Annotated in this window: 94 protein-coding genes (1 of these 94 only partly in view); 72 read left to right on the forward strand and 22 right to left on the reverse strand. The window is 70.4% G+C overall.

The window, feature by feature from the left end; all coding sequences use genetic code 11:
• The 9 genes from ASF88_RS14785 to mutM all read left to right on the forward strand — a co-directional run.
• On the forward strand, positions 1 to 1,551 hold the 3' portion of the coding sequence (locus ASF88_RS14785; RefSeq protein WP_055919937.1) for an ATP-dependent DNA helicase RecG. It extends 663 nt beyond the left edge of the window; the window shows 1,551 of its 2,214 coding nt (coding positions 664-2,214); the start codon falls outside the window, past its left edge; its stop codon occupies positions 1,549 to 1,551.
• A 118-nt stretch (positions 1,552 to 1,669) separates the two neighbouring features.
• Positions 1,670 to 2,152, forward strand: a complete 483-nt coding sequence (gene coaD / locus ASF88_RS14790; RefSeq protein ID WP_055919940.1) for a pantetheine-phosphate adenylyltransferase — start codon at positions 1,670 to 1,672, stop codon at positions 2,150 to 2,152.
• A gap of 13 nt (positions 2,153 to 2,165) precedes the next feature.
• Positions 2,166 to 3,263 carry an AAA family ATPase gene (locus ASF88_RS14795; RefSeq protein ID WP_055919943.1) on the forward strand — a complete coding sequence of 366 codons (1,098 nt, stop codon included), beginning with the start codon at positions 2,166 to 2,168 and terminating at the stop codon, positions 3,261 to 3,263.
• A gap of 2 nt (positions 3,264 to 3,265) precedes the next feature.
• Positions 3,266 to 4,606, forward strand: a complete 1,341-nt coding sequence (locus tag ASF88_RS14800) for a DUF58 domain-containing protein (RefSeq protein ID WP_055919946.1) — start codon at positions 3,266 to 3,268, stop codon at positions 4,604 to 4,606.
• Positions 4,599 to 6,860, forward strand: a complete 2,262-nt coding sequence (locus tag ASF88_RS14805) for a transglutaminase family protein (protein WP_055919950.1) — start codon at positions 4,599 to 4,601, stop codon at positions 6,858 to 6,860. Before ASF88_RS14800 ends, ASF88_RS14805 begins: the two co-directional genes overlap by 8 nt.
• 59 nt (positions 6,861 to 6,919) lie before the next feature.
• On the forward strand, positions 6,920 to 7,444 hold the full coding sequence (locus ASF88_RS14810; protein ID WP_055920555.1) for a YceD family protein: 525 nt from the start codon (positions 6,920 to 6,922) through the stop codon (positions 7,442 to 7,444).
• Between the two features lie 2 nt (positions 7,445 to 7,446).
• The gene (rpmF, locus tag ASF88_RS14815; protein WP_055919953.1) at positions 7,447 to 7,650 is read left to right on the forward strand and encodes a 50S ribosomal protein L32; all 204 of its coding nucleotides are present in this window, start codon (positions 7,447 to 7,449) and stop codon (positions 7,648 to 7,650) included.
• Between the two features lie 28 nt (positions 7,651 to 7,678).
• Positions 7,679 to 8,392, forward strand: coding sequence for a ribonuclease III (gene rnc, locus ASF88_RS14820; protein WP_055919955.1), 714 nt, complete (start codon positions 7,679 to 7,681; stop codon positions 8,390 to 8,392).
• Positions 8,370 to 9,302, forward strand: a complete 933-nt coding sequence (gene mutM, locus ASF88_RS14825) for a bifunctional DNA-formamidopyrimidine glycosylase/DNA-(apurinic or apyrimidinic site) lyase (protein ID WP_055919957.1) — start codon at positions 8,370 to 8,372, stop codon at positions 9,300 to 9,302. The genes rnc and mutM overlap by 23 nt, the downstream gene beginning before the upstream one ends.
• A 12-nt stretch (positions 9,303 to 9,314) precedes the next feature.
• On the opposite strand, the gene ASF88_RS14830 is transcribed toward mutM, so the two are convergent.
• The gene (locus tag ASF88_RS14830) at positions 9,315 to 10,409 is read right to left on the reverse strand and encodes a GNAT family N-acetyltransferase (protein WP_055919960.1); all 1,095 of its coding nucleotides are present in this window, start codon (positions 10,407 to 10,409) and stop codon (positions 9,315 to 9,317) included.
• Between the two features lie 182 nt (positions 10,410 to 10,591).
• On the opposite strand from ASF88_RS14830, the gene ASF88_RS14835 reads away from it, so the two are divergent.
• The 6 genes from ASF88_RS14835 to smc all read left to right on the forward strand — a co-directional run bounded on the left by ASF88_RS14835 (position 10,592) and on the right by smc (position 19,404).
• A complete protein-coding gene (locus tag ASF88_RS14835) occupies positions 10,592 to 11,812 on the forward strand; it encodes a branched-chain amino acid ABC transporter substrate-binding protein (RefSeq protein ID WP_055919964.1) in 1,221 nt (406 codons plus the stop codon).
• A gap of 112 nt (positions 11,813 to 11,924) precedes the next feature.
• Positions 11,925 to 12,935 carry a branched-chain amino acid ABC transporter permease gene (locus tag ASF88_RS14840; protein WP_055919967.1) on the forward strand — a complete coding sequence of 337 codons (1,011 nt, stop codon included), beginning with the start codon at positions 11,925 to 11,927 and terminating at the stop codon, positions 12,933 to 12,935.
• Positions 12,932 to 14,092, forward strand: coding sequence for a branched-chain amino acid ABC transporter permease (locus tag ASF88_RS14845; protein WP_055919970.1), 1,161 nt, complete (start codon positions 12,932 to 12,934; stop codon positions 14,090 to 14,092). The genes ASF88_RS14840 and ASF88_RS14845 overlap by 4 nt, the downstream gene beginning before the upstream one ends.
• Positions 14,089 to 15,003: an ABC transporter ATP-binding protein gene (locus ASF88_RS14850; RefSeq protein ID WP_055919973.1), complete on the forward strand. Its 915-nt coding sequence runs from the start codon at positions 14,089 to 14,091 to the stop codon at positions 15,001 to 15,003. Before ASF88_RS14845 ends, ASF88_RS14850 begins: the two co-directional genes overlap by 4 nt.
• Complete coding sequence (locus tag ASF88_RS14855) at positions 14,990 to 15,703, forward strand: ABC transporter ATP-binding protein (RefSeq protein WP_055919977.1); 714 nt, start codon at positions 14,990 to 14,992, stop codon at positions 15,701 to 15,703. Before ASF88_RS14850 ends, ASF88_RS14855 begins: the two co-directional genes overlap by 14 nt.
• 122 nt (positions 15,704 to 15,825) lie before the next feature.
• Positions 15,826 to 19,404, forward strand: a complete 3,579-nt coding sequence (smc, locus tag ASF88_RS14860) for a chromosome segregation protein SMC (RefSeq protein ID WP_055919980.1) — start codon at positions 15,826 to 15,828, stop codon at positions 19,402 to 19,404.
• 10 nt (positions 19,405 to 19,414) lie between these two features.
• Here smc and ASF88_RS14865 read toward each other — a convergent pair whose 3' ends face one another.
• Complete coding sequence (locus ASF88_RS14865; RefSeq protein ID WP_055919983.1) at positions 19,415 to 20,185, reverse strand: CHAD domain-containing protein; 771 nt, start codon at positions 20,183 to 20,185, stop codon at positions 19,415 to 19,417.
• Positions 20,186 to 20,215: 30 nt separating this feature from the next.
• Between ASF88_RS14865 and ftsY the strand changes: the two genes are divergently transcribed.
• The 3 genes from ftsY to ffh all read left to right on the forward strand — a co-directional run bounded on the left by ftsY (position 20,216) and on the right by ffh (position 23,235).
• On the forward strand, positions 20,216 to 21,091 hold the full coding sequence (gene ftsY / locus ASF88_RS14870) for a signal recognition particle-docking protein FtsY (RefSeq protein WP_055919986.1): 876 nt from the start codon (positions 20,216 to 20,218) through the stop codon (positions 21,089 to 21,091).
• A gap of 7 nt (positions 21,092 to 21,098) precedes the next feature.
• Positions 21,099 to 21,599, forward strand: a complete 501-nt coding sequence (locus ASF88_RS14875) for a DUF2004 domain-containing protein (RefSeq protein ID WP_055919989.1) — start codon at positions 21,099 to 21,101, stop codon at positions 21,597 to 21,599.
• 67 nt (positions 21,600 to 21,666) lie between these two features.
• A complete protein-coding gene (gene ffh, locus ASF88_RS14880) occupies positions 21,667 to 23,235 on the forward strand; it encodes a signal recognition particle protein (protein WP_055919991.1) in 1,569 nt (522 codons plus the stop codon).
• 29 nt (positions 23,236 to 23,264) lie between these two features.
• Here the strand turns inward: ffh and ASF88_RS14885 are convergent, their stop codons facing one another.
• From ASF88_RS14885 to ASF88_RS14900, 4 genes are all read right to left on the reverse strand, one after another.
• Positions 23,265 to 23,957 (reverse strand): SGNH/GDSL hydrolase family protein, encoded by a 693-nt coding sequence (locus ASF88_RS14885; protein ID WP_235493473.1) that lies wholly within the window; start codon positions 23,955 to 23,957, stop codon positions 23,265 to 23,267.
• A gap of 76 nt (positions 23,958 to 24,033) precedes the next feature.
• The gene (locus tag ASF88_RS14890) at positions 24,034 to 24,780 is read right to left on the reverse strand and encodes an SGNH/GDSL hydrolase family protein (protein WP_235493474.1); all 747 of its coding nucleotides are present in this window, start codon (positions 24,778 to 24,780) and stop codon (positions 24,034 to 24,036) included.
• Positions 24,780 to 25,457, reverse strand: coding sequence for an SGNH/GDSL hydrolase family protein (locus ASF88_RS14895; RefSeq protein WP_055919994.1), 678 nt, complete (start codon positions 25,455 to 25,457; stop codon positions 24,780 to 24,782). The genes ASF88_RS14890 and ASF88_RS14895 overlap by 1 nt, the downstream gene beginning before the upstream one ends.
• Before the next feature lie 63 nt (positions 25,458 to 25,520).
• Positions 25,521 to 26,678: a glutamate--cysteine ligase gene (locus tag ASF88_RS14900; protein WP_055919997.1), complete on the reverse strand. Its 1,158-nt coding sequence runs from the start codon at positions 26,676 to 26,678 to the stop codon at positions 25,521 to 25,523.
• Positions 26,679 to 26,899: 221 nt separating this feature from the next.
• Here ASF88_RS14900 and rpsP point away from each other — a divergent pair, with 221 nt between their 5' ends.
• Genes rpsP through ASF88_RS14920 form a run of 4 tightly spaced genes read left to right on the forward strand, consistent with a single transcriptional unit; the run spans position 26,900 to position 28,683 of the window.
• Positions 26,900 to 27,394 carry a 30S ribosomal protein S16 gene (gene rpsP, locus ASF88_RS14905; RefSeq protein ID WP_055920000.1) on the forward strand — a complete coding sequence of 165 codons (495 nt, stop codon included), beginning with the start codon at positions 26,900 to 26,902 and terminating at the stop codon, positions 27,392 to 27,394.
• A gap of 4 nt (positions 27,395 to 27,398) precedes the next feature.
• Positions 27,399 to 27,629, forward strand: a complete 231-nt coding sequence (locus ASF88_RS14910) for an RNA-binding protein (RefSeq protein WP_055920003.1) — start codon at positions 27,399 to 27,401, stop codon at positions 27,627 to 27,629.
• A 1-nt stretch (position 27,630) separates the two neighbouring features.
• Positions 27,631 to 28,284 carry a ribosome maturation factor RimM gene (gene rimM, locus ASF88_RS14915; protein WP_082518983.1) on the forward strand — a complete coding sequence of 218 codons (654 nt, stop codon included), beginning with the start codon at positions 27,631 to 27,633 and terminating at the stop codon, positions 28,282 to 28,284.
• Between the two features lie 3 nt (positions 28,285 to 28,287).
• Entirely contained in the window at positions 28,288 to 28,683 is a 396-nt protein-coding gene (locus ASF88_RS14920) for a hypothetical protein (RefSeq protein WP_055920006.1), read from the forward strand.
• Here the strand turns inward: ASF88_RS14920 and ASF88_RS14925 are convergent.
• Complete coding sequence (locus ASF88_RS14925) at positions 28,680 to 29,354, reverse strand: GntR family transcriptional regulator (RefSeq protein WP_055920009.1); 675 nt, start codon at positions 29,352 to 29,354, stop codon at positions 28,680 to 28,682. The genes ASF88_RS14920 and ASF88_RS14925 overlap by 4 nt on opposite strands.
• Positions 29,355 to 29,403: 49 nt before the next feature.
• Between ASF88_RS14925 and ASF88_RS14930 the strand changes: the two genes are divergently transcribed.
• Entirely contained in the window at positions 29,404 to 30,633 is a 1,230-nt protein-coding gene (locus ASF88_RS14930) for an MFS transporter (RefSeq protein WP_055920012.1), read from the forward strand.
• Between the two features lie 10 nt (positions 30,634 to 30,643).
• Positions 30,644 to 31,327: a tRNA (guanosine(37)-N1)-methyltransferase TrmD gene (trmD, locus tag ASF88_RS14935; protein ID WP_055920014.1), complete on the forward strand. Its 684-nt coding sequence runs from the start codon at positions 30,644 to 30,646 to the stop codon at positions 31,325 to 31,327.
• Between the two features lie 26 nt (positions 31,328 to 31,353).
• Here trmD and map read toward each other — a convergent pair whose 3' ends face one another.
• On the reverse strand, positions 31,354 to 32,118 hold the full coding sequence (gene map / locus ASF88_RS14940) for a type I methionyl aminopeptidase (RefSeq protein WP_055920017.1): 765 nt from the start codon (positions 32,116 to 32,118) through the stop codon (positions 31,354 to 31,356).
• Positions 32,119 to 32,215: 97 nt separating this feature from the next.
• Between map and ASF88_RS14945 the strand changes: the two genes are divergently transcribed.
• The 9 genes from ASF88_RS14945 (at position 32,216) to ASF88_RS14985 (ending at position 39,580) form a co-directional block, all read left to right on the forward strand.
• Positions 32,216 to 32,725 carry a hypothetical protein gene (locus tag ASF88_RS14945; RefSeq protein ID WP_055920020.1) on the forward strand — a complete coding sequence of 170 codons (510 nt, stop codon included), beginning with the start codon at positions 32,216 to 32,218 and terminating at the stop codon, positions 32,723 to 32,725.
• Positions 32,726 to 32,926: 201 nt separating this feature from the next.
• On the forward strand, positions 32,927 to 33,274 hold the full coding sequence (rplS, locus tag ASF88_RS14950; RefSeq protein ID WP_055920023.1) for a 50S ribosomal protein L19: 348 nt from the start codon (positions 32,927 to 32,929) through the stop codon (positions 33,272 to 33,274).
• Between the two features lie 95 nt (positions 33,275 to 33,369).
• Positions 33,370 to 34,104, forward strand: a complete 735-nt coding sequence (gene lepB / locus ASF88_RS14955; RefSeq protein ID WP_055920027.1) for a signal peptidase I — start codon at positions 33,370 to 33,372, stop codon at positions 34,102 to 34,104.
• Entirely contained in the window at positions 34,104 to 34,802 is a 699-nt protein-coding gene (locus ASF88_RS14960; RefSeq protein WP_055920030.1) for a ribonuclease HII, read from the forward strand. Before lepB ends, ASF88_RS14960 begins: the two co-directional genes overlap by 1 nt.
• On the forward strand, positions 34,795 to 35,118 hold the full coding sequence (locus tag ASF88_RS14965; RefSeq protein ID WP_018190696.1) for a DUF2469 family protein: 324 nt from the start codon (positions 34,795 to 34,797) through the stop codon (positions 35,116 to 35,118). Before ASF88_RS14960 ends, ASF88_RS14965 begins: the two co-directional genes overlap by 8 nt.
• Positions 35,119 to 35,246: 128 nt before the next feature.
• Complete coding sequence (locus tag ASF88_RS14970) at positions 35,247 to 35,603, forward strand: YraN family protein (RefSeq protein WP_055920033.1); 357 nt, start codon at positions 35,247 to 35,249, stop codon at positions 35,601 to 35,603.
• Complete coding sequence (locus ASF88_RS14975; protein ID WP_055920036.1) at positions 35,603 to 37,144, forward strand: YifB family Mg chelatase-like AAA ATPase; 1,542 nt, start codon at positions 35,603 to 35,605, stop codon at positions 37,142 to 37,144. Before ASF88_RS14970 ends, ASF88_RS14975 begins: the two co-directional genes overlap by 1 nt.
• On the forward strand, positions 37,141 to 38,400 hold the full coding sequence (gene dprA, locus ASF88_RS14980; RefSeq protein ID WP_055920039.1) for a DNA-processing protein DprA: 1,260 nt from the start codon (positions 37,141 to 37,143) through the stop codon (positions 38,398 to 38,400). The genes ASF88_RS14975 and dprA overlap by 4 nt, the downstream gene beginning before the upstream one ends.
• Positions 38,401 to 38,638: 238 nt before the next feature.
• Positions 38,639 to 39,580, forward strand: a complete 942-nt coding sequence (locus ASF88_RS14985; RefSeq protein ID WP_055920042.1) for a tyrosine recombinase XerC — start codon at positions 38,639 to 38,641, stop codon at positions 39,578 to 39,580.
• Here ASF88_RS14985 and ASF88_RS14990 read toward each other — a convergent pair.
• Entirely contained in the window at positions 39,565 to 40,167 is a 603-nt protein-coding gene (locus ASF88_RS14990; RefSeq protein WP_055920045.1) for a M23 family metallopeptidase, read from the reverse strand. The two genes, ASF88_RS14985 and ASF88_RS14990, sit on opposite strands and share 16 nt — an antisense overlap.
• Before the next feature lie 203 nt (positions 40,168 to 40,370).
• Between ASF88_RS14990 and ASF88_RS14995 the strand changes: the two genes are divergently transcribed.
• From ASF88_RS14995 to ASF88_RS15040, 10 genes are all read left to right on the forward strand, one after another.
• Positions 40,371 to 41,876, forward strand: coding sequence for a sugar porter family MFS transporter (locus tag ASF88_RS14995; protein WP_082518984.1), 1,506 nt, complete (start codon positions 40,371 to 40,373; stop codon positions 41,874 to 41,876).
• Between the two features lie 280 nt (positions 41,877 to 42,156).
• Complete coding sequence (gene rpsB, locus ASF88_RS15000) at positions 42,157 to 43,035, forward strand: 30S ribosomal protein S2 (RefSeq protein ID WP_055920051.1); 879 nt, start codon at positions 42,157 to 42,159, stop codon at positions 43,033 to 43,035.
• Positions 43,036 to 43,075: 40 nt separating this feature from the next.
• A complete protein-coding gene (tsf, locus tag ASF88_RS15005) occupies positions 43,076 to 43,906 on the forward strand; it encodes a translation elongation factor Ts (RefSeq protein WP_055920054.1) in 831 nt (276 codons plus the stop codon).
• 125 nt (positions 43,907 to 44,031) lie between these two features.
• Positions 44,032 to 44,745: a UMP kinase gene (pyrH, locus tag ASF88_RS15010; protein ID WP_055920057.1), complete on the forward strand. Its 714-nt coding sequence runs from the start codon at positions 44,032 to 44,034 to the stop codon at positions 44,743 to 44,745.
• Between the two features lie 110 nt (positions 44,746 to 44,855).
• The gene (gene frr / locus ASF88_RS15015) at positions 44,856 to 45,410 is read left to right on the forward strand and encodes a ribosome recycling factor (protein ID WP_055920061.1); all 555 of its coding nucleotides are present in this window, start codon (positions 44,856 to 44,858) and stop codon (positions 45,408 to 45,410) included.
• On the forward strand, positions 45,410 to 46,408 hold the full coding sequence (locus ASF88_RS15020; RefSeq protein WP_082518985.1) for a phosphatidate cytidylyltransferase: 999 nt from the start codon (positions 45,410 to 45,412) through the stop codon (positions 46,406 to 46,408). The genes frr and ASF88_RS15020 overlap by 1 nt, the downstream gene beginning before the upstream one ends.
• A gap of 12 nt (positions 46,409 to 46,420) precedes the next feature.
• Positions 46,421 to 46,969 (forward strand): DivIVA domain-containing protein, encoded by a 549-nt coding sequence (locus ASF88_RS15025; protein ID WP_055920571.1) that lies wholly within the window; start codon positions 46,421 to 46,423, stop codon positions 46,967 to 46,969.
• Positions 46,970 to 47,040: 71 nt separating this feature from the next.
• Positions 47,041 to 47,751, forward strand: a complete 711-nt coding sequence (locus ASF88_RS15030) for a hypothetical protein (protein ID WP_055920574.1) — start codon at positions 47,041 to 47,043, stop codon at positions 47,749 to 47,751.
• A gap of 35 nt (positions 47,752 to 47,786) precedes the next feature.
• Positions 47,787 to 48,086: a hypothetical protein gene (locus ASF88_RS15035; RefSeq protein ID WP_055920065.1), complete on the forward strand. Its 300-nt coding sequence runs from the start codon at positions 47,787 to 47,789 to the stop codon at positions 48,084 to 48,086.
• A gap of 4 nt (positions 48,087 to 48,090) precedes the next feature.
• Positions 48,091 to 48,837 carry an alpha/beta hydrolase gene (locus tag ASF88_RS15040; RefSeq protein ID WP_055920069.1) on the forward strand — a complete coding sequence of 249 codons (747 nt, stop codon included), beginning with the start codon at positions 48,091 to 48,093 and terminating at the stop codon, positions 48,835 to 48,837.
• A 62-nt stretch (positions 48,838 to 48,899) separates the two neighbouring features.
• Here ASF88_RS15040 and ASF88_RS15045 read toward each other — a convergent pair whose 3' ends face one another.
• Both ASF88_RS15045 and ASF88_RS15050 read right to left on the reverse strand, forming a co-directional pair.
• Entirely contained in the window at positions 48,900 to 49,937 is a 1,038-nt protein-coding gene (locus ASF88_RS15045; protein ID WP_055920072.1) for an AI-2E family transporter, read from the reverse strand.
• Between the two features lie 41 nt (positions 49,938 to 49,978).
• A complete protein-coding gene (locus ASF88_RS15050; protein WP_055920075.1) occupies positions 49,979 to 53,041 on the reverse strand; it encodes a DivIVA domain-containing protein in 3,063 nt (1,020 codons plus the stop codon).
• A 187-nt stretch (positions 53,042 to 53,228) separates the two neighbouring features.
• Between ASF88_RS15050 and ASF88_RS15055 the strand changes: the two genes are divergently transcribed.
• From ASF88_RS15055 to ASF88_RS15065, 3 genes are all read left to right on the forward strand, one after another.
• Positions 53,229 to 55,133: a hypothetical protein gene (locus ASF88_RS15055; RefSeq protein WP_055920077.1), complete on the forward strand. Its 1,905-nt coding sequence runs from the start codon at positions 53,229 to 53,231 to the stop codon at positions 55,131 to 55,133.
• Between the two features lie 78 nt (positions 55,134 to 55,211).
• A complete protein-coding gene (locus tag ASF88_RS15060) occupies positions 55,212 to 56,189 on the forward strand; it encodes a tetratricopeptide repeat protein (protein WP_055920079.1) in 978 nt (325 codons plus the stop codon).
• A gap of 76 nt (positions 56,190 to 56,265) precedes the next feature.
• Positions 56,266 to 57,051 carry an SDR family oxidoreductase gene (locus ASF88_RS15065; RefSeq protein WP_055920082.1) on the forward strand — a complete coding sequence of 262 codons (786 nt, stop codon included), beginning with the start codon at positions 56,266 to 56,268 and terminating at the stop codon, positions 57,049 to 57,051.
• Between the two features lie 64 nt (positions 57,052 to 57,115).
• On the opposite strand, the gene glgB is transcribed toward ASF88_RS15065, so the two are convergent.
• Together glgB and ASF88_RS15075 are read right to left on the reverse strand one after the other, a co-directional pair.
• Positions 57,116 to 59,323 (reverse strand): 1,4-alpha-glucan branching protein GlgB, encoded by a 2,208-nt coding sequence (gene glgB / locus ASF88_RS15070; protein WP_055920085.1) that lies wholly within the window; start codon positions 59,321 to 59,323, stop codon positions 57,116 to 57,118.
• Positions 59,320 to 61,401 (reverse strand): alpha-1,4-glucan--maltose-1-phosphate maltosyltransferase, encoded by a 2,082-nt coding sequence (locus ASF88_RS15075; protein ID WP_200935285.1) that lies wholly within the window; start codon positions 61,399 to 61,401, stop codon positions 59,320 to 59,322. The genes glgB and ASF88_RS15075 overlap by 4 nt, the downstream gene beginning before the upstream one ends.
• An 80-nt stretch (positions 61,402 to 61,481) precedes the next feature.
• On the opposite strand from ASF88_RS15075, the gene glgP reads away from it, so the two are divergent.
• Complete coding sequence (gene glgP, locus ASF88_RS15080) at positions 61,482 to 64,049, forward strand: alpha-glucan family phosphorylase (RefSeq protein ID WP_055920580.1); 2,568 nt, start codon at positions 61,482 to 61,484, stop codon at positions 64,047 to 64,049.
• Positions 64,050 to 64,073: 24 nt separating this feature from the next.
• Here the strand turns inward: glgP and ybaK are convergent, their stop codons facing one another.
• Positions 64,074 to 64,562: a Cys-tRNA(Pro) deacylase gene (gene ybaK, locus ASF88_RS15085; protein WP_055920088.1), complete on the reverse strand. Its 489-nt coding sequence runs from the start codon at positions 64,560 to 64,562 to the stop codon at positions 64,074 to 64,076.
• On the reverse strand, positions 64,562 to 66,658 hold the full coding sequence (gene glgX / locus ASF88_RS15090) for a glycogen debranching protein GlgX (protein WP_055920090.1): 2,097 nt from the start codon (positions 66,656 to 66,658) through the stop codon (positions 64,562 to 64,564). The genes ybaK and glgX overlap by 1 nt, the downstream gene beginning before the upstream one ends.
• Positions 66,659 to 66,705: 47 nt before the next feature.
• On the opposite strand from glgX, the gene ASF88_RS15095 reads away from it, so the two are divergent.
• The 13 genes from ASF88_RS15095 (at position 66,706) to ASF88_RS15155 (ending at position 82,558) form a co-directional block, all read left to right on the forward strand.
• Positions 66,706 to 67,923 (forward strand): cysteine desulfurase family protein, encoded by a 1,218-nt coding sequence (locus ASF88_RS15095; protein ID WP_055920094.1) that lies wholly within the window; start codon positions 66,706 to 66,708, stop codon positions 67,921 to 67,923.
• A 9-nt stretch (positions 67,924 to 67,932) separates the two neighbouring features.
• Positions 67,933 to 69,033 carry a tRNA 2-thiouridine(34) synthase MnmA gene (gene mnmA / locus ASF88_RS15100; RefSeq protein WP_200935286.1) on the forward strand — a complete coding sequence of 367 codons (1,101 nt, stop codon included), beginning with the start codon at positions 67,933 to 67,935 and terminating at the stop codon, positions 69,031 to 69,033.
• Between the two features lie 58 nt (positions 69,034 to 69,091).
• A complete protein-coding gene (gene ligA, locus ASF88_RS15105; protein ID WP_235493496.1) occupies positions 69,092 to 71,425 on the forward strand; it encodes an NAD-dependent DNA ligase LigA in 2,334 nt (777 codons plus the stop codon).
• Between the two features lie 225 nt (positions 71,426 to 71,650).
• Positions 71,651 to 72,940, forward strand: a complete 1,290-nt coding sequence (locus ASF88_RS15110; RefSeq protein ID WP_055920586.1) for an alpha/beta hydrolase — start codon at positions 71,651 to 71,653, stop codon at positions 72,938 to 72,940.
• Between the two features lie 57 nt (positions 72,941 to 72,997).
• Positions 72,998 to 74,761 carry an alkaline phosphatase family protein gene (locus ASF88_RS15115; RefSeq protein ID WP_055920100.1) on the forward strand — a complete coding sequence of 588 codons (1,764 nt, stop codon included), beginning with the start codon at positions 72,998 to 73,000 and terminating at the stop codon, positions 74,759 to 74,761.
• 44 nt (positions 74,762 to 74,805) lie between these two features.
• Positions 74,806 to 75,102, forward strand: a complete 297-nt coding sequence (gatC, locus tag ASF88_RS15120) for an Asp-tRNA(Asn)/Glu-tRNA(Gln) amidotransferase subunit GatC (RefSeq protein WP_055920103.1) — start codon at positions 74,806 to 74,808, stop codon at positions 75,100 to 75,102.
• A 17-nt stretch (positions 75,103 to 75,119) separates the two neighbouring features.
• On the forward strand, positions 75,120 to 76,667 hold the full coding sequence (gatA, locus tag ASF88_RS15125; RefSeq protein ID WP_055920106.1) for an Asp-tRNA(Asn)/Glu-tRNA(Gln) amidotransferase subunit GatA: 1,548 nt from the start codon (positions 75,120 to 75,122) through the stop codon (positions 76,665 to 76,667).
• A complete protein-coding gene (gene gatB / locus ASF88_RS15130; RefSeq protein ID WP_055920109.1) occupies positions 76,667 to 78,166 on the forward strand; it encodes an Asp-tRNA(Asn)/Glu-tRNA(Gln) amidotransferase subunit GatB in 1,500 nt (499 codons plus the stop codon). The genes gatA and gatB overlap by 1 nt, the downstream gene beginning before the upstream one ends.
• Complete coding sequence (locus tag ASF88_RS15135; RefSeq protein WP_200935287.1) at positions 78,163 to 78,717, forward strand: GNAT family N-acetyltransferase; 555 nt, start codon at positions 78,163 to 78,165, stop codon at positions 78,715 to 78,717. Before gatB ends, ASF88_RS15135 begins: the two co-directional genes overlap by 4 nt.
• Positions 78,718 to 78,721: 4 nt before the next feature.
• Positions 78,722 to 79,282 (forward strand): YbaK/EbsC family protein, encoded by a 561-nt coding sequence (locus ASF88_RS15140; RefSeq protein WP_055920112.1) that lies wholly within the window; start codon positions 78,722 to 78,724, stop codon positions 79,280 to 79,282.
• Positions 79,279 to 80,208, forward strand: coding sequence for an oxygenase MpaB family protein (locus tag ASF88_RS15145; protein ID WP_055920116.1), 930 nt, complete (start codon positions 79,279 to 79,281; stop codon positions 80,206 to 80,208). Before ASF88_RS15140 ends, ASF88_RS15145 begins: the two co-directional genes overlap by 4 nt.
• 104 nt (positions 80,209 to 80,312) lie before the next feature.
• Positions 80,313 to 82,070, forward strand: a complete 1,758-nt coding sequence (locus ASF88_RS15150) for an APC family permease (protein ID WP_055920119.1) — start codon at positions 80,313 to 80,315, stop codon at positions 82,068 to 82,070.
• A complete protein-coding gene (locus tag ASF88_RS15155) occupies positions 82,067 to 82,558 on the forward strand; it encodes a PaaI family thioesterase (protein ID WP_055920121.1) in 492 nt (163 codons plus the stop codon). Before ASF88_RS15150 ends, ASF88_RS15155 begins: the two co-directional genes overlap by 4 nt.
• A gap of 22 nt (positions 82,559 to 82,580) precedes the next feature.
• Here ASF88_RS15155 and ASF88_RS15160 read toward each other — a convergent pair whose 3' ends face one another.
• From ASF88_RS15160 to ASF88_RS15175, 4 genes are read right to left on the reverse strand one after another with little or no spacing between them, the layout of a single operon-like run.
• The gene (locus ASF88_RS15160) at positions 82,581 to 83,162 is read right to left on the reverse strand and encodes a carboxymuconolactone decarboxylase family protein (protein ID WP_055920124.1); all 582 of its coding nucleotides are present in this window, start codon (positions 83,160 to 83,162) and stop codon (positions 82,581 to 82,583) included.
• Positions 83,149 to 83,481, reverse strand: a complete 333-nt coding sequence (locus ASF88_RS15165) for a hypothetical protein (RefSeq protein WP_157498365.1) — start codon at positions 83,479 to 83,481, stop codon at positions 83,149 to 83,151. The genes ASF88_RS15160 and ASF88_RS15165 overlap by 14 nt, the downstream gene beginning before the upstream one ends.
• A gap of 27 nt (positions 83,482 to 83,508) precedes the next feature.
• Positions 83,509 to 85,209, reverse strand: coding sequence for a long-chain-fatty-acid--CoA ligase (locus ASF88_RS15170; protein WP_055920130.1), 1,701 nt, complete (start codon positions 85,207 to 85,209; stop codon positions 83,509 to 83,511).
• A 28-nt stretch (positions 85,210 to 85,237) separates the two neighbouring features.
• The gene (locus ASF88_RS15175) at positions 85,238 to 85,903 is read right to left on the reverse strand and encodes an SDR family oxidoreductase (RefSeq protein ID WP_055920132.1); all 666 of its coding nucleotides are present in this window, start codon (positions 85,901 to 85,903) and stop codon (positions 85,238 to 85,240) included.
• Between the two features lie 86 nt (positions 85,904 to 85,989).
• Here ASF88_RS15175 and ASF88_RS15180 point away from each other — a divergent pair, with 86 nt between their 5' ends.
• The 6 genes from ASF88_RS15180 to ASF88_RS15205 all read left to right on the forward strand — a co-directional run bounded on the left by ASF88_RS15180 (position 85,990) and on the right by ASF88_RS15205 (position 90,113).
• On the forward strand, positions 85,990 to 86,295 hold the full coding sequence (locus ASF88_RS15180; protein WP_055920136.1) for a DUF6412 domain-containing protein: 306 nt from the start codon (positions 85,990 to 85,992) through the stop codon (positions 86,293 to 86,295).
• 87 nt (positions 86,296 to 86,382) lie between these two features.
• Complete coding sequence (locus ASF88_RS15185; protein WP_055920138.1) at positions 86,383 to 87,144, forward strand: YidC/Oxa1 family membrane protein insertase; 762 nt, start codon at positions 86,383 to 86,385, stop codon at positions 87,142 to 87,144.
• A gap of 182 nt (positions 87,145 to 87,326) precedes the next feature.
• The gene (locus tag ASF88_RS15190; RefSeq protein ID WP_055920141.1) at positions 87,327 to 87,572 is read left to right on the forward strand and encodes a hypothetical protein; all 246 of its coding nucleotides are present in this window, start codon (positions 87,327 to 87,329) and stop codon (positions 87,570 to 87,572) included.
• A 3-nt stretch (positions 87,573 to 87,575) separates the two neighbouring features.
• On the forward strand, positions 87,576 to 88,112 hold the full coding sequence (locus ASF88_RS15195) for a DUF1697 domain-containing protein (RefSeq protein ID WP_055920144.1): 537 nt from the start codon (positions 87,576 to 87,578) through the stop codon (positions 88,110 to 88,112).
• Between the two features lie 52 nt (positions 88,113 to 88,164).
• Positions 88,165 to 88,791 carry a hypothetical protein gene (locus tag ASF88_RS15200; RefSeq protein WP_055920147.1) on the forward strand — a complete coding sequence of 209 codons (627 nt, stop codon included), beginning with the start codon at positions 88,165 to 88,167 and terminating at the stop codon, positions 88,789 to 88,791.
• Positions 88,792 to 88,838: 47 nt separating this feature from the next.
• The gene (locus ASF88_RS15205) at positions 88,839 to 90,113 is read left to right on the forward strand and encodes a DNA polymerase IV (protein ID WP_055920150.1); all 1,275 of its coding nucleotides are present in this window, start codon (positions 88,839 to 88,841) and stop codon (positions 90,111 to 90,113) included.
• Between the two features lie 39 nt (positions 90,114 to 90,152).
• Here ASF88_RS15205 and ASF88_RS15210 read toward each other — a convergent pair whose 3' ends face one another.
• Positions 90,153 to 91,070, reverse strand: coding sequence for an endonuclease/exonuclease/phosphatase family protein (locus ASF88_RS15210; RefSeq protein WP_157498366.1), 918 nt, complete (start codon positions 91,068 to 91,070; stop codon positions 90,153 to 90,155).
• A 104-nt stretch (positions 91,071 to 91,174) separates the two neighbouring features.
• Here ASF88_RS15210 and ASF88_RS15215 point away from each other — a divergent pair, with 104 nt between their 5' ends.
• From ASF88_RS15215 to ASF88_RS15240, 6 genes are all read left to right on the forward strand, one after another.
• Positions 91,175 to 91,504, forward strand: coding sequence for a GerW family sporulation protein (locus tag ASF88_RS15215; RefSeq protein ID WP_055920593.1), 330 nt, complete (start codon positions 91,175 to 91,177; stop codon positions 91,502 to 91,504).
• Between the two features lie 197 nt (positions 91,505 to 91,701).
• Complete coding sequence (locus ASF88_RS15220; RefSeq protein ID WP_055920155.1) at positions 91,702 to 92,322, forward strand: ECF transporter S component; 621 nt, start codon at positions 91,702 to 91,704, stop codon at positions 92,320 to 92,322.
• A 24-nt stretch (positions 92,323 to 92,346) separates the two neighbouring features.
• Positions 92,347 to 93,894 carry an ABC transporter ATP-binding protein gene (locus ASF88_RS15225; protein ID WP_082518987.1) on the forward strand — a complete coding sequence of 516 codons (1,548 nt, stop codon included), beginning with the start codon at positions 92,347 to 92,349 and terminating at the stop codon, positions 93,892 to 93,894.
• Positions 93,891 to 94,670 carry an energy-coupling factor transporter transmembrane component T family protein gene (locus ASF88_RS15230; protein WP_055920161.1) on the forward strand — a complete coding sequence of 260 codons (780 nt, stop codon included), beginning with the start codon at positions 93,891 to 93,893 and terminating at the stop codon, positions 94,668 to 94,670. The genes ASF88_RS15225 and ASF88_RS15230 overlap by 4 nt, the downstream gene beginning before the upstream one ends.
• A complete protein-coding gene (locus ASF88_RS15235; RefSeq protein ID WP_055920163.1) occupies positions 94,654 to 95,283 on the forward strand; it encodes an ATP-binding protein in 630 nt (209 codons plus the stop codon). Before ASF88_RS15230 ends, ASF88_RS15235 begins: the two co-directional genes overlap by 17 nt.
• Positions 95,280 to 95,546: a hypothetical protein gene (locus ASF88_RS15240; RefSeq protein WP_055920166.1), complete on the forward strand. Its 267-nt coding sequence runs from the start codon at positions 95,280 to 95,282 to the stop codon at positions 95,544 to 95,546. The genes ASF88_RS15235 and ASF88_RS15240 overlap by 4 nt, the downstream gene beginning before the upstream one ends.
• A gap of 67 nt (positions 95,547 to 95,613) precedes the next feature.
• On the opposite strand, the gene ASF88_RS15245 is transcribed toward ASF88_RS15240, so the two are convergent.
• Positions 95,614 to 98,133 (reverse strand): DUF7507 domain-containing protein, encoded by a 2,520-nt coding sequence (locus ASF88_RS15245; RefSeq protein ID WP_082518988.1) that lies wholly within the window; start codon positions 98,131 to 98,133, stop codon positions 95,614 to 95,616.
• Positions 98,134 to 98,204: 71 nt separating this feature from the next.
• A partial coding sequence (locus ASF88_RS15250; RefSeq protein ID WP_055920172.1) for a DUF7507 domain-containing protein occupies positions 98,205 to 98,869 on the reverse strand: 665 nt, incomplete at its 5' end.

Raw genomic sequence — 98,869 nt, forward strand, 5'->3', positions numbered from 1 at the left:
CGCCCGCAGAAGAACGCCCAGTGGCAGCGCGCCCGCGATGCGCTGCGCTTCCAGGAGGCCTTCGTGCTGCAGGCGGCCCTCCTGCAGCAGCGCGCAGAGGCCCGCACGGTCGCAGCGACACCGCGGCAAGCCGTTCCCGGCGGCCTGCTGGAGCGCTTCGACGCCGTGCTGCCGTTCACCCTGACCGACGATCAGGCCCTCGTCGGCCGGGAGATCGCGCAGGATCTGGCGGCGGCGGAGCCGATGCACCGTCTCGTGCAGGGCGAGGTCGGCTCCGGCAAGACCCTCGTCGCACTGCGGGCGATGCTCGCCGTGGCCGACAGCGGCGGCCAGTCCGCGTTGCTCGCACCGACGGAGGTGCTCGCCGCCCAGCATCTGCGCTCGATCGCCGAGATGCTCGGCCCCGACCTCTCGGCCGAGCTCATGCCGACGCTCGTCACCGGCCAGCTGTCGACTGCCGAGCGCAAGCGCGCGCTGTTGCGGACGGTGAGCGGGCAGTCCCGGATCGTGGTCGGCACGCACGCCCTGCTCGGCGACGCGGTGAGCTTCTACGACCTCGGTCTCGTGGTGGTCGACGAGCAGCACCGCTTCGGCGTCGAGCAGCGGGAGGCGCTGCGCGCGAAGGGCGGCACGCCTCCGCACGTGCTGGTGCTCACCGCGACGCCCATCCCGCGCACGGTCGCGATGACGGTGTTCGGCGATCTGGAGGTCTCGACGATCGCCCAGCTGCCCGCCGGTCGCCAGGGCATCGAGAGCTTCGTCGTGCCGCTCGCCGACCGCCCGGGGTGGGAGCGCCGCATCTGGGAGCGGGCCTCCGAAGAGATCGCCCGAGGCCGCCAGGTCTTCGTCGTCTGCCCTTCGATCAGCCCCAAGGAGGCGGAGGACGACGGCGAGGAGGCACCGGACGACGCCGTCGACGGCGAAGCAGGACCACCGCGCCCGACCGCCAACGTCGAGTCGGTTGCCGCGCAGGTGCGCGCCGACCCCCTCTTCGCGCAGACGCGCGTCGGCGTGCTGCACGGCCGGCTCACCTCCGACGAGAAGGACTCGGTGATGCGCGCGTTCGCCGCGGGCGACATCGACCTCCTGATCGCGACGACGGTGATCGAGGTCGGAGTGAACGTGCCCAACGCCTCGGCCATGATCGTGCTCGACGCCGACCGGTTCGGCGTCTCGCAGTTGCACCAGCTGCGCGGTCGTGTCGGCCGCGGCGGCGTGCCCGGTCTCTGCCTGCTGGTCACGCACGCGGAGGAGGGGTCGCTCGCCCGGCAGCGCGTCGACGCGGTCGCTGCGACGCTCGACGGTTTCGAGCTGGCCAACGTCGACCTCGAGCTGCGACGGGAGGGCGACGTGCTCGGCAGCAGGCAGTCCGGAGGCCGTTCGTCGCTGAAGCTGCTGCGGGTCGTGTCTGACGGCGAGTTGATCTCCGAGGCGCGGGTCGCGGCGGCGGAGACGCTCGACGACGGAGGCCTGGCCGCGCACCCCGCTCTCGCGGCGGCGCTCGCCCGCCGGCTGGACGAGTCGGAGCGCGCGTTCCTCGGCAAGTCCTGACCACTGCGCGAGAGCGGAGACGGCGTCCGCCGATCCGCAGGGCCACGCAACACGCTGCGCTGCGAAGATAACGGATTCACAACGAAATGCCGGGAATCGCGGGATAGTCTGGTGCCCTATGAACAGGATCGCCGTAGTCCCTGGATCGTTCGACCCGGTCACTCTCGGGCACCTCGATGTCATCGAGAGGGCCGCGCGACTCTGGGACGAGGTGCATGTGCTCGTCGTCCACAACCCCGACAAGTCGGCCCTGCTGCCCATCGCCCAGCGTGTCGCGCTCATCGAGCGGTCGATCGAAGACGCCGGGATCGGCGGACGGATCGTCGTCGCCTCCTGGTCGGTCGGCCTCCTCGTCGACTACTGCACCGACGTCGGCGCCGACGTGCTCGTCAAGGGCATCCGCTCGCAGGTCGATGTGGCCTACGAGACGCCGATGGCGATCGTGAACCGTCACCTCGCGGCGGTGGAGACGGTCTTCCTGTTACCCGACCCGGCCAACGCGCACGTCTCGAGCTCTCTCGTGCGCCAGGTCGCCTCCCTCGGCGGGGACGTGAGCCCCTACGTGCCTCCCGCCGTCTCAGAGCTGCTGTCAACCACATGACCCGGGTGGAGAGATGAACAGTTACGCGACGCGCCAGCCCACGGAGACCACGGTCGCCCCCGAAGAGGCGGGCCTGCCCGCGCCGGGGATGGACCTGGACGAGCTCAGACGCGCCGCGGAGCAGATCACCACCAACGTCGAGTCCGTCATCGACGGCAAGCACGACGCCGTGCAGACGGCCCTGGTCGTGCTGCTGGCCGAGGGCCACCTCCTGATCGAGGACGTGCCGGGTGTCGGCAAGACCATGCTGGCGAAGTCGCTGGCCAAATCGGTGGACTGCTCGGTCAGCCGCATCCAGTTCACGCCCGACCTGCTGCCGAGCGACGTCACCGGCGTGTCCGTCTACAACCAGGCGGAGCGGCGCTTCGAGTTCAAGCCGGGCGCGGTCTTCGCGAACATCGTCATCGGCGACGAGATCAACCGGGCCAGCCCGAAGACCCAGTCGGCCCTCCTGGAGTGCATGGAGGAGCGCCAGGTCACGGTGGACGGCTCCACGTATCCGCTCGGCGCGCCGTTCATCGTGGTCGCGACTCAGAACCCGATCGAGATGGAGGGCACCTACGCGCTCCCGGAGGCGCAGCGCGACCGGTTCATGGCCCGCATCGCCATGGGTTACCCCGACGAGGGCTCCGAGCTCGCCATGCTGACGACCCGCGACACCTCCAGCCCGCTGTCGCGCATCGGGCCGGTGGTCACCTCCGAGCAGCTGCGCTCGATGATGGCGACGGCGCGCGCCGTGTACGCCTCTGCTCCGGTCAAGCAGTACGCGGTCGACCTGGTCCGCGCGACCAGGGAGGACCGCGACCTCCGGCTCGGCGCCAGCCCGCGGGCGACGCTGCAGCTCGTGCGGGCGGCGAAGGCCATGGCGGCGCTCGAGGGCCGCGACTTCGTGCTCCCGGACGACATCGACGCGCTGGCGGTCCCGGTGCTCGGGCATCGGCTCCTGCCGACGAGCCGGGCGCTCGGCCACCACCACGAGAGCGCGCCGGTGATCGCCGACATCGTCCGCCGCATCGTCGCCGCGACCCCGGTGCCGGTCGGCTCCGGGGCGATCGGGGCCGGATCAACGGGCACGGCCTCCGCTCGCGCGGGCTCAACGGGCAGGGAGTAGTCGTGCGCGGGCGCGCCGGGGCATCGTCGCCCGTCAGGAAGCCGCGCCCCACCGCGCGCGGCTGGGCCTTCGGCGCCGTCGGAGTCGTCGCCCTGGCGGCGTCCGCGTTCTTCGGTCGCACCGATGTGCTCTTCGTCGGCGTCTTCCTCACCGTGCTGCCGCTCGCGGCGATGATCTCGGTGACCATCGACCGGCCGCGGCTGACGGTCGCCCGCAGCTTCCATCCGGACGTCGTCGCCGTTGGCGAGGAGGCGACCATGGTCACGACGGCGCGCAACCAGTCGACGAGGCCCAGCCCGCCGGCCCGCTGGCGCGAGTTCGCCCCGAGCGGCGTCGTGGTGCAGGCGTCGGCGCCCTTCCCACGGCTCGGCGCGCACCAGGTGAACGTCACGCACGGGCGCGACACCGTCGTGCTGCGTCAGGACGTGGTCGCGCTGCGGCGCGGTTCGCACCCCGTCGGGCCGCTGATCGTGAGCCGCACCGACCCCTTCGGCGTCGCGTACGCGGAGTACACGGTGGGGCAGCCGCGGCAGTTCCTGGTGACCCCGAGGGTCGTCCCGCTGTCGAGCGGTGAGCTGGACGTCGCCCACAGCGAAGGCGCGGAGCACGAGCTCCAGCGCCACAGCATCCCGAGCGCCGACGAGCTGATCGCGCGCGAGTACAGGCCGGGCGACCCGCTGCGCCGCGTGCACTGGCGGGCCACCGCGCGTCACGACAAGCTCATGGTGCGCCAGGAGGAGCAGCGCAGCAATCCGGAGGCCTGGCTCCTGATGGACACCCGCCTCACCAGCCGGTCGCCGCTGCAGCAGCTCCCGTCCGACTCCGGCGACCCGCTCTTCGAGACGCTGGTCGAGCTGGTCGCGTCGGTCGGAGTGCACCTCCTCGACGAGGGCTTCGTGCTCAGCGTCGTCGAGACCGCGCCGCGCCAGCTCTCCGGGCGCAGCGGCGCCGGACGGACCGGCACCCTGGGCTCGGTCACCCCGACGTACGACCGGGGCACGGCCGACCGGCTGCTGCTCGCCGACCTCGCCGCGGTGGAGGCCGGTCCGGACCTCCGCGACGACGCGGTCGCCGAGCTCGCCTCCGGGCTGCGCCGTGCCGGTCGCGCCGTTCCGATCTTCGCCGTCCTGCTCGACGGCACCCCCGAACTCGGCTCGCTCGCCGCGCTGCGCGGGATGGGCGACCCGGCCGTGGCGTTCCTCGGGGAGGGGGCGTCCGCGGAGGCCGGGGAGGTGCTGGCCGACGCCGGTTGGCTGTGCGTCGGCTTCTCCGCCGGAGACGATCCGGCCGACGTCTGGCAGCGCGCGCTCGACCGGCAGAGGGCGGTGGTCGGCCATGGTTAGCGAGGCGGTCTCGCTCGGAATGGCGGGGGTGCGGCGCCGGCAGGCCTACTGGCGGCTCACGGGCGCCCTCGTGCTCCAGATGCTCGCGCTGAGCATCGCCCTCGTCGGGCTGATCCAAGGGCCGACGTGGTGGTTCGGCCTCATGCTGACGAGCTCGTTCCTGCTCGTCGCCGGCGCGGGCCTGCGGTCCGTCGGCGTCCACAGGAGGATCGTCCCGCTCCTCTTGCTCGTGCTGGCCGCGATGATCATGACCGTCGGCTTCGGCAACGGCACCGGCCTGCTCGGTCTGATCCCGACGGCGGGGACCGTGCAACGCTGGGGCGAGTACGCGCAACAGGCCATGCTCTCGATCTATCAGCAGGGCACGCCGGCCGAGAGCCTCCCGGAATTCCTGTTCCTGGTGATCGGCGGCGCCTGCATCATCGCGATCGTCCTCGACGCTCTCGCGGTCGCGTTCCGTGCGCCGGGGTACACGGCCATCGCCGTCGCCGTCGTGCTCGTCGTTCCGGGGGCCCTGCTCGGCGACGGGCTCGACCCGAGCGCTCTCGCGGCGTCCGCCGCGGCGTTCCTGTGGCTGCTGCGCTCGGACGTGCGGACGAGACGCCCGGGAGCGCCGCGGCCGGCGGCGTCGCTCTCCATCGGCGCGGCCGCCGTGGTCGTGGCCATGCTCCTGGCCGGCACGGCACCGGGGTTCGACAAAGGCGGCGCGACCTCCTTCACCGCCGGCGGCATCTCCATCGGCGGCACCGTGACCCCGCTGATCGATCTGGGCAAGGACCTCCGGCGTCCCGCGGCCGTACGCGCCCTCACCTACACGACCAACGCGCCCACCGGCCAGTACCTGAAGCTCGCGTCGCTCGACCAGTTCACCGGGTCGGTCTGGAAGCACCGCGAGCGCGACACCAAGCGGCTCTCCAACGGTGTCGCGATCGGCCCCGTCGCCGGGCTGTCCGACAGCGTCAAGAGCACCAAGTTCACGACGTCGGTGGAGATCGACGATATGACCAGCCGGTGGTTGCCGGTCCCCGCCCCCGTGCAATCGGTGAAGGGATTGAACGGCACCTGGTCGTGGGACCCGGACGACCTGACGCTCGGCGGCATCAACGTCACGACGCAGGGGCAGAAGTACACGGCCACCAGCCTCCTGCTGGCACCGACCGCCGACCAGCTCAAGGCGGCGGGAGGCTTCGTCCCGACCGACGTGGAGCGCGATCTGTTCCTCCCGCCGAACACGCCGGCGATCATCGCGCAGACGGCCCTGGCGGCCACGGCGGGATCGGTCTCGGAATACGACAAGGCCGTCGCGCTCCAGGACTACTTCCGCGACAACGGGTTCGTGTACTCGACGCAGACCCCGCTCAAGCAGGGCTACGACGGTGACGGCGCCCGGGTGATCGCCAAGTTCCTGGAGGTCAAGAGCGGCTACTGCGTCCACTTCGCGTCCGCGATGGCGCTGATGGCGCGGACCCTCGGCATTCCGGCGCGCGTCGCGGAGGGCTACCTCCCCGGCACGTCCTCCGGCGGGACCGCGAACAGCCCTGGCGTGTACACCGTGACCAGCGACGACCTGCACGCGTGGCCGGAGCTGTACTTCGCGGGCGTCGGCTGGGTGCCGTTCGAGCCGACCGTCGGCCGCGGAACCATCCCGAGCTACACACGCCCCGACGCCTTGCCCGGCCAGTCCGCCCCCACTTCCGCGCCCGGCGCGTCCTCGGCCCCGCGCAAGCTGGTGCCCACCGACCCCGCGAACGTCGCGGGAGCGGCGGGGACGACCCCGCCGTCGCCGCTGCAGCCGGTGCTCTCCGGTCTCGGCGTCGCGCTGCTGGTCCTCGCCGTGCTGCTCACCCCCGCCGTCCTCCGGCGGATGCGAAGACGGGCGCGGCTGAGACGGCTCGGCGAGTCGTGGGGCGGTGCGACCGTCGTGTGGGACGAGTTGCGCGACACCGCCCGCGACCTCGGCTGGTCGGCGCCGGACACCGAGACGCCGCGCGTCTTCGCGCGCCGGATCGCCGCCGCCGTGGCCGGGACGCCGGGGGAGGAGGCCGTGCTGCGACTGCTCGACGTCCGCGAACGCGACGCCTTCGGGCCGCCGACGCGCGCCGTCGCCGTCGGGCTCGCCGACGACCTCCGCGTGGTGATCGACGCACTCGAAGCCCAGGCGGGCCGGGGCGTGCGCCTCAAGGCCGCGCTGATTCCTGTGTCGTTGCTGCCAGCGGGCTGGCGTTCGCCTGCGAGCGTCGGAGGGGCCGCGTAAACTAGCCGATCGTGAGCACCCACAGAAACAACCCGTACAGCGTCAACGTGTACGACCTCATGCGGCGCCCCGGCGAGATGCGGGAGCAGCGTATCGCCATGCCTGTCGCCGACAAACTGGGCGAGGGGCTGCTCTCCGTGCCGGAGGGCGCGACCATCGATGTCGACCTCCGACTGGAGTCGATGCACGAGGGCATCCTGGTCACGGCGGAGGCCGAGACCACCGCCACCGGCGTCTGCGGCCGGTGCCTGATCGACATCGAGGAGCCTGTCGAAGTCGATTTCCAGGAACTTTTCGCGTATCCTTCTACGGAAGCTTTCGATTATGAGGTTCACGACGACCACGTGGATCTTGAACCTCTGATCAGGGATGCGGTGGTGCTGTCACTGCCGTTTCAGCCGGTGTGCCGGCCGGACTGCCCGGGTCTCGATCCAGAGACCGGGGAGAGGCTGGCGGATGTACCGGACCGCAAGCCGAACGAGACCGTCGATCCTCGCTGGTCCGCGCTCGCGGCGTTCCAGGCTTCCGACACCGAGTCCACCAGCAACAACGCCCCGGCCGCCGGGGCTGGAGAAGAGAGATAGTCATGGCCGTTCCGAAGCGGAAGCAGTCTCGCGCCAACACCCACGCCCGTCGTTCGCAGTGGAAGGCCGAGGTCCCCACGCTCGTCAAGTCGATCGAGAACGGCAAGGTCGTCTACAGCCTCCCGCACCGTGCCAAGGTCGTCGAGGACTCCGCGGGCACCGCGCTGTTCATGGAGTACAAGGGCCGCAAGGTCGCCGACGTCTGATCAGCGTTCCGAGGTCAGACGAGCACCGATGACCGGCGAGAATTCTGACCGCACTGCGCTCATCGAGAAGCTCGGGGTCGAAATCGACCCCGAGCTTCTCGAGCTTGCGCTGACGCATCGTTCCTACGCGTACGAGCACGGCGGTATCCCCAACAACGAGCGCCTGGAGTTCCTGGGCGACTCGATCCTCGGGCAGGCTGTTACGGTCAAGCTCTTCCGCGAGAACCCCGACCTCGACGAGGGCGAGCTCGCGAAGCGCCGGGCCAGCCTGGTGAGCTCGGTCGCGCTGGCCGAGGTCGCCCGTGGCATCGGCCTGGGCGAGTACCTGCGCCTCGGGCGCGGCGAGAACCAGAGCGGAGGCCGCGACAAGGCCTCGATCCTGGCCGACACCGTCGAGGCGCTGATCGGCGCCGCCTATCTCGACGTGGGTGGCGAGGAGGCGACGTCGCTGGTGCTCCGCCTCATAGACCCGCTGCTGGCCGACCCGGACCGTTTCGGCGCCGCAATGGATCCCAAGACCAGCCTGCAGGAGGCCGCGGCCCACCGCGGCGCCGGCCTCCCGGTCTACACGGTGACGAACACCGGACCGGATCACTCCAAGACATTCCACGCCACCGTCTCGGTCGGCGACCTCGTCACCGCCACCGGCGAGGGCACGAGCAAGAAGCAGGCCGAGATGGCCGCCGCGCTCAACGCCTGGACCGAGCTGACCCGCCGCCGTGCCCGAGCTCCCCGAGGTTGAAGTCGTCCGCGCCGGTCTGGCGCCGGCGGTCACGGGAGCCACCATCCTCGGGGTCGAGGTCTTCGAGCAGCGGTCTCTGAAGCGGCACGACCCGCTGACCGGCACGTTCGAGGCGCTGCTGACCGGCCGCGTCATGCAGGCCCCCGCCCGCCGCGGCAAGTTCCTCTGGATCCCGCTTCAGGGCGCTCCGCGTCGCGCGATCGTGGCGCACCTCGGCATGAGCGGGCAGATCCTCCTCCGCGAACCCGGGTTCGAGGAGGCCGGCCTGCTGCGCATCCGCCTCCATATCGAGACGCCCGCGACGCTCCCCGGCGACCACCGTGAGCTGTGGGTGCACTTCGTGGACCAGCGGATCTTCGGCTCGATGGCCGTCGACAGCTTGGTCCCGACGGCGGACGGCGCTCCGGCCGGTCTCGGCACCGACGAGCCGCTCCTCCCGACGCAGGTCGCGCACATCGCCCGCGACCCCCTCGACCCGGCGTTCGACGACGCGGCCTTCGGGGCCGCCCTCGCGCGCCGGAGCAGCGGGATCAAGCGCGTCCTCCTCGACCAGACGGTCGTCAGCGGCATCGGCAACATCTACGCAGACGAAGCTCTCTGGGCCGCCCGCATCCACTACGAGCAGCCCGCGTCGTCGCTGAGTCGCGCGAAGGTGAGAACTCTCCTGACCGAGGTGAGGCACGTGCTCGACAAAGCACTGGCCGAGGGCGGCACGAGTTTCGACGCGCAGTACGTCAACGTGAACGGCAACTCGGGCTACTTCTCGCACAGCCTCAACGCCTACGGCCAGGACGGCAAGCCGTGCCCGCGCTGCGGCACGCCGATCGTGCGCGAGCGCTTCATGAACCGCTCGTCGCACTTCTGCCCGAACTGCCAGCGGCTGCGCGCACCGCGCCCTGCCGCTCCGTGACTCCGCCGGGGGTCAGTCCAGCTTCTTCTGCCAGTGCCCCGTCAGGGCGTGCAACCGGAACCCGAACGCGCGGTTGATCGCGAGCATCGGCACGTTCTCGTCGGCGTTCCAGGTCAGCAGCCGCGTGATGTGCGGGGCGTGCTCCGCGAGCTCGTGGATGTTCTGCAGCTTGACCAGCGTTCCCAGCCGGTGTCCGCGGTGCGGGACGGCGACGAGGGTGTCGTACTGCTCGGCCTTGTCACCGTCGGCGGGCACCGCGATCTCGGTGTACGCGGCGAGTTCGCCCGAACCGATGTGCTGCGCCGCGGTGACCAGCAGCGGCTCGCCTCGTGCCTCCAGCTCGCGTTCCTGGGCACGCACACGCTCGCCGGTCCACTCCTCCCGGTCCAGGGCGATTCCGCTCTGCGGCACGTCGATCGTCATCCGCGCCTTCAGCGCCGCGAACGCTTCGAGCAGCTCGTCGGGGGCGTGTCCCATCCAGGAGACCGCCCGGTAGCCGGTCGCGGAAGCCGCCGTGCTCGCCAGGCCCGCCTCCCGCGCAGGGCGGAGGGGGAGCAGCAGCTCGCTCGACCGCTCGACCTGGCCGAGCCGGAAGCCGCGCCGCAGGGCGAAGCGCACATCGGGCGACTCCGAGGGGAGGCCGGCCGCGCCGGACGGCGCGCGGACGACGGACACGCTGTCGCCGAGGGTGCGTGCCGGATGCTCGGTGTAGGCGCTCACGACGCGGCGACCGCCTTCTGCGGCCAGCTCCTCGGCCGCGGCCAGCAGGGCGGTGCCGATCCCGCGACCCCGCGCGGCCGGGGCCACATCGATCAGGAGGGAGACGGTCTCGGCGTCCTCGTCGAGGGGGAAGTCCGCTTGGACGCGCCCGACGACCACGCCGTCCTCGATCGCGACGAGCAGGATCTTCTCCTGGTACTCCTGCGCTCGGAAGGACGCCAGCGCCTCCTCGGCGGTCTCGACGAAGTCATCGGCCTGCCAGAGAGCGACGCTGATCCCGTTCAGCACACCGACGAGCTCTTCGAACACGGCCCAGTCCGGCGTTCCGAGTGCCGCAGGGGGAGTCAGCCGCTCGATGCGCACCGCCACCTCCCGATGTCGAACCACTCACCATAACCCTGTTTCAGATCGCTGGGAAGAGCAGCGGTCGCTTTGGTTTCGATCGTGTAAATCTGGGCGGGAATGTCGGGTGCAAATGCTTGCATCGCATGTAGTCTCAGCACACATATTCGTGGTGCGACGTGGCAATCACGCCGCGTTCGACACGGATTCACGTCGAGAGGCAGAAGATGCTAGGAAAGAAAGTCACGATCGGTGCGGCTGTTGCAGCGTCAGTCGCACTGCTCCTCGTGGGCTGTGCCAACCAGCCGTCCACAGGAGGCTCCACCAGCTCCAACTCGAAGGTGAACATCCCGGCGATCACCTCCGTGGACACCCCCAAGGACGCGGTGCTCCCCGCGGGTGACGGCAAAGCCACCTGTCCCTCGGGTCTGACCATCGCCTACGTCGGCGCCGAGACCGGCCCCAACGCCCAGCTCGGCATCAACATCTACAACGGTGTGCAGCTGGCCATCAACCAGCACAACGACGCCAACAAGGGCTGCCAGGTCGCCTTCAAGAAGTTCGACACCGAGGGTGACCCGAACAAGGCGACCGGTCCGGTGACCCAGGCGGTCAACGAGGGCGACATCGTCGGCGTCGTCGGCCTGCCGTTCTCCGGCGAGTCGAAGGCCACGGGCAACATCTTCGAGCAGCAGGGCCTCGTCCACATCACCCCGTCGGCGACCAACCCGGGTCTGACCCAGAACGGCTGGAAGACCTTCTTCCGCGGCCTGGGCAACGACGCGGTGCAGGGCCCCGCGGCGGCGAAGTTCCTGACCGACAAGCTGAAGGCCAAGAAGGTCTACCTGGTCCAGGATGACTCGGACTACGGCATCGGCCTCGGCACGACCACCTCGAAGGCGCTCGGCGACGCGCTCGTCGGCACCGACAAGGTGACCACCGGCCAGAAGGACTTCTCGGCCGTGATCTCGAAGATCCTCAACGCCAAGCCGGACGCGGTCTACTACTCGGGCTACTACGCCGAGGGTGCTCCGTTCGACCAGCAGCTGGTGAACAAGGGCTACACGGGCACGTTCGTCGGCCCCGACGGTGTGAAGGACGACCAGTTCATCAAGCTGGCCGGCGACGCGTCCAGCAACGCGTACTTCACCTGCCCCTGCATCCCGGGTGAGCTGATCCCGACCTTCGAGTCCGACTACAAGAAGCTCGCGAGCGCCGAGCCCGGCACCTACTCGATCGAGGGCTACGACGCCACCACCGTTCTGCTCGCCGGCATCGACAAGGGCAAGACGACGCGCGCCGACCTGGTCGACTGGGTCAAGAACTACGACGCCGACGGCCTGAGCAAGCACTACAAGTGGGACTCCACCGGTGAGCTCCAGGCGCCGACCGTCTACGGCTACAAGGTCGACAACGGCAAGATCGTTCCGATCGGCACCATCGGATAACGCGACACACGAAGGTGCCGCGGGCCACCGTGGCCCGCGGCACCTTTGTTTCGACTCTCACTAGAACTGAGCCGGACCAACGACGATCCGGCACTGAACCCTGGAAGTTCGAATGCTCGAAACCCTCCTCCTCGTCCATCCCGTCCTCGACAACTCCTGGATCAACTTCGACGTCAACGCGCTCGTCCAGAACTTCTGGAGCGCCACCTTCGACGGTCTCACCTTCGGCGCCATCTACGGCCTGATCGCTGTCGGCTACACGCTCGTCTACGGCGTGCTGAACCTGATCAACTTCGCGCACTCCGAAGTGTTCATCGTCGGTGCGTACGGCGTGGTCATCACCCTCACGTCGCTCGGGTTCGGACCGAGCGCCCCCAACCTGAGCCCGGTGGCGATCATCGGCGACCTCCTGCTCGCCCTGCTCGTCGGCATGGCGGCGTCGGCCTTCACCGCCTGGGTGCTGGAACGCGTCGCCTACCGTCCGCTGCGAAGGCGGAACGCGCCACGCCTCGTGTTCCTCATCACGGCGATCGGCGCCTCGTTCACGATCCAGTACCTGATCTTCCTTATCCGGGGCGCGAACGCGGAGCCGGCGGTGACGATGTTCATCCCCAAGCCGGTGTTCGACGTGTTCGGGACGATCGTGAACAGCCAGCAGATCATCATCGTGGTCGCCTCGGTGATCCTGATGATCGCCACCGACTGGTTCATCCGCCGCACCCGCACCGGCCGCGGCATCCGCGCCGTCGCGCAGGACGCCGACACGGCCACGCTGATGGGCGTGAACAAGGAGCGGATTATCCAGATCACCTTCATCACCGGCGGTATCCTCGCGGGCGCCGCTGCGCTGTTCTACGTGATGCTGGTCCCCTCCGGCGTGATCTACAACGGCGGCTTCGTGCTCGGCGTCAAGGCGTTCGCCGCCGCCGTCCTCGGCGGCATCGGCAATGTGCGCGGTGCCCTCCTCGGCGGCCTGCTGCTCGGCGTGATCGGCAACTACGGCCAGATCCTGCTCGGCGACTCGCAGTGGACCGACGTCGTCGCCTTCGTCGTCCTGGTCCTGGTGCTGCTGATCAAGCCGACGGGCATCCTGGGCACCTCCCTCGGAAGGAGCCGCGCATGAGCACGACAGAAGGCCCCAAGGTCCTTCCCGACGGGCGCGGGGAGCAGGCCGACGACGCGCTGGAGGCCGCACGCGCCCGCAAGCGCGGCGGCTTCCTCCAGCCGCTCCGCGACCGCTGGAACGGCCTCCCTCGTGCCGTGCAGTGGGCGTGGCTGCTGATCGTGGTCGCCCTGGCGTACGCGCTGCCATACCTGAACTTCTTCCCGCTGACCACCGAGCCGGGCAACGACTGGCCGCTGGCCTGCTTCGCGATGGCGACCTACGGCCTCATCGCGATCGGCCTGAACGTCGTGGTCGGCTACGCCGGCCTCCTCGACCTCGGCTACGTCGCCTTCTTCGCGGTGGGTTCGTACACCGCGGCGATGCTGACCAGCCCCGACTCGCCGTTCCTGAAGATCCCGTACCTGTGGACCATCCCGGTCGCCATGGCGGTCACGATGACGTTCGGCGTCATCCTCGGCGTGCCGACGCTCCGCCTCCGCGGCGACTACCTGGCGATCGTCACGCTCGGCTTCGGTGAGATCGTGCGCATCCTCGCCACGATCATCCCGGCGATGAAGGGCCAGGTCGGCTTCCAGAACGTCGGGCACCCGCCGGGCGAGACCGCCAAGGGCATCCCGATCTTCTCGAACTCGAACGGCGTGCCGTGGTACTGGCTCACTGTGACGATCATCATCGTCATCCTGCTGCTCGTCGGCAACCTGGAGCGCAGCCGCGTGGGCCGCGCGTGGATCGCCATCCGGGAGGACGAGGACGCCGCCGAGATCATGGGCGTTCCCACCTTCAAGTACAAGGTGTGGGCGTTCGCGATCGGCGCTGGCGTCGGCGGCCTCTCCGGTGCGCTGTTCGCCGGTCAGGTCGGCTTCGTCAACAATCAGAAGTTCGACGTGCAGACCTCGATCCTGTTCCTCGCGGCCGTCGTGCTCGGCGGCGCGGGCAACAAGGTCGGCGCCATGATCGGTGGCGCCATCGTCGCCTACATCCCGCTGCGGTTCACCGCGATCGCCGACTACAAGTACCTGATCTTCGGCGTCGCGCTCGTGCTCATCATGATCTTCCGGTCGCAGGGTCTGTTCCCTGCGCGCCAGAAGCTGCTGGCGTACGGCAGGCACGCGTACAACAGAGTTGCCCAGGCGGCGAAGGGAGGCGCGCGATGAGCGACGAGAACACCACGGCAGTCCCGGAGGAGGAGCCGGCCCTCGGCGCCAACGAGGACGAACTCGAGGCCGCCGGTATCGACCTGGACGTCGCCGAGGCGGCGGCCCCCGATCGCGAGATCGCGGTCGAGGTCGGCGAGAACATCGTGGAGGTGCGCAACCTCACCGTGAAGTTCGGCGGCCTCCTCGCCCTCGACGACGTGTCGTTCGACATCCGTCGCGGCGAGATCCTCGGCCTGATCGGACCGAACGGCGCCGGAAAGACGACGTGCTTCAACGCGATGACCGGCGTCTACAAGCCGACCAGCGGCGACGTGCTGCTGGAGGGCCAGTCGATCAAGGGCCAGAAGCAGCACAAGATCACGCGGCTGGGGCTGGCGCGCACGTTCCAGAACATCCGGCTGTTCGGCGAGATGACGGCCCTCGAGAACGTGGTCGTGGGCCTGGACGCGCGGCACAGGACGTCGGTCCCCGGCGCACTGCTGCGGCTTCCGCGCCACACCAGGGAGGAGAAGTCCGCCATCGAGCGCGGGATGGCCCTGCTCGAGTTCGTGGGCATCGCCGACCACGCGGCCGACCTCTCGCGGTCGCTGCCGTACGGCTCCCAGCGCCGGCTGGAGATCGCGCGAGCCCTGGCGACAGACCCCAAGGTGCTCTGCCTGGACGAGCCGGCCGCCGGCTTCAACCCGGCCGAGAAGGAGGACCTGATGGACCTCATCAGGACCATCCGTGCCGACGGCTACACCGTCCTCCTCATCGAACACGACATGAAGCTGGTCATGGGAGTGACGGATCGCATCGTGGTGCTGGAGTTCGGCCGCAAGCTGGCCGACGACGTGCCGGTGGCCATCCGGAACGACCCGCGCGTGATCGCCGCCTACCTGGGGGAGCCCGAAGATGACGTTGCTTGAACTGAAGAACATCAGCGTCTCCTACGGACGCATCGAGGCGATCCACGACATGTCGTTCTCCGTGGAGGAGGGCGAGATCGTCAGCCTCATCGGCGCGAACGGCGCCGGCAAGTCGACCACGATGAAGACCATCTCGGGCATCCTGAACCCGTCGAAGGGCTCGATCCTGTTCGACGGCCAGGACATCACCAAGATGAAGGCGCACATCCGGGTCATCCGGGGTATCTCGCAGGCTCCGGAGGGCCGAGGGATCTTCCCGGGCATGACGGTGATGGAGAACCTCGACATGGGCGCGTTCGGCCGCAAGGACCGCTCCAACATGGGGCCGGATTTCGAGCGCGTGTTCTCGCTGTTCCCGCGGCTCGCCGAGCGCAAGACGCAGGTCGGCGGCACGATGTCCGGCGGCGAGCAGCAGATGCTCGCCATCGGCCGCGCGCTGATGTCGAACCCGCGTCTCCTGCTGCTCGACGAGCCGTCGATGGGTCTCGCGCCGCAGTTCATCCGGCAGATCTTCTCGATCATCACGGAGATCAACAAGCAGGGCACCACGGTGCTGCTGGTCGAGCAGAACGCCAACCAGGCGCTCGCTCGCGCCAGCCGGGCGTTCGTGCTGGAGACCGGGAGCATCACGCGCTCGGGAACCGGTCGCGAACTCCTCGCCGACCCCGCCATCAAGGAGGCCTACCTCGGCGTAGGCTGAGCGGCGCTTCGCCGCCGAACACACAGGAGAGTGCGCCGATTCCACCCGGAACGGCGCACTTTTCCTGTGCCCGGCGGCAGGGGGAACGGGCGAGACCGTGGGGGTCGGGTAGATTCACCTGCGTGTATTTGAAGAGTCTGACGCTCAAGGGCTTCAAGTCGTTCGCCACGCCGACGACTTTCGCCTTCGAGCCGGGCGTCACCTGCGTCGTCGGCCCGAACGGGTCCGGCAAGTCGAACGTGGTCGACGCCCTCGCCTGGGTGATGGGCGAGCAGGGCGCCAAGACGCTTCGTGGCGGCAAGATGGAGGACGTCATCTTCGCCGGCACCTCCACCCGCGGCCCCCTCGGTCGCGCCGAGGTGCAGCTCACGATCGACAACTCCGACGGCGCCCTGCCGATCGAGTACACCGAGGTCACGATCTCGCGCACCCTCTTCCGCAACGGCGGGAGCGAGTACGCGATCAACGGCCAGTCGTGCCGGCTGCTCGACGTGCAGGAGCTGCTGAGCGACTCCGGCCTGGGGCGCGAGATGCACGTCATCGTCGGTCAGGGGCAGCTGGACGCGGTGCTGCGCGCCACCCCGGAAGAGCGCCGCGGCTTCATCGAGGAGGCCGCCGGCATCCTCAAGCACCGCCGTCGCAAAGAGAAGACCCTCCGCAAGCTGGAGGCCATGCAGACCAACCTGACCCGCCTCAGCGACCTCGCCGGTGAAGTGCGCCGGCAGCTGAAGCCTCTCGGCCACCAGGCCGAGATCGCGCGCGAGGCGCAGTCCATCGCGGCGATCGTCCGCGACGCCCGGGCGCGCCTCCTGGCCGACGAGGTCGTCGGGCTGCGCCGGTCGCTCGACGACCACACGCGTTCGGAGGCCTCCCGCCACAGCGAGCAGATCGTGCTGCAGGAGCAGCTGGAGCAGAAGCAGCTGCGTCGCACGCGCCTCGAGCAGGCGCAGGTCGGCGACGCCGTCGACGTCGCGCGCAGCACCGCCTTCGCTCTCGAGCAGGCGCAGGACCGGCTCCGCAGTCTCTACACTCTGGCGACCCAGCGGCTGGCGCTGCTCGGGAGCCAGTCGGACGCGACAGACGACGGCCCGCGGGTCAGCCCGCAGATGGTGCAGGACGCCGCCGACGAAGTCGAGCGGCTCCGGGCCGCGGTGACCGAGGCCGAGTCCGCGTGGGAGGCCGCGCAGGCCGCCACGCGCGCCGCTCGCGCCCGGCTCGACTCCGTGGACGAGGAGATCGCGGCGCAGAGCGCGCTGGTCTCCAAGCACGATCTGGAGATCAGCAAGCTGAACGGCCAGGCGGAGGCCGCGGCGCAGCGGCTGGCGGCTGTGCGCGGCGAGGTGCTGCGGCAGCAGAACGCGCTCGACGCCGCGACCGAGCGGCGCGAGAAGGCGCGTTCGGAGTTCGCCGCGCGTGAGGCGGACGCCGAGATCGGCGACGCGGGCGAGGGCAGCCTCGACGAGGCGTACGAGCTCGCCCAGGCGGATGTCTTCGAGGCCGAGGGGCTCATCGAGAAGCTGCGCGACGAGCTGCACGCGCTGGAGCGCGAGCGCGACGCACTCGCGGCCCGCACCTCCGCCCTGTCACTCGCGCTCGACCAGAAGGACGGCTCCTCCGCACTGGTGGCCGCGCGGCTGACCGGCGTGCGCGGGCTGGTGGCCGAGCACCTCCGGGTGCACCCCGGCTTCGAGGCGGCCATCGCGGCGGCGCTCGGAACGCTGGCCGACGCCGTGCTCGCCGACAGCAGAGGCAGCGCGTTCGACGCGGTCGCCCACGCCGCCGCCGACGACCTCGGCCGGGTGGAGGTCGTGGTCGCCGATGCCGTGGCGCCGGAGGTGGACCTCGGCGGCATCGCCGGCGTTGTTCCTGCCCGCTCGGTGGTCGACGCGCCCTCCGGTGTGCTGGGCCTCCTCGCCTTCACCGCGATCGCCGACGATCTGGAGGCCGCCCGCACCGCCGCGGAGGCGTTCCGCGGCCGCGGGCTCGGCGGCCCGATCACGCTGATCACGCGCTCGGGCGACGTGCTGACCGACTTCGTGCTGCGCGGCGGCTCCGGCGCCAAGCAGAGCCGCATCGAGCTCTTCGCCGAACGCGACGCCGCGCAGGAGCGGCTCGACGAGGTCACCTCCCTGATCGACAGGGCGCGGTTCGCGCTGGCCGAGCAGCGCGGCGTCGTCCAGGTCGCGAAGGAGCAGTCGCAGGCCGCGCTGTCCGCCCTGCGCGAGTTCGACGCGAAGCTCGCCGCGCAGACCGAGCAGCTCAACCGGCTGCGCGTGCAGTCGGAGGCCGCAGAGGCGGAGTTCGACCGCCTGAGCCGCGCGCTCGAGCAGGCGGCCGAGCGCGTGGCCGATGCCGAGCAGGCGGCCGAGTCCGCGAAGTCCGAGCTGGAGGTCGCCCGGTCGCGGCCGCGCCCGATCCTGGACGTCTCGGCGCGCGACGCGCTGTCACTGGAGCTGGAGGCCGCCCGCGACGCTGAGGTCGAGTCCCGCCTGGGCGTCGAGACGGCCAAGGAGCGGGTGCGTGCGGAGCAGGCACGCGGCGAGGCGCTCTCCCGTCAATTGGAGGCCGAGCGCGCCGCGGCGGAGGAGGCCGCCCGCCGCGCCGTCATCCGACGCCGTCAGCTCGACGCCGCGCAGGGCGTCGTCGACGCGCTGCCCGCGGTGCTGGCGTCGGCCGACCGGTCGGTGGCACAGGCGCGTGTCGAGCTCGCCACGGCCGAAGCGCAGCGGGCGAGCCAGAACGAGGAGCTCGCGACCGTGCGCCGCGAGGAGTCCGCGCTCCGGGATCGCCTGCACACGATCACCGAGGCCGTGCACGGGCTCGAGCTGCAGATCTACGAGAAGAAGCTGCACCTGTCGAGCCTGCTGGAGCGGGCGGGCAGCGAGCTGGGGCTCGTGGAGGACGTCCTGGTCGCCGAGTACGGGCCGGAGGTGCTGATCCCGGTCGCGCGTCCCGCCGACGCCGACGACGCCGCCGGCGACGCAGCCGACGAAGCCGGTGAAGCCGATCCCGAGGAGCCGCAGGGCGTCCCCTTCGTCCGCGAGCAGCAGCAGAAGCGACTCGCCACGGCCGAGCGCAAGCTCGCGCAGCTCGGCCGGGTCAACCCGCTGGCCCTGGAGGAGTTCGCCGCGCTGGAGCAGCGGCACAAGTTCCTCACCGAGCAGCTGACCGACCTCACCAACACGCGCAAAGACCTCGTGACGATCATCGAGGAGATCGACGAGAAGATGCAGACCATCTTCGAGTCGGCGTTCGCTGACACCGAGGCGGCGTTCGAGCGCGTCTTCCCCATCCTGTTCCCCGGCGGGTCCGGCCACATCGCGCTGACGAACCCCGACGACCTCCTCACCACGGGCATCGAGGTCTCGGTCAAGCCGGCCGGCAAGAAGATCGAGCGGCTCTCGCTGCTGTCCGGCGGCGAGCGCTCGCTCGCCGCGGTGGCCCTGCTCATCGCCATCTTCAAGGCGCGGCCCAGCCCGTTCTACATCATGGACGAGGTGGAGGCCGCGCTGGACGACGCCAACCTCGGCCGCCTGCTGACCATCTTCGAGGACCTCCGCGAGAACAGCCAGCTCATCGTGATCACGCACCAGAAGCGCACGATGGAGATCGCCGACGCGCTCTACGGCGTCTCGATGCGCCAGGACGGCGTGTCGGCCGTCGTCGGACAACGCGTCGCGCAGGAGAAGGCGTCGGCCTAGCGACGGTCGGTCACAGCTCGATCGCCGCCAGCTTCACGTCCAGTCCGTCGAGGGCCTCCGCCGCCCGCCGCTCGCAGCGCATCGCGAGACCGATGTGGCCCTGCATTCGGAGCTGGTGCGCGAGAAGGAGGTCGTCGCGGTTGTCGCCGAGCGCGTCCTGCGCGGCCTTCGCCGCCGCCGCGAGCCGCACAGCAGGCCGGCCGAGCTCGTCGGCGACAGCTTCAGCGGCATAGCGCACCTTGCGCGCGGCCTTGCGGGTGGCATGCCGATCTTCGAGGGAGTCGCCGCGCGGGAGGTGCACATTCCGCACCGCCTTCTCGAGTCCGCGGTCGGTGATCCGGTCGGGTTGCGTGCGCCCTTTCGCGCTGAGCGGCGGCGCGGCCGCGAACATCTGGAGGTCGGCGAGGAGCAGCCGCACCGTCCGGCCGTGCAGGTGCCGGATGAGCGATGCGAGCTCGCGCGCGTGTGCGGCCCGGGTCTCCGCGACCTCGGCGGAGACGAGGTCGACCACGGCGATCTCGTCGTCGGCCTCCAGCAGATCCTCGAGCGAATCCGCCTTCACCTCCAGGTCGCGCACCGCGCCCAGGCGGTCGCCCAGCGCCTTCAGGCGTGAGCGCAGCCGCACCTCCGCGTCGCGCTCGAACGCCGCGCGGTAGACCTGCAGGATGCTGCGGAGCCGCCGTACCCGGGTGCGCGCCTGGTGCACGGCGTCCTCCCCGTCGTTCTCGATCGCCACGAGCTGCTCGGCGAGCTCGGCCGACACCGCGACGAGGGAGAACATGCCGCCACCGTACCAACTAGTCTGAGTGTCATGGCAGATCGCACTCCCTGGTCCTTGTCGGGCGCCCTCCGCGGGCTGTTCGCCAAGAAGACCATCGACGAGACCACCTGGGACGATCTGGAGGCTGCGCTCATCACGGCCGACTTCGGCCCCGACGTCACCGAGGCGGTCGTCGGCGACCTTCGCGCCAAGGTCGATCGCTACCACACCACCGACCCGGCCGACCTCCAGCGCATGCTGCGCGAGACGATGGAGGAGCGTCTCTCGAAGCTCGACACCACGCTGAAGCTCAGCGAACGGCCCGCGATCGTCCTCGTCGTCGGCGTCAACGGCGTCGGCAAGACGACGACCATCGGCAAGTTCGCCAAGTTCCTGCGCACGTACGACCGGTCGGTGGTCGTGGGCGCCGCCGACACCTTCCGCGCCGCCGCCGTCGAGCAGCTGGCGACCTGGGCCGAGCGCGCAGGCGCCGAGATCGTCCGGCCGCAGCAGCAGGGCCAAGATCCGGCCTCCGTTGCGTTCCAGACGGTCGAGAAGGCGAAGCGCGACGGCACCGAGATCGTCATCATCGACACGGCGGGCCGCCTCCAGACCAAGGGCGGTCTGATGGACGAGCTCTCCAAGATCAAGCGCGTCGTCGAAAAGCAGGCGCCGATCGCGGAGGTGCTCCTGGTCCTCGACGCGACCACCGGGCAGAACGGGCTCGCGCAGGCCGAGGCCTTCCTCGAGCACGCCGGGGTGACCGGGCTGGTGCTGACCAAGCTCGACGGCTCGGCCAAGGGCGGCTTCGTCCTCGCCGTGCAGGAGCGCACCGGCCTCCCGATCAAGCTCATCGGCCAGGGCGAGGGCATCAACGACCTGACCGGCTTCACTCCGCACGTCTTCGCCCAGCAGCTGGTCGGATAGGGGCGGCATGGCCATCGAGCACGACTACTTCGGAGTCATCGACGAGACCGCATCCGGCGGCCTGGCCTGGGGCGACACGGTGGAGCTGGCCGATCAGCCCGTGGAGGTCGACCTGCTCGCCGACGACGAGTCGGCGGTGGGCGAGTACGCGCTCGACGCGGCGGCGGCGCTGATCCAGGCGCTGGAAGGCTTCGACGCGCGGGCGCGCGACGCGCTGATCGCCGAGCTGAGCTCGCGGCAGTCGGCGACGACCAACTACATCGACGAGCACGTCGACAAGCTGGGGGAGTCGCTCCTCGACCTGCTGGTCTACAACTCCGGCGACATCGCGATCGACGTGCTGCGATCGCTGCAGCTGCTCGCCGTGACGGTGCAGGCCGACCAGGCGGGGGAGGACGAGGTCTTCGCGACGTTCGACTACTCCATCAGCCCGGACGAGACGGACGCCATCCTGACGGTGTCGTTCGATGTGCGCGGCGACGTGGTCGCGGTCGACACCCAGAGCTGACCGACACCCGGGAACCACTGGCCGTCCTCGGCGACCGCCCGGCCAGGCCCGATAGACTTGTCGGATCATGGCTACTTTCGGCTCGCTGTCCGACCGTCTTACGGACACCTTCAAGAACCTCCGCACCAAGGGCAAGCTCACGCCGTCCGACGTGGACGGAACGGTGCGCGAGATCCGCCGAGCGCTGCTCGACGCGGATGTCGCACTCGACGTCGTCAAGGACTTCACAGCGAAGGTGCGCGAGCGCGCCCTGTCGGACGAGGTCAACAAGGCGCTCAACCCGGCCCAGCAGGTCGTGCAGATCGTCAACGAGGAGCTCGTCGCCATCCTCGGCGGCCAGCAGCGCCGGCTGCAGTTCGCCAAGAAGCCGCCGACGGTCATCATGCTCGCCGGCCTGCAGGGCGCGGGAAAGACCACGCTCGCGGGCAAGCTCGGCAAGTGGCTGGCCAAAGACGGGCACACGCCGCTCCTGGTCGCCGCCGACCTCCAGCGGCCCAACGCCGTCACTCAGCTCCAGATCGTCGGCGAGCAGGCCGGCGTCCCGGTGTTCGCCCCGGAGCCGGGCAACGGCGTCGGCAACCCGGTCAGGGTCGCCAAGGACGCCCTGAAGTTCGCCGAGACCAAGCAGTACGACACGGTCGTCATCGACACTGCTGGCCGTCTCGGCGTCGACGCCGAGCTCATGAAGCAGGCCGCCGACATCCGCAAGGCCACCGAGCCCGACGAAGTCCTCTTCGTGATCGACGCCATGATCGGTCAAGACGCGGTCGCGACGGCCAAGGCGTTCCAAGACGGAGTGGACTTCACCGGCGTCGTGCTCTCCAAGCTCGACGGCGACGCCCGCGGTGGAGCCGCCCTCTCGGTCGCGTCGATCACCGGCCGCCCGATCATCTTCGCCTCCACCGGTGAGGGCCTGGACGACTTCGAGCCGTTCCACCCCGACCGCATGGCCTCCCGCATCCTCGACCTCGGTGACATCCTCACCCTGATCGAGCAGGCGCAGGAGGCGTTCGACGAAGACGAGGCGCGCAAGGTCGCCGAGAAGTTCGCGACCGACAGCTTCACGCTCGACGACTTCCTCAAGCAGATGCAGCAGCTGCGCAACATGGGCTCCATCAAGAAGATGATGGGCATGCTCCCGGGCGCCGGCCAGATGAAGCAGCAGCTCGACAACTTCGACGAGCGCGAGATCGTGCGCACCGAGGCCATCATCCAGTCGATGACCACGGCCGAGCGCACCACCCCGAAGCTGCTCAACGGCTCGCGCCGGCTGCGTATCGCGAAGGGCTCGGGAACCACGGTCACCGAGGTGAACCAGCTCGTCAACCGTTTCGAGCAGGCGGCCAAGATGATGAAGACCGTCGCCAAGGGCGGTGTGCCGAACGTTCCCGGCATGGGACCGATCCCCGGCGCCGGCTACTCGGGCCGCGGCAAGCAGCAGCCCAAGAAGAAGGGCTCCCGCTCGGGCAACCCGGCTAAGCGTGCGGCCGAGAACGCCGCTCTCGCATCGGGGGTCAAGCCGGGCGCGACGAGCACTTCGGCGGGCAGCGGTTTCGGCGTCGGCGGCGGCAAGGGCGCAGCGGGAGGCCCCTCCGAGGAGGAGCTGGCCGCGCTTCAGCGCTTCATGGGCCGCTAGGCCCGCGGGCCAGCGGTCGCCGCAGTGGCCTAGGAGGTCACGCCGAGCGGGGCCAGACGATCCTCGATGGTCTTCGCGACGATGCGTTCGCCTGCCGCGTTCGGGTGGATGCCGTCGACCTGCACGAGCTCCGGGTGCCCGGCGAGCGGATACCCGATGTCGAGGAAGGTGCCACCGACGTCCGTCACGGCCTTCTCGACGATCGCGTTGACGGTCGCCACCGTGGGCGGAGGCGCGTCGGCGCCCCAGACGGTCGTGATGCCGATGATGCGGGCCCGGGGGAAGGTGTCGTGCAGCTCTCCGAGCAGTTCGTCGGCCGACGAGGTGACGAGAGCCGGGCTCTGCTCACGGTCATTCCGCGTGGCGGCGATCAGGATGTAGTCGGGGTGGAGGCCGAGGGCCGTGTCGACCTGCTCGCGGTACGTGTCGCCGTTCCAGCCGGGCTTGACGAAGCCGGACCCGGACACGGCCAGGTTCGTGAGGCTCCAGCCGTGCTGCGCGGCGATGAGCGCCGGCCATGCCTCGTCGGGACGGATTCCCTTGCCGAAGGCGATCGAGTCGCCGATGGCGATCACCTGCGGTTTCGTGTGGTCCGCCGGTGCAGCGGCGGGAGTGCCCTCGGCCGCGACGGGTCGCGCGGGAGCAGTGGAGGAGCAGCCGGCCAGAGCGACGGCTGCGGCCGCGACCGCGACGAGCGCGATCAGGCGGGAACGGGTGGGCACGGAGTGAGGGTAGACCGTGGAGACTGACAGATCGCTGTGTGCGCGTCCCGGGCGTGTCGCAGCACGCCGCCACGGGTCACTCGGAGGCCGGCCCGGGCTCGATCCCTGCCTTCGCGATCGCGTCGGCGACCGTCTTCCCCAGCAGCGTCTGTCCCGCCGCATTCGGGTGGATGCCGTCCGTCTGCATGAGGTCGGCGCGACCGAGGAAGGTCTGGCCGATGGCGAGCCAGTGCCCGCCGGCCCCGAGGACCGCGTTCTTGAGGGCGTCGTCCATCACGCTCGTGACGGCAGGAGCGGCCATGGCTCCCCACACCGCACCCATGCCGATGACCGTCGTGTCGGGAAGCGCGTTCGACAACCGGTCGACCGAAGCCTGGGTCGCCGTCTTCACGGTGCCGGGTGCGACCTTCGCGGTCGCTGCGTCGTTGATCGTCGCCGCGATGATGACGACCTGGGGACGCAAGCGGATCACGGCGCTCACCTGGTCGTCGAAGTCGTGGGTGTTGACCCCGGGCTTGGTGAACCCGGCGCCGCCTTCGCCGAGGTCGGTCAGGTTCCAGCCGAGGCGGTCGGCGGCGATGAGCGGCCACGCATCGTCGGCGGGGACGTTCCAGCCGATCGCGATGGAGTCGCCGATCACGGCGGCCGACGGCATCCCCGTCGTAGTCGTGTGGGGGCGGGAGGAAGCCGTCGCCGACGGAGCGGAGCTCGCCCGCGAGTCGATCGAGGTCAGTGCGCAGCCGCTCAGCAGGAGGAGCGTCGCAGCGACGACCGCCGTCGCCGCGAGGCGGATACGGCTGCCTCGCCGTGCCGAACCGGCCATCAGACCAGTCCGTCGATCCGCGAGAGGAACGCCGAGGCGATCGCCTGCTGCCCTTCGAGCGTGGGATGCTCCCCGTCGTCCTGCACGAGGCCCGCCTGTCCGCGATACGGCTGGCCGAGGTCGATCCACTTGCCGCCTGCCGCCGTGACCGCGGTGCGCAGGGCGTCGTTCAGGGGAGCGAGGTCGCTGTCGCTCGCTTCGCCCGTGAGCGCGTTGTACCCGACGAGGTGCGCCTTCGGCAGCGCGTCCCTCAACCGTTCGACGGCTGCGGCCATCGCCGCGGCGACGGAGGCCGTGTCCTGTCCGAGGTCGTTGTCGGACGCGCCGATCAGCACCACGTCGGCCTTCGCGGCGATGGCCTGGTCGATCTGTCCGTCGAAGCTCTGATTGCTCGAGCCCAGCGCGACGAACCCGGCGCCCGGCTCGCTGAAGTTCTCCAGACCCCAGCGGCGGTCGACCGCGACGAGCGCCGGCCAGGATTCGAACGGCTCGAGGCCCATTCCCGACTCGATCGAGTCGCCGACGATCGCGACGACGGGGTGTCGGCCGCCGTTCACCGCGGAACCCAGATTCAATGCGGGGCTCGAGGCGGTGGCGCAGCCGCTGAGAGCGAGCGTCCCGAGCAGCAGCGCTGCCAGGGCGGTCGCCGCTGTGGCGAGGGGCCGGTGGTGGAGCATGTCTTCGAGCCTAAATCAGGAGCCTATGGATGCCCTATGCGGGGCTAGGAGGCGGCTGTGCTGTCAGGCGATCGAGCCACGGGAGCCGCGGTCGAGTCCGCTGCGCAGCTCGTGCGTGAGCGAGCTCACGACGGCCTGCAGGCTGCCGCCGTTCGCCTCTGCGACGGCGAGCTGCCGCTGATAGCTGGCGCCGGTGGCGAGCACGTCGGCCACGGTCGCGAGCTCGTCGGCGCAGCCGAGCCGGTCCGCCGTCTCGCCGAGCTCGTCGACCAGCTCGAGGAGGCAGTCGCTCACGAGGCGCTCCGAGCCGTCGGGTGCGACGATGATCTCGGCTTCGAGGCCGTAGCGCGCGGCGCGCCACTTGTTCTCGCGCACGAACCACGGCTGCAGGGTGACCGGCTCGACGCCCTGGTCGAGATCGCCCGACATCCGGTCGGTCAGGCAGTGGATGAGGGCCCCGACCGCACCCACCTCGTCGGCGGTCGAGAGGCCGTCGCACGCGCGCATCTCGACCGTTCCCCACTTCGGCGAGGGCCGGATGTCCCAGCGCACCTCGCTGTGGTCCTCGACGACGCCGGTCGTGACCAAGTCCTGCACGTACTCCTCATAGTTCGCCCAGGTCCCGAACTGCCAGGGGAGGCCGGCGGTGGGGAGTTGCTGGAACATCAGGGCGCGGTTGGACGCGTAGCCGGTCCTGGCACCGGCCCAGAACGGGCTGGATGCGCTCAGGGCCTGCAGGTGCGGGTAGTAGGTCAGGAGGCCGTTCACGATCGGCAGCGCCTTGTCGCGCTCGTCGATGCCGACGTGCACGTGGATGCCCCAGATCATCATCTGCCTGCCCCACCACTGCGTGCGGTCGAGAAGACGGTCGTAGCGCTCGTTCGGCGTGATCTTCTGGTCGAACCACTGGGCGAAGGGATGCGTCCCCGCGCACATCAGCTCGACTCCCAGCGGGTCGGTGACCTCCCTGGTGAGCCCGATGAGCTCCTGGAGGTCGGCGATCGCCGCCGGCACCGTGCGGTGCACGCGGCTGACCAGCTCGACGGTGTTGAGGAGCAGCTCGTGCGTGATCTGCGGATGCTCACGGCCGTCGGGGGTCCCGAGCTCGCGGAGGACGTCGTCGGCGATCTGCACCAGGTCGCCGCTGGAGGCGTCCACGAGGGCCAGCTCCCACTCGATGCCGACGGTGGAGCGCTCGGACTCCGCGAAGTGGATCTGCATCCGGGTCTGGTCCCATCGTCCGATAGTTCACTGTGCCGATTGTTACTTGTGGCCGCTTTTCTGACAGAATATCTAGTTGAGTTCAACGTGCCCGACCCTCTATCCGGCGCGTGGGACGAACAATAGACCTCCTGCCGCGTGTGCCCCCACGCCCACGGCAGTCAGTTCGACAACGAATCCACCGGAACCCCAGGGGTTCCGGACGTCAACACAGGAGAATTGTGGCTGTCAAAATCCGTCTGAAGCGCCTCGGCAAGATCCGCGCTCCGTACTACCGCATCGTCGTCGCCGACTCGCGCACCAAGCGCGACGGCCGCGTCATCGAGGAGATCGGTCTGTACCACCCGACCGAGGAGCCCTCGCGCATCGAGGTCGACTCCGACCGCGCGCAGTACTGGCTCAGCGTCGGCGCCCAGCCGTCCGAGCAGGTGCTCGTGCTCCTCAAGCTCACCGGCGACTGGGGCAAGTTCAAGGGTGACAAGAACGCCGTCTCGACCGTGAAGACCGCCGACGAGAAGGTCGCGTTCGTCGCCGACGACAAGAAGAAGCCGGTCCTCAAGCCGAAGAAGGACGAGAAGCCGGCCGAGGTCGCCGCCGAGGCTGAGGCCGTCGTCGAGGCCGAGGTCGAGGCCGAGGAGGCCGCCGAGGCCGAGGTCGTCGCCGAGGCGGAAGAGATCACCGAAGAGGCCTCCGAGGCCGACGGCGAGAAGGCGTAACACCTTGCTCGCACCCGCGCTCACGCACCTGGTCAAAGGCATCGTCGACCACCCGGACGACGTGCATGTGGTGGCCAAGGGCTCCCCGCGTGGCGAGGTCCTCGAGGTTCGTGTGAACCCCGAGGACCTCGGCCGGGTCATCGGCCGCTCGGGCCGTACGGCCAAAGCGCTCCGCACGCTCGTGGCTGCGTTGGCCGACGGCCGGCGCGTCCGCGTCGACGTCGTCGACGACTGAGGTGGCCGAGCACAAGCTGCCCCGCAAGGAGGTCGCTCCGCGGCCGGATCAGACCGAGCTGCGTGTCGGCCGGCTGACCAAGGCGCACGGCCTCAAAGGCGCGATCAAGGTCGAGCTCTACACCGACGAGCCGGAGCGCCGATTCGTGCCGGGAGCGGTCTTCACCCTCCAGGTGCCCACGGCCTCCAAGTGGCACGGCAAGACGATCGAGCTCACGGAGCTCCGCTGGTACAACGGTCATCCCGTCGCCTTCTTCGCCGGTGTAGACGACCGCACCGAGGCGGAGACGCTCGTCAAGGCCATCCTGTGGGTGAGCCAGGACGTCCGTCAGCTTCCCGAAGAGGAGGACGCCTGGTACGACCACCAGCTGGTCGGGCTCAGCGCGCGCCGCGACGGCGTGGAGGTCGGGACGATCGCCCGGGTCGACCACCTGCCCGCGCAAGATCTGCTGGTCGTGCGCACGCCCGACGGCGAGGTCCTGGTGCCGTTCGTCTCGGCCATCGTTCCGGAGGTCGACCTGGCCGCAGGCACCATCACGCTCACGCCGCCGCCCGGGCTCTTCGAAGAGATCCCGGACGACGACGAGCCTGGCGGCGCTGACGACACCGCCGAGCCGGATGTCACGGATTCCGAGCCGGAGAACGGCGAGGGCTGAGGCATGACGGCCTACGTGATCGACGCCTCCGCAGCCATCGTGCTCGCGGAGGCCGGTTACGTCCCGGCCTCGGGCGACACCCTCCTGGCGCCGACGCTGCTGCGCTCGGAGGTGCTGGCGTCGCTCCGTCGCGATGTCGTCTCCGGCGTTCGCGAGGAGCGGTCTGCACGCGCACTGATCCCCGCCGTCGACCGGCTGCCTGTCCGGCTGCTCGGCGACCGCGTACTGCGAAAGACTGCCTGGCGTCTCGTCGGCGAGCTCGGCTGGCCGGACACCTTCGCCGCCGAGTACGTCGCTCTGACGGTCCTCCACGGCGACGCGCTCGTGACAGGCGACGCCGATCGATACGCCGGCGCCCCGATCGCGTTGCGCACCGGCGCGGACCTCCTGCGCTCTTAGGGCGCGACCGTCCCTACGATCGTGAGCCCGCGGGCGCGGAGCAGGCGCGCGTCCGCGTCCAGAGCTCGTTGCAACCGCTCGTGCGTGCCGACGATGTGACGATGGATGCTGTCCGCCGCGGCGTCGGCGTCCCGCGCCGCGACCTGATCCAGGATCGTGCGGTGCTCCTCCCAGGCGGTTCGCCGGGCCTCGGGCGTGCGCACCTCGAGCCAGCGCGTGCGTGCGAGGCGCGTCATCGCCGACTCGACGGTGTCGGCGAAGAAGTGGTTGCCGCTGAGTTCGGCGAGTCGCACGTGGAAGTGCGCACCCGCGCCGACTGCGTCCCCGCTGGGGCGGTCCGGGTCGTAGGCGCCGAGAGCGTCGCGCAGTGCGCGGAGTGCGTCGTCGGAGGCGCGCGCGACGCTGAGGCGCACGCCCGCTGACTCCACCGCGTCCCGCAGCTCGCTGAGCCGGGCGATCTCACCGAGGTCGATAGGGGAAATCTGCCACGCCCGGCCGTCCCGCTGCACCAGGCCCTCCGCCTCGAGCCGCATGAGCGCCGCACGCAACGGGGTGCGGGAGGCTCCGAGCTCGGCCTCCAGGCCGCGTTCGGTGATCCGCGAGCCGGGGACGCGCTCCAGATCGAGGATCCCGGAGCGGAGTCGCTCGTAGACGTGGGGCTGCTCTGCCATCGCACTCCTTGTTGGTATACCAAGTCGGTATACCGCTAGGGTATACCGCATGAACGATCCGACGCGAGCAGACACCCGGAATGTCCGAACCCCGCGACCCTGGTTGATGCTCGCCCTCGGCGTCGCCGGCCAGGCGAGCTCGACGGTCTTCGTGTCCACTCCGGCGTTCCTCATCCCGCTCCTCCACACGGAACGAGGGCTCAGCCTCGCGCAGGCCGGCCTCCTGGCGTCGGCTCCCACGCTCGGGCTGGTGCTCTCGCTCATCGCCTGGGGTGCGCTGAGCGACCGGATCGGGGAGCGCTGGGTCATCGCCGCCGGCCTGGCGATCACCGCGGCAGCCGCGGTCGCCGCGATGTTCGTCTCGTCGTACGTGGCGCTGGGCGCGCTCTTCCTCGTGGGAGGCATGGCGGCGGCGAGCCCCAACGCCGCGAGCGGGCGGGTCGTCATCGGCTGGTTCCCCAAGGAGCGGCGCGGCCTGGCGATGGGCATCCGGCAGATGTGCCAGCCGCTGGGCGTCGCCATCGCGGCGATCAGCGTTCCGGTGCTGGCGGGGTCCGGCGGCATCCCGGCCGCCTTGGCCGTTCCCGCTGTGCTCTGCGGCGTCTCCGCCGTGCTGTGCGCGATCGGCATCGTCGACCCGCCGAGGCCGCCTCGCACGACCGCCGACGGCGAGGCTGTCCACCCGCACGCCGCGTGGCGCCCGTATCGCGAGACGTCGCTGCTGTGGCGTATCCACATCGTCTCGATGCTGCTGGTGGTGCCGCAGTTCACCGTGTCGACCTTCGGCCTGGTCTGGCTCGTGACCGAGCTGCATTTCACCTCCCTCGCCGCCGGCATCGTGATCGGCGTCAGCCAGTTCGTCGGCGCCGTCGGACGCATCGGGGTCGGCGTGCTCAGCGATCGGGTCGGCAGCCATCTGGTGCCGCTGCGCTGGGTGTCGGTCGCCGCGGTGGCCGTCATGCTGCTGATGGGAGTGGCCTCGGCCCTCGGCTCGGTCGCCGCGGCCGTGATCCTCATCGCGGCAGCCGTCGTGACCGTCGCCGACAACGGCCTCGCCTACACGTCGGTGGCGGAGATCGCCGGTCCGTTCTGGTCGGGGCGTGCGCTCGGGGCGCAGAACACGGGGCAGTTCCTCGCTGCATCGGTCGTCGGCCCTGCAGTCGGCGCGCTCATCGGCTGGGTCGGCTTCCCGCTGGCGTTCGCCGCCGTGGCCGTCTGCCCCGCGATCGCCGCTCCGCTGGTGCCGCGCGACCGGGAGCTCGCGGTCGTCCCCGAATAGACTTCCCTGCATGCGCATCGACATCGTCACGATCTTCCCGACCTTCTTCGATGTGCTGGACATCTCGCTTCTCGGCAAGGCGCGGCAGTCGGGGATCATCGAGCTCGGAGTCCACGACCTCCGCGACCACACCCACGACCGGCACCGCACCGTCGACGACACACCGTATGGCGGCGGCGCCGGAATGGTCATGAAGCCGGAGCCGTGGGGCGAGGCGCTCGACGGGATCCTCGACGGTTCCGACGACCCGCTGCTGATCTTCCCGTCGCCCGCCGGCGATGTCTTCACGCAGGCGATGGCGCGCGAGCTGTCCTCCGAGTCGCACCTGGTCTTCGGCTGCGGGCGCTACGAGGGCATCGACCAGCGGGTCTTCGACGAGTACGCGGGGCGGGCGCGCGTGCGGCTGGTCAGCGTCGGCGACTACGTGCTCAACGGCGGGGAGGTCGCCACCATGGCGATGATCGAGGCGATCGGCCGGCTCATCCCCGGGGTCGTCGGCAACCCCGAGAGCCTGGTGCAGGAGTCGCACGAGGACGGCCTCCTCGAATACCCCTCGTACACGAAGCCCGCCGAGTGGCGCGGGCACGACGTCCCCGCGGTGCTGCTCTCCGGAAACCACGGGGCGATCGAGTCCTGGCGCCGCGAGCAGTCGCTGGAGCGCACCGCGCGCGTGCGCCCCGATCTCCTGCCGTAGCGCCCGCGGCGCTCGTGCGCCGTTCGCTAGGGGGCGCTGAGGACGAGCGGCCCGTCATCGGTGATGGCGACGGTGTGCTCCGAGTGGGCCCCGCGGGAGCCGTCGGCGGAACGCAGGGTCCAGCCGTCGGGGTCGGTGAAGATCTCGTCCGTGGTCTCCAGGAACCACGGCTCGATCGCGATGACCAGCCCGGGGCGGAGCGGGAAGCCGCGACCGGGACGGCCGTCGTTCGGGATGTGCGGGTCGCCGTGCATCGTGCGCCCCACGCCGTGACCTCCGAACTGCGTGTTGATCGAGTAGCCCTCGGAGTGCGCCACGGCCGCGATCGCCGCCGAGATGTCGCCGACCCGGCCACCCGGCTGCGCAGCCGCGATGCCGGCGGTCAGCGCGCGCCGGGTCGTCTCGATGAGCCGCAGGTCTTCGTCGCGCGGGGAGCTCACCACCAGGCTCACGGCGGAGTCGGCCACCCAGCCGTCGACGCTCGCCGCGAAGTCGAGGCTCAGGAGGTCGCCGTCGCGCAGCCGGTAGTCGTGGGGGAGCCCGTGCAGGACGGCGTCGTTGACGGAGGTGCAGATCACCTTGCCGAACGGGCTGGCACCGAACGACGGGTGGTAGTCGATGTAGCAGGACTCGGCGCCGCGCGAGCGGATCATCTCATGGGCGAGGGCGTCGAGCTCCAGGAGGTTGACTCCGACACGTGCCGCCGCAGCGGTCTCGGCCAGCACCTCGGCGACGAATCGTCCCGCCGGCCGCATCTGCTCGATCTCGGCAGGGGTCCTCAACTCGATCACGTGTTTCCTCTCTCGCGCGTACCGTTCCCAGTCTTCCATGGTCCGCCTGCGGCGAACCCGCAGCCGCCGCCCAGCCACACGCGGCTACGCTGAAGGCGTGATCATCCGCAAGGCGTTCTACTGGTGGCTGTTCCCGTCCGCCGTCGTGCTGCCGGTATGGCTCCTGATCGGCTGGGCGGCATTCCACGAGGGCAGCGGCTGGACGTTCCTCGGCCTCCTCGTGCTGTGCCCGATCCTCTTCGTGGCGCTGATCGCCGTCGGCGGCATCCTGATGGCCCGCAAGAGCGTCCGGGATGCGCGTGCCGTGTCGTGGTACGACACCGGCCTCCTCGCCGGCTGGAGCGCCTCCATCATCGCGTTCGGATTCTTCCCGCCCGGCGCGAGCGGGTGGCTCGCGGTCCTCGGGGTCCTGTTCTTCCTCGGCCTCTTCTGGGTAGGACTGTGGGAGCTGGTGACCGAGACGCGCTCACGCGTCCAGGTCTCGTACGCCGCCTACCAGCGCGTCGCGAACCCCCAGCAGGTGAACGACTCCGCGAGCGAACCGGTCGTCGACGACGCCGACGTCATCATCATCGAGGAGCGGCGCGAGGACCGGCCCTCGACCTGAGCGCCCGTGCCGCGGCGCGCTTTGGCAATAGGGCCGCGCGCATGGCAGAATAGATCTTCGTGCCGCCGCCAGGCTCTGCCGCAGGGGAGCCAGCATCTCGAGCGCGCACACCCAATCGAATCCCGGCCGCTCCGCCTGCCACGCAGCGTGCGGCCCCGAGTCCGTCCCCGACCTGCCGGCGGGTACAGAGAGCGAACAGCAATGCACATCCTCGATCAGGTGGACGCCGCGTCCCTCAAGCAGGACATCCCCGCGTTCCGCGCCGGCGACACCGTCAAGGTGCACGTCAACATCATCGAGGGCAGCCGCTCTCGTATCCAGGTCTTCCAGGGCGTCGTGATCGGCCGCTCGGGCGAAGGCGTCCGCGAGACCTTCACGGTCCGCAAGGTCAGCTTCCAGGTCGGCGTCGAGCGTACCTTCCCGGTCCACTCCCCGGTCATCGACCACATCGAGGTCGTCACCCGTGGTGACGTCCGTCGCGCCAAGCTGTACTACCTCCGCGAGCTGCGCGGCAAGAAGGCGAAGATCAAGGAGAAGCGCGACAACTGAGCGTTTCGCGCGCATCCTCCGCTGAGCTCCCGGTCCTACACTGGACCGGGAGCTCAGTGCTTTGAGCGGCCGGGAAAGAGACGTAAGGCGAGCGAATGACGGATGAGACGCTGCCGACCCGCTCGGCCGGGCGGGCACGCAGCCGCCGTGGAGTCCTGCTCTTCCTCCGCGACGTGCTCGTCGTCGTCGTGATCGCCCTGTTGGTCGCCTTCCTGATCAAGACCTTCGTGGTCCGCTCGTTCTACATCCCGTCCGGGTCGATGGAGAACACCCTCCAGATCAACGACAAGATCCTCGTCAACGAGCTCCAGCCGTCGGTCTTCGGCCTCAGCCGTGGCGACGTTGTGGTCTTCCGCGACCCGGGAGGGTGGCTCCCGTCGTCGCCGCCGGTGGTCCGCAACCCGCTGGCCCAGGCGGCGGACACCGCACTCACGTTCGTCGGCCTGTCCGCCTCGGACAGCGACGACCACCTGGTCAAACGGATCATCGGACTCCCGGGGGACCACGTCGTCTGCTGCGACACGGCGGGACGCATCACGGTCAACGGCACGGCGATCGTGGAGTCGTACGCCCAGATCCCTCCCGGGCAGACGAACGCGGCGACCCTCGCCTTCAATGTCACGGTACCGAAGGGGCATCTCTGGGTGATGGGAGACAACAGGTACGACTCGCAGGACTCCTCCCGCAACCAGGCGCTGCCCGGGCACGGCTTCGTGCCGCTCGACCATGTCGTCGGGCGGGCGGTGGTGATCAGCTGGCCGATGAACAGATGGACCTGGCTGGACGACTATCCTGAAGCCTTCCGCGGAGTGAAGGAGAACCAGCGATGATGGCCCCGATCGCACCCACGCTGCGCTTCGAGAAGGCGCTCTACCGCGACGGCGTCACGTCGATCGTCGCGGTCGACGAGGTCGGTCGCGGCGCCCTCGCCGGTCCGGTGGCGGTCGGAATGGTCGTCATCGACACAGCCGTCAAGCGCATCCCGCCCGGGTTGCGCGACTCCAAGCTGCTCCCGGAACCCGTGCGCGAGGCACTGGAACCAGCGTGCCGGCGCTGGTCGCTCTTCCACGCCGTGGGTCTGGCATCCGCCGAGGAGGTGGACTCGCTTGGCATCATGCGCTGCCTCGGACTCGCCGGCGCCCGCGCGCTGGCGAGCCTCGAGGAGCAGGGCGCCCAGGTGCGGGAGAGCACCCTCATCCTGGACGGCAACTACGACTACCTGAACCCGGCGCTGATGCGCCCCGCGCGCGTGGTGACCCGCATCAAGGCCGACCGCGACTGCGCGTCCGTCGCCGCCGCCTCCGTGATCGCGAAAGTGCATCGCGATCGGCTGATGATCCAGCACGACGTGCAGTACCCCGGTTACGGCTGGGTGAGCAACAAAGGCTATTCGACTCCCGAGCACTTCGCGGCGATCGCCTCCCTCGGACCGAGCGCGCTGCACCGGCTGACCTGGTTGAAGGACCTCCAGACCCTCGACATGCCGACAGAGCCCGTGTCGCAGTTAGACTTGACGAACAATGGATGAAGACGAGTTCGACGACTACGACCGCGAGGTCGAGCTGGCTTTGTATCGCGAATACCGGGACGTCGTCTCGCAGTTCAAGTACGTGATCGAGACCGAGCGCCGCTTCTACCTCGCGAACGAGGTGGAGTTCGTTCGCCGCGACACGGAGCACGACTTCTATTTCGAGCTCACGATGAACGATGTCTGGGTCTGGGACGTCTACCGTGCCGACCGCTTCGTCAAATCGGTCCGCGTGCTGACGTTCAAAGACGTCAACATCGAGGAGCTCTCGAGCAAGGAGTTCGAGCTCCCGAAGGAACTCGCGCTCGACGAGTGACGCGGTGCGGCGACGCGACCCCTGCACCCGACTCCTCCACAGCCCTCTGAATCGCCGACTTCTCCACTGATTCCCGCTCGACACGTCTCGCGCGATCCTCCCCGGCCAGTCTGGTCATGGGAGGACACATGGCAGAGAAAGACCGATTGGGTCGTGACGGGGAGGCCCTGGCGGCGCGCTGGCTGCAGGAGCGTGGATACACGGTGCTGCATCGCAATTGGCGGTGCGCGGCCGGAGAGCTCGACCTGATCGTACGGCGCGGCGTGACGACGGTGTTCGTCGAGGTGAAGACGCGCAGCTCGGTCGCCTACGGGCATCCGTTCGAGGCGATCACGGCTGACAAGGCGGCGCGGCTGAGGCGGCTCGCCGCGGAATGGTGCCGCGTGCACGGGCCGGTCCCGGGCGGGATGCGCATCGACGCGATCGCGGTTCTCGCCGCACGGGCCGCGGAACCGTCGATCGAGCACCTCGAGGGGGTGGCCTGATGGCGGTCGCCCGCACTTTCGCCGTCGCGCTGACCGGCGTGCGTGGCGACATCGTCGAGGTGGAGGCCGACATCTCGGCCGGTCTCCCGGCATTCGTACTGATCGGGCTGCCGGACGCGGCTCTCGGGGAGTCGCGCAAGCGCGTCTCCGCGGCGGCGACGAACGCCGGCTGCTCCCTGACGCAGCGCAAGCTCACCGTGAACCTGTCGCCCGCCGCCCTGCGCAAGCAGGGTTCGGGGTTCGACCTGGCGATCGCCGTCGCCGCGTTGGCGGCGTCGGGGGAGATCCCGGTGGAGGCCGCCGCGTCGGCCGTGCACCTCGGGGAGCTCGGACTCGACGGCCGATTGCGTCCGGTGCCCGGCATCCTGCCGTCCGTCCTCGCTGCGCGCGACGCCGGTTTCCGGCGTGTGCTGGTCCCGGCCGCAAACACCGACGAGGCGGCGCTCGTGGCCGGCATCGAGGTGGTTCCCGTCGTGGGGTTGCGCGCCGCCGCGATCCTCCACGGCGCGGAGCTCGAGCCGATGGACGAGGAGCCGGTCCCGCTGACAGACGACGTCCCGGTCGCCGCCTCCGAGCCCGACATGGCCGACGTGTCCGGCAACGACGAGGCGGTCGACGCGTTCGTCGTGGCGGCTGCCGGAGGCCACAACGTGTCGATGGTGGGGCCGCCCGGCGCGGGAAAGACGATGCTCGCGCGCCGGCTGCCCTCGCTGCTGCCCGATCTGACGGCGGAGCAGGCGTTGGAGTCGACGTCGATCCGTTCGCTCACAGGCAGGGGAGTAGGCGGTGCTCTGGTGCACCGGCCTCCTTTCGAGGCGCCGCACCACACGGCGTCGGCCGTGGCCCTGGTCGGCGGCGGAAGCACGCGGATCGTACCGGGTGCGATCGTACGCGCCACCAACGGGGTCCTGTTCCTCGACGAGGCCGCCGAGTTCCCGCCAAGCGTGCTCGATGCGTTGCGGCAGCCGCTGGAGTCCGGTGGAATCACGATCCATCGGGCCAACGGCACGGCGGCCTTCCCCGCGCGCTTCCAACTCGTGCTGGCGTCGAACCCGTGCCCGTGCGGCCGCTACGGCTCCGCCGACGAGGAGTGCAGCTGCACGCCGATCGCACGCCGCCGCTACTTCACGCGGCTGTCCGGCCCGCTGCTCGACCGCATCGACCTCCGGCTCACCGTGCGTCGCCTCGGCCTCGGTGCGCTGCGCACGGCGACGGACGAGGGACCGCCGTCCCGTACGAGCGCGGACCTCCGGGCGCGCGTCGAGCAGGCGCGGGCGAGCGCCAACGAACGGCTCGCCGGCACCGGCTGGACCACGAACGCGCAAGCGGCGGGCCCGTGGCTGCGGTCCGCGCAGCGGCGCGTGCCGGCCGCCGTGCGCGCAGCTCTCGACAGAGCACTGGAGCGCGGAGGCATCACCATGCGGGGTTACGATCGCGCGCTCCGCGTCGCCTGGACTCTCGCCGACCTGGACGGCGCGGTCAGCCCGACCTCCGACCACATCGGGCATGCGCTGTATCTGCGTCGAGGGGTCGGCGCATGACACGGCTGCAAGACACGATCCCGGGCCTTCCCTCCCGCGAACTCGCCGCGGTCGTGGGGGCCGTGACGCCGGGGGAGCCGTACCCGGACCATAGGTCGGCCGTGGCGGCCGTCGCGCGGGTCGCATTGTCCGCCGCGTCCGAGCCCGGCGACACCGACGCGGTGGCGCTCGTCGCAGCGCTCGGCTCCCGGGAGGTGCTGACCGCCGTCACGGACGACGTGGCGCCGGAGCACGTCCGGAGCGCGCTGGAGGCAGCGGGCGCCCCGGCGATCCCGACGGTCGCCCGGCTGCGGGATGCGCTGGCGCGCTGGCGAGCGCGGCTCCCGGGTGGCCCGGTCTGGGCTCCGCTCCACCGCGGAGCCCGAGTGGGCGCCGCGCTCGTGACGCCGGAGCATCCGCTCTGGCCGGAATCGGTGGGCGAGCTGGATCACGGAGCGCCACTGGCACTGTGGGTCCGCGGCGACCCGGAGCGGCTGCCGCTGCTCTCGCGCTCGGTCGCCCTGGTCGGAGCGCGGGCGGCCAGCGGGTACGGCGAGCACGTCGCCCTCGAGAGCGCGGCCGGGCTCAGCGACCGCGGCTTCGCGATCGTCTCGGGAGGCGCATACGGGGTGGATGCCGCGGCGCATCGTGCCGCCCTCTCCAGCGATCAAGTCACGGTCGCCTTCCTCGCCGGCGGCGTCGACCGGCTCTACCCTGCCGGAAACGACGACCTCCTCAAGCGTGTCGCCCAGCACGGACTGCTCATCGCCGAACTGCCGCCCGGCTCGACGCCGACACGATGGCGCTTCCTGATGCGCAACCGGCTGATCGCGGCGGCGAGCAGTGCGACGATCGTCGTCGAGGCCGGCGCGAGGTCCGGATCGCTGAACACCGCCGGGCACGCCGCCCAGCTCGGTCGGCCGCTCGGGGCGGTCCCTGGACCGATCACGTCGAAGGCGTCGGAGGGGTGCCACCGGCTGATCCGCGAATACGCTGCGACCTGCGTGACGACCCCGGACGAGATGGCCGAGCTGGCCGACCCGTTCGGTGCTCTACCGAGCGCGGAGCGGCCGGCCGACGACGATCAGCGAGCGCGGCCGCCGGAGGGCGATCCGGACGATCGGGTCCGCGCGGAGCTCTCGGTGTCGCGCGGCAGGAGCGTCCAGGAACTCGCGGAGCGCACCGGTCTCGCGCTCGACTCGGTGGTCGCGGCCTTGGGGCGCCTCGGTGCGCACGCAGTCGCGTGGGAGGCGCATGACGGATGGTTCCGCAGGTGATCGAACCGGCACCTGGGGTGCGCGGCTCAGGGGAGGTCATCCGCCCGGATGCGGCGACCACGCCGTGATGCTCACGGCCGCTCGCGAACCGACAGCGCGGGCAGCCTGTTCATCTGAAGCGGGTGCCCGTCTTGCGAGGCGCTGTCCCGACAGCCGACGTCGGGCCGATCGACGACGCATTCCGCTCGGCGCCGGTGCGCCGCGTGACGCGCCGTGGCGGATGGCGGAAGCTGGAGCAGTGGAACTCGGACGCGCTGTCGACGGCTACCTCCGTCATCTCGCGGTCGAGCGCGGGTACTCGGCGCAGACGGTGCGCGCCTACCGGTCCGACCTGGCGCAGCTGGAGCAGTTCGCCCATTCTCGAGACGTGACGACGACGGAGCAGCTGACGCTCGACCTGTTCCGCGACTGGCTCTGGGAGGGCGCCCAACGCCGGCTCGCCAAGGCGACCCTGGCCCGCCGATCGGCCGCAGCGCGCGGGTTCAGCGCGTGGACCGCGCGCGGCACCGGCACGCATCCCGACCAGAGCGACACCGCCGCGATGGCTACGGCGCCCGACCCCGCCGCCCGCCTGCGCGCGCCGAAAGCGGACAAGCACCTTCCGCGCGTGATCACGCGGGAGCAGATCGACGGCCTCCTCACGGCGCTGAGCGAACGCGCGGCGGACGGCGAGCCGGCGGCGATACGCGATGTGGTCGTGATCGAGCTGCTCTACGCGGCGGGGATCCGTGTGAGCGAGCTCACCGGGCTCGACGTCGACGACGTCGACCTCGAACGGCTCACGTTGCGAGTGATCGGAAAAGGCAACAAGCAACGGGTGGTGCCGTTCGGGGTTCCCGCGCTCCGTGCAGTTCAGCGGTACCTCGCGACAGCACGACCCGCCCTCGCCACAGAACGCTCAGGTCCCGCGCTGCTCCTGGGCGCGCGCGGAGGACGTCTCGGCACGCGTGCGGTCTACCAGCTCGTCGCGTCCCTGCTCATCGACCTGCCCGGCGGCGGACCGGCCGGACCCCACACGTTGCGGCACACCGCGGCGACACACCTGCTCGACGGGGGAGCGGACCTGCGAGCGGTCCAGGAGATCCTCGGCCACGCGAGCCTCGGGACGACTCAGATCTACACGCACGTCTCGACCGAACGGCTCAAAGAGAGCTACCGGATCGCTCACCCGCGCGCCTGACCCGTGTCGGCCGGACCACGGTCCGACATAACGCCCTGCAACGGCAGCAGCACCGAGTGCGGCACGCGGTCGAAGAACAGCAGCGGTGACACGTAGCCGCCGTCGACGCGCACCCCGACGTGCAGGCAGGCGTCCGAGCAGTGGGCGCCGGAACCGACGACGCCGAGCGGGGATCCACGCGTCACCGGGTCGCCCGGCTCCAGGCCATCCGCCACCAGCGGTTCGTACGACGAGAGGATCCCGGAACCGTGATCGAGGGTGAGGACCGGCCGGTCCACGACGACTCCCACGAAATGCACCGTCGCATCCGCTGGAGCGACCACGGCACTTCCGGTCGAGGCGGCGAGGTCGATGCCCCGATGCCCGGCGGCGTAGGGGGATGGCGGTGCTGCATACGTCTGGACGACGCGAGCCGGAGCAACCGGCCACTGCCACCGCGGAGCCGCTTCGGCCGCACCCCTGGCCGCGGCGGACCTCCCGCTCGTGCCTGCCTGCCTGCTCTCGCCCACCGCACTCGCCCCCGACGACAGAGCCCCGGCGAGCACGACCACCGTAGCCGCGCTGACGAGCACGCGCCAGATCCCCATCCTCCGACTCCTTTCCGCGATGCCTCCAAGCTCTCCCTCCACTGTGTCCGGACCGCCGGCTCGCGGTGCCCTCGAGCGCGGTATCTGTGCAAACCCGCCGGCCGCCGGGGGATGTGAAGGACTCTTCTGCCCAACCGAAGAGCGGCGTACCGTGTGCAACGCCGCGACCTCTCGCTCGCGGGCTACAACCGAAGAGGGATGACATGTCTGATCAACGCAGCACCACGTCCGACGGGGAGGAAAGGGTCCCCGAGCCCACGGCGGCGATGAAACGCAGGGTCGTCGGCCTCGCGACCGCGGCAGCTGTCGGCGGGTTCCTGTTCGGCTTCGACTCGTCGGTCATCAACGGCGCCGTCGATTCGATCCAGCACAATTTCGCGCTCAACGCGTTCGTGACCGGCTTCATCGTCGCGATCGCCCTGCTCGGATGCGCCGCCGGCGCCTACTTCGCAGGTCGGCTCGCCGATCGCTGGGGCCGCATCCGGGTGATGCTGATCGGCGCAGTCCTGTTCCTGGCGAGCTCGATCGGGGCGGGGCTGTCCTTCTCGGTCTGGGACCTCGGGTTCTGGCGCATCATCGGAGGCCTCGGCATCGGCATCGCGTCGGTCGTCGCACCGGCGTACATCGCCGAGATCGCGCCGAAGCAGCGGCGCGGCGGACTCGCGTCGCTGCAGCAGCTCGCCATCACGATCGGTATCTTCGTCGCCCTGCTCTCCGACGCCCTCCTCGCGGGCGCAGCGGGCGCGGCGGCCAACCAGCTCTGGTTCGGCCTGGAGGCCTGGCGGTGGATGTTCCTCGTCGGCGTCATCCCGTCGGTCGTCTACGGCATCCTCGCCCTGATCCTGCCCGAGTCGCCGCGCTACCTGTTGTCGACGGGGCGGCACGACGAAGCGCGGGCGATCTTCTCCACGCTCGTCCCCGAGGAGGACGTCGACCGCCAGGTGCGCGACATCGAGCAGGCGATCGAGCAGGACAAGGACGCCGCGAAGAGCACCCTGCGCGGCAACCGGTTCGGCTTGAAACCGATCGTCTGGATCGGCATCATCCTGTCCGTCTTCCAGCAGTTCGTCGGCATCAACGTGATCTTCTACTACTCGACGACCCTGTGGAAGGCGGTCGGCTTCACGGAGAGCAACTCGCTGCTCATCACCGTGATCACCTCGGTCACGAACGTGGTCGTGACGGTCGTCGCGATCCTGCTCGTCGACCGCGTGGGCCGCCGTCCGATCCTGCTCACCGGCTCGGTCGGCATGGCGATCTCGCTGGCGGTCATGGCGCTCGCCTTCAGCTTCGCCCACAAGTCGGGCGCCGACGTGTCCCTGCCGAACCCGTGGGGGCCGATCGCCCTGATCGCGGCCAATCTCTTCGTCATCTGCTTCGGCGCCTCGTGGGGCCCGCTGGTGTGGGTGCTGCTGGGAGAGATCTTCCCACCGCGTATCCGCGGTGCGGCGCTCGGCGTCGCAGCATCCGCGCAGTGGATCGCCAACTTCCTCGTCACGGTCTCCTTCCCGCCGATGTCGGACTTCTCGCTGCCGTTCACGTACGGTCTGTACGCGGTGTTCGCCGCCCTCTCGTTCTTCTTCGTGTTCTTCAAAGTGCCGGAGACGAACGGAATGGCTCTCGAGCACGCCGAGACGCTCTTCGCCAATGCCGGCCGCAGTCGCGGCCCTCAGGTGAGATCGTCGGGCGACACGGTCCCGCGCTCCTGAGCTCGCGTCCAGCGCCGCCGCGTTCCTGAGAGGCCGGCGTCCCTGATAGGATTGTCCTTGCACTCCGCATGTCGGAGTGACTACGCGTGTCCAAAACGCCCTCTTCGAAGGGCGGGCGCGTCTCCACCGGTCTCCTGATCATCCTCCACGGTTCTCCGTGCGGGTGCGCGGGTGCGGGGCAGCGCAGGGCACCAGGCGCGACGATCGACCGATCGCCGCGGGACAACCGAGAGTCGCGTCCCCGCCTCAGGGCCGGGCGCGCAAGACAAGGAGAACGGCAATGGCCGTCGTCACCATGCGCCAGCTGCTCGACAGCGGCGTCCACTTCGGACACCAGACCCGCCGCTGGAACCCGAAGATGAAGCGCTTCATCCTCACCGAGCGCTCGGGCAGCTACATCATCGACCTGCAGCAGTCGCTCGCCTACATCGACAAGACCTACGAGTTCGTGCGCGAGACCGTCGCCCACGGCGGCACCATCCTCTTCGTCGGCACCAAGAAGCAGGCGCAGCAGGCGATCGCCGAGCAGGCGACCCGCGTGGGCCAGCCCTATGTGAACCAGCGCTGGCTGGGCGGTCTGCTGACCAACTTCCAGACCGTCTCCAAGCGCCTCGCGCGCATGAAGGAGCTCGAGGAGCTCGACTTCGAGGGCACCACCAGCGGCTTCACCAAGAAGGAGCTGCTGATCAAGAAGCGCGAGCTCGACAAGCTGCACAAGTCGCTCGGCGGCATCCGCAACCTGTCGAAGACCCCGAGCGCGATCTGGGTGGTCGACACCAAGAAGGAGCACCTCGCGATCGACGAGGCGAAGAAGCTGGGCATCCCGGTCATCGCCATCCTCGACACGAACTGCGACCCGGACGAGGTCCAGTACCCGATCCCGGGCAACGACGACGCCATCCGCTCGGTCACGCTGCTCACCCGCATCGTCGCCGACGCCGCGGCCGAGGGCCTCATCCAGCGTCACCAGAAGCCCGAAGAGGGCTCCGAGCCGGCCGAGCCGCTCGCCGAGTGGGAGCAGGAGCTCCTCGCTCAGCCGAGCGACGAGGTCCAGGCCTCCGCCGAGAACGAGAAGGCGGCCGACGCCGACCTCGCCGAGGCCAAGGCGGACTCCGCCGAGGTCGTCGCCGAGGGCGAAGCCGACGCCGAGGCCAAGTAACCAAACTTCCAACTTCGAGTCAGAAGGTTCCAGTCAGAACATGGCAAACATCAGCATCGCTGACATCAAGGCCCTGCGCGAGCAGCTCGGCACCGGAATGGTCGACACCAAGAAGGCCCTCGAGGAGGCCGGTGGCGACATCGAGAAGGCCACCGAGATCCTGCGCCTGAAGGGTGCGAAGGGCAACGCCAAGCGCGCCGACCGCTCCACCTCCGAGGGCCTCGTGGCCGCGAAGGAGAACGGCAACGGCACGGCGACGATGATCGAGCTCGCGTGCGAGACCGACTTCGTCGCCAAGGGTGAGAAGTTCATCGCCCTGGCCGACAAGGTGCTCGACGCGGCAGCGGCCGCCGGCGCCACCACCGTCGAGGAGGCCCTGGCCGCCCCCGCCGGGTCGCAGACCGTCGCCGAGCTCATCGGCGGCGAGGCGGCGATCCTCGGCGAGAAGGTGGAGCTCCGCCGCATCGCGGTCGTCTCCGGCGAGAACTTCGCGGTCTACCTGCACAAGACCTCCAAGGACCTGCCGCCGCAGGTCGGCGTGGTCGTCGGCTACGCCGGCGCCGACGCAGAGACCGCTCGCAGCATTGCGCAGCACATCTCGTTCGCCAACCCGACCTACCTCACCCGTGAGGACGTCCCGGCCGACGAGGTCGAGAACGAGCGTCGCATCGTCGAGGAGATCTCGCGCAACGAGGGCAAGCCGGAGGCCGCGCTCCCGAAGATCATCGAGGGTCGCCTCGGCGCCTACTTCAAGCAGGTCGCCCTGCTCGAGCAGGAGTACGCCCGCGACAACAAGGTGACTATCGCCCAGGTCCTCAAGGACTCGGGTCTGACCGTCTCGGGCTTCGCCCGCTTCAAGGTCGGCGCCTGACCCAGGCATGAAGGAGTCCGGATCGTATCCACGATCCGGACTCCTTTTCTGTGCGCACGCGAACTGTTCACGCGACGCACGCACGCACTAGCGTTAACGAAACACACGGAAGGACTCGTACACGTATGTCGGCATCCACTCAGAGACGCAGGGTCCTCCTCAAACTCTCCGGCGAGGCGTTCGGCGGCGGGCAGCTCGGGGTGAACCCCGACATCGTCAGCAGCATCGCCCGCGAGATCGCCCAGGCCGCGACCGACGTCGAGATCGCGATCGTCGTCGGCGGAGGCAACTTCTTCCGCGGCGCCGAGCTCTCGCAGCGCGGCATGGACCGCGGACGCGCCGACTACATGGGCATGCTCGGCACGGTCATGAACTCACTGGCCCTGCAGGACTTCCTCGAGCAGGCCGGCGCCGAGACGCGCGTGCAGTCCGCCATCGCGATGACCCAGGTGGCCGAGCCGTACATCCCGCGCCGCGCCGAACGACACCTCGAGAAGGGCCGGGTCGTCATCTTCGGCGCCGGCGCCGGACTGCCGTACTTCTCGACCGACACGGTCGCGGCCCAGCGGGCTCTGGAGATCAGCGCCGACGTCGTCCTCGTCGCCAAGAACGGCGTCGACGGGATGTACGACGCCGACCCGCGCACCAACCCGGACGCGCGGAAGATCGACCAGATCAGCCACCAGGACGCCCTCCAGCAGGGTCTCAAGGCGGTCGATTCCACCGCGCTCAGCCTCTGCATGGACAACGGGATGCCGATGCGCATCTTCGGCATCGAGCCCGCGGGCAACGTGACGGCCGCTCTGCTCGGCGCCGAGATCGGCACGCTGCTCGGCTGAGCCCGGCACCGCCGCCTGTCGCCGAGTTCCGGCGGCCCCCGGCCGTGCACGGGCCGCCGGGCACCCTGGCCCTAGACTAGACACCGACTCACCGATCTGAAGGAGAAACCGTGATCGCCGATGTGATTTCCGACGCCCGCCAGCGTATGAGCAAGACCGTGGACGCGGCGAGGGACGACTTCGGCACGGTGAGCGCGGGGCGTGCCAACCCCGCCCTCTTCCAGCGGGTGCTGGTCGACTACTACGGCTCGCCGACTCCGCTCGCTCAGCTCGCCGGCCTCCAGAACCCGGAGGCGCGTGTCCTGCTGGTGACGCCGTACGACAAGTCCGCGCTCAAGGACATCGAGAAGGCCATCGTCGCAATGCCGAACCTCTCGGCGAACGTCGGGAACGACGGCGAGATCGTCCGGGTCACGCTGCCCGAGCTCACGGAGGACCGCCGCAAGGAGTTCGTGAAGATCGTCCGCGGCAAGGGCGAGGACGCCAAGGTGGCCATCCGCAACATCCGTCGCAAGGCGAAGGACGACCTCGACGCGCTCAAGGGCGAGGTCGGGGACGACGAGGTGGCTCGTGGGGAGAAGGAGCTCGAGTCCCTGACCCGCTCGCACGTCGACGCCGTCGACGAGGCCCTGAAGCGCAAGGAAGCAGAGCTCCTCGAGGTCTGATGAGCGAGGGCAGCAGCCCCGGCGCGCCCCGCACGCCGGAGTCGGGCAGACGGGGGAAGGCGGCGGCACGCGCGGAGATCCGTGCGCAAGTGCAGGCCACCCGCGCCGATTTCGAGCGACAGGTGCTGGCCAGGAAGGCTCAGCTCGACGCGACCAACGAGCGGATCGCCGCGCGAACCGGTCGCAACTTGATCCTGGCGATCCTGATCGGCTTGGTGGCCGGTGCGCTGCTCATCGTCAGCCTGATCTTCATCAAGGAGCTGTTCCTGCTGTTCGGGGCGGCGATGATCGGGTTCGCGGCGTTCGAACTCACACAAGCGTTCCGCGGCGCCGCGAGGCGCGTCCCGCGCATCCCCACGGTGATCGCATCGCTGGCGATCGTGCCGGCCACGTTCTGGTTCCACGCGGGCGGCCAGCTGATCGCCCTGGCGGCCGGCATCCTGCTGGTGGTCGTCTGGCGGCTGGTGGAGGAGGCTGCGCTTCCCGCGAAGCGCGCCGGGGGAGTGGCGCTCGCCCGCGACCTCGCCTGGAGCGTCCTCGTGCAGATGTACGTGACACTCCTGGGATCGTTCGCGATCCTCCTCCTCGCCGAGAACGGCGGCGAGTGGTGGGTGCTCGCCTTCCTGATCGTCGTCGTGGCCGTCGACACCGGCGCATACGCGAGCGGGCTGTCGTGGGGTCGTCATCCGATGGCGCCGACGATCAGCCCCAAGAAGACGTGGGAGGGCTTCGCCGGAGCGGCCGTCGCGGCCGTCGTCGCGGGCGTCCTCCTGTCGGTGTTCATGATCGGGCAGCCGTGGTGGTTCGGCGTCGTGTTCGGTCTCGTGGCACTGCTGACGGCGACGGCGGGCGACCTCGCGGAGTCGCTGATCAAGCGCGATCTCGGCATCAAGGACATGAGCTCGTGGCTGCCGGGTCACGGCGGCTTCCTCGACCGGCTCGATTCGATCCTGCCCTCGGCGGCAGCCACTTACGTGCTGTTCCTCATCTTCACCTGACAGAATGGCGTGGTGAGCACCTTTCCCCGGAGCCCCAAGTCGAAGCTCGGATACGACGTCGACCAGGTCGACGAGTTCCTCGCGAACGCCCGCGTGGCGTACGACGCGGACCCGTCGTCGAGCAACGCGCTGACGGCCGCCGACATCCGTCACACGGCGTTCTCGATGGCCAAGGGCGGCTACTCCACCTCGCACGTGGATGCCGCGCTGGAGCGCCTGGAGGACGCCTTCGCCGCTCGCGAGCGCGACGCGGCGCGCGGCGAGTCCAGCGACGCCCAGTGGTTCGAGCAGGCGCGCACGACGGCCCAGGCGATCCTCGACCGCCTCGAGCGGCCCATCGGCCACCGGTTCCAGAGGGTCAGCCTCCTGACCCTCGGGTACAACCGTCAAGACGTCGACCGCTTCGCCGGCCGGCTCGTGAAGTACTTCCAGGACGGCCGTCCCATGAGCGTCGACGAGGTGCGCACCGTGACTTTCCGGGAACAGCGCGGGGGGTATCGTGAGGCCCAGGTGGACCTCCTTCTGGACAGTGTCACGGACGTGATGCTGGCGGTCCGCTGAGCCTGGTCATTAGCTGAGTAAGGGTGTCCCTCCTTGGAAACTCGTGAATTGTTCGTTATGGTCTTGTGATCGTGGGTAGACGTGAAGCAGCAGAAATCGTTCCGCTGACCCCTGCCAACCCGGTCGGAGTCGCGTTCCGTCGTTCGAGGCGCCCTCACATCAGGTCGCGAGCGGCCATCTGGGGGTTCGCCTTCACGGCCGCCGTCGGCTTCGCGCTGGTCAACGTGGTCGACCCGTACTCGGGAAGCGCGGCGACTCCGGCGTACGCCGACGCCCTGCAGAACATCGACCAGACCTCCCGCTACGGCGACGCCCCGGTCCAGAGCCTGACGGCTCCCGACGCGTCCGCGACCACGGTCACGCGCGACGTCCTCGGCGTGAAGCCGAAGCCCACGCCGACCCCCACTCCGACTCCGACGCCGACCAAGTCGTCGTCGAGCGGAAGCGGTGGCGGTGGCGGTTCCAGCGCCCCCTCGGCGCCCGCTCCCGACCCGGGAACGGCCAAGGCCATCGCGTACCAGATGGTGCAGCAGCGCGGCTGGGGCGACGACCAGTACAGCTGCCTCGTCGCACTCTGGAACCGGGAGTCGGGCTGGCGCGTGAACGCGTCCAACCCCAGCGGCGCCTACGGCATCCCGCAGGCCCTCCCCGGCAGCAAGATGGGTCCGGGCTGGCAGACGGACGCCTCGGTGCAGATCTCGTGGGGCCTCGGCTACATCGCCGGCCGGTACACGAACCCGTGCGGTGCCTGGGGCCACTCCCAGTCGACCGGCTGGTACTGACACCGGGTCAGTCGAGCCCTGCATAGACTGGGGGAGTGCCTCGCAGCAATCGCCCCCGTCGCCGTCATGGCGTGCAGCGTGAGGAGGAGCAGGACGGCTTCGACCGCCTGCTGGCGGGCTGGAAGCGCGTGGAGGTGCGGCGCGGCGTCGAATGGAACGTGCAGCCCGTGTCGGCGCTCCAGGCGCAGAAGAGCTACCTGTGCCCCGGGTGCGGCCGCGAGATCGGGCCCGGGGTCGCGCACCTGGTCGCCTGGCGGGCCGACGGCGTGCTCGGCGACTCGGCCGACCTCGCGGCGCGACGGCACTGGCACGTGACGTGCTGGAAGATCGCCTGAACGGATGAAGGAGACCACCGACGTGACGGACGCACCGACGGAGATCCGCGGCGGCATCGAGCTGCCTGCACGGCGCGAGGACATCGAGCTGCGCACCAGGGACGGCCTCACCCTCGTGGGCGAGCTTGCGAGCCCGCTGGATCGTGAGCCGGTCGCGACGCTGGTCACGCTGCACCCGCTGCCGACAGGCGGCGGATTCATGGACTCCCACATCCTCCGCAAGGCCGCAGGGCGATTGCCGGCCCTGGCCGACATCGCTGTGCTGCGCTTCAACACGCGCGGCACCGCTTCGCCGCGCGGGCGCAGTCAGGGCGAGTTCGACCACGGCGTCGACGAGCGGTACGACGTGGAGGCGGCGATGGCCTTCGTGAGCGAGCGCGGCCTCCCGCACCCCTGGCTGCTGGGTTGGTCGTTCGGCACCGAGCTCGCGCTGATGTACGGTCGCGAATTCCCGGTCGACGGCGTCATCCTGCTCTCGCCGCCGCTGCACCGCGCCAAGCCGGAGCACCTCGCCGCCTGGGAAGGCGACGAGCGACCGATCGTGGCGCTCATCCCGGAGCACGACGACTATCTGAAGCCCGCGGAGGCCGCGGAGCGTTTCCGGCCGCTTCCGCAGATCGAGCTGGTCGACGTGGAGGGCGGCAAGCACCTCTGGGTCGGCGAGAACCAGACGCGCCGGGTGCTCGACGAGATCGTCGAGCGGCTGAACCCGGCCGCGCTGCCGCTGCCCACGCAGTGGCCGCCCGCCTGAACCGCGGGGAGTCTGAACCGCTGGGAGTCTGCACGGCTGGGAGTCTGCGGCGCTGAGCCCCGCTACAGCTCGTTCTGACGCGGGATGACCACCTGCTTGATGATGAGCAGGATCGCCGCGGCGAACGGGATGGCGACGAGGGCGCCGAGGATCCCCAGCAGCGTGCCGCCGGCCAGCGCGGCGACGACCACGAGAGCGCCCGGCACGGACACCGCGCGGTTCATGATGCGCGGGCTGAGGATGTATGCCTCGACCTGCATGTACGCGAGGTAGTAGATCGCGGCGGCGATCGCGGTCGGTGTTCCCGAGAGGAAGCAGACGGCGACGATGATCACCGAGCCCGTGATCGTGCCGACCAGCGGGATCAGCGAGAAGAAGAACGCGATCGACGCGAGCAGGATGGGGAACTTGGCCCCGATGATCGTGAGGAAGATCGCGCTGAGCACTCCGTTCACGAGCGCCAGCGACACCTGCCCCATCACGTACTTGCCGACGGAGTCCGTGATCTGGTCGCCGAGGTCGGCGAACCGCGAGCGACGGGAGGCCGGGACGAGCTGATAGGCGGCGCGCTTGATGCTGGGCAGGGAGGCCGTGAAGTAGATCGTGAGGATGACCACGATGATCACGCCGAACGCGCCCTGCACGATCCCGATGCCCGTCTGCAGCACCTTCGAGGTGATGTCGGGGAGGTTCTTCTGCAGCCAGTCGGTGACCGCGTTGATGTTCTGCTGGTTGACGATCGTCGGGAACTGGTGCTGGAGGCTGAGGAACCAGCTCTCGGCCCCGCCGTTGTTGACCCAGTTGATGGTGTTGTTGACCAGCTGCGTGGCCTGGCCGACGGCGACCGGGACGATCGCCCAGATCAGAGCCACGAACAGGCCGAGGATGACGACCAGCGTCAGTACGAGCGCCAGCCATCGCGGGAACTTGCGTCGCTCCAGGAACGAGATCGACGGCTCGATGCCGAGCGCGAGGAACAGGGCCGCGCCGATGTAGGTGATGATCGTGGCGAGGCTGACGATCGACGTGAGGATGAGGACGCCGAGTCCCACCCCCAACGTGCCGATCAAGCCCACGCGGAACGCGTTCTGGATCTTCACTGAGTTCCCCTCCGCAGCCGACCCCTCCGGCCGGCCGGAGGTCAGTCGTCGGCTGACACCTTGTCGGCCTGCTGGAGCATACCCCGCAGGTTCTCGAAGTACCCGGCCACAGCCTCGCGCTCAATCCTAATCTGGGACAGGCGCTCTTCCGCGTCGACGACCAGGCGTTGCGTGCGCTCCTCCGCCTCCTCGATGAGGGCGTCGGCCCGCTCCTGGGCGTCGCGCACGATGCCGGCGGCGACCTTCTCGGCCTCCTTGCGCGCCGACTTCACCGTCTCGCGGGCCTCGGTCTCGAAGGTCTCGGCCTCGGTACGCGCCTGAGCGGTGCGCTTGACCGCGTCGGCGAGCTGAACGTTGGCCTCGTCGAGGTACTTCTGGGTCTGTGCCACCGCCTCCTGGTGGCGGCTGAGGTACTCCTTCTCGGCCTCGTCGCGCCGGGCGCGCAGTTCGACGTCGAGGTCGATCCGCGCCTGCTCGATCTCGTGCGTGCGCTTGTCGAGCTCGGCCATGGTGGAGGTGCGGAGGGCGGTGAGCTCGGCGTCGAGCGCGGCGCGCGCAGTGGCGTCCTCCTGGTCGAAAGCGGCCTGCTGCTCGGCGAGCTCGGCATCGAGGGCCGTGCGGGCCTCCGCGGTCTCGCGCGCGATCTCGGCACGGGCTCTGGCCGTCTCGGCGTCGAGCGCCACGCGAGCACGTTCGGTCTCTTCGGCGAGGGTGACGCGGGTCTGCTCCGCCTCGCGCTCGAGTTCGAGACGCTGCTGCTCGCGGTCGTTCTTGAGTTCCTGCTCGGTGGTCGCCCGCTGGTCGGCGAGTTCGGCGGTGGTGCGCTTCACCTGGGCGGCGAGGGTGCTGCGGGTCTGCTCCCGGTCGTCCGCGAGCCGGGAACGGGTCTCCTGCTCCTCGGCGGCGAGGGCCGACTTGGTCTGCTCGACCTCCGCCGCGAGCGCCGACTTCGTGGTGGTGACTTCGGTCTCGAGGGCGGACTTGGTCTGCTCGACCTCCGCCGCGAGCGCCGACTTCGTGGTGGTGACCTCGGTCTCGAGGGCCGACGTGGTCTGCTCGACCTCTGCGGCCAGGGCGGACTTCGTCTGCTCGACCTCGGCCTCCAGCGCGGTCCTGGTGGTGACGACCTCGGTCTCGAGGGCGGACAGGGTCTGCTCCTTCTCTGTCGCGAGGCGCACCGCGGTCTGATCGACGTCGGCGGCGAGCTGGGCGCGCGTGGCGGCGACCTCGGCGGCGAGGGCACTGCGCTCGGTCGCGAGCTCTTCGGCCAGGGCGGTCCGTGCTTCGCCGACCTCGGCGGCGAGGTCGGCCCGGATCCGCTTGGCCTCGGCGTCGACCTCCTTGCGGAGCGCGTCCACCTCGGTGGCGAGCTCGGAGCGGGTGGTCTCGACCTCCGCGGCGAGGGCGGCCTGGGTGGTCTCCACCTCTTCTGCCAGTTCGGCCCGGGCGGTCTCGACCTCTTCCGCGAGCTCGGCGCGCGTGGTCTCGACCTCCTTCGCGAGCGCGGAGCGGGTCTTCTCGACCTCCTTCGCGAGTGACTTCTGCGTGCGCTCGACGTCTGCGGCGAGGGCCGCCTGCGTGGCCTCGACCTCCGCGGCGAGGTCGGCGCGCGTGCTCTCTACCGTCTCGGCGAGCTCGGCGGCGGTTCGCTCGCGGTCGGCGGCGAGCTGAGCGCGGGTGTTCTCGACCTGCGTCGCGAGCTCGTTCGCCGTGCGGTCGCGGTCGGCGGCGAGCGTCGCAGCGGTCGAGACGCGGTCGGCTTCCAGGCCTGCCCGGGTCTCCGTCGACTCGCGCTCGAGGGTCGTGCGCGTCTGCAGGACCTCGTCGGCGAGCTCCTTCTTGGTGCGCTCCACCTCCTCGGCGAGCGCGGAGCGCGTCGTCGTGACGTCGGTCTCGAGCTGGGAGCGCGCCGCCGTCACGTCGGCCTCCAACTGCGACCGGGTGCTGGTGACCTCGTCGGCGAGCGCGGACTTGGTGCGGGTGACCTCGTCGGCGAGCTCGCTGGTGGTGCGTGCGACCTCGTCGGCCAGCGCCGACTTCGTCGTGGTCACCTCCTCGGCGAGACGCGCCTTGGTCTGCTCGACCTCCGCGGCGAGCGAGCTCTTGGTCTGCTCGACCTCCGCGGCGAGGGCCGTCGTGGTCTGCTCGACGTCGTCGGCCAGAGCCTGCCGGGCGGTGGCGTCCTCGTGCTGGAGGTCGGCGCGCGTCTGAGCCGCCTCGGCGGCGAGGGCGGCGCGCTGCTGCTCCACCTCGTCGGCGAGCTCGGCGCGGGCCTGCGCCAGCTCGGCGGCGAGCGCGTCGCGGGCGGCGGTCTGCTCGGCGGCGAGGCGGTCGGCGGTCTCCGCGACCTTCTTGTCGAGCTCCAGACGGGTCTGGGCCGACTCGCGCTCGAAAGCGGCCCGGTCTGCGGCGAGGGCGTTCTCGAGCTCGCTGCGCCGGGCGGCGATGGTCCGGTCCAGCTCCGCCGTCTCGGCACGGGCGGCTTCGGCCTCGCGCAACGCGACCGCCTTCAGCTCCGCGGCCTCGCGGTCGGCCTCCGCGCGGACGGCGGCGGCCTCGCGCTTGCTCGTCGCGCGCACTTCGGCGGCCTCGGTGGCGACGGCGCCGCGGATCGCCGCGGCTTCGCGCATCGCGTCGGTGAGGAGCGTCTCCTTGTCGGCGCGGGTGCGGGCGAGCAGCTCCGCCGACTCGATCTGGGCGTCCTCGAGCGCGGTCGTGGCACGCGCCTGTGCGTCGGCCAGCACGCGCTCGGCCTGCTGCGCGGCGGTCTTCTTGATCTTCTCGATCTCGGCCGCGACACCCGAGCGCAGCTTCTCGGCATCGATGTCGGCCTGTGCGATGAGCCGTGTCGACTGCTCCTCGGCGACGCGGAGGGTGTTCTCGAGCTTGGTGCCGAGACCGGAGTAGGTGGGGCTGCCGACCTCTTCGATCTCGGCGTTGAGCTCGTCGATGCGCAGCTGGAGACGCTTGATCTCCTTGGTCTGGTCAGCCGACTGCGTGTTCGACTTGATCAGCTCGCGACGGAGGTCCTGAACGGCCTCGTCCACTTCATCCTTGTCGTAGCCGCGGAAGACCTGCGTGAAGTTCGATTCGTCGGTGGCCACTGTGTTACTCCTGAAGGGGGATTCCGGGTGAGCGAGCCGCGCGCGCGCCGCATCGATCTTACATTTCGACGCCCGTACCCGCATGGGGGACTGCGTGAGCGTGCAGACAACGGTTAGATGCCTCTCAGGGTGCTCGACTACTGTTGTGTGACTGTGCCCGCCCCCTCCCGGCACATGAGGAGTCTGTTTGCGTTTCGTACTGGCCATCGTCGCGTTCGTGGTCGCTGCCGTCATGATCGTGGCCGGCATCGCCCAGCGCACGATCTTCGCACCTCCGTCGCAGATCTCCGCCACGGCGACCGTCGGCGGCGACGCACGCTACATCGTGATCGACAGCGCGGTGCTCAACGCCCATCCCGGGCAGCAGACGCTCTCCATCGCAGGGGCGGCGGACGCCAAGACGCAGCTGGTCGCCTACGGCCGGACGTCCGACGTCAAGTCGTGGCTCGGCGACCAGAAGTACGCCGCCGTGAGCTACAAAGCCGGCACGGGCGAACTCGCCGTGAAGACGGTCGCGCCCAAAGCCTCCACCGACACCGACACCGGCTCCGCCGACGGTTCGACCGCGACCCCGGCCCCGACGGCGACGGCGACTCCGACACCGGCGCCGACCGCGGGCTCTGGCTCGACGACCGCCGCGACGCCGGGCCCCAACCCGGCGGGCTCCGACCTCTGGCTGGAGGAGTACGACGGCCAGGACGCCCAGACCACGAAGATGAACGTGCCGAGCGGCGTGAGCGTCATCATCGCGAGCGACGGCACCAAGCCCGCGCCCAACAAGATCCTGCTGACCTGGCCGGTCGACACCAGCACGCCGTGGGCGTTCCCGCTCATCATCGGCGGCCTCGTGCTCCTGGTGATCGGCATCGCGCTGTACCTGTGGGGGCTGTACACCCACCGCAAGTCGCGTGGCCCCCGACGCAAGAGCGGACCTAAGATGCCCAAACTCCCCAAAGCCCCGAAGTACAAGCCGACGGCCTCCATCGAGGCGACCCCGCGCGGTCGTCGCGCCAGCCGTCGCACCCGTGTGATGGTCCCGGCGGTCCTCGTCGGCGTCCTGGCGTTCACGGGCGTCGGAGCGGGCGCCGCGTTCGCCGACGGCCCGACCGGCACGCCGACGCCCACGCCGACGAGTTCGCCGACCAGTTCGCCGAAGGGCGACAACCAGATCCCGCCCGCTGTCTCCGTTCCGCAGCTCGAGCGCATCGTCAAGCGCATCTCGGTGGCGGCGGCCAACGCCGACGCCAAGAACGACCCGGCGCTCGCGAAGCTCCGGTTCACCGGACCGGCTCTCCAGCTGCGGGAGGCCAACTACGCCATCCGCGCCAAGAAGGCCGACCAGCCCGCGCTGCCCGCGATCCCGGCAGGCCCTCTGGAGCTCTCGCTCCCGCAGGCGACCGACAGCTGGCCGCGCACGGTCACGGCCGTGCTGAAGATGCCGAACGACGCGACGGGCAAGGCTCAGGCTCCGCTCGCGCTGGCGCTCATGCAGCAGACGCCGCGCGACAACTACATGGTCGAGTACGCCATCGCGCTCGAGCCGAACGTCAAGGTGCCGAACCTCGCGCCCGCGAGCATCGGCGCGGCGGTCGTTCCGCCGGACTCCAAGCTGCTCAAGGTGCAGCCGAACGAGATCGCCGCCGCGTACGGCGACATCCTCCTCAACGGCGACAAGAGCAAGTGGCTGTCCAGCTTCGACCTGACGGACGACAAGCTCGTCGCGCAGGTCGGTGCGTCGTGGAAGCAGCAGGAGCAGGCGCGCCTGACGCAGCAGTTCGGCAATACGTCCTCGCTGACCTTCACGAGCCGGCTGGGCACCGGTCCGGTGATCTCGATGGCGACCAACGACTCGGGCGCCATCGTGTGGGTGAACCCGGAGGAGGTGCAGCTGCACAAGGTGCAGGAGGCCGGCGCCCAGGTCATCGCGGGCGCGACGACGGCCGCGCTGAGCGGCGTCGCCCAGTCGAACACCGGCATTGAATCGGTGTACGGCTATCAGCTCGCGTTCTACGTGCCGCCGGCGGGTTCGTCCGAGAAGGTGCGTCTGCTGGGCTTCTCGCAGGGCCTGATCTCTGCTCGCGAGGTGCAGTAACCGGGCTGGCGATACCGCCGTATCCTGTTAACTCGTTCGGACGCGTCGTCCACTGACCGCCAGCTTCAGGAGAACCGCATGAGCCAGATCCCGCCCACCCCGACCAACCTCCGCGGCGCCGTCGACCTGAGCGGCCTTGTCAACCGGCCGCAGGGCGCCGCCGGGGGCGCGGCCGCGGGCGGCGCCGGTGACGCGGGTGCCGGAGAGCCGATCGAACTCCCCAGCCTGTTCTTCCAGGGAACGGACGCGAACTTCAACGACTTCATCGACCTGTCGATGCGCGTGCCCGTCATCGTCGCGCTGTCGGCCTCCTGGGCCGATCCCGACCGGAGGCTGGCGACCGTTCTCGACAAAGTCACCTCCGACCTCGCGGGGCGGATCGTGCTCGTGCAGGTGGACGTCGATGCCAATCCGCAGCTCGTGCAGGCGTTCCAGGCGCAGTCCGTGCCCACCGTCGCGGGCATCGTCGCTGGTCGCCCCGTGCAGCTCTTCGCCGGGGCGCTTCCCGAAGACCAGGTCAAGGACGTCGTCGCGCAACTCCTCGAGCTGGCCGTGCAGAACGGCGTCACGGGCACCGCGAAGGTGGACGCGGCCGAGGGGGAGACGCCCGAAGGCGGAGCCGTCGAGCCCGAGCCTGAGCCGTTGCCGCCGTTGCACGCGGAGGCCTACGAGGCGATCGACCGCGGCGACTACCCGGCGGCGATCGCCGCGTACAAGACGGCGATCGCGCAGGACCCCCGCGACACGATGGCGATCGCGGGACTTGCCCAGGTGAGCCTGCTCGACCGGCTGGCCGGTCGCACGCTGGATGAGATCCGCTCCGCGGCGGCAGCCGACCCCTCCGACCGGGAGGCCCAGCTCGCGGTCGCCGACCTCGACCTGTCCGGCGGGCACGTGGAGGACGCGTTCGATCGGCTTCTGACGCTCTTCCCCAGCCTCGACGCCGTGGGCAAAGAGACGGTGCGGGCGCGCATCCTGGAGTATTTCGAGATCGTCGGTGTGGACGACCCGCGCGTCGCCAAGGCGCGGGCTAGGCTGGCCTCGCTGCTCTACTGACGCGGAGCCTCCGCTTTCCGGAGGAACCGGCGCGATCGCGGGCGGCTGATACCCCCCTCGCCTGGAAGGCTCGCGCATGTCCCGTGTGCTCGTAGTCGGCGGAACCGGTCTGGCCGGTCGCGCCGTCGCAGCTGAGGCCGTGGAACGCGGCCACCGAGTCGTGGTCGCGGCCCGTCGCATCCCCGATGACGACGCGGAGAGCTACGTGGTCGGCGCCGACTATGTGACCGTCGACCTCGTGTCGGGCGACGGACTCGAGGAGGCCGTCGACGGCGTCGACGTCGTGGTCGACGCGAGCAACGCGACCGGACGGCGCGCGTCGCACGTGTTCGCGCACGGATCCCGCAACCTCCTGCACACGGCGGCACGCTTCGGCGTGGGTCAGGCCGTGCTCCTGTCGATCGCCGGCATCGACGACGCGCGCTACCCGTACTACCGGGCCAAGCTGGTGCAGGAGCGCACCTACCTGGACTCTCCGCTGGAGACGCGGATCGTGCGTGCGACCCAGTTCCATGATTTCGTGACCGCCGTCTTCGAGCGCGGTCGCCGCTTCGGCATCCTGACCACACCCGCGGCCACCCGGTTCCAGCCCATCGCGGTCTCCGACGTCGCCCGCGTGCTCGTCGACGCGGTCGAGGGAGCGGGCGACCCCGACTCGATCCGGACCGTCGGCGGCCCCCGCGTCGAGTCCGCCCGCTCGCTCGCCCGGCAGTGGAAGCAGGCGAGCGGAACCCGCCGCCCGATCCTCCCTGTGCGACTCGGCGGCCCGCTGGGGTCGGCCTGGCGCTCGGGACGGAACCTCGCGCCCGAGCACGCGGTCGAAGGCCTCGGCTACGCGGCCTGGCTCCGCGGTGGAGCTTAGAGCAGCGCGGAGCGATGCCGCGACCCCAGCGCCGAGGGAGCCTGCGACCGAGGTTGCCAGCCCTTCAGTCTCGCGGTCGCAGATACAGCGCGCCCAGCGGAGGCAGCGTCAGCACGGCGGAGGCCGGCCGGCCCATCCACGGCTCGTCGCGCGCCGTCACCCCGCCGAAGTTGCCCACTCCCGAACCTCCGAAGTCGCTCGCGTCGGTGTTGAGGAGCTCCTCCCACTCGCCGGCGAACGGCAGCCCCACGCGGTAACCCTCGTGCGGATTGCCTGAGAAGTTGAAGAGCACCGCGATCGGCGAGCCGTCGCGGTCCTTCCGCAGGAAGGCCAGCACGTTGCCGGCGGCGTCGGACCCGTCCAGCCACTCGAACCCGGCCGGGTCGTTGTCGAGCGCCCAGAGCTGCGGGTTGTCCCGGTACACGGCGTTGAGCTGGGCGACGAGGTTCCACAGTCCGCGGTGGCTCGGCTGATCGAGCATCCACCAATCCAGGCCGCGCTCCTCGCTCCACTCGGAGTACTGCCCGAACTCCTGGCCCATGAACAGCAGCTGCTTGCCCGGATGGGCCCACATGAACGAGAGGAACGCCCGCACGTTCGCGAGCTGCTGCCAGTGGTCGCCCGGCATCTTGCCGATGAGCGATCCCTTGCCGTGCACGACCTCGTCGTGACTGATTGGCAGCAGGAAGTTCTCGCTCCAGGCGTACACGAACGAGAACGTGATCTCGCTGTGGTGGTAGCTGCGCCACATCGGGTCCTCCTGGATGTACTGGAGCGCGTCGTGCATCCAGCCCATGTTCCACTTGAGCCCGAAGCCCAGCCCGCCCGACGAGGTCGGCGCGGTGACGCCGGTGTAGCTGGTCGACTCCTCGGCGATCATCACGGTGCCGGGGTTGCGCTTGTACGAGGTCGCGGTGACCTCCTGCAGGAAGCCGATGGCCTCCAGGTTCTCGCGGCCGCCGTGGATGTTGGGCTCCCACTCGCCGTCGTTGCGCGAGTAGTCGAGGTAGAGCATCGAGGCCACCGCGTCGACGCGCAGCCCGTCGATGTGGAACTCCTCGAGCCAGTACAGGGCGTTGGCGACGAGGAAGTTGCGCACCTGCGAGTTGCCGTAGTCGAAGATGTACGTGCCCCAGTCCTTGTGCTCGCCGCGGCGGGGGTCCGCGTGCTCGTAGAGCGCCTGGCCGTCGAACCGGGCGAGGGCCCAGTCGTCTTTGGGGAAGTGGCCGGGCACCCAGTCGAGGATGACGCCGATGCCGGCCTGGTGCAGCCGGTCGATCAGGTACTTGAGGTCGTCGGGGGAGCCGAAGCGGCTGGTCGGCGCGTAGTAGCCGGTGACCTGGTAGCCCCAGGAGCCGCCGAACGGGTGCTCGGCGAGCGGGAGGAACTCCACGTGCGTGTAGCCGAGCGCGCCCACGTAGTCGATGAGCTGGTCGGCGCCCTCCCGGTAGCCGAGCCCCGGGCGCCAGCTGCCGAAGTGGAGCTCGTAGACGCTCATCGGGCCGCCGTGCGGGTCGGAGGCGGCACGGTGGCTCATCCAGTCGCCGTCCTCCCACTCGTGGCGGCTGACGGTGACGACCGAGGCCGTGTTGGGCGGGGTCTCGGCGGCCTGGGCCATGGGGTCGATCTTGCGCACCCACTCGCCGTTCGCGCCGAGCAGGTCGAACTTGTAGATCGAGCCTTCGCCGACGCCGGGGACGAACAGCTCCCAGACGCCGGCCGCACCCATGTTGCGCATCGCGTGGAGGGTGCCGTCCCAGCCGTTGAAGTCGCCCACCACACGCACGGCGCGCGCGTGCGGCGCCCAGACGGTGAACGCCGTTCCGACCACGCCGCCCAGGTCGCGCAGGTGCGCGCCGAGGGCCGTCCAGAGCTGCTCGTGTCTGCCCTCGCGGATCAGGTGGAGGTCGAGCTCGCCGATGGTCGGCAGGAACCGGTAGGGGTCGTCGGTGGTCCAGGTGGCTCCGCCGGAGTAGCGGGCCTCGATCTCGTAGGCGCCGGGCCCAACGATGTCGACGCCCTGCCAGATCCCGTGGGCCAGGTGGGCGAGTTCGATGTGCGCGCCGGTCGGCAGGATCGCGAAGACCGCTTCGGCGAGCGGCCGCAGCACGCGGATGACCGTGATCGGGTCCTCCACGCCGTTCGCAGCGACCTCGTGCTGACCGAGCACGGCGTGCGGGTCGTGGTAGCTCCCGGTCGCGACGGCGTGCAGGACGCCGTCGTCGAGAGCGGGCAGGTCCACAGCGGCGGCGCCTTCGGGAATCGGGGTCATCGTGCGGCCTCCAAGGGCTTGATGGTCAGGATGTGAACCGGCTCGGTGAACGCGTCGAGGCGCACGTAGTTGTCTGCTCCCCATGTCCAGCGCTGGCCGGTCACGAGGTCGCGCACCTCGAACTGCGCTCCCGGCGCGATGCCGAATGCGGCGACGTCGAGGTGCACCATCGTCTCGCGCACCGAGTGCGGGTCGACGTTGGCGACGACGAGTACGGCATCGGGCTTGCCGCTGCGGGTGAAGTCGCCGGCGAGGTACTTGGAGTAGACGAGCACCGAGTCGTCCTCGCTGCCGTGCACGCGCAGGTTGCGCAGCTGACGCAGCGCGGGGTGCTCGCTGCGCGCGCGGTTCAGCATCGTGAGGTAGGGCGCGAGCGAGCGGCCGAGCGCGGCGGCGCGGGCGTAGTCACGCGGGCGGTACTCGTACTTCTCGTTGTCGATGTACTCCTCGGCGCCCGGTCGCGCGACGTTCTCGTAGAGCTCGAACCCGGAGTACACGCCCCAGGTCGGCGCTCCCGTCGCGGCGATCGCCGCGCGGATCTTGAAGGCCGCCGGGCCGCCGAACTGCAGGTACTCCGTCAGGATGTCCGGCGTGTTCACGAACAGGTTGGGTCGCAGGAAGTCGGGGGTGTCGTCCGCCAGACCGCTGAGGAACTCCTCGAGCTCCTCCTTGGTGTTGCGCCAGGTGAAGTACGTGTACGACTGCTGGAAGCCAGCCTTGGCGAGCGTGTGCAGCAGCGCCGGCCGCGTGAACGCCTCGGCCAGGAAGACGACATCCGGGTCGGTCTCGTTGACCGTGTGGATGAGCCACTCCCAGAAGTGCAGCGGCTTGGTGTGCGGGTTGTCCACGCGGAAGATCCGCACGCCCAGCGACATCCAATACCGCACGATCCGCAGGACCTCGGTGCGCAGACCGTCGTAGTCGTTGTCGAAGTTGATCGGGTAGATGTCCTGGTACTTCTTCGGCGGGTTCTCCGCGTAGGCGATGGTGCCGTCGGGGAGGGTGGTGAACCACTCCGGGTGCTGGGTCACCCACGGGTGGTCGGGGGAGGCCTGAAGTGCGAGATCGAGGGCGATCTCGAGGCCGGCCTGCTTGGCCTTGCCCAGGAAGAACACGAAGTCCTTCTCGGTGCCGAGGTCGGGGTGGATCGCGTCATGACCGCCTTCGGGGCCGCCGATGGCCCAGGGCGATCCCGGGTCGTTCTCGCCCGCCTCCAGCGTGTTGTTCGGGCCCTTGCGGAAGGTGCGCCCGATGGGGTGGACCGGGGGCAGGTAGACGACGTCGAATCCCATCGCAGCGATCTCGGGCAGTCGCTTGGCCGCGGTGCGGAACGTTCCGGATTGCCAGGAGCCGTCCGGCAGCCGCTTGGCGCCCTCCGATCGCGGGAAGAACTCGTACCAGCTGCCGACGCCGGCGCGGGTGCGCTCCACCAGCACCGCGCGGGTCGGCGAGAGCGAGGGGAGGGCGACCACCGGACGTTCGGTGAGGATGCGCTTGATGCGGTCGTCGATCGCCGCCTGGAACCGCTCGTCGATTCCGCGGTCGGCGTCCGCGACGACCCGGGCCGCTTCGGAGAGGTGCCGGCGCTCGGCGGTGCTGCGGCGCTTGTCGGCCGCGGCCGTGGTGAGGATGTCGTGGGCGATGGTCAGCATCAGCTCGACGTCGATGCCCGCCGGGATCTTGACCTCGGCGTTGTGGCGCCAGGTGGCGTACTCGTCGGCGTAGGCCTGGACCCGGTACCGCCAGAGGCCCTCCTGCTCCAGCTGGACCTCGACCTCCCAGCGGTCGGTGCCCGGCGCGAGGGCGTGCATGTGGTGCTCGGTCTGAGTGCCGGACGGGTCGAGCAGGAGCAGGTCGACGCCGATGCGGTCGTGGCCCTCCCGGAACGCCGTGGCCCGGAACGGAACGACCTCGCCGCTGAACGCCGAGGCGGCCCAGTGGCCCTCGTCGACCTGGGGGGAGAGATCGAGGATCGGGATGCGGGGGAGCAAAGGCTCGTACTCGGATGCCGTCTCGACGGGAGCCGACGCCGGTTCTGCTGCGGCGGCTGATGGTTTGGTCGCTGCGCTCTTTGCCACATGCCGACCGTACACTCATTCACTCGCGCGTCAGGAGCCCATTAACACTCCGGACACGAGCAGCGTTTATGCTCGTGCGAGTGAAGGCCATCCGTAGATTCACTGTCCGCGCCGTCCTCCCCGACACGCTCTCCGCTCTGGAGGAGATCGCAGGCAACCTCCGCTGGTCGTGGCATGAGCCGACCAAGGAGCTGTTCGCCCGCATCTCGCCCGAGCTGTGGCAGGAGGTCGGGCACGACCCGATCGCGTTGCTGGGTTCCGTGGACCCTTCGCGGCTCGCTGAGCTGGCGGCCGACCAGGATTACGTCGACTGGGCGAACCACGTCCGCGACGAGCTGCGTGCGTACATCCGCGAGCCGCGCTGGTACCAGTCGCTCGGCGACGCGGCGCCGGCCTCCATCGCGTACTTCTCGCCCGAGTTCGGGATCGCGGCGACCCTTCCGCAGTACTCGGGCGGACTCGGCATCCTCGCCGGCGACCACCTGAAGGCCGCGAGCGACTTGGGCGTCCCGCTCGTCGGCGTCGGGCTCTTCTACCGCTCCGGCTACTTCTCGCAGGCGATCACGCCCGATGGGTGGCAGCTCGAGAGCTACCCGGTGCTCGACCCGGACGGCCTCCCGCTCAGCGTGCTGCGCGACCCGGACGGCTCGCCCGTGCAGATCACGCTCGCTCTCCCTGTCGGGGAGCTGCACGCGCGGGTCTGGCAGGCCGCGGTCGGCCGGGTGCGGCTGCTGCTGCTCGACACCGACATCCCGGAGAACGACGAGAGCCTGCGCTCCGTCACCGACCGACTGTACGGCGGAGGCGGCGAGCACCGGCTGCTGCAGGAGCTGCTGCTCGGCATCGGCGGCGTGCGCGCCGTCAAGGCGTGGGCCGAGCTCACCGGCGCGCCGGCCGCGGAGGTGTTCCACACCAACGAAGGTCACGCCGGCTTCCTCGGCCTGGAGCGCATCTCCGACCTGATCGGCGAGGGGCTCACGTTCGACGAAGCCCTCCAGGTCGTCCGGGCAGGCACCGTCTTCACCACCCACACGCCCGTCCCCGCGGGGATCGACCGGTTCGACCGGCCGCTGGTGGAGCGCTACTTCTCCACGCCGCTGCTTCCCGGCGTCGAGGTGGAGCAGGTCCTGGCGCTCGGCGCCGAGGACTACCCGGGCGGATCGGACGCCGTGTTCAACATGGCGGTCATGGGCCTCCGGCTGGGTCAGCACGCGAACGGCGTGTCCCGGCTGCACGGGGAGGTCAGCCGGCAGATGTTCGGCGGCCTGTTCCCCGGGTTCGACAGCCCGGAGGTTCCGATCGACTCGGTCACCAACGGCGTCCACGCGCCGACATGGACGGACCCGATGCTGCGGTCGCTCGCGCTCGAGCGCCTCGGCACCGCCGACACCACGCACGCCGACTGGGCCAACTCGGGTGCGGTCAGCGACCTCGACCTGTGGAGCGTCCGCACGCGTATGCGCGAGCAGCTCGTCCGCGACGCGCGCCGGCGGCTCGCCGCGGCGTGGGAGGCGCAGAACCCGGGCGGCATCGCCCCCGTGTGGATGAGCGACCTCCTCGACCCGAACGTGCTCACGATCGGCTTCGCCCGGCGCGTGCCGACGTACAAGCGGCTCACGCTGATGCTGCACGATCCGCAGCGTCTGCGGAACATCCTGCTTCACCCGGATCGCCCCGTGCAGTTCGTGATCGCGGGCAAGTCGCACCCGGCCGACGACGAGGGCAAGCGCCTCATCCAGAAGCTCGTGCAGTTCGCGAGCGAGCCCGAGATCCGGCAGCGGATGGTGTTCCTGCCCGACTACGACATCGGAATGGCCCAGCAGCTGTACCCGGGCACGGACGTCTGGCTGAACAACCCGCTGCGACCGCTGGAGGCCTGCGGGACCTCCGGCATGAAGGCGGCGCTGAACGGTGGCCTCAACCTGTCGATCCTCGACGGCTGGTGGAACGAGTTCTACGACGGCGAGAACGGCTGGGCGATCCCCTCGGCGGACGCCGCGGGCGACGGAGCCGAACGCGACGCGCTGGAGGCCGAGGCGATGTACGACCTCATCGAGCACCAGATCGCGCCGCGCTTCTACGACCGCGACAGCGACGGCGTGCCCGACGCCTGGGTCGCCCAGATCCGGCACACGCTCGCGACGCTCTCCGCCCCGCTGAGCGCGGAGCGGATGGTCGGCGAGTACGTGGAGCGCCTGTACATGCCCGCGGCCGCCAACGAGAAGCGACTGAGCGCCGACGACTACCGCGACGCCCGCGACCTGGCGGCATGGAAGGACCGCGTGCGATCTGCGTGGCCCGGCGTGAACGTGGCCCATGTGGACGCCGGAGGCCTCGACGCCGTGCCGCAGGTCGGCGACCAGCTGCGCGTGCGCGCGCTCGTACACCTCAACGGGCTCCGTCCGGAGGACGTGGAGGTGCAGCTCGTCTACGGCCGCAGTTACGACGGGGAGGACCTGACCGGCGTGCACTACGAGCGTCTGCAGCTCGACCGCACGATCCCCGGCGCCGACCCCTCGGTGGCGCTGGAGTTCTCGGGTGGCGTGACACTCACCTGGGCCGGCTCGTTCGGCTACACCGTCCGCATCGTCCCGGTCAACGACCTCCTCCTCTCGCCCGCCGAGCTCGGCCTGGTCACCTCCGCCTGAGGGCTCGATTAGGCCCGAGGGGAGCTACTTGGCGAGCGGCGCATAGGTGGCGCCGGTCGCGGTGAGGAGGTCGGCGGGCGTCAGTTCCACGTCGAGGCCGCGGCGGCCTCCCGAGACGAAGACCGTGTCGAAGAGCTGCGCCGTCTCGTCCACGACCGTGACGTGACGCGTCTTCTGCCCGATGGGGGAGATCCCGCCCACCACGTAGCCGGTGCGCCGCTCGGCGACGGCCGGATCGGCCATCGTGGCGCGCTTGGCGCCGACGGCGGAGGCCAGCGCCTTGAGGTCGAGCAGGCCGGTCACCGGTACGACCGCGACGACGATGCCCAGCTCGGTGTCGGCCAGCAGGGTCTTGAACACGCGCTCCGGTTCGACGCCGAGCGCCTTGGCCGCCTCCAGACCGTACGAGGCCGCGGCCAGGTCGTGCTCGTACGGGTGCAGGGTGAACGGGATCCCCGCCGCGGCGAGCGCGGTGGACGCCGGGGTTCCCGCGCCGGCGGACCGCTTCGGCATCAGGAGGCGACCTCCGTGGCGGTCCCCGCCGGCGCGTCCACGCGTGGCCCATTGGCCCGGTACAGCTGCATGGAGGTGCCGCCCACCATGCGCATGGCTCCCGGTTCGAGGTCGACGCCCTCCTCGGCGATCGGCACCTCGGTGGCGCTGTCCCACAGCAGCTGGTACGAGGTGACGCCCGGAGCGACCGGGAGGGACACCTCCACGTCGTCCTCGACACCGTGCACGATGAGCAGCACCCGGTTGAACTCCTCCTTGTCGGGGGTGGAGGCCGCCAGGTACTGCAGCGTTCGGTTCTCCGGCGAGTTCCAGTCCTCGTCGTCCATGAGCGCGCCGGTCGCGTCGTACCAGTCCATATGGCTGGCGTTCGGCGTGGTCTGCCCGAGCACGGCGAACCTGCTCGGTCGCAGGGCTGGGTTGTCGCGTCGCAGCTCGAGGAGACGGCGCGTGGTGTCGAACATCTCGCGCTGCTCCCTGGTGCGCAGCCACGACATCCAGGTGAGCTCGTTGTCCTGGCAATAGGCGTTGTTGTTGCCGCGCTGGCTGCGGCCGAACTCGTCGCCGGCCGTGATCATGGGCACCCCGGCCGACAGCAGCAGCGTTCCCATCAGGTTGCGCATGGCCTTGTGCCTGTCGAGGAGGACGCGCTCGTCATGCGTCGGCCCCTCCGCCCCGTGGTTGAACGAGCGGTTGTTGTCGGTGCCGTCGCGGTTGTCCTCGCCGTTGCCGAGGTTGTGCTTGACGTTGTACGCCGTGAGGTCGGCCATCGTGAAGCCGTCGTGGGCGGTGACGAAGTTGATGGAGGCCAGCGGGCCGCGTTCGGGCGAGAACGTGTTCGACGAGCCGGCGAGGCGCGTGGCGAAGCCGCCGATGCCGATCGGCGCCTGACCGTTGCGCCGCGCGTCCGCGATGTCGGCGAGCCAGAAGTTGCGCACACGGTCGCGGTAGCGGTCGTTCCACTCCGACCAGCCGTCCGCGAAGTTGCCGGTCTGCCAGCCGCCCATGCCGACGTCCCACGGCTCCGCGATCAGCTTCGTCCCGGAGAGCACCGGGTCGTCGAGCATGGCGGTCAGCAGAGGATGGTCGCGGTGGTAGGCGAGGTCGTCGCCGCGGCCCAGCGTGACGGCGAGGTCGAACCGGAAGCCGTCGATCTGCACCTCCTCCGCCCAGTACCGCAGCGAGTCGAGCACCAGCCGCTGCGGCACAGGATGCCCGAAGTCGACGGTGTTGCCGCACCCGGTCACGTCGATGTAGACGCCGTCGGCGTCCTGGCGGTAGTAGGTCGCATTGTCGATGCCGCGGAAGCTGGTGCGCGGACCTCCGATGCCCTCCTCGGAGGTGTGGTTGTAGACCACGTCGAGAATCACCTCGATGCCCGCCTCGTGGAGCAGCTTCACCATCCCCTTGAACTCGCGGAGGACGCCCTCCGGCCCCTCGGCCTGGGCGGCGCGCGTGGCGTAGGGCGCGTGCGGGCTGAAGAAGTTCAGGGTGTTGTAGCCCCAGTAGTTGGTCAGTCCCTCGCGGATGAGCCGCTGCTCGGAGGTGAACGCGTGCACGGGGAGGAGCTCGACGGCGGTGATGCCCAGGCTCCGGAGGTAGTCGATGGTGGACCCGTGCGCCAGGCCGGCGTAGGTGCCGCGCAGCTCCTCCGGCACGTCCGGGTTCTGGTGGCTGATGCCGCGCACGTGCGCCTCGTAGACCACGGTGTGGTCGAGCGGCGTCCGGGGCTTGCGCGAGTCTCCCCAGTCGAAGCCGTCGGAGACCACGGTCGCCCGCCACTCCTCGGGGCCGACCCGGGTGAGGCCCCGCGCATACGGGTCGAGCAGCAGGGACTCCGGGTTGAACATGTTCTTCGGCGAAGCCGGACCGGACGCGCGGATGGCGTAGAGGCTGCCGACCTGGAGGCTGCGCGAACGCCCCAGCCACACGTTGTTCGCATCGCGGTGCATCTCGATGGTCTTGGTGCGCCAGTCCGGGTCCTTGGGATCGAACAGGCAGAACTCCATCGCGTCGGCGCTCTCGGAGTAGACCCGCAGCTCTCCGCCGTGCGGACCGATACGGACGCCCAGGTTGCGCAGAGGATCCACGGAAGTCATGCGTTCTAGAGTAGTGACACACCGTGCCGCACCCTGAGGAGGCCCCGGTGCCCGTCTATCTCGACCACGCCGCCACCACGCCCCTGCGCCCCGAGGCGCTCGCCGCCTTCACCGACGCGCTGGGGCTCGTCGGCAACCCGTCGAGCATCCACAGTCAGGGCCAGCAGGCCAGGCGGATGCTGGAGGAGGCGCGCGAAGCGGTGGCCTCCACGCTGGGCTGCGACCCGATCGAGGTCGTTTTCACCTCGGGCGGCACGGAGGCGATCAACCTCGCCGTCAAGGGGATGTTCTGGGCCAGGAACGGCCGGGATACCCGTTCGCGCATCCTGGTGCCGGGAGGCGAGCATCACGCGACCATCGACGCCGTCGAGTGGCTGGAGCGCGCGGAAGGCGCGCGGCCCGACTGGCTGCCGCTCGACGAGCAGGGGCGCATCCGTGTGGATGCGGTCGCGTCGGCTCTCGCCGCACCGGACGACGTCGCCCTCCTCACGTTCCTCTCCGTCAACAACGAGGTGGGGACGATCCAGCCGGTCGCCGAGCTCGCCGCGCTCGCCCGGTCGGCGGGCATTCCCGTCCACGTCGACGCGGTCGCCGCCTACGGGCACCTCCCCATCGACTTCGCCGCTCTCGGAGTGGACGCCCTCAGCGTGTCTGCGCACAAGATCGGAGGCCCGGTCGGGATCGGTGCGCTGGTGCTCGGCCGGACGTCGGCGGTCGTCCCGCTCATCCACGGCGGCGGCCAGCAGCGCCAGGTGCGCAGCGGCACGCAGGACGTCGCCGCCGCCGTGGCGTTCGCCGCGGCGGCCCGGGCCGCGGAGGCCGAACGCGTCGAGGGGGCGCGGCGGCTCGCGGCGCTCCGCGACCGGCTGATCCGCGGGGTGCGCGAGGCCGTCCCGGAGGCCGCGCTGAGCGGGCCGGAGCCCGCGCGGGACGCCGACGGCGACGAGCGGGTTGCCTCCAACGCCCACTTCGTCTTCCCCGGCGCCCAGGGCGACTCGCTGCTGTTCCTGCTCGACCTCGCGGGCGTGTCGGTGTCGACGGGGTCGGCCTGTCAGGCCGGCATCCCGGAACCGTCGCACGTGCTGTTGGCCATGGGGCGCAGCGAGCAGGAGGCCCGTGGTGCGCTGCGGTTCACGCTCGGGCGGACCTCCACCGACGCTGACGTGGACGCCCTGCTGGCGGCGCTCCCCGGCGCGTACGCGCAGGCCTCGCGGGCCGGTCTGGCCGAGCGGGCGCCCGGCCGCCGTTCAGGAGCTGGGGCGTAGACTCTTCCGGTGCGAGTTCTGGCAGCGATGAGCGGTGGCGTCGATTCCGCCGTGGCGGCGGCGCGCGCCGTCGAGGCGGGTCATGACGTCGTCGGCGTTCACCTGGCGCTCAGCAGGATGCCGGGAACCCTGCGCACGGGCAGCCGCGGCTGCTGCACCATCGAAGACTCGATGGACGCGCAGCGCGCGGCGAACATCATCGGCATCCCGTACTACGTGTGGGACTTCTCGGAGCGGTTCAAGCTCGACGTCGTCGACGATTTCATCGCCGAGTACTCGGCGGGCCGCACGCCCAACCCGTGCATGCGGTGCAACGAGCGGATCAAGTTCGCCGCGTTGCTCGAGAAGGCCCTCGACCTCGGCTTCGACGCCGTCTGCACCGGGCACTACGCCAGCATCCTCACGGACGCCGACGGCAATCGTGAGCTGCACCGCGCGAGCGCCTGGGCGAAAGACCAGTCGTACGTGCTCGGCGTCCTCACCGGCGAGCAGCTCGCGCACGCGATGTTCCCGCTCGGCGCCACGCCCTCCAAGGCCGAGGTGCGCGCCGAAGCGGCCGCACGCGGGCTGAGCGTCGCGAACAAGCCGGACTCCCACGACATCTGCTTCATCCCCGACGGCGACACGCGCGGCTGGCTGGCCGAGCACGTCGGCGCCGCGCAGGGCGACATCCTCGACCGCGAGGGCAACCGGCTGGGCTCGCACGAAGGGGCGCACGCGTACACCGTCGGGCAGCGCAAGGGCCTCAACATCGGCTACCCGTCGCCCGACGGCCGGCCGCGGTTCGTCCTCGAGGTGCGGCCGAAGGACAACACGGTCGTCGTGGGCCCGAAGGAGGCGCTCGACATCGCCGAGATCGCCGGGTCGCGCTTCACCTGGGCCGGCCTGCCGCCGGCCGACCTCGAGACGCCGTTCGCGTGCGAGGTGCAGATCCGCGCCCACGCCGATCCCGTACCCGCCGTGGCGCAGGTCCGCGACGGCGAGCTGGTGGTGCGGCCGGACGAGCCGCTGAACGGCGTCGCCCCTGGGCAGACGGCCGTCGTCTACGTCGGCACCCGCGTTCTCGGTCAGACCACGATCGACCGCACGGTGTCCGCCGTCCCGGCCTGACGCGCCGCTGTCGGGGATCGGTGTCGGAGCTCGTCCCTAGAATTGCTCTGTGAGCGACATCTCTGAGACGGACGGCCGACCGATCGAGTTCGACGGTCTCGACTTCGACGGGGCGCGGGCAGAAGCGCGGCGCCTCGCCGATCGGATCGACGCCGCCCGGATGGCCTACTACGGCGACGGCGACTCGTCGCTCTCCGACGCCGAGTACGACGCCGACTTCCACCGGCTGGAGGACCTCGAGCGCGTCTTCCCCGAGCTCGCCGGGCAGGACAGCCCGACCCAGCAGGTCGGCGCTGCCGTCGTCTCCGCCGGGTTCCCCGAGCACGAGCACGCCGAGCGGATGCTGAGCCTCGACAATGTGTTCTCGATCGACGAGTTCCGCGACTGGGCCGCAAAGACGGCGGCGGCCGCGGGGAGGCCGGTCCGCTGGCTCACCGAGCTGAAGATCGACGGCCTGGCGATCAGCCTGGCCTATCGGAACGGCGTGCTGGAGACCGCGACCACCCGTGGCGACGGCCGGGTGGGGGAGGACATCACCGAGAACGTCGACTGGGTGCCGGCCATCCCGCAACGGCTGACCGGATCCGGCTATCCGGGGTTCTTCGAGGTGCGCGGCGAGGTCTTCCTCCGCTCGGCCGATTTCGAGGCCCTGAACGAGCGGCAGCACGCCCTCCAGGCGGCTTTCGCCGAGCAGGAGCGGGCGAAGGGCAAGCCGGAGGACGCGATCAAGACCCGGTATCCCGAGTTCGCGAACGCACGCAACACGGCCGCGGGCAGCCTCCGTCAGCGCCGCGAGAAGAAGAGCGCGACCGAGCTGGAGCTCATGCGCGATCGTCTCGGCCGCCTGTCGCTGTACCTCCACGGCATCGGCGCCTGGCAGAACCCCGAGGTTGCCGCCCAGTCCGAGATCTACGATCTGCTCGCCGGCTGGGGACTCCCGGTCTCCCCGCACTCGCGCGTGTTCGGCTCGGCCGACGAAGTCGCCGCGTACATCGCCGATCGGGGTGAGCACCGGCACGAGGTCGAGCACGAGATCGACGGCATCGTCGTCAAGGTCGACGAGCTCGCGCTGCACGACGAACTCGGTGCCACGAGCAGGGCTCCGCGCTGGGCCATCGCCTACAAGTACCCGCCCGAGGAGGTGTACACCACCCTGCTCGACATCGTCGTCAGCGTGGGCCGCACCGGGCGGGCGACGCCGTTCGCCGTGATGGAGCCGGTCACCGTGGCCGGTTCGACCGTCCGGCAGGCGACGCTGCACAATCAGGAGGTCGTCCGCGCGAAGGGCGTGATGATCGGCGACCGGGTCGTCCTCCGCAAGGCCGGCGACGTCATCCCCGAGATCCTCGGCGCGCTCGAGCAGGAGCGCGACGGCACGCAGATCGAGTGGCACATGCCCGAGAACTGCCCGGAGTGCGGTACCCGGCTGGCCCCGGCCAAGGAGGGCGACATCGACCTCCGCTGCCCCAACTCCGAGTTCTGCCCGGCGCAGGTGCGCGGGCGGGTCGAGCACATCGGCTCCCGCGGCGCCCTCGATGTGGAGGCCCTGGGCGAGGTGGCCGCAGCGGCGCTCACGCAGCCGCGCTTCCCGTCGACCGCTCCGTTGCCCACCGAGGCCGGCCTCTTCGGCCTCACCCTGCGCGATCTCTTCCCGATCGAGGTCGTCGTCCGCGACTCCGAAACCGGCCTGCCCAAGCTCACGGAATCGGGCGCCGAGAAGGTGGTCGCACCGTTCCGCCGCCGCCGGCAGAAGGCGGATGGAGCCTACGATGCCGACGCGGCCGAGTTCGGCGGCGACGAGCTCTTCGTGCCGTCCAAGAACGCCCTCGACCTGGTCGCGAACCTCGCCGCCAGTCGCACCAAGCCGCTCTGGCGCATCCTGGTGTCGCTGAACATCCGCCACGTCGGCCCGGTCGCGGCGCGGGCGCTGGCCGACCACTTCGGCTCCCTCGACGCGATCCGGTCCGCGACCCGCGAGGAGCTCGCCGCGGTCGACGGCGTCGGAGGGATCATCGCGGATGCCCTTCTCGCGTGGTTCGAGACCGACTGGCACCGCGAGATCGTCGAGCGCTGGGCCGCCGACGGCGTGCAGTTCGCCACCCCCGGCCACGCCGGTCCGGGCGCACAGGCCGAAGCGGGCGGCGTCCTCTCCGGGCTCACCGTCGTGGCCACCGGCTCTCTGGACGGGTTCACCCGCGAGGGGGCGCAGGAGGCGATCATCGCCGCCGGAGGCAAGGCCGCGTCGAGCGTGTCCAAGAAGACCGACTTCGTGGCCGCCGGTCCCGGCGCCGGATCGAAGCTGGCGAAGGCCGAGGAGCTGGGCGTGCGGATCCTCGACGCGGCGCAGTTCGCCATCCTTGTCGAGAAGGGACCAGCTGCGCTGGACCAGTAGTCGTCCGGTTTGTGGACAGACTACAAGTTATCCCCCTGAATCGGGGGTAGAACGACCATCCGTCCACTACTCTGGTGCCGCTAGAGTCGAGGTGTGCGCTCGCCCCGTGCACACGCAAGGGCTTAGCTCGCTCGCTCTCGGAGGGACCCGGACGGAGTGCTGGTCGGCTTTGCAGCAGCTTCCATCGTCACCTCGGTCGTCACAGGACTGACCGGGGCCTTCGTCATGCCCGCTGAGAGCGCTCACGCGGAGGTCACGCCCGCCGCAGGCGCCTCCGCCATCGAACCGGCGTCGATCGGTGACGCGCCCACGAGCTCGGGCGCGGCCGGGGCCGGAGCCCCGGGCCAGAGCGCGTCAGCCGTCTTCAGCTCGATCCAGGCCGTCGACCCGGCTGCGCTGCCCGGGTTCCTCAACGCCCACGCGTCCGACCTCGACCGGCTCCTCGTCGACCCGCCCGCGGCCTCCGACGTCAGCCAGCTGTGGAAGCTGCTCGACCCGTCCCGTCAGGCGGAGCTCGTGAAGGTCGCCCCGCACGTGGTCGGCAACCTGGAGGGCGTGCCCTACGACGTGCGCGGCAAGGCCAACCGTCTCGACCTGGAGCGGACGATCAGCGCCGCGCAGACGAAGCTGGGCACCGAACGCGGCAAGGCCGCGCGCGTCGCGCTCAAGCGCCAGCTCACGACGCTCGCAAACGTGAAGGAGGCGCTGGCGAAGAAGGACGGAGTCACCCGCACCCTGGTCTCGCTCGATCCGTCGGACGACGCCAGGGCCTCGATCGTCGTCGGCGACCTGCGCACGGCACGCTATGTGAGCGTGCTGGTGCCCGGCATGTACATGGCGGTCGGCGAGCAGATCGAAGCCTGGTCGGAGGTCGCGCAGAACCTGTACGAGCAGCAGACCGGCTTCCTCAAGCGGCTCGGCGGTACGGGCACGACGAAGCGGACGCCGGGCGTGGCCGTCGTCGCCTGGATCGGCTACCAGACCCCCGTGCTGACCAACATCGGAGGCCTCGACCTGGCCCGGCAGGGAGCGGACAGCCTGGAGCGGACGCTGATGGGCATCCAGTCGCTGCGCGTGTCCGACCCGCCGTACCTGAGCGTCCTCGCGCACTCGTACGGGTCGACGGCGGCGCTGCTCGCGCTGGAGCGCGGCACCGTGAGCGTGGACGCGCTCGCGCTGATGGGGTCGCCGGGATCGGACGCCCAGTCGGTGAAGCAGTTGGGCGTGCGCGGCGGCAACGTGTTCGTCGGCGAGGCGGCCATGGATCCGATCGTGAACAGTGCGTTCTTCGGCAGCGACCCGGGATCGCCCTCCTACGGGGCCAGGCCGATGGGGGTCGGCGGCGCCGCCGACCCGATCACGCACCGCACGCTCAGCGGGTCGAGCGGCCACAACGAGTACTTCTCCGCGGGCACGGAGTGCATGCGCAATCTCGCGCTGATCGGCATCGACCGTGGAGACCTGGTGCTCAGCGGACGCGGAGCGGGGACGACGAAGACGGCGTCGAGCCGCTGAGCCGCCGAGCCGCTGAGCCGCTGAGCCGCGAGGGCGCCCGCGCGCATAATGGGACCGATGGATCCGGACGAGAACGAGCAGCGCGACCCCGAAGCAAGCCGTCGTCCTCCCGCGTCCTCCCGCCGCGCGTTCCTGAAGGGCGCAGGGCTGGTGGCCGCCGGCGCTGTCGCCGGGGGAGCGGCCGGAGGCGCGATCGGTGCGGCGACGGCCTCCCAGCAGTCCGGAGCCCCTGGGGCGCACGACGAGGAGGGAGAGGAGTATCCGACGCTGCCGCCGCCGTCGAAGCCGGGGTTCGACCATCTGGTCGTGCTGATGTACGAGAACCGCTCCTTCGACAACCTGTTCGGCTACCTGTACGACGAGAAGACGCTCCCGGAGGGCGCACGCTTCGACGGGCTGGCGTTCGGCGACTACAGCAATCCCGATCCCGCAGGCGGCGACATCCCGGTGCACCCCTACGACGGCTCCACCGACTTCATCATGCGTCAGCCGTCTCCCGACCCCGGGGAGGTCTACCCGCACGTCAACACGCAGCTGTTCGGCATCGTCGACCCGCCCTCCAACGAGGATGCCCGCGTGCGTGAGATGCGACCGCCCTACAACGCGCCGCCAGCCGGGATGAAGCCGACCATGAAGGGCTTCGTGCGCGACTACATCGGCGTGCTCCGCAAGGACACCGGCGCCGAGCCGGCGCCGGACGACTACCGGCGCATCATGGGATCCTTCACCCCGGAGATGCTGCCGGTGTTCTCGACGCTGGCGCGGCAGTTCGCGGTCTACGACGACTGGCACTGCGCCGTGCCGAGCCAGACCTTCTGCAACCGTTCGTTCTTCCACGCCTCGACGTCGCACGGTTATGTGGACAACGCGGGAGCCGGCGGCCTGGGCAAGTGGTTCGATCCCGCCAACCATGCGCCGACGATCTTCAACCGGCTGCAGGAGGCCGGCCACAGCTGGCGCGTGTACTTCGACGACCGGCAGCTCATCTCGCTGACCGGGTTCATCCACGCGCCGGTGCTGGAGGCGTACTGGAAGACGCACTTCCGGACGATGACGGACTTCTACGCCGACGTCGCGGAGGGCACCCTCCCGGACTACGCGTTCATCGAGCCGCGCCTGCTCTACGACCACAACGACATGCACCCGCCGGGCGGCCCGATGACCGAGGAGGACGTCGACGGGACACTCATAGCCGGAGGCGGCATCTCGGACGTGCGTGCGGGCGAGCTTCTGCTGCACCAGGTGTACTCGGCGATCCGCGGGGCCCGCAGCGCGCAGGGCTCGAACGCGCTCAACACGATGCTCCTGGTGACCTTCGACGAGCACGGCGGCACCTACGACCACGTCGCGCCCGGCCCCGCGACGCCGCCCGACGACAGCGGACCGGGGGAGAACGGCTTCAGGTTCGACCGGCTCGGTCTCCGGGTGCCCGCGATCGCGATCTCCGCCTACACCGCCCGCGGCACGATCATCCACGACGAGATGAGCCACGCCGCGGTCATCGCCACGCTGTGCCGCGACCACGGGATGCCGCACCTCACCGCGCGCGATCGCGGCGCCCGCACGATCCACAACGCGGTGAACCGGAGGACTCCCCGCCAGCCCGGAACGTGGCCGGACACGCACCCGCAGTACCTGCCGCCGAACCCCGAGGCGGGCGCGCCGGCGGCCGGTGACGCCGACCGCCCGCTGAGCCCGCCCGGAGTCGGGCTGGTCGGCCTGCTGACCGCGCGCTACGGCGCTCCCGGCGACCCGGTGCCGCGCACCTACAAGGAGGCGTACGACGCCGTGGACCGCCTGGGGCGCGGTCTGTTCGGCTGACCATAGAATTGGTTCCGTCCATCCAGAAACCAGCACGGAGACGCATGTCCGAAATCAGCGCAGAACAGGTCGCGCACCTGGCGAACCTCGCCAGGATCGACCTCAGCCCGGAAGAGATCGAGAGCCTCACCAGCGAGCTCGGCCAGATCGTCGAGGCGGTCGCCAAGGTGCAGGAGGTCGCCGGTCCCGACGTCCCCGCCACGAGCCACCCGCTTCCGCTCACCAACGTGTTCCGCGCCGACGAGGTGCGGCCGTCGCTGACGGTCGAGCAGGCGCTCTCCGGCGCTCCGGCGCGCGAGGGCGACCGCTTCAAGGTCGCCACCATCCTGGACGAAGACTGAGCCGAGGAGTGACCGATATGACCGACCTGACCCGGCTCTCCGCCTCCGCTCTCGCCGACCTCCTCACCGCCGGCGAGGTCTCCTCGGTGGAGGCCACCCGCGCCCACCTCGACCGCATCGAGTCCGTCGACGCAGACGTGCATGCGTTCCTCCACGTCGCCGGCGACAACGCGATCCGCACCGCCGCCGAGATCGACGGACGCCGCGCCGCGGGCGACCCGCTCGGCGCGCTCGCGGGCGTTCCCGTCGCCATCAAAGACGTGCTCGCCACCCACGACATGCCGTCGACCTCCGGGTCGCGCATCCTCGAGGGCTGGATCCCGCCTTACGACGCCACCGTGGTGCGCAAGCTCCGCGAGGCCGACCTCGTTCCGCTGGGCAAGACCAACATGGACGAGTTCGCCATGGGCTCCTCCACCGAGCACTCGGCCTACGGGCCGACGCGCAACCCGTGGGATCTCGAGCGCATCCCCGGCGGCTCCGGCGGCGGCTCTGCCGCGGCGGTGTCCGCGTTCGAGGCGCCCTTCGCGCTCGGCTCCGACACCGGAGGCTCGATCCGTCAGCCGGCCGCCGTCACCGGCTCGGTCGGCGTCAAGCCGACGTACGGCGGCGTGAGCCGCTACGGCGCGATCGCCCTGGCGAGTTCGCTCGACCAGGTCGGCCCGGTCTCCCGCTCCGTGCTCGACGCGGGGCTGCTGCACGACGTCATCGCGGGCCATGACCCGTTCGACTCGACGTCGCTGACCGACTCCTGGCCGTCGATGGCCGACGCCGCCCGTGCCGGGCTCCGCGACGACGCGCTGCGCGGCGTCCGCATCGGCGTCGTGCGCGAGCTGAACGGCGCCGGCTTCCAGGCCGGAGTCAAGCAGCGCTTCGACGAGGCGCTCGCGGTGCTTCAGGTGGCGGGCGCGGAGGTCGTCGAGGTCGAGGCCCCGAGCTTCGAGTACGCCGTCGCGGCCTACTACCTGATCCTGCCGGCCGAGGCCTCCAGCAACCTGGCGCGCTTCGATTCGGTGCGCTTCGGTCTGCGGGTGGACCCGGCGGAGGGCCCGGTCACGGTCGAGCGCGTGATGGCCGCGACCCGCGACGCCGGCTTCGGCCCCGAGGTCAAGCGGCGCATCATCCTCGGCACCTACGCGCTGAGCGCGGGATACTACGACGCCTACTACGGCTCGGCGCAGAAGGTCCGCACGCTCATCCAGCGCGACTTCTCGGCCGCGTTCGAGAAGGTGGACGTGCTGGTCAGCCCGAGCGCGCCGACCACCGCATTCAAGTTCGGCGAGAAGCTGGCCGACCCGATGGCGATGTACCTCAACGACATCACGACGATCCCGGCGAACCTCGCCGGCGTGCCCGGCATGGGCCTGCCGATCGGCCTGGCTCCGGAGGACGGCCTCCCCGTCGGCATGCAGCTGATGGCGCCTGCCCGCGCGGACGCGCGGCTCTACACGATCGGCGCCGCGCTGGAGCGCCTGCTGGAGCAGCAGTGGGGCGGCCCGCTGCTGAGCCAGGCGCCCGACTTGAGCGCCACCGAGATGTTCGCGAGCGAAGAGGGAGCGGTCTGATGGCCACGGCCGAGTTGATGGACTACGAGAAGGCGCTCGAGCTGTTCGAGCCGGTGCTCGGGTTCGAGGTGCACGTCGAGCTGAACACCGCGACCAAGATGTTCTGCGGCTGCGCCAACGAGTTCGGCTCCGGCGCCAACACGAACACCTGCCCGACCTGCCTGGGTCTGCCCGGCGGCCTCCCTCAGGTCAACGAGAAGGCGATCGAGTCGAGCATCCGGCTCGGGCTCGCGCTCGGCTGCGACATCGCGGAGTCGAGCCGCTTCGCGCGCAAGAACTACTTCTACCCCGACCTGGCGAAGGACTTCCAGACCTCGCAGTACGACGAGCCGATCGCCCACGACGGCGCCGTCACCATCGAGCTCGAGAACGGGCGCGAGCTGCGCATCGAGATCGAGCGTGCGCACATGGAGGAGGACGCCGGCAAGCTCACGCACGTCGGCGGCGCCACCGGCCGCATCCAGGGCGCGGACTACTCGCTGGTCGACTTCAACCGCGGCGGTGTGCCGCTCGTCGAGATCGTCACCAAGATGATCGAGGGTGCGGAGGGCGACGCTCCTGAGGTCGGCCGCACCTACGTGCGGGCCATCCGCGACCTGGTGAAAGCGCTCGGCGTCTCGAACGCGCGCATGGAGGAGGGCAACGTCCGCTGCGACGCGAACGTCTCGCTCCGCCGCCGCGGCTCGTCCGAGCTGGGCACGCGCACCGAGACGAAGAACGTCAACTCGCTGCGCTCGATCGAGCGCGCCGTGCGCTACGAGATCCAGCGGCAGGCCGCCATCCTCGACGCGGGCGGCACGATCGTGCAGGAGACGCGGCACTGGCATGAGGACACCGGCACGACCTCCGCGGGTCGCCCGAAGTCCGACGCCGACGACTACCGCTACTTCCCGGAGCCCGACCTCGTGCCGGTCGCTCCGAGTCGCGAGTGGGTGGAGGAGCTGCGCGGCACGCTTCCGGAGGCCCCGGCCGCGCGCCGCAAGCGTCTCACCGCCGAGTGGGGCTTCACCGCGCTCGAATTCCAGGATGTCGACAACGCCGAGCTGCTCGACGAGCTGGAGGCGACGATCGCCGCCGGCGCGACCCCGGCGGCCGCGCGCAAGTGGTGGACGGGCGAGATCGCCCGCCTCGCCAACGCGCAGGGAGTGCCGGCGGGCACACTCGTGAGCCCGCAGCACGTCGCCGAGCTCGCCGGCCTGGTCGATGCGGGCACGCTCACCGACCGCCTCGCCCGCCAGGTGCTGGAGGGCGTGGTCGCCGGCGAAGGCGCTCCGCAGGAGGTCGTCGACGCCCGCGGGCTCGCGGTCGTCTCCGACGACGGCGCGCTGATCGCGGCCATCGACGAGGCGCTGGCCGCCCAGCCCGACGTGCTGGAGAAGATCCGCGACGGCAAGGTCCAGGCCGCCGGAGCGGTGATCGGCGCGGTGATGAAGGCCATGAAGGGCCAGGCCGACGCCGCTCGCGTTCGTGAGCTGGTGCTGGAGCGCGCCGCGCAGTGACGATCTCGATCGAACGGGTCACGCGCGCGAGCGCTGCCGCTGCGGCGGCGGCGCTCGCGCCCGTCCTGATCGACACGGTCGAGTCGGGAGCGAGCGTCGGCTGGATCGAACCGCCGACGCCGGACGAGGCCACGCTCTGGTGGTCGGCGCTCTTCGCCGATCCCGACGCCGACAGCTGGATCGCCCGTGACGGCGAGCGGGCGCTCGGAACGATCACCCTCGTGCGGGCGGCCAAGCGCAACGGCCCGCATCGCGCCGAGGTGATCAAGCTCATGATCCATCGCGACGCGCGCGGCCGGGGCATCGCCCCCGCGCTGATGACCGCGCTGGAGGACTTCGCTGCGGCGAACGGACTCACGCTTCTGGTCCTCGACACCGAGACCGGAAGCCTCGCCGAGTCGCTCTACACGCGCTGGGGCTGGCAGACGGTCGGTGCCATCCCGGACTACGCGGTCAGCCCGTCGGGCTCGCTGGGCGGCACGACGATCATGTACAAGCGGCTGTCGAGTGGCCGTCCGCTCGAACCGAGCGGAGAACGCGCGCTAGCGTAGGCGCATGGGCGTCTTCACACTCGGCGGGCTGACCACGGCCCCCGCCTCCTCCCGCACCGACCTGCTCGCACCGGCCACGCTCGCGACGTTGACGGCCCTCGGCTGGCTGGACGACGTGGGCGTCGTCGAGATCGACCCCGACGTCTCCGACACGGCAGCGACGCAGGAGCAGTTCGGCCTGACGGCCGACACGCTCGCCAACTGCGTCGTCGTCGGCGGCAAGCGCGAGGGCGTCGAGCGGATCGCCGCGTGCGTCGTGCTCGCGACCTCGCGCGCCGACGTGAACAACACGGTCAAGCGCCTGCTCGACGTCCGCAAGGCGTCCTTCCTGCCGATGGAGCGCGCAGTGGAGCTGACCGGGATGGAGTACGGCGGGATCACTCCCATCGGCCTCCCGGCGGAGTGGCCGCTGCTGGTCGACTCCCGCGTGGTCGCCGACGGTGTCGTGGTGATCATCGGCTCGGGAGTCCGACGGTCGAAGATCCTGCTTCCCGGGAGGCTGCTCGCCGACCTCCCGTCGGCGCAGGTGATCGACGGACTCGGGCAGGAGCTGCCGCCGAGATGACCGGCGCAGCCGTCGACCGCATCCTCGGTCCGGTGCGGTCGCACCTGATCGAGACGCTGTCGGGGCGCTCCGATCGGATCCCTGCCTGGATTCTGCGGCTCGAGGAGGGCGAGGACGGGGGGTTCTTCCCGGCGGGAGGCGCCGCGTGGACGGTGCACGGCGGCATGCCGACCCTCGTCGCGGGCGTGCGCGCTCTGCTGCTGCAAGCACTGCATCCGGGCGCGCTGGCCGGTGTGCGCGAGCACTCCCGGTACCAGGAGGATCCGCTCGGGCGCCTGGCCGGCACGATCCAGTGGATCCACACCGTCACGTTCGGCAGCCGTGCCCAGGCGATCGCGGGGTCGGAGCTGGTCCGGTCCCTGCACGAGCGGGTCCGCGGCCGCTATGTGGACGGCCACGGCGTCACCCGCGCCTACAGCGCGAACGATCCCGAACTCGCCTACTGGGTGCATCTGGCGTTCACCGATGCCTTCCTCTCGGCCCACGAGCGCTGGGGTGCGCCCATCCCGGGCGGCGCGGACGGATACGTGGCCGAGTGGGCGACCGCCGCCGAGCTCATGGGCGTCGACGACCCGCCGCGCACGGCGGCCGACCTCCGCGCGCGCATCGACGCGGTGACGGACGCCGGCGACCTCCGCGGAGGGCCGGAGGTCGAGGAGATCGTGCGCTTCATCCGGCGGGCGCCGCTGCGGCGCACGCTGCGGCCGTCGTACCGGGTGCTGTTCCGTGCCGCGGTCTCCACGCTCGAACCGCGGCACCGTGCCCTGCTCGGCCTGCCCACGGTCGACCGGCTCCCGGTCCACGCCGCGACGGCTCTCGTGCTCGGGGGAGCGCAGGTGCTGCTCGGGCCGCAAATCCAGGCGGAGCTGGCGGCCCGGCGACGGCTGGCCCGGCTGGATGACGGCGCGAGCGGCCCGGCGGCCTGAATCCTCTCGCAGGATCGGTGCAGCCCGTAAACCCCGCCGCGGAGCTACGCTGTGCTCCGGTGGCCCGTTCACTGGTGAGCGGACCCGAGTCACCGGAGGTTGTCATGACATCCACCAGCCCGTCCGCCACGGACGAAGCAGGGAACAAGGGCCTGAAAGGCGGTGCGCTCGGCCTGGTGTCGAGCGTCGTCGTCGGGGTGGCCTCCACAGCGCCCGCCTACAGTCTGGCGGCGAGCCTCGGTTTCATCGTCGTGGGCGGGACGCTCGCGGCGGGGGTCAAGGCTCCCGGCATCGTGTTGCTGGCGTTCATCCCGATGTATCTCATAGCGGTCGCGTACCAGGAGCTCAACAAGGCGGAGCCGGACTGCGGCACGACCTTCACCTGGGCGGCGCGGGCGTTCGGCCCGATCACGGGCTGGCTCGGAGGCTGGGGGATCGTCATCGCCGACGTGATCGTGATGTCGAACCTGGCCCAGATCGCCGGCAGCTACTCGTACACGTTCATCGGCGGCTTCGGGCTGCCGGGCGTGGCGGCGCTGGCGACGAACAACGTCGCGGTGACGATCGCCGGCCTGATCTGGATCGCGCTGATGACCTGGATCTGCTATCGCGGCATCGAGGTTTCGGCGCGGGTCCAGTACGTCCTGCTCGCCTTCGAGGTCGTCATCCTGATCTTCTTCGCGGCGTTCGCCCTGGTGAAGGTCTACACCGGCAACGCCGAGCCGTACTCGCTGATCCCGCAGTGGTCGTGGTTCAACCCGTTCACGCTCGACTTCGGCCAGACGATCGCCCCCGCACTCTTGACCGCGATCTTCATCTACTGGGGTTGGGACACCGCGGTGTCCATCAACGAGGAGACCAAGAACCCCGAGAAGACCCCGGGGCGCGCCGCCATCATCAGCACGCTGCTGCTGCTGGCCACCTATGCGCTCGTCACCGTCGCCACCGTGGCCTTCGCCGGGGTCGGCGAGAAGGGCATCGGGCTCGCCAACCCGGCGAACTCGAGCGACGTCTTCTCGGCGATCGGTCCGACCCTCTTCGGGAGCGGACCGGTCGGGGCGATCCTGATGACGCTGCTGGGCTTCTCGATCCTGACGAGCGCGTCGGCGTCGACGCAGACCACCATTCTGCCGACGGCGCGCACGACCCTGTCGATGGCGGTGTACAAGGCGATCCCGGAGAAGTTCGCCCGCATCCACCCGAAATTCCTCACGCCCACGTGGTCGACGATCGGCATGGGCATCGTCTCCGCGGCCTTCTACCTGGTGTTCACGGCGATCAGCGTGTCGCTGCTCAACGCGCTGATCGGCTCCATCGGCCTGATGATCGCGTTCTACTACGGGCTCACCGGCTTCGCCTGCGTCTGGTACTACCGCCGCACGCTCTTCACGAGCTTCCGGCACGCGATCATGCGCGGGCTCTTCCCGCTGGTCGGCGGACTCATGCTGCTGGGCGTGTTCATCTACGGCACGTACAACTTCGCTCAGCCGGACTGGCTCACGGACGACCAGGGCAAGAACGTCACCATCTTCGGGATCGGCGCCGAAGCCGTCGTCGGGATCGGCGGCATCCTGATCGGCGTTGTCCTGATGATCATCTGGCGGCTGATCAGGCCCGACTACTTCAAAGGGCTCACGCTGCCGCGGCAGAGCGACGACATCATCCTGGAGCCCGAGCCCGTCGGTGCCGAGCGTCCGTTCGGCACAGCCGCTGCGCGGCTCCCGGCGACGGTGATCGCGCCCGACTTCTCCAACCTCCCCGAAGGACAGACGCCCGTCAATGCGGATACGCTCGAGGTCGTCGACGAGCCCGCGGACCTCCCGCCGGCCGATCCCGACCTTCCGCGGAAGGAGAGCGAGTGAGCGAACGCAGCCGAACGGTCCAGTGGGAGGATCCGGCGCCGGGCGTCGCCGTCATGCCGACGGTGAGCGGCCTGGACTACCTGCACAAGATGATCGCCGGCGAGTTGCCACCGCCCCCGATCACCAACCTGATGCGCATGACGCTGACGGAGGCGGAACCCGGCCGCGCCGTCTTCGTCTGCGAGCCCGACGAGTCGCACTACAACCCGATCGGCACGGTGCACGGCGGGCTGGTGTGCACTCTGCTCGACTCCGCTCTCGGCTGCGCCGTGCAGACGACGCTCGCGGCCGGCCAGGGCTACACGTCGATCGAGATCAAGGTCAACTACCTGCGGCCGGTCTTCGCGAGCAGCGGTCCGCTGACGTGCAGCGCGACGGTGACCAAGCCGGGCAACCGCGTCGCATTCGCCGACGGCATCGTCACCGACGGATCGGGGAAGACCGTCGCGACGGCGACCGGGTCGCTTCTGGTGTTTCCCATCGGGTGAGGAGGGCCCATCGGGTGAACGGCTACGAATAGCCCCTGCGAAGAAGCATTCCGGCGGCCTTGTCGAACTCCTCGTCCGACGGGATCGTGAATGCGAGTGCGTTCGCGTAGCGCGTGATCACGTTGAAGACGGCGGCGACGGCCGCCGCGTCGCACAGCTCCCCGTCGCCCAGACCTGCACTCCGCGCGATGTCCGCGTCAGCGGTCGAGAGGCCGTCGGGGTCGACGGTCGCGGTCCGCAGGAACACGAGCGCCGCCTTCAGCCGGTCCGGGATCGGCGCGGTCGCGGGGTCGCGGAGGGCGGCGTCGACGGTGTCGCGGCCCAGGCCGAGAACGGCGACCGCCCCGTGCGCCCCGACACAGAACGGACACGCATTCCACGATGCGACCGACGCGGCCATCAGCTCCCGCTCGGAAACCGTCCAGGGGCTCGGCCCCCGCATGACGTGCTGGGTCCATGCCCCGAGCGTCGGACCCGCGAACTCGCGATGGTAGAACGCCACGCGCGCGGCGTCGGGGAGCCGCATTCCCGACAACCGGGAGATCATCGCGATCAGAGTGCGGTGCCTGAGGCTGTCGCCGCGCTCGACTTCAGGCAGGCGCATCGTCCTGGCCTCGGATCACGCGAACGGCAGCGTCCCAGCGTCTCAGACCCGCGCCGACGGCGGAGGCGAGGATCAGCTCGAACACCGCCCGGTCTGAGCCGAGAGCTGCTCGGACTGCGGCAACCTGCTCGTCGGTCACGCGAACCGAGTCGGCGCTCACCTGCCGGACGAGAGCGTCGTACGGCTCGGGAAGGCCGGGGCCGCCCGCGTCGCGTTCGAGCGCTGCCGCGCGGAGGGCTGCCGCGCTGTCGCCGGATGCGATGACAGCCGCTCGCAGCGCGACAGCGTTCTCTTCATGGCTCGACAGTTCGTCACCCACGGTCGCCAGGGTACGCCCGACGCTGCGTCAGGCCCGCTCCTGCTTCGCCGCGAGCAGCTGGTCGCGCACCTTGCGGCGGATGACCTTGCCGACGATGCTGCGCGGCAGCTCCTCGACCTGGACGACGTGTTTCGGCACCTTGTAGGCGGTCAGGCAGTCGCGGGCGAAGGCGCGGATGGCCTCCTCGTCGAACGAGGCCCCCGGTTCCATGACGACGGCAGCGACCACGTCCTCCCCGCCGCGTCGGTGCGGGAGGCCGACCACGGCGACGTCGGCGACGCCCTCGAAGCCGCGCAGCGCGTCCTCCACCTCGGTCGGGGAGACGTTGAAGCCGCCGGTGACGATCAGCTCCTTGATGCGGTCGACGATGCGCACGAAGCCGTCGGAGTCCATCGTGACGATGTCGCCGGTGCGGAACCAGCCGTCCTTCGTGAAGACCTTGGCGGTCTCGTCCGTCTTGCGCCAGTAGCCCGAGAACACCTGAGGTCCCCGGGCGAGCAGCTCGCCCTCCTCACCGAACGCGCGGTCGGTGTCGGGGTCGTCCGGGTCGACGACGCGCAGCTCGGTCCCGGGCAGCGGGAGGCCGACGGTCCCGGACCTCCGGGTCGCACCGACCGGGTTCGCCATCAGTACCGGTGAGCACTCCGAGAGCCCGTAGCCCTCGACGAGATAGCCGCCGGTCTTCGACTCCCAGAGGTCGACGATCGACTGCGGGAGGCTCATCGCGCCTGAGATCGCGATGTCGATGCCCGACAGCGAGATCTTGCGCTTCTCGGCGGCCTGCACGAGCCGTTCGTAGATCGGCGGTACAGCGGGCAGGAATGTCGCCGGGTGCTTCTTCACGACGTCGAGCACCAGCTCCGGATCGAACTTGGGGAACAGGACCAGCCGCGACCCCATGCTCATCGCAAAGGTCAGGCAGAGGGTGAGCCCGTAAGCGTGGAAGAGCGGGAGCACGGCGTACACGACGGATGTGCCGCGCGCGATGGTGGGGACCCAGGCCCGGGCCTGCGCGGCGTTCACCGCGAGGTTGAGGTGGGAGAGCATGACGCCCTTCGGCAGACCCGTGGTGCCGCTCGTGTACTGGATGAGCGCGAGGTCGTCGCGTTCCGGGCGCGGCACGGAGGCCTTCAGCCGCCGCGACGAGACCAGCGACTCCCAGGTGATGGTGCCGGAGACCTTGGCGGTGAGCTGCTCGCGGGCCTTGCGTGCGGCGGGAACCGGCAGGCGCAGCGCCAATCGCTTGCTCGCGGGCATCCCGCGGGTGATGTCGACGGAGATGATCGTGGTCACCCCGAGGTCGGCCGGGAGGTCCTGCACGGTGCGGGCCACTTTGTCCCACACGATCGCCACGGTGGCACCGTGGTCCTCGAACTGGTGCCGCAGCTCACGCGGGGTGTACAGCGGGTTGTGCTCGACGACGACGGCGCCGAGCCGGAGCGCGGCGTAGAACGCCACCACGTGCTGCGGGCAGTTCGGCAGCACCAGCGCCACCCGGTCGCCCTTGCGCACTCCGCGCTTGCGCAGCCCCTCTGCGGCGCGAGCGATCTGGTCGCCGAGCTCGGCATAGGTCGTCGTCGCGCCGAAGAACTCGAGGGCGACGTGCTTGCCGTACGTCGCGACGGACGCGTCGATGAGGTGGGCGAGGGATCCGTCCGGCAGGTCGATGTCGGCGGGCACGTCCGGCGCGTAGCCGGCGACCCAGGGACGGTCGCTGTAGATGCTCACGTTGTCAGATCCTACGGGGCGAGCCGGGTCAGGGGGCCTGCGTCAGTCTGCGCACGGCCTCCACGATCGGCGTGTCGCCGGAGACGGCCTCCCAGGTGCGCCCGATGGTGCCGGGATCGGCGAGACAGGCGGCGATGAGCCGGGCGACGTCTTCCCGCGGGATGTCGCCGCGCGGGACGCTCTCTCCGAGCAGTACGTTGCCGGTTCCCTCGTCGAAGGTGAGGCGCCCCGGACGCAGGATGGTCCAGTCGAGGCCGGAGGACCGCAGGTCGGCGTCCGCGTCGCGTTTGGCCTCCACGTATGCGCGCCACTGCGGATCGGCGTCGGGTTCGACCGGGGCGTCGACGCCCCACGCGCTCACCTGGACGAAGCGCCGGATGCCGGCGCGCGCGGCGGCCTGCGCCGACTTCACCGAGCCGGCGTAGTCGACCGTGCGCTTGCGCTCGACGCCGGAGCCCGCGCCGGCGCCCGCCGTGAACACCACCGCATCGCAGCCGGCGATCGCCTGGGCGATCGCGTCGGGGTCGGAGTGCTCGATGTCGAGCACGACGCCCTCGCCGCCGAGCCGGTAGACGTCTTCGGCGTGCTCCTCCGCGCGGACGAGACCGACGAAGTCGTCCCCGCTGTCGTAGAGCACCCGCATGAGCTGCTGGGCGACTTTTCCGTGGGCTCCGACGATCGCGACTCGTGACATGCCTCCATCTTGCCCCTCTTGCGGACCGGTCCGCTGACGGCGAACGTTCCCCAGCGCGCGGCGGCCGATGCGCTAGCGTCGTCACCATGACCGGCCTGCTCGAGTTCGTCGCGCGCCTCGTGGCGTCCGCGTCCTCCGGCGCCTTCGGCCACTCGAGCGTGTCGGGGCTGATGGCCCTCGCCGGTCTCGCCGGAGCGATCGGGATCGTGGCCGTCGTCGCGGCTGCCGCCGTCCGCTCCGTCGCAGCGCTGGCGGCCTCCCTGCGCGTGCGCGCGATCTGGTCGAATCCGTTGCAGCCGACCGCCGGCTGGCTCCTCGAGAGCCAGGCCGATCCGGACGCCGACGGGCGTCCGCGCCCGCGAGCCCCTGGCTTCTCCCTGCCGGTCGCGTAGCGGGGCGTCACTCGCCCCCGAGGCACACTTGTGCTCCTGCGCGGCCAGACGACGTCTTCGTCCGCACTGACAGCAGGGATCACTTCAATGGACTTCTTCTCGTGGCCGCCGATCGCGGCCGTCCTCGACGCCGCCTACGGCTTCGTCACCGCCCTCTTCGCCTCCGTCGCGCCCATCGCAGGCTCGGCATCGGCCCTCGTCGCCATCGTCGTCCTGACGGTGCTCGTGCGCGCCGTCCTCATCCCGGTCGGCGTCAGCCAGGTGCGCGCCGAATACACCAGGCGCCGCCTCGCACCTGCCCTTGCCGAGCTCCAGCGCCGGCACGGCTCCGACCGGGAACTGCTCGCCCGCAAGACCATGGAGCTGTACCAGGCCGAGCGCACTTCACCGTTCGCCGGGATGCTGCCTCTGCTGGCGCAGCTCCCGGTGATCTCGCTCGTCTACGCGATCTTCACGCACGCGACGATCGCCGGTCACTCCAACGCGCTGCTGGGTGAGCACGTCTTCGGCGCCCCGCTCGGCACGAGCTTCGTGGGCCTGACGGGGTCCGCCTCGGTGTGGCCGGGGTTCTGGGTGTACGCGGCCGTTCTGGTCCTCATCGCCGCGGTGACGACAGTCTCACGGCGCGTGCTCGCCCTCCCGCAGCCGGACGGGACGCCTGCCGCGACCGGTGCGCTGCGCGCACTCTCGTTCCTCCCGTATGTCACGGTGGTGTTCGCCGCGTTCGTGCCGCTCGCGGCGGCCGTGTACATTCTGACCTCGACGGCTTGGACCGTCGTCGAGCGCGCCACGCTCCGCCGCCTGCTCGATCCGGAACGAGGGAGGCCGGCGCCATCGCCATCGCACTGAAACCCGTCCCGACGCCGACCACCGAGCGCCTGACCCCCACGCCGCTGGGCCCCGAGCCTTCGACGGCATGCTCGACCACGCCTTCTCGACGAACGTGATGGGATGCTTGAGCCATGTGGAAGCGTGACCGGCCCCGAACTCCCCATGACCCACGGGCGACCGTCCCGGGCCTCGGTGTGGGGGTGCAGGTCCACGTCGTCGAGCACGAGCCCGCCGTGGGCACCGACTGGCCGGACGAGCCGACCGGGGTGATCATCGCCCCCGGCGACCGTGGCTTGCGCCAGGTCTCGCTCCCCACCGACGGCTTCACCACGTGGGTGGTCGCCTTCAGCGAGCCGCAGTGGCGCCGCGACGGGAGCGGGCCGTTCGAGACTGCTGTCATCCCGTCGGCGCTGCTCGTCGCCGCCGACCCCGTCGCCGAGGGCTGAGGGATGCTGGGCGTCGGGCTGATCCGCGGCATCAACGTGGGAGGCAACGCGCGCGTCGCCAAGGCCGACCTCGCCGCGGCGTTCGTGGCCGCGGGCTTCGACGACGTCGTCACGCTGCTGCAGAGCGGAAACGTCGTGTTCCGTTCGAAGGCGGCGCCGACGGCGAAGGACGCCGCGGCCATCACGGCCGCCCTGAAGGAGTCGTCGGGGGTGGAGGCGGCGGTCGTCCTGCTCGAAGAGCGCGTCTTCCGCGAACTCGCCGCGGCGAATCCGCTGCTGGACGCCTCGGACGACGACTCGCGGCTCGTCGTCACCTTTCTCGACCACGACCTCGCGGCCGACCTGGAGGCGCCGTCCGATGAAGAACTGGCCCCCGAACAGGTGCGGCTCGGTGCGCGCGCGGTCTACCAGTGGAGCCCCCTCGGCGTCTCGAAGTCGACCGTGCCGATGGCGTTCTGGCGGCGCGTCGGGCAGGTCGCCACCGCCCGCAACCAGCGGACCGTGCTCCGGCTGATCGCCGAGCTCGACCGCCGCGGCTGACGCCGCGAAAATCTCCCTGCTGAGTGTCACCACCTGCTCCTACAATGTCGGCATGTTCGTCGAGGGCACGCTTCGATGGCAGGTCACAGAGGACTGTCCGTGGGATCTGCTGATCGCGCTCGCCCTCCGTGATCTGGCGGGGATCGAGGGCACCGGTGCACACGCGCTGCCCCGGGTGACGCCGGCGGTCGTGCCCGTGCTGCAGGGCGGCAGCGCGGGAGGCCGTCCCGCCGTCGCGCCGACGCTGCGAGGCGCGCTCACGACGCAGTGGGACGCCCTGTTCGAGGCGGCGGCCGACCGCGAGCACCGTCCGCTGACGGCGCTGCTGCAGCCTCCGCATTTCGCCGCCCTCGACCGTGCGCTGGAGCTGCAGGACTTCGTGCTGGCCAATCACGACGCCGCGGCGCGCTGGGCCCGCGATCGGCGCGCGGAGTACGCGCGTGCGAGCATCGAACAGCACGCCCGCCGCGCGGCCGACATCGTCGACGTCGTGCACGAGCGCGAGCACGACCTCCGGCGCCAGGCCGGCTACTTCCGGCTGGACATCGACGTGCTGCCGCTCGCCGAGAGCGGCGCCTGGATCGTCGGGCCGCACACCGTGGTGGTCAGCACGTCGCTGCGCGACGACTCGACGGCGTTCCGCGCCTGGTTCCGGCCGCTCGTGGCCGCGCTGGTCTGATCGCGCCGACGGCGCCGCGCACCGCCTCCGGGTGGGAGAATCTACAGGTGGGCAAGACGGACGGCAGCGACCGGCGGGTGACGACCGCCGCCGTCGACGACTCCGAGGCCACCATCCTGCACGTCGACATGGACGCTTTCTTCGCGTCGGTCGAGCTGCTCGACCGGCCGGACGCGCGGGGCAAGCCCGCCATCGTCGGGCACGCCGGAGGCCGCGGTGTCGTCACGAGCGCGACCTACGAGGCGCGCCGGTACGGCGTCCGCAGCGCGATGCCGGTGTCGCAGGCGCTGCGGCTGTGCCCGACGGCGATCATCCTGCCGCCGCACTACGAGAAGTACACCGAGTACTCGGCCAAGGTGATGGAGATCTTCCACGAGGTCACCCCGCTGGTGGAGCCGCTCAGCATCGACGAGGCGTTCCTCGACGTCGCCGGAGCCAGGCGCCTGCTCGGCTCGCCCCGCCGGATCGCCGAGTTGATCCGGGCGCGTGTGCGCGACGAGACCGGCCTGACCTGCTCGGTCGGGGTCGCCGGCACCAAGTTCATGGCCAAGCTGGCGTCCGGTCACGCGAAGCCCGACGGGATGCTCGTCATCCCGCCGGCCGAGACGGTCGCGTACCTCCGTCCGCTGCCGGTCGGCGCGCTGTGGGGCGTCGGCGCGAGCACTCAGGCTTCGCTCGAGCGCATGGGGATGCGCACCGTCGCCGATCTCGCGGATGCGCCGTTCGCCGTGCTGCAGCGCGCCGTGGGCGACGCTTCAGCGCACCGCCTCCACGACCTGGCGCACGGTCACGATCCGAGGCAGATCGTCACGACTTCCCGCGAGAAGAGCATCGGGCACGAGAACACGTTCGCCGTCGACGTGGACGATGCCGACACGCTGCGCCGCGAACTGCTGCGGCTCTCCGGGCGCGTCGGTGAGCGGCTGCGCACGCACGGCCTGGTCGGGCGGACCATCGCGCTGAAGATCCGGTACTCCGATTTCCGCACGATCTCCCGCTCGCGCACGCTCGCCGAGCCGACGAACGTCGGCCGACGGCTGTTCGAGGAGGCCTGGGATGTCTTCGAGAGCGTCGGCATCGACCTCCGCGCGACACCGATCCGCCTGATCGGCGTGCGGGCGGAGCAGCTGGCCGACGCAGGAGGCGACGCGACGACGCTCTGGGATCCGGACGAGGAGTGGCGGGAGGCCGAGCGCACGCTCGACGCGGTGAGCGCGCGGTTCGGCCGCGGCGCGATCGGTCCGGCCTCCCTGGTGCGCCGCGCGCCCGACGCAGAGCAGGCCGAGCGAGACGGCCGCAATCCGCGCTGGCTGAGCGACTGAGAGCGACGGAGGCGCACCGCCAACCATCGGCTCGAGCCGTCAGCGCAGCCCGACCTCGATTCCGCGATGGTCGGAGCCGTTCGAGTCCAGCACAGTGCTGCCGACGGTGGTGAGCCCGCGGACGAACGCGTGATCGAGGCGGGCGACCGGGAACGAGGCCGGCCACGTGAAGCCGAGACCGACCGTGCTGTTGCTCGCCTCCGTCAGTTCGTCCTGGAGCGGAGCGAGGGTGCGATCGGTGCTCGCCGTGTTGAAATCGCCGAGCACGAGCAGCCTCTCGGCGTCGTCCGCGGCGACGGCACGCGTGAGCTGGTCGAGCATGCGGTCCCGCGCGGTGTACTCCAGCGGCCGGACGGAGGCGAGGTGCACGACGTAGATCCGCGTCGGTGTGCCGGGAGTGTCCACATCGACGCTGAGCGCCCGGCTCCAGCCCAGCTCGAGGTCGAGCTTCGAGCCGCCTGTCAGCGGGTAGCGGCTCCACACGCCGACCGTGCCGACGACGTAGTGGTGCGGGTACGGCGCGTCGAGCACGCCCTCCACCGCGTGGAGGTTCGTCGCGTCCAGTTCCTGGAGTGCGACGACGTCGGGGGAGCGCGCGGCCAGCGAACGGGCGATGTCGGCCGCAGCGGCGTTCTGCGCTCGGATGTTCTCGCTCACGGCGGTGAACCGCGGCGATCCCGCGCTCATCGACGGGAGCAGGGCGACTCCGAACGCCGACCACCAGACCGCCATGGCCGCCGCGACGGCGAGGCCCGCGAAGAGCGAGAACCGCACGAGCGCCGCCACCCCGAGCGCGATCAGGGCGACCCCGACCCACGGGAGGAAGGTCTCGACCATCGAGGCCGCGCCTCCCACATCCGGGATCATTCCGTGGCAGAGCAGCAACGCCCCGACAGCCAGCGCCACCAGACCGGTCAGGATCCCACGGGGTCGACGGCGGGGACGGGAGCGGGGCACTCGCCCGATTATTCCGGTCGCCCCGGGGAGAACCCGCCGTGAACGCTGAGCGCGGGGTGCGAACCGGCCTGGTCAGGCTGGGAGGCGGCGGGTACGGTGAGTCCATGACGAACATCTCGCTCAAGCTCGCGGAGACCATGAGCACTTCCGGAATCAAGTCGGTGTACGGCGAGCCGATCGTCGTGGACGGAACGACCATCGTCCCCGTCGCCGCCGTTCAGTTCGGCTTCGGCGCCGGGGAGGGACCCGGCGACGACTCCGCTCCGGGAGGGGCGGGCGGCGGCGGCGCTGCCGTGCCGTTCGGCGCCTACGTGAGCGACGAGACCGGCGTGCGGTTCCGCCCGAACATCGTCACGCTCCTCGCGGTCGCCATCCCGTTCGTGTGGGTCGCCGGCCACGCCTGGGCGCGGGTCATCAAAGCTCTCAAGCGCTGATCCCGCCGGCGAGCCCGGCGCGTCGCCTCGTCAGGTCGCGGCAGGGATACACTGGCTCCTGAACACGGGAGTCCGGTGAGCCGGGCTGAGAGGAAGCTTCTCCAAGTTTCGACCGTCGAACCTGATCTGGGTCATGCCAGCGCAGGGAGGCATCTCACATCCCGTGCCCTCATTTCTGAAGAGAAGGGGCACGATCAGTGCACGCAACCATTTCGTCCGTCTCCGCGCCGTCCAAGCGCGTTCTCCGCTGGCGTGTCGTCGACATCGTCGTCGCCAGCGTCGTGGCCGTCGCCTCCGGCGTCGTCTTCTGGGTCTGGGGTCAGGCCTACAACCCGATCTCCGGGCCGGTGACCGCGGTCCTCCCAGGCTTCCAGGGCATCCTGAACGGCCCGTGGCTGTTCGCCGGCGTGCTCACCGCGCTGATCGTCCGCAAGCCGGGCGCAGCGCTGTACGGGGAGGTCGTCGCCGCCGTGGTCTCGATGCTGATCGGCACGCAGTGGGGCTTCGCGACCCTGCTGTCGGGCGTCGTGCAGGGTCTCGGAGCCGAGATCGTGTTCGCGCTGTTCCTCTACGCGCGCTGGACGCTCGGCACCGCCCTCCTCGCGGGCGCGGCCACCGGCATCGCCGAGTCGATCCTCGACCTCCTCTACTCGTACCCCGGCGCGAAGCCCGAGTTCGCCATCGTCTACACGGTCACGACCACGATCTCCGGAGTCGTCGTCGCCGGACTGGGCTCCTGGCTGCTGGTGAAGGCGCTCGCGCGCACCGGCGCGCTCAGCCGGTTCGCGGCGGGCCGTGAGGCGACGGGGCGCGTCTAGGCCGCAGGCACGGGACCTTCCCTGATGTCTGACTCATCCTCTCCGAGGCCGCCGGCCCCGGTCGCCGTTCGGGTCGGCGATTGGGGTTGGCGCTACGCGGGACGCGCCGCCTGGGCCGTGAGGGGACTCACTCTCTCGGTGGAGCCGGGGGAGCGCGTGCTCCTGCTCGGCGCCTCCGGTGCGGGCAAGTCGACGGTGCTCGCCGGACTGGCCGGGGTGCTCGGCGGAGACGACGACGGCGAGACCGAAGGGTCGCTGCGCATCGACGGCCGCGCTCCCGCCGACGCGCGCGGCCGTTCAGGCCTGCTGCTGCAGGACCCCGACGCGCAGGTCATCCTCGCGCGCGTCGGCGACGACGTGGCGTTCGCGTGCGAGAACCTCGGCGTGCCCCGCGACGAGCTGTGGGCGCGCGTCCGCGCGTCGCTCGACGCGGTCGGTCTGGACCTGCCGCTCGGCCGCTCGACCGCGCAGCTGTCGGGAGGGCAGAAGCAGCGGCTCGCGCTCGCGGGCCTGCTCGCGATGCGTCCCGGACTGCTGCTGCTCGACGAGCCGACGGCGAATCTGGATCCGGAAGGCGCCCGGGAGGTGCGGGACGCGGTCGCCGAGGTGCTCGCCGCCTCCGGGGCAACAATGATCGTCGTCGAGCACCGCGTGGCGGTCTGGCGCGACCTGGTCGACCGGGTCGTGGTCCTCGACAGCTCCGGCGGCGTCCTCGCCGATGGAGCGCCTGACGATGTGCTCGCCGACGTGGCGGGCGAGCTGCGGCGTGCGGGCGTGTGGCTTCCCGACGAGCCTGCGCCCGAGGCGTCGTCGGTCGCGATCGGGGCCCCGCTGCTGGAGGCCCGCGACCTCGCCGTCGGGCGCACGCCGCTGTTCTCCGGTCGCCGACGCAGGATCGGAGGGAACGGCCGACCGCGCCGACCCGATGACGCCCTCCTCGAGCATGCTCTCCCGTTCCGCACCGACCTCACGGTGGCGGAAGGCTCCGCCCTGGCGCTGACCGGGCGCAGCGGGGCCGGCAAGTCGACCCTCGCGCTCACGCTCGGCGGTCTGCTGCCGCGCCTGGGCGGAACGCTCGACGCGTCCACGGTGCTCGCGGACGGCGCCCGGACCGACCCGGGGGCGTGGCGCTCACGGGAGCTGCTGACCCGCATCGGCAGCGTGTTCCAGAACCCGGAGCATCAGTTCCTCGCCTCCACCGTCCGCGACGAGCTCGCCGCTGGGCCGCGCGCGCTACGTCTGGCGCCCGACGAGACCGATCGGCGTGTGGCCGAGCTGCTGGAGGCGCTCGGTCTCGCCGCGTTGGCCGAGGCCAACCCGTTCACCCTCTCCGGAGGTCAGAAACGCCGGCTGTCCGTGGGAACGGCGCTCGCGACGCGCCCGCGGGTCCTCGTGCTCGACGAACCGACGTTCGGACAGGACGCGATCACCTGGCGCGGCCTCGTCGAGGTGATCGCGGCCTTGCGGGCCGACGGCCACGCGATCGTCGCCGCCACTCACGATGCAGAGTTCGCCTCCGCCGTCGGCGCGACCGGGCTCCGCGTCGACGCGCACCAGGAGGCCGCCGCATGACCATCGCCGAACCCGTCCGCAGCGGGCCGCTCGCCACGCTCAACCCGGTCTCGAAGCTCGGCGCGGCTCTCATCGTGACGGCCGTGCTCCTCGTGTCGATCGATCCGGTGTCGGCGGGGGTGGCCCTCGCACTGGAGGCCGTGCTGCTGTGCTTCGCCGGCATCCCGGCCCCTGTTCTGCTCGTGCGGACGGCCCCTGTCCTGATCGCGGCGCCCCTCGCCGCACTGACGACGGTGCTCTACGGCCGTACGAGCGGCACGGTGTATCTGCAGTGGTGGGCGATCGAAGTCAGCACCGGCTCGCTGCAGCTGGGGCTCGCCACGCTGCTGCGTGTCCTGGCGATCGGGCTGCCCGCAGTCCTGCTCTTCGTCACGATCGACCCGACCGACCTGGCGGACGGCCTGGCGCAGATCCTGAAGCTGCCGGCGCGCTTCGTGGTCGGCGCCCTCGCGGGCCTCCGCCTGGTCGGTCTGTTCATCGACGATTGGCGGGCGCTGTCCCTGGCGAGGAGGGCGCGCGGCGTAGCGGAGTCGGGCGCGTTCCGCCGGTTCCTCGGCCAGGCGTTCGCGCTCTTCGTGCTGTCCATCCGGCGCGGCTCGAAGCTGGCGACGGCGATGGAGGCCCGGGGGTTCGGCGCGACGACCCAGCGGACCTGGGCGCGTCCGTCGGTGTTCCGCGCCCGCGACTGGGCGGCGCTGGCCGTCGCCGTGGTCGTGGCGGGAACGGCCGCGAGCGTCGCGATCGCAGTGGGGAGCTGGAATGTCCTGGGGTCCTGACGCGGCACACGGCCTGGAGGCCGTGCTCGCCGCGGTCGCCGCCGCCGCGGTCTCCGCGGGTGGCGGCGCCCCTGTGGTGCTGATCGACGGGCCGAGCGGCGCGGGCAAGAGCTCGCTCGCCGATCTGCTCCTGTCGCGCTGGCCGGGCGACGTGGCACCGCGGATCGTCCGGATGGACGACCTCTATCCGGGCTGGGACGGGCTCGACGCCGCCAGCGACGCGCTGCACGCCGAACTGCTCGAGCCGCTCGCGACCTCCGGGCGTGGTCGGTGGCGGCGCTGGGACTGGGCGGGCGATCGCCCCGCCGAGTGGCACGAGGTGAGCGGGCCGGCGCCCGTCGTTGTCGAGGGCTGCGGAACGCTGGCCGGAGCGAACGTGCGCTGGGCGCACCTGGCGCTCTGGCTGGACGCGGATGACGAGCTGCGCAAGGCGCGCGCGCTCGATCGGGACGGCGCGACCTTCGCGTCGCACTGGGACCTGTGGCAGTCGGAGTTCGAGCGCTACCTCGACCGGGAGGATCCGCGCGCGAACGCCGACCTGGTGCTCGACGTGACCGACTGGCCGATCGCGTCTGCACCCCGGGATGCGACCGGGACTACGGTGGTGTCATGAGCGAGACACCCCACTCGGACCCCGAATACATCGTCGAGTACGCCGACGGCCCGCTGGTAGGAACCGCGGAACGACGGTACCTGGTCGGCGGAGTCGTCGACGAGCGCATCGGCGCCGTCGCTGCGGTCGAAGGCCTCGAGTCCGTGTTCTGGTACGTCGCGGGCCAGGAGCGCGTCGTGAACGGCGAACGTCACGTCGAATACCATTTCGACGCGCAGGACAGCGACCCCGTCGAAGCGGAGAAGGACGAAGAGTCGCTCTGACCTCCACGTGACGGTGCCCCGGGCGTCGCTGACGCCTGGGGCACCTGCGGGTCACGGTCTCGCGCCGTCAGTCCTGCGCTTCTCCGGACCGACGCCGTGCGATGACCGCGATTCCGGTACCGGCTATCGCGAGGAGCGCGGCCATCGGCACCAGCACGGTCGGGAGGCTGCTCCCGGTGTCGGCGAGCGGCGGGTTCGGTGCGGCAGGCAGGTTCGGAGCCGCCGGGATGGCGATGTCGACCACGGCTTCGGACTCCTCGGACGAGATGCTCGTGCCGGAGGGGTCGGTCGCGTCAGCCGTCGCGCGGTTGCTGATCCTCCCCGCTGCGATGTCGGCGTCGGTCACCTGGTAGTCGGCCGTGCAGGTCAGCGAGGCACCTGCCGCCAAGCTGCTCGTAGCCGGGCACACCACCGTGAGCGGGCCTCCCGTGCCGGTGAAGTCCTGTTCGGCGATGGCGATGCCGTCGAGCGTCACATTGCCGCTGTTGGTCACGAGGAACGAGTAGGCGATCCTCTGGCTCGCCGAGGAGAGCCGGGACGGAGTCGCGGTCTTCTCGAGCGTCAGCGCGGGCGTCGCCGGAATCGTGACCGTGACGGTCGAGTCGGGCGAGGCGACGTCTCCGCCGGCCGGGTCGAAGCCCGTCGCGACTGCGGAGTTGTCGATTTGTCCGGCGTCGGCGTCCGCCTGCGTCAGCTCATAGGAAGCGGTGCAGGTGACGCTGGAACCGGGAGCGAGCGAGGCGGCATTCACGGGGCACGTGGCCACTGGCGCCGGACCGCTCCCGGTGAACGCGCTCTCGGTGATGGCTACACCGGTGATCGGAACATTGCCGGTGTTCTCGACCAGGAACGAGTACGTGACCATCGCACCGGGCCCGCTGGCCGTGGCGTGGTCGACGGATTTGGTGAGGCTCAGCGCAGGCGCTGCTGTGACAGCGACCGCAGCGGTCGCGTCCGGGCTCGTGACCGTGCCGTCGAGCGCGTCCTGGGCCGTGGCCATTGCCGTGTTGCTGATCGAGGGAGTGTTCACATCCGCCGCCGTGACGACGTAGCTCGCGGTGCACTGCGTGCTCTCGGTGGGAGCGAGCGTCGCGGCCGGGCACGTCGGCACCGGAGGCGTTCCCGTTCCCGTGAACGCCGTCTCGGCTACGTCGATGCCGGACAGAGTCGTGTTGCCGCTGTTCGTCACGGTGTAGGTGTAGTCGATGGTATCGCCCGCCGCCGCGACGGTCGTGGGGTTAGCCTCCTTGGTCAGTGTGAGGGCAGGCGCGCGCGCAGCGTTCGTGAATGTGCAGACGACGGAGGGCGCCTCTCCGGCCAAAGGATCGAGGTTGAAGCTGACGCTCGTTCCTGAACCGGTTATCGGGAACTCCGGATTCGCGGGGTTGACCGTATCGATGCAGCTGTAGGTGGTCAGGTATCGCGACAAGTCCGTCGTGCCCGCCGCCGTCTCCGTCGCTGTGTAAGTGTCGTCGAAGCGTGCGAGGGCCGGACCGGCTTGAACAATGCGTCCGGCGGCCGTCTGCTGGAGGCCGGTGGCACTTCCCACGGTGGTGGCCGTCGCGGGGAAACTCACCGTCGGACCCGTGACGTCGAGGGTGAACTGGTCGGTCGGGTTGACGCGCGAGACGACGTTCTTCTGTGCGCTCACGGTCGGAGGGAAGGCGCAGCTCGCCAAGTCGAGGAGACCCCGCCCCGTCGGGCCCGCCAGGGCGATCGGCAGAGGTGTGAGGGCGCCTCGAGCGGTGCCCGTTCCGGGATCGATCGAGAATACTCCGCTGGTTCCGCCCTGACTGAGGTAGAGCGTTCCGGTGCCGTCGAATGCTATGCCGTTGACCGCCACGCCCCCGGGGACCGAGAAGTCGCTCAGGGTGGACGGCGTGAGGGCTGCGGCCCCAGCGCTGGCCCGAGGCAGCGGTCCAGAAATCGCCTCGAGAGTCCCGTCGGTCGTGGAGGACGTAACGATGTAGAGATTGCCTCCGCCGTCGAAGGCGATATCGCCATTGGCTTGACCTGCCACGTACGGCCAGCTGACCAACGGTGAAGGGTCGATGAGTTGGTTGGTCGTCGTGTCGTAGCCCCAGAGGTGCGCGTCAGCGGTCGCAGATCCGACATTGCCGAAGTAGTAGATGCCGGTGGTCGGGTCGATGGCACCGACCGTGACTGCCGCACCGGGTGCAGGCAGCCCTGGAACCGTCGACCAGGACCCGCTCGCCGCGTCGTACTGCTGGATCACCGTCCCGGTGTCCGACGCGCTGTATGCCGCAGCGCCTCCTGGAGCGATGCCCAAGCCGTTCGGGTTCACACCGGAGGTGGTGCTGGTCGACTCGTTCGAGGCGTTGAGCTGTGCTGCGCCGAGCGATGAGCCGTCGATGCTCAGCAGATCCTGGACGTCGGGAGCGCCCGCCACCCCGGGAACGTGGCCGTAGATGGAGGTCCCGGAGCAATTGAGCACGCCGGCGGCGTCAGCCGGGGTCTGCCCGCCTGACCATGTCGTGACGGCGGCGGAAAGCAGGAGGGCGAGGGCGACGGGGAGGGACAGCCTCGAATGTGTTGATCGTCTGCGATCGTGTGCGGAAGAATACATCTTCACCTCATCTGGTGTCGGGAGAGTGTCTCGGCTCCGGGGGCTGGATCCCGGAGCCGAGTCGGTGGAGGTCAGTTCGTTCGCTTGTTGGTGCGGCGGCGGATGATGACGATCACGATCAGGCCGAGTCCTGCGAGCACGAGAAGCCCTGCGAGCGGCGCGAGCCAGCTCGGGAAGGTGCCGCCGGTCTCTGCCAGAGAACCGTCCGCCGCAGGCGGTGCAGGAGGCGCCGTGGCTGCGGCTGCGCTCGTCACGATCGCGCTGGACTCAGTCGACGTGACGCTCGTGCCAGTGGGGTCGACTCCGGTTGCGTCGGCCGTATTCGTGATGCTTCCCGCTGCGAAATCGTCGTCCGTCGTCTGGTAGTCGGCGGTGCACGTCAGTGATTGTCCGGCGGCCAGGGTCGTGTCAGCCGGGCAGGTCAGTGTCAGCGAGGTACCTGTTCCTGAGAAGCTCTGCTCTGCGACGGCCACGTCGGTGAGGGTGACGTTGCCGGTGTTGGTCACCGTGAATGTGTAGGTGATCACCTGGCCGGCTGCGCTGATCGTGGCAGTGTTGGCGGTTTTGTTGAGGGCGAGTGCGGGTGTGGGTGGGGTGGGGAGGGTGACGGTGGAGTTGTTGCTGGTGACGGTGTTGTTGTCGGGGTCGTTTCCGGTGGCGACGGCGGTGTTGTCGATGTGTCCGGCGTCGATGTCGGCTTGGGTGAGGGTGTAGGGGGCGGTGCAGATGGTGCTGT

The sequence above is a fragment of the Leifsonia sp. Leaf336 genome (assembly GCF_001423695.1).
In the GTDB taxonomy this organism is placed as follows: Bacteria; Actinomycetota; Actinomycetes; order Actinomycetales; family Microbacteriaceae; genus Leifsonia.

Excerpts from the sequence above, each read along its gene's own strand:
- ftsY (WP_055919986.1), top strand. The coding sequence starts at position 20,216 with ATGGCAGATCGCACTCCCTGGTCCTTGTCGGGCGCCCTCCGCGGGCTG.
- ASF88_RS15145 (WP_055920116.1), top strand. The coding sequence starts at position 79,279 with ATGACCGGCGCAGCCGTCGACCGCATCCTCGGTCCGGTGCGGTCGCAC.
- ybaK (WP_055920088.1), bottom strand. The coding sequence starts at position 64,562 with ATGCCGAAGCGGTCCGCCGGCGCGGGAACCCCGGCGTCCACCGCGCTC.
- ASF88_RS15240 (WP_055920166.1), top strand. The coding sequence starts at position 95,280 with ATGAGCGAGACACCCCACTCGGACCCCGAATACATCGTCGAGTACGCC.
- ASF88_RS14805 (WP_055919950.1), top strand. The coding sequence starts at position 4,599 with ATGGTTAGCGAGGCGGTCTCGCTCGGAATGGCGGGGGTGCGGCGCCGG.
- ASF88_RS14855 (WP_055919977.1), top strand. The coding sequence starts at position 14,990 with ATGACGTTGCTTGAACTGAAGAACATCAGCGTCTCCTACGGACGCATC.
- ASF88_RS14840 (WP_055919967.1), top strand. The coding sequence starts at position 11,925 with ATGCTCGAAACCCTCCTCCTCGTCCATCCCGTCCTCGACAACTCCTGG.
- glgX (WP_055920090.1), bottom strand. The coding sequence starts at position 66,658 with ATGACTTCCGTGGATCCTCTGCGCAACCTGGGCGTCCGTATCGGTCCG.
- ASF88_RS14835 (WP_055919964.1), top strand. The coding sequence starts at position 10,592 with ATGCTAGGAAAGAAAGTCACGATCGGTGCGGCTGTTGCAGCGTCAGTC.
- ASF88_RS14845 (WP_055919970.1), top strand. The coding sequence starts at position 12,932 with ATGAGCACGACAGAAGGCCCCAAGGTCCTTCCCGACGGGCGCGGGGAG.
- ASF88_RS15215 (WP_055920593.1), top strand. The coding sequence starts at position 91,175 with ATGACGAACATCTCGCTCAAGCTCGCGGAGACCATGAGCACTTCCGGA.
- ASF88_RS15160 (WP_055920124.1), bottom strand. The coding sequence starts at position 83,162 with ATGCGCCTGCCTGAAGTCGAGCGCGGCGACAGCCTCAGGCACCGCACT.
- ASF88_RS14925 (WP_055920009.1), bottom strand. The coding sequence starts at position 29,354 with ATGGCAGAGCAGCCCCACGTCTACGAGCGACTCCGCTCCGGGATCCTC.
- ASF88_RS15040 (WP_055920069.1), top strand. The coding sequence starts at position 48,091 with ATGAAGGAGACCACCGACGTGACGGACGCACCGACGGAGATCCGCGGC.
- ASF88_RS14930 (WP_055920012.1), top strand. The coding sequence starts at position 29,404 with ATGAACGATCCGACGCGAGCAGACACCCGGAATGTCCGAACCCCGCGA.
- ASF88_RS15150 (WP_055920119.1), top strand. The coding sequence starts at position 80,313 with ATGACATCCACCAGCCCGTCCGCCACGGACGAAGCAGGGAACAAGGGC.
- rpmF (WP_055919953.1), top strand. The coding sequence starts at position 7,447 with ATGGCCGTTCCGAAGCGGAAGCAGTCTCGCGCCAACACCCACGCCCGT.
- pyrH (WP_055920057.1), top strand. The coding sequence starts at position 44,032 with ATGTCGGCATCCACTCAGAGACGCAGGGTCCTCCTCAAACTCTCCGGC.
- tsf (WP_055920054.1), top strand. The coding sequence starts at position 43,076 with ATGGCAAACATCAGCATCGCTGACATCAAGGCCCTGCGCGAGCAGCTC.
- ASF88_RS15200 (WP_055920147.1), top strand. The coding sequence starts at position 88,165 with ATGTTCGTCGAGGGCACGCTTCGATGGCAGGTCACAGAGGACTGTCCG.
- gatC (WP_055920103.1), top strand. The coding sequence starts at position 74,806 with ATGTCCGAAATCAGCGCAGAACAGGTCGCGCACCTGGCGAACCTCGCC.
- ASF88_RS14875 (WP_055919989.1), top strand. The coding sequence starts at position 21,099 with ATGGCCATCGAGCACGACTACTTCGGAGTCATCGACGAGACCGCATCC.
- ASF88_RS14960 (WP_055920030.1), top strand. The coding sequence starts at position 34,104 with ATGGCCCCGATCGCACCCACGCTGCGCTTCGAGAAGGCGCTCTACCGC.
- ASF88_RS14975 (WP_055920036.1), top strand. The coding sequence starts at position 35,603 with ATGGCGGTCGCCCGCACTTTCGCCGTCGCGCTGACCGGCGTGCGTGGC.
- ASF88_RS15230 (WP_055920161.1), top strand. The coding sequence starts at position 93,891 with ATGACCATCGCCGAACCCGTCCGCAGCGGGCCGCTCGCCACGCTCAAC.
- rnc (WP_055919955.1), top strand. The coding sequence starts at position 7,679 with ATGACCGGCGAGAATTCTGACCGCACTGCGCTCATCGAGAAGCTCGGG.
- ASF88_RS14995 (WP_082518984.1), top strand. The coding sequence starts at position 40,371 with ATGTCTGATCAACGCAGCACCACGTCCGACGGGGAGGAAAGGGTCCCC.
- ASF88_RS15180 (WP_055920136.1), top strand. The coding sequence starts at position 85,990 with ATGACCGGCCTGCTCGAGTTCGTCGCGCGCCTCGTGGCGTCCGCGTCC.
- ASF88_RS15060 (WP_055920079.1), top strand. The coding sequence starts at position 55,212 with ATGAGCCAGATCCCGCCCACCCCGACCAACCTCCGCGGCGCCGTCGAC.
- ASF88_RS14890 (WP_235493474.1), bottom strand. The coding sequence starts at position 24,780 with ATGGCCGGTTCGGCACGGCGAGGCAGCCGTATCCGCCTCGCGGCGACG.
- ASF88_RS14850 (WP_055919973.1), top strand. The coding sequence starts at position 14,089 with ATGAGCGACGAGAACACCACGGCAGTCCCGGAGGAGGAGCCGGCCCTC.
- ASF88_RS14795 (WP_055919943.1), top strand. The coding sequence starts at position 2,166 with ATGAACAGTTACGCGACGCGCCAGCCCACGGAGACCACGGTCGCCCCC.
- ASF88_RS15245 (WP_082518988.1), bottom strand. The coding sequence starts at position 98,133 with ATGTATTCTTCCGCACACGATCGCAGACGATCAACACATTCGAGGCTG.
- ASF88_RS15225 (WP_082518987.1), top strand. The coding sequence starts at position 92,347 with ATGTCTGACTCATCCTCTCCGAGGCCGCCGGCCCCGGTCGCCGTTCGG.
- ASF88_RS14920 (WP_055920006.1), top strand. The coding sequence starts at position 28,288 with ATGACGGCCTACGTGATCGACGCCTCCGCAGCCATCGTGCTCGCGGAG.
- dprA (WP_055920039.1), top strand. The coding sequence starts at position 37,141 with ATGACACGGCTGCAAGACACGATCCCGGGCCTTCCCTCCCGCGAACTC.
- ASF88_RS14810 (WP_055920555.1), top strand. The coding sequence starts at position 6,920 with ATGCGGCGCCCCGGCGAGATGCGGGAGCAGCGTATCGCCATGCCTGTC.
- ASF88_RS14990 (WP_055920045.1), bottom strand. The coding sequence starts at position 40,167 with ATGGGGATCTGGCGCGTGCTCGTCAGCGCGGCTACGGTGGTCGTGCTC.
- ASF88_RS14970 (WP_055920033.1), top strand. The coding sequence starts at position 35,247 with ATGGCAGAGAAAGACCGATTGGGTCGTGACGGGGAGGCCCTGGCGGCG.
- glgB (WP_055920085.1), bottom strand. The coding sequence starts at position 59,323 with ATGACCCCGATTCCCGAAGGCGCCGCCGCTGTGGACCTGCCCGCTCTC.
- trmD (WP_055920014.1), top strand. The coding sequence starts at position 30,644 with ATGCGCATCGACATCGTCACGATCTTCCCGACCTTCTTCGATGTGCTG.
- ASF88_RS14965 (WP_018190696.1), top strand. The coding sequence starts at position 34,795 with ATGGATGAAGACGAGTTCGACGACTACGACCGCGAGGTCGAGCTGGCT.
- ASF88_RS14900 (WP_055919997.1), bottom strand. The coding sequence starts at position 26,678 with ATGCAGATCCACTTCGCGGAGTCCGAGCGCTCCACCGTCGGCATCGAG.
- ASF88_RS15175 (WP_055920132.1), bottom strand. The coding sequence starts at position 85,903 with ATGTCACGAGTCGCGATCGTCGGAGCCCACGGAAAAGTCGCCCAGCAG.
- rplS (WP_055920023.1), top strand. The coding sequence starts at position 32,927 with ATGCACATCCTCGATCAGGTGGACGCCGCGTCCCTCAAGCAGGACATC.
- ASF88_RS15115 (WP_055920100.1), top strand. The coding sequence starts at position 72,998 with ATGGATCCGGACGAGAACGAGCAGCGCGACCCCGAAGCAAGCCGTCGT.
- ASF88_RS15185 (WP_055920138.1), top strand. The coding sequence starts at position 86,383 with ATGGACTTCTTCTCGTGGCCGCCGATCGCGGCCGTCCTCGACGCCGCC.
- coaD (WP_055919940.1), top strand. The coding sequence starts at position 1,670 with ATGAACAGGATCGCCGTAGTCCCTGGATCGTTCGACCCGGTCACTCTC.
- ASF88_RS15140 (WP_055920112.1), top strand. The coding sequence starts at position 78,722 with ATGGGCGTCTTCACACTCGGCGGGCTGACCACGGCCCCCGCCTCCTCC.
- ASF88_RS15065 (WP_055920082.1), top strand. The coding sequence starts at position 56,266 with ATGTCCCGTGTGCTCGTAGTCGGCGGAACCGGTCTGGCCGGTCGCGCC.
- gatB (WP_055920109.1), top strand. The coding sequence starts at position 76,667 with ATGGCCACGGCCGAGTTGATGGACTACGAGAAGGCGCTCGAGCTGTTC.
- ASF88_RS14865 (WP_055919983.1), bottom strand. The coding sequence starts at position 20,185 with ATGTTCTCCCTCGTCGCGGTGTCGGCCGAGCTCGCCGAGCAGCTCGTG.
- ASF88_RS15110 (WP_055920586.1), top strand. The coding sequence starts at position 71,651 with ATGCCCGCTGAGAGCGCTCACGCGGAGGTCACGCCCGCCGCAGGCGCC.
- ASF88_RS14895 (WP_055919994.1), bottom strand. The coding sequence starts at position 25,457 with ATGCTCCACCACCGGCCCCTCGCCACAGCGGCGACCGCCCTGGCAGCG.
- ffh (WP_055919991.1), top strand. The coding sequence starts at position 21,667 with ATGGCTACTTTCGGCTCGCTGTCCGACCGTCTTACGGACACCTTCAAG.
- rpsB (WP_055920051.1), top strand. The coding sequence starts at position 42,157 with ATGGCCGTCGTCACCATGCGCCAGCTGCTCGACAGCGGCGTCCACTTC.
- lepB (WP_055920027.1), top strand. The coding sequence starts at position 33,370 with ATGACGGATGAGACGCTGCCGACCCGCTCGGCCGGGCGGGCACGCAGC.
- ASF88_RS15020 (WP_082518985.1), top strand. The coding sequence starts at position 45,410 with ATGAGCGAGGGCAGCAGCCCCGGCGCGCCCCGCACGCCGGAGTCGGGC.
- gatA (WP_055920106.1), top strand. The coding sequence starts at position 75,120 with ATGACCGACCTGACCCGGCTCTCCGCCTCCGCTCTCGCCGACCTCCTC.
- ASF88_RS15235 (WP_055920163.1), top strand. The coding sequence starts at position 94,654 with ATGTCCTGGGGTCCTGACGCGGCACACGGCCTGGAGGCCGTGCTCGCC.
- ASF88_RS15195 (WP_055920144.1), top strand. The coding sequence starts at position 87,576 with ATGCTGGGCGTCGGGCTGATCCGCGGCATCAACGTGGGAGGCAACGCG.